The sequence below is a fragment of the Streptomyces sp. ICC4 genome, assembly GCF_003287915.1.
Lineage (GTDB): Bacteria > Actinomycetota > Actinomycetes > Streptomycetales > Streptomycetaceae > Streptomyces > Streptomyces tritrimontium.
In genome coordinates this window covers 6,204,729-6,320,071 of the sequence record NZ_CP030286.1, presented here as the reverse complement: position 1 = coordinate 6,320,071, position 115,343 = coordinate 6,204,729, and the positions used below count along the sequence as shown (strand labels likewise).

Genomic DNA, 115,343 nt, shown 5'->3' with positions numbered 1-115,343 from the left:
CCGAGGCCCCGGAGACCGCCCGCACGAACGTCTCGACATCGATGTCAGCCCCCGGGCCCATGCCCGAGCTCATGCCCATGCCCACACCCATGCCCGCACCCGTGCCCGTGCCCGTGCCGGAAACTCCTGAGCCCCCGCGGTGCACCGAGGACAGCGGCACCTGGATCCACCTGTCAGGGGACCGCGGTACCAAGTACTCCGCGGAGCGGATCGGCCGCCTCCAGGAGGCGTACCACTGACACCTCCGGAGCCGTCCGCCAAGAGAGCCGCTCGCGACGCGGGGGCCGGTCGCCGGGGTCAGCAGCCGCCGGAACGGGCCGGGGCGCCGATGGTGAGGGTCGCCGGGGTCGCGCAGCAGCCGCCGCCGGTCTCCTCGGCGGCCTCGGGCTGGTCGAAGAGGCCCGCGCCGCCGCAGACTCCGGTCTCGGGGAGGGTGAGTTCGACGCGCTCGGCGGCTTCCCTGTCGCCGGCGAGGTGTGCGGCGATGGAGCGGACCTGCTCGTAGCCGGTCATGGCCAGGAAGGTCGGGGCGCGGCCGTAGGACTTCATGCCGACGAGGTAGACGTCCTTCTCCGGGTGCGAGAGCTCGTTCACGCCGTGGGGGTAGACGGTGCCGCAGGAGTGCTGGTTGGGGTCGATCAGCGGGGCCAGTTCGGTGGGAGCCTGGAGGCGCTCGTCGAGGTTGAGGCGGAGCTCGTCGAGGAAGGTGAGGTCGGGGCGGAAGCCGGTGAGCACGATGACCTCGTCGACGGGTTCGAGGCGGCGGCCGTCCTCGCCGACGAGGACCAGGCGGCCGTCGGTGTCGCGCTCGACGGCCTCGGTACGGAAGCCGGTGACCGCGTCCGCATGGCCGGCGTCGACGGCGGCCTTCGCGGCGAGGCCGAGGGCGCCGCGGGCGGGGAGCTCGTCGGCTTCGCCACCTCCGAAAGTGGACCCGGAGATGCCCCGTCGGAGGATCCAGGCCGCGTGGGTGCCCTGTTCGCTCTTCGCGAGGTCGGCGAGGTGGGCGAGGGCGGTGAAGGCGGAGGCTCCGGAACCGATCACGGCGGTGCGCTTGCCGGCGTACCGGGCTCGGACGGCCGGGTCCTTGAGGTTCGGGACGCGGTAGGCGAAGCGGTCGGCCGCGCCCTTCTCTCCGAGTGCGGCAAGGCCGCTGCCGCCGGCCGGGCTGGGGGTGGACCAGGTGCCGGAGGCGTCGATGACGGCGCGGGCGAAGACGCGGGCCTCGCTGCCGTCGGCCGCGGCATGGTGGACCACGAAGGGCTGGGCCTCGCGGTCGGCGTCGACGATGCGGTCGCGGCCAGCCCGGGAGACGCCGGTGACGGTCGCGTCGTAGCGGACCCGCCCGCCCAGGACGTCGGCCAGCGGCTGGAGGTAGCGCTCGACCCAGTCGCCGCCGGAGGGGTAGGTGGCGGGATCCGGCGTGACCCAGCCGGTGGGTGCGAGGAGCTTCTCGGCCACCGGGTCGACGACCTCGCCCCAAGCGGAGAACAGGCGTACGTGCGCCCACTCGCGGACGGCGCCGCCCGCCGCCGGACCGGCTTCCAGGACGAGGGGTTCGATGCCGCGGTCGAGCAGGTGGGCTGCGGCCGCGAGGCCGGCCGGACCGGCCCCGATGACGACGACGGGCAGGTCGGTGATGGCAGGCGCGTTCACGGTGGGCTCCTCGTTGTTTCGACATCCGTCGATGGCTTGCACGACCAGCGTTGCACCTGATTCGACGAACGTCAACATAGACATTCATCGAATTCTCAGGGCTTCCGCAGGCCCTGCAGGCCCTTGCCCGGGGCGGACCCGCTGCCCGCCTCGCGCGTCGGGCAGCGGGTCATCGCGCCGCGGCCGGCGCCGGCACCCCTGCTGTCCTGCCGTCCTACTGTCCTGCTGTCCTGCCGTCCTGCCGTCCCGCTGTCCTGCTGTCCTGTCCTGCTTCGACATGTGTCAACATAGACGTATGTCGAATGCGAACCTTCTGCCGCTCCTGGAAGCCGATCAGGCCATCGCGCCGTGCTGCCCGCCACTGAACGAGCGCCCCATGTCCGCGGATGAGGCGGAGGTTGCGGCGAAGATGTTCAAGGCGCTGGGTGACCCGGTCCGCCTGCGCCTGTTCTCCTCCGTCGCCTCGCACGAGGGCGGCGAGGCCTGCGTGTGCGACATCTCCGACGTCGGCGTCTCCCAGCCCACCGTCTCCCACCACCTGAAGAAGCTGAAGGAAGCCGGGCTGCTGTCCTCCGAACGACGCGGAACCTGGGTGTACTACCGCGTCGAGCCCTCCGTGCTCGCCGCCATGAGCGCCCTCCTGGCCGGTGCGGCGAAGACGGCATGACGGGGATGCGCATCACCCCGCTGCTCCCCGAGCACGCTGACGCGGTACTGGCGATCTACCGGGCCGGGATCGACGAGGGCAACGCGACCTTCGAAACCGCCGCCCCGGCCTGGGAGGCGTTCGACGCCTCCAAGCTGCCCGGGCACCGCTTCGCAGCGGTGGACGAGGACGGCACGGTCCTCGGCTGGGTCGCCGCGACGGCCGTCTCGGACCGGTGCGCATACGCGGGCGTCGTCGAGCACTCCGTGTACGTCGACCCGGCCGCGCGGGGCCGCGGCGCGGCCCGCGCCCTGCTCCAGGCTCTGATCGCCTCGACGGAAGCGGCGGGCATCTGGACGATCCAGTCCGGGATCTTCCCCGAGAACTCCGCCAGCCTCGCCGTCCACGCACGCGCGGGCTTCCGGATCATCGGCACCCGTGAACGCATCGGCCGCCACCACGGCGTCTGGCGGGACGTGGTGCTGCTGGAGCGCCGCAGCACGGTCGTCGACTGAGCGGGCGGACGACGGACGGGCGGGCGGACGGGCGAGCGGGCGGACGGACGGACGGGCGAGCGGGGCAACGGTGCGCCGCGTCAGACCGCGGGCTGACCCTGCTCGGTCGCGCCGCGCGTGGAGATGACCGCCACCAGGGCCAGGCCCACCACGGCACCCACCACTGGCGCCGATGAAGGCGGGCACGGAGGCAGGGGCGATGCCCGGGAGTGCGTACCCGCACGCCACCGAGACCCCCGCGCGGCCTCCTCCCCCGCCCCGCAGGCCTGAAGATCACGGCCCGCACCAGCCCGACACGGCGACGCGCGGGATCGGCAGGATCTGCGGGATCGGCGGCGGGCCGGTTCGACGCGATCCCCCCTCGGGGCAGGACCGCCCTCGTGGTCGGCGACGCCACGGGGCCCGGAGTCCGCGCCGCCACCCACCACGGGACAACCGCGCAGGGCCACCCGCGCCCTGGGAGACCTCGACCTCGACCCGGCCCGGGTCCTGAGCCGCCTCGACCACGTCACCGCCCACCCGGACGGGACCGCGACGACCCTCCGGTTCCTTATACAACTCCCACGCTCACCCGCTCTTCCGCCGCTCCCCGGGCTGCGCCTGGACTCCGCTCCTCACGCGCCGGAGGGGCTGGAGAGGGCGATGGCCAGGGGGGTGCGTTCGTAGAGGATCTGGTGGCCGTGGCGGGAGGAGACGAGGAGGCCCCCTTCCTTGAGGGCCTTCAGGTGGGAGGAGACGGTGGAGGGGGCCAGGGACAGGCGGTGGGCCAGCGCGGTGGTCGAGGCCGGCTCGGCCAGCGCGCACAGGACGTCGGCGCGGGCCCGCCCCAGGAGGCGGGCCAGGGCCGCCGGGGCCGGTCCCGCCGGGGCCGTCCACAGTGCGCCGATGCCCCGGGCCGGGTACACCAGGGTCGGCTGCCACGGCGGGTCGTAGCCGCCCACCACCTCCGGCCAGACGAAGGCGCTCGGCATGAGGAGGAGTCCCTGGCCGTCCAGGGAGCGGTCGTGGTGGCCCCGGCGGGCGATGGTGAGGGTCTTCCCCGACCAGCTCAGATCCGGGTGGAGGCCGTCGAACAGGGCCTCCAGCCCGCCCGCGGCCAGCCGTCGCGAGTGGAACAGGACGTCCGCCTCCAGCAGCGACCGCAGCCGGGGCCAGTGCGGGGCGACCAGCGTCCGCCAGGCCAGCTCGTACAGATCGGCCAGCTCCCGGACCGCCCGCGCCGGATCCGCCAGCATCCGCTGCCCGGCCGCGCTCTCCAGCGCGCCCGGGGTGCAGACCAGGGAGCGCCGCAGATCTTCGTGCGCGGCCCCGGGGTCGGCGGCCCGGACCCGCGCCAGCTCCTCCTCGAAGGTGACCGACGGGCCCGTCGGCGGCGGGCTGAGGAAGTCCGGGTTGTGGCCGGTGCGGGGCATCAGCAGCCACAGCGGCCGCAGGTCCAGACCGTCGGCCGCCGAGCGGATCCGGCGGAGCCAGGGCAGGTGGTAGGCCTGCCGCAGGGGCTGCTTCAGGACCCGCACCGCCTCCTGGGTCTCCCAGCGGGGCGAGATCGAGAACCGGCAGCGCATCAGGTCCGCCGGGCCGAAGCGGAAGTGGAAGGGCACGGATCCCTCCGGGGGTAGGACTGCTCGGCATGACTCGGCATGACTCGGCCGGGCCGGGCCGGGCGCCAGCCCAGGCACCAGGCTCGGCGCCAGGCGCCAGGCTCGGCCGCGCCCGGCCCGGCCCGGGACCCGGCGCCGCGGGCAGCGGTGATTCGGGCTGGGGCGAATCTCTGTCCTCCCACCCTAGGCGCCGCCAGGGTGGCCCGTATGACCACCATCGACCCGGGCGGGACCGCCGCCGCAACCGGTACCGCCCCCGAGGGAGCCGCCGGCCCCGACCCGGAGCGGGTGCCCGGCCACGCCGCCGCGGCGGGGGCCGCCGGGGTCGGGGCGCACCCCGCGGATCCCGTTCGCGCCCCCGCGCAGGAACCCGCCGGCTACCGCTCCGTCTTCCGCGTCCGGGAGTTCCGGCCCGTCTTCGCCGCGCACCTGCTGTCCGTGCTCGGCGTGGTCGTCGCCGAGATCTCCCTCACCGTCCTCGTCTTCCGCGCCACCGGCTCGCCCCTGATGAGCGCGCTCACCTTCGCCCTCGGCTTCCTCCCCTTCGCCCTCGGCGGCACCCTCCTCGCCCCGGTCGCCGACCGCCTGCCCGCCCGCCGCGTGCTCGTCGGCTGCGACCTGCTCTGCGCGGCCTGCGCGGCGGCCATGGCCGCCCCCGGCACCCCGGTCGCGCTGCTCCTCGTACTGCGCTGCGCGATGGCCTTCGTCGCGCCGCTGTTCCAGGGCACCCGCAGCGCCTCCCTCGCCGACATCCTCGGCGAGGGCGAGGCCTACGTCCTGGGCCGCTCGCTGCTGCGCATGGTGGCCCAGAGCGCCCAGCTCATCGGCTTCGGCCTCGGCGGACTGCTGCTCACCGTGCTGGCCCCGCGCGGGGCCATCGTCCTGACGGCCGCCGGCTTCCTCGGCTCCGCCCTGCTGCTGCGCCTGGGCACCCGGGACCGGCCCGCCCGCGCCGCGGCCGCCGGGCGGCGCACCTCGCCGCTCGCCGGACTGCGCTCCGTCCTGGGCGGGCGCCGGCTGCGGGCGCTCACCCTGTTGTGCTGGCTGCCGCCGCTCTTCTTCGTCGTCCCCGAGGCGCTGCTCACCCCGTACGCCGCCGGGGCCGGCGCCTCCACCGCCGAGCTCGGGCTGCTGATGTGCGCGATGCCGGCCGGCGCCATCGCCGGCGAGCTGTGGGCGGGCTCCGCGCTCACCGCCCGAACGCGTTCGCGGATCACGGCGCCGCTCGCCGCCGCGGGGCTGCTGCCGCTGCTGGTGTACGCGGTCCGGCCCGGGACGGTGCTGCTGCTGGCCGCGCTCGTGGCGGCCGGGCTGTCCCACGCGTACACCCTCGGACTCGACCAGTGGTACCTCGACGCCGTCCCCGCGGACCTGCGCGGCCGGGCGATGACGCTGCTCAGCACCGGTCTGATGACCCTGCAGGGCGTCGGCATGGCGCTGGCCGGCCTCGCCGCCGAATTCCTGCCGGTCCACACGGTGGTCACGGGCTCCGCCGTCCTCGGCACCGGGGTCGTCCTGCTGCTGCTCGCGGAGGTGCGCCGGAGCGGGGGGTCGAGGAGTGAGACGGATCCCGCCGCCAAATGACCGCCCGGTAGGGTCTGGTGCGTGCCGAAACCGCTCAGCCTTCCCTTCGACCCGATCGCCCGCGCCGACGAACTGTGGCAGCGGCGCTGGGGTCCGGTGCCCTCGATGGCCGCGATCACCTCGATCATGCGGGCGCACCAGATCCTGCTCGGGGAGGTCGACGCGGTCGTCAAGCCGTACGGCCTGACCTTCGCGCGGTACGAGGCGCTGGTGCTGCTGACCTTCTCCAAGGCCGGGGAACTGCCGATGTCGAAGATCGGCGAGCGGCTGATGGTCCACCCGACGTCGGTGACGAACACCGTGGACCGGCTGGTGAAGTCCGGGCTCGTCGCCAGGCGCCCCAACCCGAACGACGGCCGCGGCACGCTCGCGTCGATCACGGACAAGGGCCGCGAGGTCGTCGAGGCGGCGACCGGGGCGCTGATGGAGATCGACTTCGGACTGGGGGCCTACGACGCCGAGGAGTGCGGGGAGATCTTCGCGCTCCTGCGCCCGCTGCGCGTGGCCGCCGCGGACTTCGAGGAGAAGTGACGCAGGTCGCCCGGCGGCCCCGGCCGCGGAGGCGGCCCCCGTCAAGATCGTGCGCATCGGACGGCTAGGCTCGACGGCATGAAACGAAGCGTGCTGACCCGCTACCGCGTCATGGCCTACGTGACCGCGGTCATGCTCCTGATCCTCTGCTCCTGCATGGTGGCGAAGTACGGCTTCGACACCGGTGCCGACCTGACCTTCGCGGTCTCGCAGGCGCACGGTGTGCTGTTCATGATCTACCTGGTGTTCGCCTTCGACCTGGGCTCCAAGGCCAAGTGGCCGTTCGGCAAGCTCCTGTGGGTGCTGGTCTCGGGCACCATCCCGCTCGCCGCCTTCTTCGTCGAGCGCACGATCCGTGCCGAGGTCGAGCCCCTCGTCGAGGGCGGCCCGGTCGGCGCCCGCGCCTGACCCGCGACACCCGCCACCCCCCCCCGGAGACGACTCTCCGGGGGTTGGCCATCGACATTTACTAGGACGTCCTAGTAAATTCACGGGTATGGACGCTGACGCCATCGAGGAAGGCCGCCGTCGCTGGCAGGCCCGTTACGACAAGGCCCGCAAGCGCGAGGCCGATTTCACCACGCTCTCCGGGGATGACGTCGATCCCGTCTACGGGCCGCGGCCCGGCGATGCGTACGAGGGCTTCGAGCGCATCGGCTGGCCGGGGGAGTACCCCTACACCCGGGGCCTGCACGCCACCGGCTACCGGGGGCGGACCTGGACCATCCGGCAGTTCGCCGGCTTCGGCAACGCCGAGCAGACCAACGAGCGCTACAAGATGATCCTGGCCGCCGGCGGCGGCGGGCTCTCCGTCGCCTTCGACATGCCGACCCTCATGGGCCGGGACTCCGACGACCCGCGCGCGCTGGGCGAGGTCGGCCACTGCGGGGTCGCCATCGACTCCGCCGCCGACATGGAGGTCCTCTTCAAGGACATCCCGCTCGGCGACGTCACCACCTCGATGACGATCTCCGGGCCCGCCGTGCCCGCCTTCTGCATGTACCTCGTCGCCGCCGAGCGCCAGGGCGTCGATCCGGCCGTCCTCAACGGGACGCTCCAGACCGACATCTTCAAGGAGTACATCGCCCAGAAGGAGTGGCTCTTCGAACCCGAGCCGCACCTGCGCCTCATCGGCGACCTCATGGAGTACTGCGCGAACGGCATCCCCGACTACAAGCCGCTCTCCGTCTCCGGCTACCACATCCGCGAGGCCGGGGCCACGGCCGCGCAGGAGCTCGCCTACACCCTCGCCGACGGCTTCGGGTACGTGGAGCTGGGCCTCTCGCGCGGGCTGGACGTGGACCACTTCGCGTCCGGGCTCTCCTTCTTCTTCGACGCGCACCTCGACTTCTTCGAGGAGATCGCCAAGTTCCGCGCCGCCCGCCGCATCTGGGCCCGCTGGATGAAGGAGGTGTACGGGGCGAAGTCCGAGAAGACGATGTGGCTGCGCTTCCACACCCAGACGGCCGGCGTCTCCCTCACCGCCCAGCAGCCCTACAACAACGTGGTGCGCACCGCGGTGGAGGCCCTCGCGGCCGTCCTCGGCGGCACCAACTCGCTGCACACCAACGCCCTCGACGAGACCCTCGCGCTGCCGAGCGAGCAGGCCGCCGAGATCGCCCTGCGCACCCAGCAGGTGCTGATGGAGGAGACCGGCGTGGCCAACGTGGCCGACCCGCTGGGCGGTTCCTGGTACGTCGAGCAGCTCACCGACCGCATCGAGGCCGACGCCGAGAAGATCTTCGAGCAGATCAAGGAGCGCGGGCTGCGCGCCCACCCGAACGGGCAGCACCCGATCGGCCCGATCACCTCGGGCATCCTGCGCGGCATCGAGGACGGCTGGTTCACCGGGGAGATCGCCGAATCGGCCTTCCAGTACCAGCGCTCGGTGGAGAAGGGCGACAAGCGGGTCGTCGGCGTCAACTGCCACCACGGCTCGGTCACGGGCGACCTGGAGATCCTGCGGGTCAGCCACGAGGTGGAGACCGTACAGGTCCGCGAGCTCGCGGAGCGCAAGGCCGGCCGTGACGAGGCGAAGGTGAAGTCGGCGCTGGACGCCATGCTGGCCGCCGCCCGCGACGGGTCGAACATGATCCCGGCCATGCTGGACGCGGCCCGCGCCGAGGCCACGATGGGCGAGATCTGCAACCTGCTGCGGGACGAGTGGGGCACCTACACGGAGCCGCCCGGCTTCTGACGGCCAGACACCCCCTGGCCCTAAGGTGGCGGCCATGACCGGCCGCCGCCTTCCCGTTCCCGTGTACGGGGTGAGCGCCCGCGTGCTCATGCAGACCAACTGCGGGCCGTACGCGTACATCGCCGCCGACTTCGAGCCGCCCGGCCGGGACGGGCTGACCGAGGTCCTGAACGCCGTGCCGGCCGCGCTGCTGCCCGAGTTCTACGTGCCCTGCGTGCGGGCGGGCATCGTGCGCGGGCTGGACGGGGTGGCGGCCTCGGTGCTGCTCACCGACGCCCGGTTCCACGACGTGGACTCCTCCGAGTACGGCTACCGGCTGGCCGGACTGGAGGCGGGCCGCGCGGCCCTGGTGGCCTCGGGGCTGCTGCCGCCGGAGGAGGCCGACAGCCTGCGGTGGGCCGACTGGCCGGGCCGTCCCAGGCCCTGGCCGGGCCACAACCCGCGCTCGGAGGCGCTGATCCGGTCGGCCCCGGCCTGGTCCCCGGAGTTCCTGCCGCTGTCGGACGGCGGCGGGCCCGCGGTGCTCACCCCGCCGGCGCGGGGCCGGAAGGGCCGCCGGCGGAACCCTGGAGGCCGTGCATGAGCAGCGCGGTGAACGTGGCCACCCACAGCTCGTCCACCGGCTCGGAGCTGACCAGCGCGCGGTGCACGACCGTGCCCGCGATCACGTCGAAGATCAGGTCGGTGGTGCGGCCGGCGAGGGACTCGTCCTCCTCGTAGGGAAGTTCGCCCCGGGCCTGCGCCCGTTCGCGACCCAGGACGACGAGACGTTTCTGCCGGTCCACGATCGCCGACCGGATCCGGTCGCGCAGGGCATCGTCCCGGGTGGACTCGGCGACGACCGCCATCAGGGCCGTCCGGGCCTCCGGGCGCCGCAGCAGCTCCGCGAACCGGAGCACCACGTACTCGATGTCGGCCTCGAGCGAGCCCCGGTCGGGCAGTTCGAGGGAGTCGAAGAGCTCGGCCACGGCGTCCACGACCAGCTCGCTCTTGCCGGACCAGCGCCGGTAGAGCGTGGTCTTCGCGACGCCGGCCCGGGCCGAGACGTCCCCCATCGTCAGCTTCGACCATCCCAGCTCCACCAGCGCGTCCCGCGTCGCGGCCAGGATCGCGGCGTCCGCCGCCGCGCTGCGCGGGCGGCCGGTGCGGCCGGGCGGGGGCGGGGTGTCTGAGCTGGGGTTGCGCATGGCCGAGACCATACCCGCCGGTAGGGGAACCGCCGCGGGCCCCGGAGGTGTGCTTCAGATCACGGGGCGCGGGCGGGTGAAGGGAGTTACGCTACGACTCGTAGCGTAAGAGCGACAACCACGCGAAGAGCTACCGGCGCCAGGTGGGGACCCGGCGCCACAGCACGTAGAGCACGCAGAGCACGAACGGCACCGGGAGTGCGGCGGAACCGCACGCCCGGTACCGCGATCGGTTCGTTTCGGCCGATCTTTTTCGTCGGCACGCGAGCACGGGGGAGGATGTACGCATGCAGCCCAGAAACATGTCCATGAGCGGCGTCGTCGACCTCGCCGCGGTGAAGGCGGCCGCCGAGGCCAAGGCGAAGGCCGAGCAGGCCCGGGCCGAGTCGGCCCGGAAGGCCGCTCAGGGCGGCGCGCCCGCGTCCGCCGGGGCCCTCCCGCCGTCCGCGCTCGTCTTCGACACCGATGAGACCCAGTTCGAGAGCCATGTCGTCCCGCTCTCGGGCGAGGTTCCGGTCATCCTCGACTTCCGCGCCGACGGCTTCGAGCAGGGCCGCGAGCTGAGCCTGCTGCTGGAGCGGCTCACGGTCGAGGCGAACGGGCGCCTGGCCCTGGCCGCCCTGGACGCGGCGGCCAGCCAGAACCTGATCCGAGAGTTCCGCATCCAGGCCCTCCCGGCCGTGTTCGCGCTCGTCGCGGGCCAGGCGATGCCCCTGTTCCAGGACTTCGCGCCCGAGGACGAGGTCCGGGCGGTCCTGGCCCAGCTGGTGCAGGTCGCCGAGGAGCGCTTCGGGGTCATCGGCGTCGCGGTGGACCCCGCCGCCGAGGGCGCCGGCACGGGCGCACGGCCGGAATCCGACGAGGAGCCGGTCGGCCCGTACGACGCGCTGCTGGACGCGGCGGTCGAGGCGCTGGACGCCGACGACCTGGACGGAGCGGTGCGCGCCTACCAGGACGTACTGGCCGCCGACCCCGGCAACAGCGACGCCAAGCTGGGCCTGGCCCAGGCCGAACTCTTCGCCCGGGTCAAGGGCATGGACCCGCAGGCGGTGCGTACCGCGGCGGCCGAGAACCCGCGCGATCCGGCGGCGCAGATCGCCGCCGCCGACCTGGACCTCGCCGGCGGGCACGTGGCGGACGCCTTCGCGCGCCTGGTGGACACCGTACGCGTGACGTTCGGTGACGACCGCGATGCCGTACGGGTGCGCCTGCTCCAGATGTTCGAGGCCGTCGGGCCGGACAGTCCGCTCGTGACGTCGGCGCGGACGGCGCTCGCGCGCGTGCTGTTCTAGCACCGGCGCGATGCCGGTCCGGCGCTTGTCCGGCGCTCGTCCGGCGCCGGAGATTTATTGACACACAGACAAACAGCGGCCGCGCTTTGCCAAAACTTGGCAATCGCGGCCGCTGTTACTCGCAGTAAATCGAACCCCGTGATCTGTCCGGTGTGTTCACTCTTCCCCCGATCTGTCGTGGCCCTTGGTGACACCCTGTGTTGCGGCCCGACGGCAGCAGGTCTTCCTTAGGTTATCTGGCCGTTACCCGCCAGTAACGAACCCCCTTGTGCCCCGGCCGCGAATGGACCACGATCGGCGACGCTCGGTCCTTCCCGCAGAGCCGCTCATCCGGAGCCGCGGTGGAGGGTCCCCACCGGGCCGGTCGGTGGCAGTGGCACCGGCCGTGGGACAGGGGGGTCTTCGTCACGCGGCGGAGCCTGTCCCGAGGTTGCGCGAACGCGTGGCCAAGTGGTTGTCGCTCGGGGGTGAACGCCGGTGTACCGGACGCGGCTCTGCCGCGGCCCGCTCGCTTGCGCTCCTTCCCGAGGACGTAGCACTTCTCCCATCCCAGGACGGGCACCGCCCGGACCGGAGATGTACGTCCGAGAAGGAGGAACGAAATGAGTTCTCAGATTCGTGGCGGGACCAGATGGAAGCGCTTCGCGCTCGTCATGGTTCCGAGCATCGCGGCCACGGCCGTGGTCGGTGTGGGTCTGGCGCAGGGTGCCCTCGCGGCTTCCTTCGCCGTCTCGGGCCAGGACTTCAAGGTTTCGGCCGACAAGCTCGACGGTCAGAACCTGATCCAGTACGGCGGCATTGCCGAGGGTCACGACCTCAAGGGCAATGTGCAGCACCACCCGGTCACCATCTCCGGGTTCAGCCACGCCGAGATCACCAACATGTGCCAGTCGCTGGTCACCCCGACGCCGCTCGGCAACATCACGCTGAAGCTGCAGACGGGCACCAAGCCGGGCAAGCCCGCGGTGGCCGACAACATCTACCTGGATGTTGCCGAGCTCGACACCGACGCCGAGTTCACCAACCTGGACATCGGCATCGCCGTCGGCGACGCGAGCCACAAGACCAAGCCGCAGGCCGGCACGGTCGCCAGCCCGTACGCGTTCTCGCAGCGTGCGGACCGCGCGGTGCTGTCGAACGTGCGCCAGAAGGCGTGGGCGACGACGGCGGGCACCTTCAAGCTGCCCGACCTCAAGCTGCGCCTCCTCGGTGGCGACCAGCCCTGCTACCAGGACGTGAAGTAGTCGCTCCCGGTGCATAACCGGACGGGTGGGCGGTGCCGGCCGCGGCCGCCGTCGCCCGCCCGTCCGGGCTCCACATAGTTCTCAGTACCACCCGTTTCCAGGGAGCTGTTGTCCATGAACCCCCAGGCCCCGGTTTACGTGCGCGCCGAAGACGACGCCTGGCTCACGATGGTGTACTACCGCTTCCATGCGTGGAGCGGTCACCGCCCCTTCTGGGCCGGACTGGTCACGCTCATCGCCGGTTTTCCCATCGCGTACTTCCCGTACGCGGACGTCCGGCTCGGCAACGTCACCATCGCGATGGCGACGACGGCCGGTGCCGGTTCGCTGATCATCGGTGTCCTCCTCATCACGCTGGGGCTGACGCTCTGGTTCCAGCAGGGCGTACGGATCTTCGCGGGCGTCGCCTCGATCCTGCTGGGGCTCGTGTCCCTGCCGGTGTCGAACCTCGGCGGCTTCGGTCTGGGCCTCATCCCCGCCCTGGTCGGCGGCGGTCTCGCGCTGGCCTGGGTTCCGGGCAAGCCGGCGGACGAGACGGACACCGGGAACACGGCTCAGGCCGTGGACTTCGGCAAGACCGAGGCGATGGCGGGCCCCCAGGGCATCCCGGGCCCCCGTGCGACGGAAACGGCATACGCGAGCGAGACGACTGCCCATGCCGATGGCGGGAGGAACAGTGCGGGGTGACGAAACGCAGCGGGGCGAGGCCCCGGGTGCGGAGTCCCGTGAGAGGAAGGGCCCGCGCCACGCGGCGCCCAGGAAGTCGCTGCTGACCAAGTTCCACATACCCGTCGGCAAGACGATGGCGCTGGCGGCGATGCCGACCGCGGTCTTCGTCGGCATGGGAATGGCGCCGAAGCTGGCCGTGGCCGACGAAAAGGAGATCCCCTTCGCGCCCGGACCGTGCGTGACGCGGTCCGACGAGCCCGCGGAGTCCGCCTCCCCGTCGCCGTCGAAGACGCCTTCCAAGACCCCGTCCAAGACCCCTTCGAAGACCCCGGAGACGACGCCCTCACCGGGCAAGTCGCCCACCGCGGTGCCTTCCCCGACTGCCAGCCCCTCGGCGTCCAAGCCGGCGGCGAAGCCCACGGACAAGCCCGCCGAGAAGCCGGCCGCCCAGCAGGCCGAGGCTCCGGCGGCACCCGCCGCGGCGGCCAAGGCCACCAACCCGCTGGACCCGCTGGGCGTCGGCGACGCGATCAAGGGCTTCTTCGACGAGCTCGGCAAGCCGCTGCGCAACGATCCCGACGCGCCCGCCCCGACCACGCCCGCCCCGACGGCCCCGAAGCCGGCGGACAAGCCCGCGGCCACCGCGCCGGACCCGGCCGCGGACGCGATCCGCGACGCCGCGAAGCGGGCGGGCGCCGAGGTCTCGGAGCTCTCCGACGAGGTCAAGGACACCGAGGCCACGCCGAAGGACGAGACCGGCGGCGCCGAGGACGAGGACAAGGCTGAGGACAAGGACAAGGACAAGGCGTCGGACGGGAAGGACGCGGACGGGAAGCAGCCCTTCCCCTGCCCGACCCACGACGCCAAGGCCCTGGCCGACGCCGAGCTGGAGCAGGGCATCCCGCTCCTCCCCGACGAGCCCTGGTACCTCGACAGCTCGCTGCTGACCCTCTACGGCCTGGACTACGAGGGCATCGTCGAGGTGAAGACGGCGGGCGGCAAGACCAAGAAGGTCCTGAAGTTCACGGCGGACTCGCTGGACATCAAGGACCTGTACCAGACGGTCGGCAAGGGCTCCCAGGTCGCGCACCTGAAGTCCCGTCCGGGTTCGACCTCGAAGATCCGCGGGGCCAAGGTGACGATGTACACCGAGAGCCTCACGGGCAACCTCTTCGGGCTGATCCCGATCGAGTTCACCCCGGACAGCCCGCCGCCGCTGAACGTCCCCTTCGCGTTCTTCACGAATGCCAAGGTCGTCCAGGCCGGCCAGTTCGGCGGCACCCTGACCGTGCCGGGCCTCAAGAACTACATCGGCCCGGCCGAGTAAGCGCGTACGGCCTCGCGCGGCCGCACGCACCGAGGGCGGCACCCCGGATCCTTCGTGGATCCGGGGTGCCGCCCTCGGTCTCTGTGCGGCAGAGTTTCAAGCGGTGCGGTCGCGGGCGACGTCAGTCGCGGGCGCCGCCGCCCAGGTGGTGGACGCGGACCATGTTGGTCGTGCCCGGGACGCCGGGGGGCGAACCGGCGGTGACGATCATGGTGTCGCCCGTGTTGTAGCGGCCCAGCTTGAGCAGCTCGGCGTCCACGAGGTCGACCATGGAGTCGGTGTTGTCCACGTGCGGGACGACGTAGGACTCGACGCCCCAGCTCAGGGTGAGCTGGTTGCGGGTGCCCTCGTCCGTGGTGAAGGCCAGGATGGGCTGGATCGCGCGGTAGCGCGAGAGCCGGCGGGCGGTGTCACCGGAGTGGGTGAAGGCGACCAGGGCCTTGCCGTCGAGGAAGTCCGCGATCTCGCAGGCCGCGCGGGCGACGGAGCCGCCCTGGGTACGGGGCTTCTTGCCCGGGACCAGCGGCTGGAGGCCCTTGGACAGGAGCTCCTCCTCGGCCGCCTCGACGATCTTCGACATCGTCTTGACGGTCTCGATCGGGTAGGCGCCGACCGAGGACTCGGCCGACAGCATGACCGCGTCCGCGCCGTCGAGGATCGCGTTGGCGACGTCGGACGCCTCCGCGCGCGTCGGACGCGAGTTGGTGATCATCGACTCCATCATCTGGGTCGCGACGATCACCGGCTTGGCGTTGCGGCGGCACATCTCCACGAGGCGCTTCTGCACCATCGGGACCTTCTCGAGCGGGTACTCGACGGCGAGGTCGCCACGGGCCACCATGACCGCGTCGAAGGCGGCGACGACGCCCTCCATGTTGGCGACGGCCTGGGGCTTCTCGACCTTGGCGATGACGGGGACCCGGCGGCCCACCTCGTCCATGACCTTGTGGACGTCCTTGACGTCGTCGGCGTCACGAACGAAGGAGAGGGCGACCATGTCGCAGCCCATCCGCAGGGCGAAGCGGAGGTCGTCGACGTCCTTCTCCGACAGGGCGGGGACGTTGACGGCGGCACCCGGCAGGTTGATGCCCTTGTGGTCCGAGATGACACCGCCCTCGATGACGATGGTCCGGACCCGGGGGCCCTCGACCTCGGTCACCCGGAGCTCGACGTTGCCGTCGTTGATCAGGATCTGGTCGCCCTTGGAGACGTCGCCCGGCAGACCCTTGTAGGTGGTTCCGCAGATGGACTTGTCGCCCGGGACGTCCTCGGTGGTGATGGTGAACTCGTCACCGCGGACGAGCTCGACGGGACCCTCGGCGAAGGTTTCCAGGCGGATCTTCGGGCCCTGGAGGTCGGCGAGGACGCCGACCGCACGGCCCGTGTCCGCGGAAACCTTCCGGACGCGGTCGTACCGCTCCTGGTGCTCTGCCTGGGAGCCGTGGCTGAAGTTGAATCGGGCCACGTTCATACCGGCCTCTACGAGCGCTTTCAGCTGCTCGTAAGAGTCGACGGCGGGGCCCAGCGTGCAGACGATTTTGGAACGGCGCATGGAGCGGATCCTATCGGTTTGTTTCGTAGCGGAATATTCCGTCTGGTGGAAAGTCCAAGTGACTAACCGGTAACCAGCGCGTACGCCTGGCTGGCGATCTCCAGTTCCTCGTCCGTCGGGACCACGGCGACGGCCACCCGCGCGTACTCCGCGGAGACCAGCCGCGGCTCCGGGGACCGCGCGGCGTTGGCTTCCAGATCGAGCGCGAGGCCCAGCTCCTCCAGGCCGGCCAGGGCCATCTCCCGGATCGAGGAGGAGTTCTCGCCGACGCCCGCCGTGAAGGCCACCGCGTCCACCCGGCCCAGCACGGCCGAGTAGGCGCCGATGTACTTCTTCAGCCGGTGGATGTACGAGGCCAGCGCCAGGCGCGCCGAGGCGTCGCCCTGCTCGGCGCGCCGCTGCACCTCGCGCATGTCGTTGTCTCCGCACAGACCCAGCAGACCGCTCTTCTTGTTGAGCAGCGAGTCGATCTCGTCGATCGACAGCCCGCCCGCGCGCGCCAGGTGGAAGACGACCGCCGGGTCCAGATCGCCCGAGCGCGTGCCCATGACCAGCCCCTCCAGCGGGGTCAGGCCCATCGAGGTCTCCACGCAGACCCCGCCGTGGACGGCCGACGCCGAGGCGCCGTTGCCCAGGTGCAGCACGATCACGTTCACGTCCTCCTCGGGCTTGCCGAGGAGGACGGCCGTGGCCCGGGCGACGTAGGCGTGCGAGGTGCCGTGGAACCCGTACCGCCGGATGGAGTACTTGTCCGCCGTCGCCGCGTCGATCGCGTACCGGGCCACGTGCTCCGGCATCGTCGAGTGGAAGGCCGTGTCGAAGACCGCCACCTGCGGCAGGTCCGGGCGCAGCGTGCGCGCCACCTCGATGCCGGTCACGTTCGCCGGGTTGTGCAGCGGCGCGAGCGGGATCAGGCCGCGGATCTCGGCCAGCACCGCGTCGTCGATCAGCGTCGGGTGGGTGAACTTGGTCCCGCCGTGCACCACCCGGTGGCCCACGGCCGCGAGTTCGGGGGAGTCCAGGCCCAGCCCGTCGGCGGCGAGCTCCGCCGCGACGGCCTTGAGGGCGGCCTCGTGGTCCGCGATCGGCCCGACCCGCTCGCGCTTGCCGCCGGCGGCGCCCGGTCCGGTCAGCGGCTCGTGGACGAGCCGCGAGGTCTCCTCGCCGATGCGCTCCACCAGGCCGACCGCCAGGCGGGAGGCGTCCGCCATGTCGAGCAGCTGGTACTTCACCGACGAGGAGCCGGAGTTGAGGACGAGTACGCGCGATGCGGTCACGATGGGGGTCTTTCCTTCTGTGTGGGGGGCCAGGCTCCGCTCGCTGTCCGAGAGGGCGGCCAGCGCCTCGGCGGGCTTCGGCGGCACCGGCTCGGCGCCGGCCCCCGGGGCCCCGGCGGCCGCCGGAGCGGATGCGGAGGCGGTTGCGGAGGCGGTTGCGGAGGACGGGGAAGGCGGGGCGGACCGGGAGGGGGCCGGGGACCGGGTCTCGGCCAGGGCCGCGGTGTGCGCCGCGACCGAGGCGCGCAGCGGAGCCAGCCGCTGGGCCAGGGCCGGATGCGTGGCGGCCGTCGCGTCGTAACGTTCCAGCAGTCGCTCACTTTCACGAACGGCGCTCTCGCGCATCCGCCGTTCGAGTGGAATCTCGGGCTCCGCGCCGGGCGCGTCCCCGTCGGAGCAACCGCTGAGCAGCGCGGCGCCGGCGAAGCCCGCGGCAGCGCCGAACAGGCTTCTTCGCGACGGCAGGATCGAGGGCACGGCGACGTCCTCCGGGTGCTGGCTGGGCTGATGGCGGGGCAGGGTGTGATCACGGTACCCGGGGCCCCGTCCACAGGGCGGACGGCAACACCCTCCGCGACCGGATACCCTTTGACCTGACGCACGACGGAAACCACAACAGCACACGCGGCCGAGGAGTCACCCGGATGAGCACCACCCAGAGCGACAGGCTGCGCGGATTGCTGGAGCCCCTCGTCGCCGCCAAGGGCCTGGACCTCGAGGAGATCGAGACGTCCAAGGCCGGCAAGCGCCGGATGCTGCGCATCATCGTGGACTCCGACGAAGGCGTGGAGCTGGACGCGTGTGCCGAGCTGAGCCGCGAGGTCTCGGACCTGCTGGACGAGACCGACGCGATGGGCGAGGACGAGTACGTCCTCGAGGTGAGCTCGCCGGGCGCTGACCGCCCGCTGACCGAGCCCCGTCACTACATCCGGGCGACCGGCCGTCTCGTGAAGTTCCAGACCTCGGACGGCGGGGAACTGATCGCCCGCATTCTCGAAGTGGACGACGAGGGCATGGACCTCGAAGTCCCGGGCGTGAAGGGCCGCAAGGCGACCGCCCGGCGCATCGCATTCACCGACATCGCCAAGGCGCGTGTCGAGATCGAGTTCAACCGCAAGGACAAGAAGGAAGAGGAGGCGTAGCCGTGGACATCGACATGAGTGCCCTGCGGGGTCTGGTCCGGGAGAAGGAGATTTCCTTCGACCTCCTCGTCGAGGCGATCGAGTCGGCCCTCCTCATCGCGTACCACCGCACCGAGGGAAGCTTCCGGCGCGCACGCGTGGTCCTCGACCGCACCAACGGTCACGTGATCGTGTGGGCGACCGAGGACCCGAGGGACCTGGAAGAGGGCCAGGAGGCCAAGGAGTTCGACGACACCCCGTCGGACTTCGGCCGCATCGCCGCGACGACCGCCAAGCAGGTGATCCTGCAGCGTCTGCGCGACGCCGAGGACGACCTGACCTTCGGCGAGTTCCTGGGCCGCGAGGGTGATGTCATCACCGGCGTGGTCCAGCAGGGCAAGGACCCGAAGAACGTCCTCATCGACATCGGCAAGCTGGAAGCCATCCTGCCGGTGCAGGAGCAGGTGCCCGGTGAGGAGTACACGCACGGACTGCGCCTCAAGGCGTACGTCGTGCGGGTGGCGAAGGGCGTCCGCGGTCCGTCCGTGACCCTGTCGCGCACCCACCCGAACCTGGTGAAGAAGCTGTTCGCCCTGGAGGTCCCGGAGATCGCCGACGGCAGCGTCGAGATCTGCGCGATCGCCCGTGAGGCCGGTCACCGCAGCAAGATCGCCGTACGGTCCACCCGCTCGGGCCTCAACCCGAAGGGCGCCTGCATCGGCCCGATGGGCAGCCGCGTGCGCAACGTGATGGCCGAGCTGCACGGCGAGAAGATCGACATCGTCGACTGGTCGGACGACCCGGCGGAGATGGTCGCGAACGCGCTGTCGCCCGCCCGGGTGAACGCGGTCGACGTCGTCGACTGGGACACCCGCTCCGCCCGGGTGATCGTGCCCGACTACCAGCTGTCGCTGGCCATCGGCAAGGAGGGCCAGAACGCCCGCCTCGCCGCCCGCCTCACCGGCTGGCGCATCGACATCCGCCCCGACACCGAGCAGCCCTCGGACGAGGGCGACCGGGGCGAGCGCCGGGACGACCGGCGCGACGAGCGCCGCGGGGAATAAATCCGGTACCGCCCGGGGCTGACCGGACGGTAGACAGGAACCTGGGGCGACCCGGGGCCCACCAGAAGACATGGTCCCGGCATGCGGCGGCCCGCCTCCGAGGGGCGGCGGGGCCCGGCCCGAAGGATCACGACAACATCCGTTCGATTTTTCGCCCGAAGGGGTGAGGTCGGTGCGGGGAGGTAGACTTAAGCGTGTCTGGCCGGACGCAAGCCCGCGCATGCCCCGAACGCACCTGTGTGGGGTGTCGGGAGCGAGCGGCCAAGAGCGATCTGCTGCGCATCGTGGCGATCGGTGACGAATGCGTCTCCGATCCTCGCGGTACGCTGCCCGGCCGGGGTGCCTACGTGCACCCCGCCGTGGTCTGCCTCGACCAGGCGGTCCGCCGCCGGGCGTTCCCCAGGGCCTTCAAGTCCACCGGACCGCTCGAAACGGCGGGCCTGCGCAATGCCCTGGCCGATGAGGCCGGGGCGACACCGTAAGCCAGTAGTACGGCACGGATCACCGTGCGGTCAGGTACCTCGCGAGTTGGAAGTAGGTCGAGATTGCGATGAGCACCCCTCGATGAGTACGCGATGAGTACGAGCATGAAGTAGACACGGTCCGGCGTAACCCGGACCTAAAAGGAGCGAAGTGGCTAAGGTCCGGGTATACGAACTCGCCAAGGAGTTCGGAGTTGAGAGCAAGGTCGTCATGGCCAAGCTCCAGGAACTCGGTGAGTTCGTCCGTTCGGCGTCCTCGACGATCGAGGCGCCGGTTGTACGCAAGTTGACCGACGCATTGCAGGGCCCCGGCGGCAACGCCGGCAAGGGCGCTGCGAAGCCGGGCGCGCCTCGTAGCGCGGCGCCCGCCAAGCCCGGGGCCCCGACCCCGGGTCCCGCACGTCCCGGAGCGCCGAAGCCCGGCGCACCGGCCCCCAAGCCGGTCGTCGCAGAGGCTCCGGCCGCCGCGGCGCCCGCCCCGGTGACTCCGGCCGCCTCCGGCCCGCGTCCCGGCCCGAAGGCCCCGGCCGCCCCGAAGCCCGCTCCGGCGGCTCCCGTGGCGACCGAGTTCTCCGCGCCTCCGGCGGCTCCGGCCGCCGCCCCGGCGCGCACCGAGCGTCCCGCCGCTGCGGCTCCCGGCCCCCGTCCGGCGCAGCAGCGTCCGGCGCAGGGTCAGGGCGGCCAGGCCGGCGCCCGTCCCGGCGCCCCGCGTCCGGCCGGTGCCGCTCCGGCGCGTGCCGAGCGTCCCGCCGGCGGTTCCGCCGGTGGTCCGCAGGCACCGCGTCCGCAGGGCGCCCGTCCGGCCGGTCCCCGTCCGGGCAACAACCCCTTCACCTCTGGTGGCTCCACCGGCATGGCGCGCCCGCAGGCGCCCCGTCCGGCCGGCGCTCCCCGTCCCGGTGCCCCCGGCGCCGGTGACCGCCAGGGTGGCGCTCCCCGTCCGCAGGGCGGCCCCGGCGGCGCTCCGCGTCCCCAGGGTGCCGGTGCCGGCCGTCCGACCCCGGGCGGCATGCCGCGTCCGCAGGGCGCCCGCCCCGGTGCCGGTGGCCCCGGTGGTGCTCCCGGCGGTAACCGTCCCAACCCGGGCATGATGCCGCAGCGTCCCGCTGCCGGTGGTCCCGGTCCCCGTCCCGGTGGCGGCCCCGGTGGCCGTGGTCCCGGTGCCGGTGGTCCCCGTCCCGGCGGTGCCGGTGGCGCGGGTCGTCCCGCGGGCGGCGGCTTCGCCGGTCGTCCGGCCGGTCCGGGCTCGCGTCCCGGCGGCGGTGGCGGCTTCGGCGGTCCCCGTCCCGGTGGTGGCGGCTTCGGCGGCGGTCCGGCCGGTGCCGGTGGCGGCGGTCGTCCCGGCTTCGCCGGGCGTCCCGGTGGTCCCAATGCCCGTGGTGGCACGCAGGGTGCCTTCGGCCGTCCCGGTGGTCCCGCGCGTCGTGGTCGCAAGTCCAAGCGCCAGCGTCGCCAGGAGTACGAGGCCATGCAGGCCCCGTCGGTCGGCGGCATCATGCTGCCGCGTGGTCACGGCGAGACCGTTCGCCTGTCCCGCGGTGCCTCCCTCACCGACTTCGCGGAGAAGATCAACGCCAACCCGGCGTCGCTCGTCGCCGTGATGATGAACCTCGGCGAGATGGTCACCGCCACGCAGTCCGTCTCCGACGAGACCCTCGAAATGCTGGCCGGCGAGATGAACTACGTCGTTCAGATCGTCAGCCCGGAGGAAGAGGACCGCGAGCTCCTCGAGGGCTTCGACATCGAGTTCGGCGAGGACGAGGGCGGCGAGGAATTCCTCATGCCGCGTCCGCCGGTCGTGACCGTCATGGGTCACGTCGACCACGGTAAGACCCGACTGCTCGACGCCATCCGCAAGACGAACGTCGTCGCGGGCGAGGCCGGTGGCATCACGCAGCACATCGGTGCGTACCAGGTCGGTACCGAGGTCAACGGTGAAGAGCGCAAGATCACCTTCATCGACACCCCCGGTCACGAGGCGTTCACCGCCATGCGTGCCCGTGGTGCCAAGTCGACCGACATCGCGATCCTCGTGGTCGCGGCCAACGACGGCGTCATGCCGCAGACGATCGAGGCGCTCAACCACGCCCAGGCCGCCGGCGTCCCGATCGTCGTCGCGGTCAACAAGATCGACGTCGAGGGTGCCGACCCGGTCAAGGTGCGCGGTCAGCTCACCGAGTTCGGTCTGGTCGCCGAGGAGTACGGCGGCGACACGATGTTCGTCGACATCTCCGCCAAGCAGGGTCTGAACATCGACTCCCTGCTCGAGGCCGTCGTCCTCACCGCCGACGCCTCGCTCGACCTGCGCGCCAACCCGGAGCAGGACGCTCAGGGTATTGCGATCGAGTCCCACCTCGACCGCGGCCGCGGTGCCGTCGCCACCGTCCTCGTCCAGCGCGGTACCCTCCGCGTCGGCGACACGATGGTCGTGGGCGACGCCTACGGCCGAGTGCGCGCCATGCTCGACGACAAGGGCAACAACGTCGAGGAAGCGGGTCCCGCGACCCCCGTCCTGGTCCTGGGTCTCACCAACGTCCCCGGCGCCGGCGACAACTTCCTCGTCGTCGACGAGGACCGCACGGCCCGTCAGATCGCCGAGAAGCGTGCTGCGCGTGAGCGCAACGCCAACTTCGCCAAGCGCGTCCGCCGGGTGTCCCTGGAAGACCTCGACTCGGTCCTCAAGGCCGGTCTGGTCCAGGAACTCAACCTCATCATCAAGGGCGACGCGTCCGGTGCGGTGGAGGCTCTCGAGTCCTCGCTGCTCCAGCTCGACGTCGGCGAAGAGGTCGACATCCGCGTCCTGCACCGCGGTGTGGGTGCGGTCACCGAGTCCGACATCAACCTGGCGATGGGCTCCGACGCCATCGTCATCGGCTACAACGTCCGTGCGGCCGGCCGTGCCGCGCAGATGGCGGACCGCGAGGGTGTCGACGTCCGCTACTACTCGGTGATCTACCAGGCCATCGAGGAGATCGAGGCGGCCCTCAAGGGTCTCCTCAAGCCGGAGTACGAAGAGGTCGAGCTCGGTACGGCGGAGGTCCGCGAGGTCTTCCGCTCGTCCAAGCTGGGCAACATCGCCGGTGTCCTCATCCGCTCCGGCGAGGTCAAGCGCAACACCAAGGCGCGGCTCCTGCGCGATGGCAAGGTCATCGCCGAGAGCCTCACCATCTCCGGTCTGCGCCGCTTCAAGGACGACGTCACCGAGATCCGCGAAGGCTTCGAGGGCGGTATCAACCTCGGTAACTTCAACGACATCAAGATCGACGACGTCATCGCGACGTACGAGATGCGCGAGAAGCCCCGCGCGTAAGCGCCAGGCGGTTCGCACCGTGTCGTAACGCGTAACACCGGGGCCGGTCGGCGGAATATCCGTCGATCGGCCCCGGCCGTTGCGTGTACGGTTCTGGTGACCCTGCCGCGCGACGGCCGGCAGGCCACCGAACCCGCACCGGCGGGATATCCGGAACTGCATGTACGTGGGGACTCTGTCCTTCGATCTGCTCCTCGGCGACGTTCACTCGCTGAAGGAGAAACGCTCCGTCGTCCGGCCCATCGTGGCCGAGCTCCAGCGCAAGTTCTCTGTGAGCGCGGCCGAAGTGGGCGACCAGGACCTGCACCGCAGGGCCCGTATAGGGGTCGCTCTGGTGAGTGGGGACACGGGGTTCCTCTCGGATGTACTGGACCGCTGCGAGCGGCTGGTCGCGGCACGTCCGGAAGTGGAGCTGCTGTCGGTACGACGGCGCCTCCACGGTGATGAAGACTGACCGCAAGACTTAAGAAGGAGACGGACCAGTGGCCGACAATGCGCGGGCGAAGAAGCTGGCGGACCTCATCCGGGAGGTGGTGGCCGAGAAGCTGCAGCGCGGTGTCAAGGACCCCCGCCTCGGTACGCACGTGACCATCACGGACACCAGGGTCACCGGCGACCTGCGGGAGGCCACGGTCTTCTACACGGTGTACGGCGACGACGAGGCACGGGTCAGTGCGGCAGCGGGCCTGGAGAGCGCCAAGGGCGTACTGCGCTCCGCGGTCGGCCGGGCGGCGCAGACCAAGTTCACGCCGACCCTGACGTTCGTGGCGGACGCCCTCCCGGAGACCGCCAAGAGCATCGAGGACCTCCTCGAGAAGGCGCGCACCTCCGACGCCCAGGTGCGCGAGGTGTCCTCCGGCGCCCAGTACGCCGGCGACGCCGACCCGTACAAGAAGCCGGACGACGAGGACGCCGACGACTCAGACGAGGGCGCAACCGCGGAATGAGCACCAACGCAGGGAAGACTCCGGACGGCCTGGTCATCGTCGACAAGCCGTCCGGCTTCACTTCGCACGACGTGGTCGCCAAGATGCGCGGGATCGCCAAGACCCGCCGCGTCGGCCACGCCGGCACGCTCGACCCGATGGCGACGGGCGTGCTGGTCCTGGGCGTCGAGAAGGCCACCAAGCTCCTCGGCCACCTCGCGCTCACGGAGAAGGAGTACCTCGGCACCATCCGGCTGGGCCAGAACACCCTGACGGACGACGCCGAGGGCGAGATCACCTCGTCGACCGACGCCGCCGGCGTCACCCGCGAGGCCGTGGACGAGGGCGTCGCCAAGCTGACCGGCGCGATCATGCAGGTCCCGTCCAAGGTCAGCGCCATCAAGATCAAGGGCGTGCGCTCCTACAAGCGCGCCCGCGACGGCGAGGAGTTCGAGATCCCGGCCCGACCGGTGACCGTCTCCTCGTTCCAGGTGTACGACATGCGCGAGGCGCAGGCCGAGGACGGCACCAAGGTCGTCGACCTCATCGTCTCCGTCGTCTGCTCCAGCGGTACGTACATCCGCGCGATCGCCCGCGACCTGGGCGCCGACCTCGGCGTCGGCGGCCACCTCACGGCACTGCGCCGCACCCGGGTGGGCCCCTACAAGATCGACCGGGCGCGCACCCTCGACCAGCTCCAGGAGGAGCTGACCGTCATGCCGATCGGTGACGCGGCCGCCGCCGCGTTCCCGCGCTGGGACCTGGACGCCCGGCGGGCGTCCCTGCTGGCGAACGGCGTGCGCATCGACATGCCGGAGGAGTACGAATCCGGCAGGGCGATCGCCGTCTACGGGCCGGACGGGCAGCTGCTCGGTCTCGTGGAGAGCAAGGGCGGCAAGGCGAAGTCGCTGGCGGTCTTCGTCTGAACCGGCTCCGGCCGGCCCGGCCGGACCGCATTTTGACGTGGAGCGGTGAGCGCACATGGACTGCCGCTCACCGCTCCACGACCCCCCTCGGGTAGGTCTCTATCCACCCGGACTTCGATATTCACCCGTCCGAGCAGGCGCTCGGAGTGAATGGAGGGAGCGTAAGGGGGCGCTTTCGCCTCGCGTGCTTTTCCCGCTGATCTTCATCTGCCTACCGTCGTGCATACGGGGCGCGCGCGGCGGGGAGTGGTGCGGTGACGGCGGAACTGGTCAGGATCTGCGATCTCACCGGGCGGCCGCGGGGCAGCGGCTTCGTCGCCGACGACCGCGGGACGGTGGTGACCGGCCACGAGACCGTGGACGGCATGGCCCGCATGGTCCTGCACGGCCCGGCCCCGGGGGAGCGGACCTGCCCGGCGGGCAGCTCGGACGTGACGGCCCTGCCGGAGCTCGGACTCGCGCTCGTCCGCAGTGACGGGCTCGGCGTGCGGCCCCTGCCGATCGCTCCGCGGGAGGACATCACTCCCGGGACGTACGTACGGCTGGCCGCGCGGGGCTGGCGGCAGGCGCGGGTGCTCGGCGGGGCCGAGGTCACCCACCAGGCGTCGGACCGCTCCCACGTACTGCCGGCCGCGCTGGAACTGGCGATCGGGACCGACGGACGCGACGCGCTGACCCTGGGCGGGGAGATCCGCGGGGGACCGGTGCTGGACGCCCGCACCGGAGCGGTGCTCGCGGTACTGGGCACCGACCTGCGCGCCTCCGGCCGGCGCCGCGGCGGCTTCGCCGTGCCGCTCGCGGCGGCCGCCGCCGCCGATCCCGGCGGGCCCCTCGCCGCACTGCTGCGCGCCAACGCTTCCACCGTGCCCGGCCACGGCACCGACCTGAACCTCGCCGGAGCCCTCCAGCTCACCGGGACCACCCTCGGCGCGGCCTTCGCCGCGCTGGGACCGGAACTGGTGGACCGCCCCGCGATCGCGGCCGAGCTGGACGCCTTCACCGCCGGGGACCGCCCCGTCCTCGCCCTCGTGGGCCTTCCCGGCACCGGCCGCACCACGGCCCTCGCGGCCCTGGCCGTACGCCGCGCCCACGGCCCGGACCCCGCCCCGACCCTCTGGCTCCGGGGCGCCGACCTGCGGGCCGGGGACACCTCGCTGGCCGACGCCGCGACGCGCGCGCTGGCCGGCGCCTCGCGGATCCTGGCCGTGCCGGGCCCCGCGACGACGGCCTCGGCCGCGGCCTCGCTGGTGGCCTCGGCCGGGCGGCCCCTGCTCGTGGTCCTGGACGCGCCCGAGGAGATGCCGCCCGGGCTCGCGCACGTGCTGGGCCCGTGGACCGCGGCCACCGCCGCCTGGCTGCGGGCCACCGGGACCCGGCTGGTGCTCGCCGCCCGGCCCGAGCACTGGGAGCCGGCCGGGGCGCTCTACCCGCCGGAGCTCCTGCACACCCCGGCCCGGCCGGCCCGGCGGCTGCCGCCCGCACTCCCGGTCGGCGACTTCACCCCGGAGGAGGCGGAGCCGGCCCGGACCCGCCTGGGGATCCCGGCCGGCGCGGTCGGGGAGGCCGACGCCCGCCACCCGCTCACGCTGCGGCTCCTCGCGCAGGTCCGCGCGGCCGGGGTCACCGCCGGGCGGCCGTCCCGTGACGAGGTCTTCGCCGCATACCTGGACCTGCTGTGCCTGCGGGTGGCCGTCCGCGTCTGCGCGGTACTGCCGCAGCCCCGCGGACCGGCCGGCCGCGTGGGCGCGGGCGTCGACGGGGACCCCGCCGGGGGTGTGGGCGCGGGCGTCGACGGGGACCCCGCCGGTGGTGTGGACACGGCCGCGGACACCGGCGGCGACGGGGCCGGGGCCGGGCCGGCGGACCAGGACGGGGTGCACGGACCTGGGGCGGCGAGGCTGGCCGCGCGCGTCGCCGGGCGGGCCCACGAGGCCGCGCGGCGGTGCCTCGGGCCGGGACAGGGCCGGCTCGACCGGGCCTCCTTCGAGGAACTGTTCCCCTGGCGCACCGGCTGGGCCTCCGCCGCGCTCGCCGAGGGGCTGCTGGTGCCCGCGGGCGACGGCTACCGCTTCGAACACGAGGAACTCTCCGACTGGCTCCAAGCCGTGCACCTGGACCTCCCCGCCGCCCTCGAAGGCCTGGGCCGCGGCGTCCCCCGCCACCGCGTCGGGCCGGTGCTCGAGGCCCTGCTGCGCCTCCCGCCCGGCGAGAGCTCCGCGGCGCAGACACGGCTCCTCGCGGTGCTCGGCGAAGCCGCCGAACCGGAGGCCCTCTGGTGGGCCGCCCGGCTCCTGCGCGAGACCCTGCTGCGCGCCCCCGACGCCACCCCCCACCTGCCCGTCCTGCACGCACTGGCCGCACACGTGGCGCGCACCGACCGCGAGCCTTCGGCGGGCGAGGCCTCGCATCCGGCCTCGCATCCGGCCGCGCATCCGGGCCCGGACGAGTTCGGCGGATGGTTCTGGAACCGGCTGCGGCTGGCCGAGGCGGACCGCTTCGACCTGCTGCGGCTGCTCGTGCCCCACGACCACCGCTACCTCGAGGCCGCCGCCCGGCGGCTCGCCCGGGCCCCCCGCCTCGTGCAGCCGCTGCTCTGCGCCTGGTTCCCGGACGAGCGGCGGCTGCTCGGACGGCCCGGGGCCACCGTCGCCACCGCCGCGCAGGCCCTGCTCCACACCCACCGGCGGCTCGCCGTCGACGACCTCGCCGAGGCGCTCGTCACCGCCGCGCACCCCCGCGCCGACGAACTGCTCGCCGTACTCGCCGAGGACGAGCCCTCCGCGCTCAGCCGGGCCGTGGACCGCTGGGCCCACGACCCGCGGCCCGGCCGGCGGGTCGCCGCGGCCGCCTACGGGCCGGCCACCGCCCCGCACGTGCGGACCCCCGCCGACCGCGAGCTGCTGCGCTACGCCGCGCAGGCCCTGCTCGCCCGCCCCGACGACGCCCCCCTGCACGGCAGCGCGCTGGGCATCCTGCTCCGAGACCCCCAGGTCCGCGCCCGCTACCTGCCCGACGCGCTCGCCTGCTTCCGCGACCCCGGGCGCACCACGCGGCTGCCCGCCTCCGCACTGGTCGCGGCGCTGCCCGTGCTGCCCGACCCCGACGCGGTGTTCGCCGCCCTGCGGGACCGGGCCGACGGGGAAGTGGTGCGCGCACTGGCCGCGCTGACCACGCCGGGGCTGGCGCGGCGCGCCGCGGAGCTCGTACGGGAGCACCTGGCGGGCCACCCGCAGGACGCCGCGCACGCCGCCGGGTTCGTGGACCGCAGGCTCGAACAGGGGCTGGCCGCCGCGCCCGTGCTCCGCCCGCTCGTGCTGGACCTGCTGCGCTCCGGCCCGCCGCGGGTACGGGCCGCGCTGGCCGCCGTACTGGCCGCGCCGGGCACGGAGGCCTCGCACACGCTCCGGGGCGAACTGGCCGACGTACTGCTGCGCGAGGAGCCCGATCCCGAGGTGCTCGACGCCTTCCTGCGCGCGCTCGCGGCGGGGGCCGCCGCGCGCCCGGAGGAACGTACGCGGCAGTTGCTGCGCCGCACCGGCCGGCAACTGCTGCGGGTGCCGGGCGGACCGGAGGTGTTCGAGCGGCGCACGGTCGAGCTGGCGCGGGCCGAACCGGCCTTCGGAGCGCTCGTCGCCCACTGGCTGGCGCGGGCACCGGAAGAGGCGGCGGCGCTGCTGGGGCCGAGCGCGCGCCGGACGGTGGAGACGCTCGGTCACGGCGTCTCCCGCCGGGCCGACGCCGATGATGGGCACCGGCCACCGGCATGGCAGTCTTAGACCTGCAATCGGCAACCAGTACAGGGCCTACACGGTTCGGGCGAGGAGAGCGGTCACAGTGCAGCGCTGGCGTGGCTTGGAGGACATCCCCCAGGACTGGGGACGCAGCGTCGTCACCATCGGCTCCTACGACGGCGTCCACCGGGGTCATCAGCTGATCATCGGGCGGGCCGTCGCCAAGGCGCGCGAGCTGGGCGTACCCTCCGTCGTCGTCACCTTCAGTCCGCACCCGAGCGAGGTCGTCCGCCCCGGCAGCCACCCGCCCATCCTGGCCCCGTACGACCGGCGCGCCGAACTGATGGCCGGACTGGGCGTGGACGCGATGCTGATCCTGCCCTTCACGGCGGAGTTCTCGCAGCTTTCCCCGGCCGAATTCATCGTCAAGGTGCTCGCCGACAAGCTGCACGCGTGCGCGGTCATCGAGGGGCCGAACTTCCGCTTCGGTCACAGGGCCGCCGGCAACGTGGACTTTCTGCGCGAGCTCGGTGCCACCTACGACTACGAGGTCGAGGTCGTCGACCTGGTGGAGCGCGGCGAGGCGGGCGGCGGCGTGCCGTTCTCCTCGACGCTCGCGCGGGCGCTGGTGGGGCAGGGCGACATGGAGGGCGCGGCCGAGATCCTGGGCCGGCCGCACCGGGTCGAGGGCGTCGTGGTGCGCGGTGCGCAGCGCGGGCGGGAGCTCGGCTACCCGACGGCGAACGTCGAGACGCAGCCGCACACCGCGATCCCGGCGGACGGGGTGTACGCGGGCTGGCTGACGGCGGACGGCGAGCGGATGCCGGCGGCGATCTCGGTGGGAACGAACCTGCAGTTCGACGCCACCGAGCGGACCGTGGAGGCGTACGCGATCGACCGCGTCGGACTGGACCTGTACGGCATGCACGTGACCGTCGACTTCCTCGCCTACGTGCGGGGGATGGCCAAGTTCGAGTCGCTGGACGGGCTGCTGGAGGCGATCGCGGACGATGTGAAGCGCTCGCGCGTGCTGATCGATGCGTACGACGCGGAGCCGCGCGGAGCACTCTGAGCGCGCGGTACGGGGTACGGGCGAGGGCCCGTACCGGTCTGGAATCCAGGCCGGTACGGGCCCTCGTGCGTTCGGGGCCGCGTCAGCCCAGGCGCGGGTCGCGCGGCGGCTGGCCCGGCTGCTGGGGGTGGGGCTGAGGCTGGGGCTGCTGCGGCTGCCAGGGCTGGCCGGGCGTCGGGTAGGGCTGCGGGGGCTGGCCGTACGGCTGCGGGGCCTGAGGCGCCTGGTGCGCCTGGGGGTACGGCTGGCCGGGCTGGGGGTGCTGCTGCTGCGGCTGCTGGCCCCAGTGGTTCGGTGCCGCCTGCTGCTGCGCGCGCAGGAAGTCCTCGGCGACCAGGGCGGAGAGGTTGAAGTAGGCCTCGCGCGTCTTGGGCTTCATCTGGTCGAGGTCGACCTCGGCGCCGGCCGCGAGGTGGTCGTCGAACGGCACCACGACGACCCCGCGGCAGCGGGTCTCGAAGTGCCGCACGATGTCCTCGACCTTGATCATCTTGGCGGTCTCGCGGACCCCGGAGATCACGGTGAGGGAGCGCGAGACGAGATCGGCGTACCCGTTGGCCGTCAGCCAGTCGAGCGTGGTGCTCGCGCTGCTCGCACCGTCCACGGACGGCGTGGAGATGATGATCAGCTGGTCGGCCAGGTCCAGGACCCCGCGCATCGCGGAGTAGAGGAGGCCCGTGCCCGAGTCGGTGAGGATGATCGGGTACTGGCGGCCGAGCGTCTCTATGACGCGGCGGTAGTCCTCGTCGTTGAAGGTCGTCGAGACCGCCGGGTCCACGTCGTTCGCGATGATCTCCAGGCCGGAGGGGGCCTGGGAGGTGAACCGCCGGATGTCCATGTACGAGTTGAGGTACGGGATCGCCTGGACCAGGTCCCGGATGGTGGCCCCGGTCTCGCGGCGCACGCGGCGGCCGAGGGTGCCGGCGTCGGGGTTCGCGTCGATGGCCAGGATCTTGTCCTGGCGCTCGGTCGCGAGGGTGGCGCCGAGGGCGGTGGTGGTCGTGGTCTTGCCGACGCCGCCCTTGAGGCTGATCACGGCGATGCGGTAGCAGGACATGACCGGGGTGCGGATCAGCTCCAGCTTGCGCTGGCGTTCCGCTTCGGCCGCCTTGCCGCCGAAGCGGAAGAGGCTGCCGCCGGAAGCGCTGTTGCCGCTCTTGGGCTTCTGCTTGCCGCGCAGCAGGCGGTCGGACGACAGCTCGACGGCGGCGGTGTAGCCGAGCGGGGCGCCGGCGCCCGGCTGGGGGCCCTGGGGCCACTGGCCGGCGGCGCGGGGATCGTTGTACGGGGCCTGCGGGGCCTGCGGGACCTGAGGAGGCTGGGGCTGGGCGTACTGCTGTGGGTATAAGAGACAGGGCCCTGGGGGCCCGGCGGGCGGGACCCCGTAGATTTCGATCTTGATTCGATACGACAGAAGGCAGGCCCTCAATGACCCGGGTGCTCGTGGTGGACGACGAACCCCAGATCGTCCGAGCCCTGGTGATCAACCTGAAGGCACGCAAGTACGAGGTCGACGCGGCCGCCGACGGGGCGAGCGCCCTGGAGCTGGCTGCCGCCCGCCACCCCGACGTGGTCGTCCTCGACCTGGGCCTGCCCGACATGGACGGCGTCGAGGTGATCAAGGGACTGCGCGGCTGGACCCGCGTCCCGATCCTGGTCCTCTCCGCGCGGCACAGCTCCGACGAGAAGGTCGAGGCACTGGACGCGGGCGCCGACGACTACGTCACCAAGCCCTTCGGCATGGACGAACTGCTGGCCAGGCTCCGCGCCGCCGTCCGGCGGGCGGAACCGGGCGCCGGGTCCGGCGAGGACGAGGTGATCGTCGAGACCGAGGGCTTCACGGTGGACCTCGCGGCGAAGAAGGCGGTGCGCGAGGGCCGCGACGTCCGCCTCACGCCCACCGAGTGGCACCTGCTGGAGGTGCTGGTCCGCAACGGCGGCAAACTGGTCAGCCAGAAGCAGCTGCTCCAGGAGGTCTGGGGGCCTTCGTACGGGACCGAGACCAACTACCTGCGGGTCTACATGGCGCAGCTGCGGCGCAAGCTGGAGGCCGACCCCTCGCACCCGAGGCACTTCATCACCGAACCGGGCATGGGATACCGCTTCGAGAGGTAGTGGGCGCGCCGGTACGCTTCCTGTATGAGTGCTGAACCGCGTCCCGAGAAGCCCGCGAAGCCGGCGAAGCCAGCCAGGCCGGCGGGCCGGTTCCGCCGGATGATAGAGCGGCTGTCCACCTCGCAGGAGGAGCTGCATTCCGCGGAACTGCAGGAGGACGCAGAAGCCGCGGGGTGCACGCGGATCTGCGACTGCCACGACCGCCAGATAGTCAAGGTCACCGGGACCCTGCGCACCGTCACCCTGCGGCCGCGCGCGGGCGTCCCCGCCCTGGAGGCCGAGCTGTTCGACGGCTCCGCGGCGCTGGACGTCGTATGGCTCGGACGTCGCTCGATCGTGGGAATCGAACCAGGCCGTCGCATGATCGCCTCCGGGCGGATCTCGATGAGCCACGGCCGTCGGGTGCTCTTCAACCCGAAGTACGAACTCCGACCGCTCGGACAGGAGCACTGACGGTGACGTCACTCGACAAACCGACGACCCCCGGCACGCAACCGGTGGACCCCGCCGCCGAGCCCTCCGCGGACCAGAAGGCCGTGACACAGGCGGCCCTCTTCGACGCCTTCGGCGGCATCCGGGGCACCGTGGAGACGATGCTCCCCGGCCTGCTCTTCGTCATGATCTACACGATCAACAAGGACGTGAAGCTCTCGGCCATCGCGGCGGGCGCGGTCGCCGTCCTGCTGGTGGTCGTACGGCTGCTGCGCAAGGACACGGTCAAGCACGCCTTCAGCGGGGTCTTCGGCGTGGGCGTGGGCGTGGCCTTCGCCCTGTTCACGGGCAGCGCGAAGGGCTTCTACCTGCCCGGCATGATCTACGGCGCCGGGCTGGGCGTGGCCTTCACGCTCTCCGCGCTGGTGGGCTTCCCGCTGCTGGGGGTGATGCTGGGGCCGGTGTTCAAGGAGAACCTGTCCTGGCGCACGCGCAACCCGGGGCGCAAGAAGGCCTACACCAAGGCCAGCCTGGCCTGGGGCCTGATCTTCCTCGCGAAGTACGCGATCCTCTTCCCGCTGTACTGGTGGGGCGACGCGACGCAGCTGGGCTGGGTGCTGATCGCGCTGAAGCTGCCGCCGATGGTGCTCGCGGTGTACTTCACGTGGGTCTTCCTTGCGAAGGCGCCGCCGCCGATCAACGTGATCGCGGAGTGGGAGGCGGAGGAGGCGGCGGAGAAGGCCGCGAAGGCCGCCAAGGGGGCCTGAAGGCCTGACCCCGTACGCGGCTGCGTGCGCGGGCGGGCTGCGACCGGTGGCAGCGGGCTGCGGCCCGGGCCCCTGGGGCTCCGCCCCAGACCCCGCGCCTCAAACGCCGGCGGGGCTGGGACGGAGCGGGCCGCAGGCTAGTCCGCGGCCTGGAGGAGGTCTTCCAGCTGCTCCTCGCGGGCCTGTGCGGACACGAAGAGGAGCTCGTCGCCCGGCTCCAGGGTCTCCTCGCCGTGCGGCGTGAGCACCCGGTTGCCGCGGATGATCGTGACCAGCGAGGTGTCCTCGGGCCAGTCGATCTCGCTGATCTGCTTGCCCGCGACCTGGGAGTCGGCGGGCAGGGTCAGCTCGACCAGGTTGGCGTCGCCGTGGCTGAAGCGCAGCAGCCGTACCAGGTCGCCGACGCTGACGGCCTCTTCCACGAGCGCCGACATCAGGCGCGGAGTGGAGACGGCGACGTCGACGCCCCAGGACTCGTTGAAGAGCCATTCGTTCTTCGGGTTGTTCACGCGGGCCACGACCCGGGGGACCCCGTACTCGGTCTTGGCGAGGAGGGAGACGACCAGGTTGACCTTGTCGTCACCGGTCGCGGCGATGACCACGTTGCAGCGCTGGAGCGCCGCCTCGTCGAGCGAGGTGATCTCGCAGGCGTCGGCCAGCAGCCACTCGGCCTGCGGCACCCGCTCCACGGAGATGGCGGTCGGAGCCTTGTCCACGAGGAGCACCTCGTGGCCGTTCTCCAGCAGCTCTGCGGCGATGGAGCGGCCGACCGCGCCGGCTCCGGCGATCGCGACCCTCATGCGTGTGCCTCCTCAGGACCCTCGGCGAAGGACGCCTCCACCTTGTCGATCTCGTCCGTGCGCATCATCACGTGGACGAGGTCGCCCTCCTGCAGGACCGTCGCGGACGTCGGCAGCATGGCCTCGCCCAGCCGGGTGAGGAAGGCGACGCGGACCCCGGTCTCTTCCTGCAACTGGCTGACCTTGTGGCCGATCCAGGCGGTGGAGGTGTGCACCTCGGCGAGCTGGACACCGCCGCTCGGGTCGCGCCACAGCGGCTCGGCGCCCGACGGCAGCAGCCGGCGGAGCATCTGGTCGGCCGTCCACCGGACGGTCGCGACGGTGGGGATGCCCAGACGCTGGTAGACCTCGGCGCGCTTGGGGTCGTAGATGCGGGCGGCGACGTTCTCGACGCCGAACATCTCACGGGCCACTCGGGCGGCGATGATGTTGGAATTGTCACCACTGCTCACCGCGGCGAAGGCGCCCGCCTCCTCGATGCCGGCCTCGCGCAAGGTGTCCTGGTCGAAGCCGACTCCGGTGACGCGGCGGCCGCCGAAGGACGCCCCCAGCCGGCGGAATGCGGTGGGGTCCTGGTCGATGACCGCGACCGTATGCCCCTGCTGTTCCAGGGTCTGTGCGAGAGCGGAGCCCACTCTTCCGCAGCCCATAATGACGATGTGCACGGCCGTCCTTCCGGCTGTCAGCGGCTCGCTGGGTTCCAGCCTCATTGCTGCTCTGGCTTAACAGGGTCTCAGACCATGGCCCAAGCTACACACGGGCGGTCACCAGTGTGACCATTTGTGCGGGAGGCGGCGCTCCTTTGCCCTGGATGCGGTGCGACTTCCCGCCGTATAGGGGCCGTATAGGGGTGGGGGGTTCGTCAGGCCGATTTCGAACGCTTACGATCCTCTGCGTGTCCAAACTGACCGACGTGCCCAAACGGATCCTGATCGGCCGGGCGCTACGCAGCGACCGCCTCGGAGAAACGCTCCTCCCGAAGAGGATCGCCCTTCCTGTCTTCGCATCCGACCCACTTTCCTCCGTGGCATATGCTCCCGGCGAGGTCCTGCTGGTCCTGTCGATCGCAGGCGTGTCGGCGTACCACTTCAGCCCCTGGATCGCCCTCGCGGTCGTCGTGCTGATGTTCACGGTGGTCGCTTCCTACCGACAGAACGTCCACGCCTACCCCAGCGGCGGCGGTGACTACGAGGTCGCCAACACCAACCTCGGGCCCAGGGCCGGTCTCACCGTCGCGAGCGCCCTGCTCGTGGACTACGTCCTCACGGTCGCCGTGTCGATCTCCTCCGGAGTCGAGAACCTCGGCTCCGCCGTCGATTTCGTCATCGAGCACAAGGTGCTCTCCGCGATCGTCATGATTCTGCTGCTCACGCTGATGAATCTGCGCGGTGTGAAGGAATCCGGGAACCTCTTCGCCATCCCGACCTACGTGTTCGTCGGCGCCGTCTTCGTGATGATCGGGTGGGGCGCCTGGCGCGGCCTGGTCATGGGCGACACCATGGAGGCCCCGACGGCCGGCCTGGAGATCAAACCCGAACACCAGGGGCTCGCCGGCTTCGCGCTGGTCTTCCTGCTGCTGCGCGCCTTCTCCTCCGGCTGCGCGGCGCTGACGGGCGTCGAGGCCATCAGCAACGGCGTACCCGCCTTCCGCAAGCCCAAGAGCAAGAACGCGGCCACCACCCTCGCCCTCATGGGCGGCCTGGCGGTCGTCATGTTCTGCGGGATCATCGGCCTGGCCATGGCCACGAACGTCCGGATGGCCGAGAAGCCCGCCACCGACCTGTTGCAGAACGGCGTCCCGGTCGGCGACGGCTACGTCCAGAACCCGGTCATCTCCCAGGTCGCCGAGGCCGTCTTCGGCAACGGCAGCTTCCTGTTCATCGTGCTCGCCGCGGCCACCGCGCTCGTCCTCTTCCTCGCCGCGAACACCGCGTACAACGGCTTCCCGCTGCTCGGCTCGATCCTCGCCCAGGACCGCTACCTGCCGCGCCAGCTCCACACCCGCGGCGACCGGCTCGCCTTCTCCAACGGCATCGTGCTCCTCTCGGGCGCCGCGATACTGCTGGTCTGGATCTACGACGCCGACTCGACGAAGCTGATCCAGCTCTACATCGTCGGCGTCTTCGTCTCCTTCACGCTGAGCCAGATCGGCATGGTCCGGCACTGGAACCGCCACCTGCGCAGTGAGCGAGACCAGGCGGCCCGCCGCCGGATGCACCGCTCGCGGGCGATCAACACCTTCGGCGCCTTCTTCACCGGCATGGTGCTGGTCGTCGTCCTGGCGACCAAGTTCACCCACGGCGCCTGGGTCGCCCTGCTCGGCATGGTCATCTTCTACGGAACGATGACCGCGATCCGCAAGCACTACGACCGGGTCTCCGAGGAGATCGCCGCCGCCGAGGGCCCGAGCGACGACAGCGTGCGCCCCTCGCGGGTCCACTCCATCGTCCTGGTCTCCAAGGTCCACAAGCCCACCCTGCGCGCCCTGGCCTTCGCCAAGCTCACGCGCTCGGACCGGCTCGAGGCGCTCAGCATCAGCGTCGACCCGGTGGAGACCAAGGCGCTGCGCGAGGAGTGGGAGCGGCGCGGCATCAACGTTCCGCTCAAGATCCTCGACTCCCCGTACCGCGAGATCACCCGCCCGGTGGTCGAGTACGTGAAGGGCCTGCGCAGCGAGAACCCGCGCGACGCCGTCAGCGTCTACATCCCGGAGTACGTCGTCGGGCGCTGGTACGAGCACCTGCTGCACAACCAGAGCGCGCTGCGGCTCAAGGGCCGGCTGCTCTTCACCCCCGGTGTGATGGTCACCTCGGTGCCCTACCAGCTGGAGTCCTCGGAGCTCGCGAAGAAGCGGGCGAAGAAGCGGGCCGAGTGGAACGCCCCCGGCGCGGTGCGCCGCGGTCCGGTGGACACTCCGCGGCCGCGCCCGAAGGACACGGCGGGGAAGTAGCTCCCGCCCGCTCCCGCGCGCTGGGGCCCGCTCCCGCTCCGGCGTGGTGAACGGCCGGACGAGATCCACGTAAACTGGTGGGTCGGTCGTCCGGCCGTTCGGCGTTCACGCATGTCGCCTTCCTTACTTAGCCTTGGAGCCTCCCCACCATGACGGAGCAGAACGAGAAGCAGTCACTGGTCGGGGAGGAGTACGAGGTCGAGGTCGGCCCCGTCGCACACGGGGGCCACTGCATCGCCCGTACCGCCGAGGGCCGCGTCCTGTTCGTCCGCCACACCCTGCCCGGCGAGAAGATCATCGCCCGTGTGACGGAGGGCGACGCGGACTCCCGCTTCCTGCGCGCCGACGCCGTCACCGTTCTGGACCCCTCCAAGGACCGCACCCCGGCCCCGTGCCCGTACGCCGGCCCCGGCAAGTGCGGCGGCTGCGACTGGCAGCACGCCAAGCCGGGCGCCCAGCGCCGGCTCAAGGGCGAGGTCGTCGCCGAGCAGCTGCTGCGGCTCGCCGGCCTCACCCCGGAGCAGGCGGGCTGGGACGGCACGGTCATGCCGGCCGAGGGCGACAAGGTGCCGGCCGGGCAGGTCCCGCAGTGGCGCACCCGCGTGCAGTTCGCCATCGACGAGGACGGCCGCGTCGGCCTGCGCAAGCACCGCTCGCACGAGATCGAGCCGGTCGACCACTGCATGATCGCGGCGCCGGGCGTCAGCGAGCTCGGCATCGAGCAGCAGGACTGGCCCCAGATGGCCACCGTCGAGGCCATCGCCGCCACCGGCTCGGGCGACCGCCAGGTCGTCCTCACCCCCCGCCCGGGCGGCCGCCTCCCCCTGGTCGAGCTCGACAAGCCGGTCTCGGTCCTGCGCGTCGAGGAGAAGGACGGCGGGGTCCACCGCGTCCACGGCCGCCCCTTCGTGCGCGAGCGCGCGGACGGCCGCACCTACCGCGTCGGCATGGGCGGCTTCTGGCAGGTCCACCCGCAGGCCGCGGACACCCTGATCAAGGCCGTCATGCAGGGCCTGATGCCGCGCAAGGGCGAGATGGCCCTCGACCTCTACTGCGGCGTCGGCATCTTCGCGGGCGCCCTCGCGGAGCGCCTCGGCGAAACCGGCGCGGTGCTGGGCATCGAGTCCACGAAGCGCGCGGTCGAGGACGCCCGGCACAACCTGACCGACTTCCCGCGGGTCCGCATCGAGCACGGCAAGGTCGAGGCGATCCTCCCGAAGACCGGCATCACCGAGTGCGACCTGGTCGTCCTCGACCCGCCCCGCGCGGGCGCCGGCAAGCAGACGGTCCGCCAGGTGGCCGGCCTCAACCCGCGCCGCATCGCCTACGTGGCGTGCGACCCGGCGGCCCTGGCCCGCGACCTCGGCTACTTCAAGGAGGCGGGCTACAAGGTCCGCACCCTGCGCGCCTTCGACCTCTTCCCGATGACCCACCACGTGGAGTGCGTGGCGATCCTGGAGCGGGTGGCGAAGGACGCCTGACCCCGCGCGGCCACGGCCGTACTGTCGGCGCCGCGGTCCGCTCTCGCGGGGGCCACGGTGCGGCTGCCGCGCGGCCACGGGCACCTGCGGCTGCTGTGCACTTCTCGCAGGCGCTGCCGCCGGCTCAACGCGCTCCCCAAGGGGCCGCCGTTTCCTTCGCCGGGCCGGCGGGGACGGTGACGGGCTGGGGCTGGAGCACGTCCTCGCCGTAGAGGTCTTGGACCCAGGCGGTCTGGTAGACGGTTTCGAGGTAGCGCTCGCCGAGGTCGGGGGCGATGGCGACCGCCGTCACCGGCTGTTCCTGTTGGGCCAGCCATTGCGTGGCGCCGTTGACGACGGTGCCGGTGGAACCGCCGAAGATGAAGCCGTGGCGGGCCAGTTGATGACACGTGCGGATCGTCTCGGCTTCGTTGACGTGCACCACGTCGTCGACGTAAGAGGTGTCGAGGAGCGGGGGGCGGATGCTGGTGCCGAGGCCGGGGATCATGCGGCGACCGGGCGTGTGTCCGAAGGTGGCGGAGCCTTCCACGTCGATCGCGACGATGCGTACCGGGCGGTGCCAGGTGCGGAAGTAGCGGGCGCACCCCATCAGGGTCCCGGTGGTGCCGGCCCCGACGAAGAGGACATCGAGGTCGGGGAAGGCGCGGGCGATGGCCGGTGCGGTGGTGCGGTAGTGGGCGGTCTGGTTGTTGGGGTTCGTGTACTGGTTGAGCCATACGTAGCGGTCGTCGGAGGCGCACAGGGCGCGGACGTGGTCGATGCGGGCGCCGAGCAGGCCGCCGGTGGGGGAGGGCTCGGTGATGATGTGGATCTGGGTGCCGAGGGCTTCCAGGAGCAGCCGGGTCGCCAGGTTGCAGCGGGAGTCGGTCACGCACACGAACCGGTAGCCCTTGCTGGCCGCGATCATGCTCATCGCCACGCCGAGGTTGCCGGAGGATGATTCGACCAGGATGGAGCCGGGGGTGAGCAGGCCGTCGCGTTCCGCGGCCTCGACCATTGCGGTCGCGGCTTTGAGTTTGATGGACCCCGCGAAGTTGAATCCTTCGCATTTGAGGAACAGCCGGTTCCCGGTGATCGCCTCGAGGTCGATGTAGAGGTCGTCCTGGATGAATGCCTGGGGCGTGGATATGACCGGCACGGTTACCTCCCTGTCAGCGCTCACGGCGCCGTCTGGTGCCGCCGGCCCGTGTGGGGGCTGGGGCTGGGGGCGGCTCGGGGAAGACGTCGCCTGCTCCCACGTCTTCGGGACTCCTCCAGTACGCGGGCTGGCCGTGGTTCTGTCATGCCACCGAAAGTCGGGGCTTGACGCCGGCCGCCATCAGGGGTAGAGGCCGGGCGGCACGGCTCTCGGGTGACCGCCTGCGCCCGGCATGCCCGCAAGGCAGGGGGCGGCGGAGGCCGGCGCCGGCGGTCGCGTACCGCTGCGAATACGTGGTGTCAAGTCACGACATTCAGCGGCGTGACGGATATGTCCCTGCCGGGCTTACTGGAGGGGTGGCATCGCGAATCCACCCCTTGAACGCTTGTGGTCTCGATGCCGAAATGCACCTCCGGCAGCGGAATGCGAGGAGACCACATGAAATCCGCCCATGCCTGGACGGCCGGCCCGCCCGGCACCTCGACGCCTTCCGGCAGTACGCCCGAAGACGGGCCGCGTGGCACGTCCGGCGGCCCGGCGGCCGAGACCGCGCGGCTCCTCGCGGAGGTGCTGGCCGATGTCGTGGGTGTGGAGCAGGTGCCGGTCGACAGCAACTTCTTCGATGATCTGGGCGCCGATTCGATGGTGATGGCCGGGTTCTGCGCCCGGGTCAGGAAGCGGGCGGACCTGCTGCCCGTATCGATGAAGGACGTCTACCGGCATCCCACGGTCAACAGCCTCGCCTCCGCGCTCACCCACGCCGCGCTCGAGGCCTCCGCGCCCACCCGCACCGCGCCCGCGGCCTCGGGGCCCGTGCCCGTCCAGCCGTCTGTCCGTCCGGCCGTCCCGGCATCCGCGCCGGCGTCCGCTTCGGCGCGCGGCGTGGGGGCGCGGGCGGGCACCGGGCAGTACCTGCTGTGCGGAATGCTGCAGTTCCTGGCGTTCCTCGGCTATTCCTACCTCGCCGCCCTGGCCACGGTCCGAGGCTTTGAGTGGGTCGGCGCCGGCGCCGGTGTGCTCGACGTCTACCTGCGCTCCGTACTGGTGGGCAGCGCGGGCTTCGCCGGCGTGTGCATGGTGCCGATCGTGGCGAAGTGGACCCTCATCGGTCGTTTCACGCCCCGCGAGTTCCCCGTCTGGAGCCTCGGCTACGTACGCTGGTGGCTGGTCAAGACCTTGATCCGCGCAAGTCCGGTCCGCCTGTTCATCGGGTCGCCGGTGTACGTGGCGTACCTCAGGGCGCTGGGCGTGAAGATCGGGCGCAACGTAGCGATCTTTTCCACGCACATCCCCGTCTGCACCGATCTGCTCACGATCGGTGACGGAACGGTGATCCGCAAGGATGTGTTCTTCTCCTGCTACCGGGCGCACGACGGTTTCATCCAGACCGGCCCCGTCACCCTCGGTAGCGACGTCCTCGTCAGCGAACAGACCGTCCTCGACATCAACACCTCGATGGGCGACCGGGCCCAGCTCGGGCACGCCTCCAGTCTGCACGCCGGTCAGACCGTCCCCGCCGGCGAGCGCTGGCACGGGTCACCGGCCGAGCCCACCGGCACGAACTTCCGCACGGTCGGCGCCGTCGACTGCTCCACCGCCAGGAAGGTCCGCTACACCGCCGGGCAGCTCCTCGCCCTGCTGCTGGTCTATCTGCCGCTGGCCACGGGCGGCGTCACCGTGCTGCTGGCCGCACTGCCGCAGCTGAACACGTCACCGCTTCGATCCGGGACTTCGGCGTTCACCAGCGGGACGTTCTATCTGGGTGCGCTGGCCGCGTCCTTCGTGCTGTTCTTCGGCGCCGCTCTCGCCGGGCTGGTCATCCAGGGCGTGGTGCCGCGCCTGCTCAACCTGGCGGTCAAGCCGGACACGGTCTATCCGCTCTACGGCTTCCACTACGGTCTGCAGCGGGCCATCGCCCTCCTGACCAACAGGAAGTTCTTCAGGGAGCTTTTCGGGGACAGCTCCGCGATCGTCCACTACCTGCGCTATCTCGGCTACGACTTGTCCCGTGTCACACAGACGGGTTCGAACTTCGGTATCGAAGTGAAGCACGACAGCCCGTTCTTGACCTCGGTGGGCAGCAAGACGATGGTCGCCGACGGCCTGTCGGTCATCAACGCCGAATTCTCCAGCACGTCATTCAGGCTGTCCCGGGTCTCGATCGGCGCCGGCAGTTTCCTCGGCAACCAGATCGCCTATCCCTCGCGGGCCATGACCGGTGACAACTGTCTGCTGGCGACGAAGGTGATGGTCCCGGTCGACGGAGAGGTACGGGAAAACGTGGGCCTGCTGGGCTCACCCCCCTTCGCCATTCCCCGCACGGTGATGCGGGACACCCGGTTCCAGGACCTGGAGAGCGGCAGCGAGCTGCGCCGGCGCCTGGCCGCCAAGAACCGGCACAACGCCGTCACGGCGGGGCTGTACCTGATGGCGCGGTGGATCCACGTCTTCGTCATGACCCTCCTCGGCCTGGCCGCCGCAACCCTCTACCCCTCGCTGGGCGCGTCGGCGTTCGCGCTGGCCGGTGTCCTCACACTGCTGTTCACCGTCGTCCACTTCGCGTTGATCGAACGGGCCACCACCGGGTTCAAGGCCCAGAAGCCGCTGTACTGCTCGATCTACGAGCAGTCGTTCTGGCGGCACGAGCGCTTCTGGAAGATGGCGTCGGTCCATTACGCGCAGGTCTTCGACGGGACCCCGTTCAAGAACGTCGTCTGGCGGCTGTTGGGCGCGCGGATCGGCAAGCGGGTCTTCGATGACGGCTGCGCCTTCCCGGAGCGGACCCTCGTCACCATCGGGGACGACTGCACGCTGAACGCCGGCACGGTGGTCCAGTGCCACTCGCAGGAGGACGGCGCCTTCAAGTCCGACCGCACCGCGATCGCAGACGGCTGCACCCTCGGTGTCGGCGCGTTCGTCCACTACGGCGTGACGCTGGCAGACCGCGTCCAGCTCGCCTGCGACTCCTTCCTCATGAAGGGCGAGCAGGTCCCGCAGCGGGCCCGGTGGGCAGGGAACCCGGCCCGGCAGCTTCCCGACGGCACCCCGCCCTCCGCAACGCCGCCGGCGTCCCCGTCCGGCGCCGTACCCCTCCACCCCGACCCGCTCGGCGGCATCTGACACCCCACCACATCGTCGGTACCAGCACAGGAGAGAGACCCCTCATGGCACTCAACGCATCCACCAGCAGAGAGTTCTGGCACGGCGTCCTGGCCGCCGGCAGCGGCTTCACGCCCCTTCCGCGCTGGACCCGGGTGCCGGTGGCGGGCGTGGCCGAGTACGAGACGCCGGTCCCAGCCATCCAGGCGACAGCACTGCGCCGACTGGCAGAGGACCTGGCGGTACCGCTGGACTGCGTGCTGCTGACCGCCCACGCGAAGGTGCTGGCCGCGCTGAGCGGCGAACAGGAGGTCACCACCGGCTACGTCGCCGCCGTCGGCGGCCGGCCGCTGCCGTGCAGGCTGACGACCGGCCCCGGCTCATGGCGGACCCTGCTGCAGCACACCCGCCATGCCCTCGCGCAGGTGCTGGCCCACCAGGACTTCCCCGTCGAGGACCTCAAGCGCGAACTCGGCCTGGCCGAAGCGCTCTTCGAGACCGTGCTCGATCCCACCGGCATCGGCCGTGACCTCCCCGGCGCCGACGGCGAGCCGGCCCCGGACGGCAGTGACCTGGCCGCGGACACGGCGCTGTGGACGGGCATCGCCCACCACGACGACGGCCGGCTGACGCTGCGGCTGCGCTACCGCACCGACATCCTCGACGCGGACTGCGCCGCCCGGATCGCCGGATACCACCTGACCGTGCTCGACCTGATCGCCGCTGACCCGGATGCCGATCACGCGGACCAGAGCCTGGTGTCGGCCGAGGAGCTCCGTTTCCAGCTCCACGGCCTCGCCGGGCCGCGCCGAGAGCTGCCCGAGCGCCGGGTGCACGAGCTGTTCGAGCAGCGCGTACGGCAGCACCCGGACGCCGTCGCCGCCCAGCAAGGCGACCGGAAGTGGACCTACCAGGAGCTCAACGCCCGCGCCAACCGGCTGGCCCGCGCGCTGCGGTCCCGAGGACTGCACCGTGAAGGGGTGGTCGCGGTGGCAATGGAGAGGAACTTGGACTGGCTGGCCGCGGTCCTGGCCGTCTTCAAAGCCGGCGGCGCGTACCTGCCCATCGAGCCGCACCTGCCGGCCGAACGCATCACAGCCATGCTGGCCCGTGCCGGATGCGGGCTCGTGATGACCGGGCCGACCGGCGCCACCACCCTCCAGCCGGCCCTCGCCTCCCAGCCCGCGGTCCAGACGCTGTTCGTCGACACCGCCTACGGTCAGGAGCATTCCGGAACTGATCTCGGTATCGATGTCGCACCCGACCAGCTGGCCTACATCTACTTCACCTCCGGCTCGACGGGTGAGCCCAAGGGTGCGATGTGCGAACACCAGGGCATGCTCAACCACCTCTACGCCAAAATCGACGACCTCGAGATCGGCGAGGGGCAGGTGGTCGCCCAGATCGCGCCCCAGTGTTTCGACATCTCGCTGTGGCAGTTGCTCGCCCCCCTGCTGGTCGGCGGGCGGACGCTGCTGATCGAGCAGGAAGCGATCCTCGACGCCGCACGGTTCGTCGACACCGTTGCCCACGGCAAGGTCACCGTGCTGCAGGTCGTCCCCTCCTACCTCGACGTCGTCGTGTCCCATCTCGAGCAGCACCCCCGGACGCTGCCGGACCTGCGGTTCGTGTCGGTCACGGGTGAGGCGCTGAAGAGGGAACTCGCCCAGCGCTGGTTCACCGCCCAGCCCCACATCAAGCTCGTCAACGCCTACGGGCTGACCGAGACCAGCGACGACACCAACCACGAGGTCATGGACCGCACACCGGACACCGACCGGGTCCCGCTGGGCAGGCCGGTCAACAACGTGCACCTCTACGTCGTCGACGAGCACCTCAACCCGGTGCCGCTCGGAGCGCCCGGCGTGATCGCCTTCTCCGGGGTCTGCGTCGGCCGCGGCTACGTCAACGACCCCGAGCGCACCCGGCCGACGTACCTTGCCGACCCGCACCGTGAGGGCAGGCGCCTGTACCGCAGCGGCGACATCGGCCGCTGGCGGGCCGACGGCAAGCTGGAGTTCCTCGGCCGCCGCGACAACCAGGTCAAGATCCGCGGTTTCCGCATCGAGACCGGCGAGATCGAAAACACCCTGCTGCGAGCGCCCGGGGTCCGCGACAGCGCCGTGGTGGTCACCGAACGGCCCGACCACAGCACCCACCTGGTGGCGTTCTACACCGCCCCGCACCCGCTCGAAACCAGCATCCTGCTGGACCGGCTGGGCGCGTCACTGCCCGGGTACATGGTCCCCTCGGTCATCCACTGGCGGGAAAGCCTCCCGCTGACCGCCAACAGCAAGATCGACCGGAAGGCCCTGACGGCCCTGGCCGCGCGACTTCACGCCGCCGAGGACGAGGTCCCGGCGCCGAACACGCCCGCCGAACAGCGGCTGGCGGCCGCGTGGGCGAGCGTGCTCGGCATTGCGCAAGGCCGGATCGGCCGGCGCGACAACTTCTTCGACCGGGGCGGCACCTCCCTGTCGGCCGTAAGGCTCGCCATCACCCTGGACCGCGCCGTGTCCCCGGCAGACGTCGTCCGCCACCCCGTCCTCACCGATCTGGCCCGGTTCCTGGACACCGCATCCCACCGGCTCCCCACCGCGCAGCCGCCCTCCCCCTGATCGCCGGCCGCCTCCTCCTTCTCCTCCTCGTCCGGGGACCGCGTAGGGCTGGGGTCCGGGCTTGGGGATGGTGCGGGTGGTGCCGAGCTGGGGAGACCGGCCCCTGGCGGCATGGGTGAGGGCGTCGACAGGCCGGCGCTTGATGCCCAGGCGGGCGGCGGCGGTCCGGTAGACGTCGCTCTGTTCCCGGGGACGGACTGCGACGACGTGGATCTCGCTGCGGAACGCGGATCCTTCGGGAGCCAGGCGCGTGGCGTAGACGATGCGCCAGGCCGCGCGTGAGTCGACATAGACCTTGCGGAGCCCGTCGAGTTCGTGGGTGAGCTTCCCGCCGAACAGGTTCGCGTTGACGACGTCTTGGATCTTGGCGAGCGCGAGGTCGCGGATGTCGCTGGGCGCTTGGAGAAGGTCGGTCAGAGCGCGCGGGTCGAAGGTCAGGCCGAAGGCGGGTTGTTCGTGGCCGCTCACGAGGCCGCCTCGACGCCGTGCTCCGTGTCGTCTGCCGCGGTGGCCACCGGGCGGGTGGATCGGCCGGGGCCTCGCAGCAGGCGGTGGGCGGGGCGGTCGGGGTCGGTCTGGCAGGCCGACAGCGGTCCGCCGGCTGCGCGGACGGCGGCCATCGCGTGGCTGAGGAAGTCCCGGTGCCACACGAACATGCCGCTGGGTCCGGCTTCGGGGTCTTTGTGCTGCTGGTAGGCCATCCACAGGGCGTGCAGCCACGCCACGACGTCGAGGTGTTCCTGCCACTGTTCGCACCACGGCGCGGATGTGGTGATCTCCGCGCCGTAAACCGGCATGAGGAAGTCCTCCACCCAGTCGGTCAGGGAGTCCAGTTCGTTTTCCCGATCTTCGCCGTCCAGCTCCAGGATCGGCTTCGGCTCGGGCGGCAGCACGGGGGCGGGCATGCCGGGCAGGCCCGGCATCGTGAACCCGGCGAAGGGCATCGGGTCGGGTGCGGAGGACAGGCTGTCAAGCTGCCGAGCCTGCTGGGCCGACTGGTCCAGGAGCTTGCGGACGCTGGCCTCGATGCTCTCCAGGTCGGCGTCGGGGACGCGGATCGGGTCCATCTCCTGGCCGTCGTGGCCGTCTATGGGTTCGAGCACGAAAGGTCTCTCCTCGCAGCCGCATGCGGCACGTCGGAATTCGTAAAAGGGGCTGGAGTTCAACGATCCGCACATTCCCCGGTTTGGCTGACCGGGGATGTCGTGCTACAAAGCCCGGCGCACGGCGGGGACAGGAATACGAGAGGCCGTCTCCCTGTCCCCGCCACATGGCGTTTGGGTCAGGCTGTGAGGACGAAGTCGTCCTGGGAGTACGTCTGCTGGAGGGCTTCGGTGAGACGGTCGGAGGCGATCTCGGCGTAGTGTCTGGTCTTCTCGACGCCGATGAAGTCCCGGCCCTCCAGTAGGGCTGCGACACCTGTGCTGCCGGATCCGGCGCAGAAGTCGAGGACGGTTCCGCCGGGCGGGCTGATCTTGACGAGCTCGCGCATCACCTCGACCGGCTTCTGCGTGATGTGCTGCCTCTTCTTGCCCGCCGGCTGCGAGCCGGAGTACAGGCCCGGGAGGTAGACCTCGTTCCGGGAGCCGTCCATGTCGCCGTTGGACCCCCAGACGATGAACTCGCAGTTCTGGGTGAAGCGCCCCTTCTGCGGGCGGGCGGCGGGCTTGTGCCAGGCCAGGACCCCGCGCCACGTCCAGCCGGCGGCCTGGATCGCATCCGTGGTGATGGGCAGCTGGCGCCAGTCGGTGAACAGCAGCGCCGTGCCTCCGGGGCGGGTGGCCCGCTGGGCTTCGGTCATGATCTGCGTCAGCCAGAAGCCGTACGACCTCTGATCCATGTTCTCGCCGGTGAAGTCGGCCAGGGTGTGGCCGGCGTCGCCCGAGGTGTACTTCTGTCGGGCCGTGCGGCTCGTGCGCTCCTTCGCCGTCCGCCCGCCCGAGTTGTACGGCGGGTCGGTGATGACGGAGTCGACGCAGTTGTCGGGGAGGCCGGACAGGACGCTGAGGGCGTCGCCCTGGTGCAGGGAGAAAGGCAAAGAGGTACCCCAATATCGGTTCGGGAAAGGGCGGGAGTGGGCTCCAGCTCGCGGCAATGCCGCCCCTGTCCGGATGCGGACATAGGGGTGCCATAGGGCCACAGGGCGGTTGTGCGAGGGGAGTTCCAAAACAGTAGGGCACGATCCCCGGTTGACCACGGTCGCCGCGAAAACCCTTGAAATAGAGCCTTGATCATCTTTTTCTTGGTCAACCGGGGATCGCCGCTTACTGTTTTGGAACTGCCCGGTGCACACAGCGTCGATGGCTGTAATCCCCCGTCATGCCCACACGGAGGCACCCCCTTGTCCCGGCACACCTGACCGCCCGGACGTCATCGCGAGCGGGAACTCGCGCCGACGCCCCGAGGCACAGCTCACCCATCACCCGGCCTACCGCGCTCCTTCTCACATCTCCACGGCACCGCGCGGCCGGGACTTCACACACTTCAAGGACACCGCCATGCCATCCCTGCGCCCTCCCCTGCCTGAAACCCCGCCGCCGACCGTGACCGGCGAGCGCGGAGGCACCCCGGGTTGAAGGCCGTAGCCGCCGCCATCGGCGTCCTCTGCCTCTCCCCCCTCGTCCTCGCCACCACCGCCACCATGGCCGCAGCCGGAAGCGGCGCAGCCTCCAAGGGCGCCGCCTGCGCGCCCGGCGGCAGCAGCGTCGATGCCGCCGCGGTCGCCAAGCAGGTCGCGGCGATCCTCGGCGGCCAGGGCGGCGACGGCTCGATCCGCGTCGAAGGCCTGGAACTGCCCGCCGAGCAGATCCCCCACGCCAAGACCATCGTCGCCACCGGCATCGCCCTGAAGGTCCCCGAGCGCGGACAGGTCGTCGCGCTCGCCACCGCCATCCAGGAATCCCGGCTCCGCAACCTCAACTCCGGCGACCGCGACAGCCTCGGGCTGTTCCAGCAACGGCCCAGCCAGGGCTGGGGCACCCCCGAGCAGATCCGCGACCCCGTTTACGCCGCCACCAAGTTCTACAAGGGGCTGCTGGCCGTCAAGGGCTGGCAGCAGATGACCATCACCCAGGCCGCCCAGGCCGTGCAGCTCTCCGGTTTCCCGAACGCGTACGCGCAGTGGGAGCCGCTGGCCCGGGCACTGCAGCAGGCCATCGTCCAAACCCTGCCGAACGGCGGCACAGGCCAGACCGGCCAGGAACCGGGTACCGCTCCGGGCGGCGCCGGAGGCTGCAAGCCGGGCGAGGACGGAGCCGGCTGGGGCTCCATCCCCGAAGGGACCGTCCCCGCCGGATACAAGATCCCCGCCGACGCCTCGCCGAAGGTCCGCATCGCCATCGACTGGGCGATGCACCAGCTCGGCACCCTCTACCAGTGGGGCGGCACCTGCACCGCGCCGCACGGCCCCGACCCCATGGGCCGCTGCGACTGCTCCAGCCTCATGCAGCAGGCCTACGCCAAGGCTGGCATCCAGCTCACCCGCACCACGTACACGCAGGTCAAGGAGGGTGACGCCGTACCGGCGAACACCCTGATCCCCGGTGACCTGCTCTTCACCCGCGGCACCGCCGCCGTCCCCGAGCACGTCGGCATGTACATCGGCGCCGGCCTGGTGATCAACGCACCGCGCACAACGAAGCCGGTGCGGATCGAGAAGGTCGGCGACTGGCAGATCCTCGCGGTCCGCCGAATCCCCGCGCTCAACAGCTAGACCACCGCCCGCCGATGCGGGCCTGCGCCGGGCCCCTCTTCGCCCAGAGCGCCCCTCCCCCTTCCCCGCACAGCCGCAGGGCCTCTTAGGCCTGCGCCCGCAAGGAGCTTCGCCATACCCATTTCACTCGCAGACCGCGTCCTCTACCTCGCCTACGACCCCGGAATCACTCCAAAGGAGGGCGGCCTTCCCGGGCTCGACGTCCTGAAGAAGGTCGTCAACTCGATCAACATGTTCGGCATCATCGCCGTCGTCGGCGCCCTCGCCATCTCCCTCGGCGTATGGGCCTGGGGCCACCACAGCGGCGGCCACCAGGCCGAGGCCAACGGCAAGAAGGGCGCCGTCGTCTCGGCCGGCGCGGCCCTGGGCCTGGGCGCCGCCAACGGCATCGTCGCCTTCTTCTCGGGACTCGGGACCCAGGTCCACTAGTGCCGAAACGTTCCCTCTCCCCCTTGCACCGGGCCACCACCCACTGGACGACCGGCCGACGGATCCTCGTCGCCGCCGTGGTCATCACAGCCCTCCTCGGGGCCGCCGGACTGACTGCCTGGTTCACCTCCCGCAGCGGCAAGTCCGAGACAGGTGCCTCGCCCGCAGCCCCAGCGCCGAGCTCGCCCGCCGGGACGGCCCCGAAGACGTCCGTCGGAACGGGCTCGGTCCCGGCTCCACCCAAGGTCACCGATCCGCTCGCCTACGCCAGGGCGGCGGCGGTGCTGCTCTGGTCGTACGACACCCGCACCACCAGCCGCGACCAGCATCTCGCCGGCATGAACGCGTGGATGACCCGCGAGACGAAGTACACCGACTGGACGGCGATCTCCGGACAGATCCCGGACCCGGTGCTGTGGTCGCGGATGGCCGACAACGCCCAGTACGCCACCGCCGCCGTGGGCGAGGCCCACTTCCCCTCGGCGTTCAAGCAAGCCCTCGCCGAGAACCCCTCCGCGATCACCGAGGCGTACATCTACGCGGTCACCGTCACCGGCAAGCAGACCATCGCCTGGAGGAACGGCGGAGGCGGCGCCGAGGACCGCGCCGTCACCCTCGCCGTCCAGTGCCGCCCCAGCACCGATTGCGCCCTGGTCTCCCTCGCCCCGAGCGTCGCCCCGTAACACGCCACTGAAGACAAGGAGGTATCCCTCCAGTGGACTTCTGTTCCATTCCCCTCGCCAGCAAACTGTGCAGCGCCGCCGACGCCATCGACTTCGTCAACGATCCGGGCAAGGCGATCACCGAGGGCATCGGCAACTGGATCGCCAAGTCGGCCGGCGAGTTCGCCGCCGCATCCGCCGACCTCGCCGCCGAAGCCGTCAACGCCACCACCAAAGTCGACCTGCGGGCCGGCTGGTTCGTCGCCAACTACGAACTGCTCCTGCCGATCGGCCTGACCCTCCTGGTCGCCACGTTCTGCGCCCAGCTCATCCGGGCCGCCGTCAAGCGCGACGGCCAGGCCCTGGCCCAGGCCTTCACGGGCACCGCCAGCGGCGTCATCTTCTGCTTCGTCGCCATCGCCGGCACCACCATCGCCATCGAAGTCGTCGACGCCCTGTCCGACGGCCTGTTCGCGGCAGCGGGCACCTCCATCGAAGAGGCGGTGCGGCGCATGGTCAAGGCCAGCTCCGTCGCCTCCATGGTCCCGCTGGGCTGGATGATCCCCGGCATCGTCGGCATCGGAGCCGGCACCGGGGCCATCCTCTACTGGTGCGTGATGATGGTCCGCAAGGTCGGCATCCTCGTGCTGGTCACGCTCGCCGTGTTCGCCGGGGCCGGCGGCGGCTGGGAAGCCGCACGGCGCTGGCGCCGGGGCTGGATCGAAGCCACCGCCACGCTCGTGGTCAGCAAGCTGCTGATGACGATCGTGTTCCTCCTGGGCATCTCCGCCCTCGGCCAGACCCAGGCCAAGGACGGACTCGGCGCCCTCGCCGACTGCCTCGCCGGAGTCGTGATCATGATGATGGTCCTGCTCTGCCCGTACGCCACGTTCAAGTTCGTCCACTGGGCGGCTGAGGGCACCGACGGCGAGTCGATCCACCGGGCCGGCGGTACCGGCGCTCAGATGGCCAAACAGCACACCGAGCAGGCAGCCCGCAAGGCCGCCGCGATGGCCGCCACGGGCGGAGCCGGCGCAGCGGCCGGAGCCGGAGCCGGGGCATCCCCCCAGGGCCCGGCCAGCTTCCCCGGCGACATCGCCGCCAACCCCACCGGCGGCTCCGGAGGCGAGCAGAACAGCTCCCCGATGCCGTCCTCCGGCGGAGGTGCGGCCACCGACGCGCTGTCCAAGGCCGTCCAGCCTCCGCCAACCAGCGTGAGCCAGGACACCAGCGGGCACCTCGGCGGAAGCATTGGTACTAGCTCAGGCGCCCCGTCCGAGCCCCCCGGTCCGTCCGGTTCCGGCGGCACGGGTCCCGTTCCGCGCAGCACCCAGGGCCCGCCGCAGGGCGCGCCCGCACAGGGCCCGGCCGTCGCGAGCAGTCCCTTCGCGAGCGGCCCCCCGCCCACCGGTTCCTGACCCGTCCACGCCACCCGGGCGGGACACGCCGCACCCTCTGCCGTGTCCCGCCCGGGTTCCAACCCCCGTGCTCCGAAGGCGGCTTCTGCCTTGTCTGACCTTGTCCTCCCCCTCACGATCAAATTCCCCCACCGGTCGCGGCGCGGCGTCCTGCTCGGCCTGTCCCTGCCCCAGCTCGTCCTCACCTCCACGGCCCTGGCCCTGCTTCTGGCCACGGTGGTGTCCACCGGCCTGGTCGGCGCCCTCGCCCTGACCCCGCTCTGGGCCGGCGTCGGCGCCCTCGTCGTCATCCGCCGCCACGGCCGCTCCCTCATCGACTGGGCGCCGATCGTCCTGCGCTACGCCCAGCGCCGCCAAACAGGCCAGACCCTGTGGCTGGCCCGCGCGGTCTCCCGACCCCGCACCGACGGCATGCTCCACCTGCCCGGCACCGCCGCCTCGCTCCGCGTCGTCACCCCGTCCGGATCGCAGGCCGCCGCCGTCCACGACCCCCACACCCAGACCCTGACCGCCATCGCCCGCGTCTCCAGCAGGGCCTTCGCCCTCTTGGACCCCGCAACCCAGAACTCCAACGTCACCTCGTGGGGCCGGGCACTGGCCGGCATCGCCCGATCCGGGCACATCGCCACCGTGCAGGTCCTGGAGCGCACCGTCCCCGACTCCGGGGACACCCTCACCCGCCACTGGACCACCCACGGCCAGCCCCAGACGCCGGTCGCCGGTCAGGTGTACTCCGAACTCGTCGCCTCCGCAGGGCCCGCCGCCGCCCCGCACGAGAGCTATCTGGCGATCTCCCTGGACATGAAGGCCGCCAAACGCCTGATCTCCCAGGCCGGCGGCGGACTGCCCGGCGCCTTCACCGTGCTGGGGCAGACCACCGCCTCCGTCGCCCAGGCCGCGCGCGGCGCCGGATTGATGGTCACCGGGTGGCTCACCGCCCGCGAGATCGCCGCGGTGGTCCGCACCGCGTACGACCCCAAGGCCCTGGCCGGCCTGCAGCAGTGGTCCGAGCACGGCCGGGCCGAAGCCGACCCCGCTGCCGCCGGTCCCGTGGTCCAGGTCGAGGAGTACGACCGGGTCATCACCGACTCGGCCCGCCACGCCACCTACTGGGTCGAGAACTGGCCGCGGACCGAGACCGGCGCCGGATTCCTGCACGGGCTGATGTTCACCGCCGGCGTGCGCCGCTCCTTCTCCCTTATCTACGTACCCCAGGGGCTCGAATCCGCGCTGCGCGACGTCCAGCGCACCAAGGCCACGATCATCGCGGACGCATCCGAGCGCCAGCGCCGCGGCCAGGTCGACTCCGAGGCCGACTCCGTCGAGTACGGCGACGTCAAGGAACGCGAACGCCAGCTCATCGCCGGGCACGCCGACGTCGCGCTGACCGGCCTGCTGACCGTCTCCGCCGAGAGCGACGCACAGCTCGACGCCGCGTGCGCACAGATCGAGACCGCCGCCGTCAGCGCCCAGGTCGACCTCCGGCGCCTGATCTACCAGCAGCCCGAAGCCCTCACCCTCGGCGCACTCCCCCTGGCCCGCACCGCCCTGTAGCCGAACCCCCGCCGCACCCCGCTGCGGCAGCAAGGACCCACCACTTGACCAACCCCACGATCCCGCCCGGCGACGCCCACCCCTACCTGCGGGCCGCGACCGCCGGAATCCGCCACCACACCCGCCAGGCGGCATGGAGCACCACCACCGCCGACCGCGTACACCTGGACGTCCTGCACAGCCACCTCACCGGTCTCCACCTCCTTATGGACCGGCTCGCGGACACCACCCGGCCCCAGCATCCGGCCGCCGGACGGCACCTGGACTCCGCCCACCTGCGCCTGTGGCAGGCCGCGACCAGCCTCCACGACGCCTTCCACACCCTGCCCGCAGCCGAACGCACCGGCGCCGACCCGGTCTGCCGCCCCGACGCGCTGCCCGAGGGGCCACCGGTCCTCACCATCTGCCAGCGCCAGCTCGCCTCCGGCCACGCCATCCGCCGCAAGACCACCCCCGCCGACCACGGCCCCCGCCCGGCACGCACCGCCTGAAGGCAGCCCCCGCAGAAACGATCCGCCCTCATGTCCCAGCACCGTCCCGGCCGCCGCGCCCGCCGCGCCTCCGCCAGCCCCCTGTTCACGCCCCACGGCACCGACCGCTCCACCCGCAGGGCAGCCCGCCGCCAGCTCGCCGAAGCCCAGGCCAAGGCCCGCGCCGAAGCCACCTCCACCTCCGGCGAACACCCACCGGCCGAGCAGGAGATGCCTCGCTCCGCCTACCCGTCCGCCGGGCGGCCCGGCAGCGCCTCGGCCCGCGGCAACCGGCTGCGCCTGCCCGCCCACCGCATGACCACCGCCGTCGCCGCCGGCGCGTACCCGTTCCTGGCCGAAGGTGGCCTGGGCGCCGACGGCATCTACATCGGCCGCGACGTCCACGCCGAAGCCGCCTTCGTCTTCGACCCCTTCACCCTGTACGGCAAGATCGACGGCTTCACCAACCCGAACGTCCTGCTCGCCGGAGTGATCGGCCAGGGCAAGAGCGCCCTCGCGAAGTCCTTCGCGCTGCGGTCGGTGGCCTTCGGGTACCGCGTGTACGTCCCCTGCGACCCCAAGGGCGAATGGACTCCCGTCGCCCAGGCCCTCGGCGGCACCTCGATCGCACTCGGCCCCGGCCTGCCCGGCCGTCTCAACCCCCTGGACGCGGCCCCTCGGCCTCCGTCCGTCGTGGAGGCGGACTGGGCCGGCGAGGTGCGCAAGCGCCGCCTGCTCCTGCTCGGCTCCCTCGCCCGCACCGTCCTGGGCCGCGACCTGATGCCGATGGAGCACACCGCCCTCGACATCGCCCTCGACGGCGTCGTGAAGGCCGCAGCTGCAGCCGGCCGGACCCCGCTCCTCGGCGACATCGCCCACACCCTGGCCCAGCCCGCCCTCCTCGACCAGGCCGCCGGCACCGTCTCAGGCCACCTCGGAGAGGCAGCCCGCGACCTCGCCCACGCCATGCGCCGCCTGGTCCACGGCGACCTGGCCGGCATGTTCGACGCCCCCTCCACCGTCGCATTCGACCCGGCCACCCCGATGCTGTCGATCGACCTGTCCCGCCTCGGTGGATCCGGCGACGACACCGCTCTCGTCCTCGCCATGACCTGCGCCTCCGCCTGGATGGAGTCCGCCCTCACCGACCCGCGCGGCGGCCGGCGGTGGATCGTCTACGACGAGGCATGGCGACTGATGCGCCACGGCCCCCTGCTGCAGCGCATGCAGGCCCAGTGGAAGCTCTCCCGCGGACTCGGCATCGCCAACTTGATGGTCATCCACCGGCTCTCCGACTTGCTCACCGCCGGCGACGCCGGATCCCAGGGCCGAGCCCTGGCCGAAGGACTCCTCGCGGACTGCTCCACCCGCATCATCTACCGCCAGGAAACCGACCAGCTCCACGCCGCGGCCTCCCTGCTCGGGCTGACCTCCGTGGAGACCGAAGCCATCTCCCACCTCAGCCGTGGACGCGGCCTCTGGAAGGTCGCCGGCCGGTCCTTCATCGTCCAACACCTGCTCCACCCAGCCGAACAGACCCTGTTCGATACCGACTCCCGTATGCATTGAAAACGATAGGAATAGCTCGATTCCCGACATCACCAGCCCGGACTACTTCCTCCAGCTCGCGCGAACTGTGGACCGAGTCTTCGACGACGTTCCGAAGGCCGAAGAACTACGTCGAGGCGACGACATCACCCCGGACCTCCACACCGTGGTCGGCGACATCGGCGTCATCCTGGCCGAAATCTGCGAGGAACTGGCCACCAGCAACCGCCACGAGTCCGAGAACCTCACCGGCTACAGCCGCGCCGAACGCTTCGGCACCGCGGCCCTCGCCCAGTGCGCTCCCCCGCTCGGCACCGCCCTCGCCCACCTCAGCCATGTAGTAGACCTTCTCGGCTTCCTCCACGAGACCATCAGGCACTCCTCCACCGAGCGCACGCCCCCGCCGGGGGACGTACGGGTCGTCATCCAGGACCAACTCGACAAGGCCAATACCGCCCTGCGCTCCACCGCCCAGCAACTGCGCGGCAAGGCGACAGAGATCACTCGCGTGTTCCCTACCCGGACAGCCGCCATGCTCGCCCGCTACGCACCCGTCACGGGGCCACCGGCCGTCATACCCATGCCCGGCCGGATCCGATGACCTTGCATCAAGCGCCGGAGGCGGAGGGTCCGTCGACCCGCCTCCTGGCGCCGTTGCCGGATCACCGCAACGTCCTCGACCCCAGCTGGCAGCGAGCCTGGGCGGACTTCGCCCACGTGATCACCCCACTGCGCGAGCGCGGGCTGGTCTGCGACGTCCAGTACGGGATGGACGACTGGCTCGTCTACGCCTGGCCGCCCGGACACGACTCCGTCGTCCTCATCGGGACGCGAGGCGGCTGGCTGGCCACACACGAGGCTCCCGCCGAAGACCGGACCTCGATGACGGTCCTCTACGACTCCACCCATTCTGTCGGCCCTCACGATGTCGGTCCTCTGCTCTCCGCGATCGACGCCCTTCTCGCACGGCTTCCCCGTGCCCCGTCGACACCGGCGCCTGCCAGCGTGCACGTCACTGGGGTCCAGACCCCTGCACCGGTCGCGCGCGGCACCCGCAGCCGTTGATCCCCACCCGCAACTTCGTTCTTCAGGAGGGCTTCCCGTGTACCACCCCGTCAGCATCCACATAGGACTGCATGTCGCCGGTCCGATTTCCCTGCCTCTCTCCGACCCGGTCCAACGGCTTTTGTGGTCAAGGGGGTTCGCCTACTGCTCGCGGCTGGACGCATACACCGCGCCGGCGTCGCTGCCGGTTGAGCAGCAGGAGCATCTCGTGCACCAGGCCGTGCACGCGCTGCAGCCGCTCGGCCTCCCCGTCGCACACCTCCACCACCCGGCGCCCTCGGCATGACCCAATATGATCCCCTGCTCCCCTTCGAGCGGGAGACGCTCAGACGTTCCAGAGCCGTCACCGCCGGCCTGGAGCAATTCACGGCCGGGCTGGCACCGCGCCTGGGCGGGGCATGGAGCCCCCGTGTCCTGCCGACTCCGTATCGGTGGAGCCATGCGGACGACCGGATCTGGGAGCGGGAGGAGGGAGTGCTGTGGCGTGCGCTGCGCCGGGACGGCGACCATCAGCATGCGCGGGCCTTCCTCACCCACGCCCACGGCCTCCAGCTTTGCGTCATCCAGCGGCCGCATCGGCCGGGCGAGTTCCTGGTTGGCACGGTGCTGCCGGCGGGCGTCTACGAGTACGACACGGCACCGCGCCCGCAGGCCGTCTCGGTTCCCGGTGACCCCGCCCGTGCCGCCGCCGCGGTACGGCGCCGCCTCCTTCCGTACTACCGGCTCGCGTCGATGCGCGTGGCCAGCAGTACCAGGTTCAGGCAGGCCCAGCGGGTCACCATCGGCCGGTCTACGGACGGGCGACCGATCGCCGACGTGCTCATGCCCCGCGCCGTGCGGGCCCTGCTCCACGAGGACGGCCGCTGGCACCTGGACCCCGGCACCGGTCTGTGCGTGCCGGCTGCCCACTCCGCCTGCGCCCCCGAGGTCCTCGTCCAGGACGCCGCCGACCGGCTCGGCGGACTCGGCTTCGAGGTCATCCGCAGCGACCAGCATCCGCTGGAGTTGTACTTCCGCTCGCAGCACCCCGCGATCCCCGCTCCGGTGGCCGGCCTGCCGTCCACACGGCCCGGAAGCCCGAGCCGGAGCCGGAACCGCTGACCTGGAACAGCTGGTGGCAACGAACTCCACCTTTCGCCTGCCATGGCCCACCGCCACACCCAGCGATGTCGCGGTCGTCCCAGCCTGCCCCGGGCCAGCCTCCGCGGACCGCACCGAAATTGTCCCCCGCCCCAGTCTCCGCCCGCGAGCCCATCTCGGCCACCGTGCCGTCTGCCGCCCGCCGCTGATTCGAAAGGAGCCCTCCTGCCTGGCCAGTTCGTCGTCGGCACGCACCCGCAGTACGGGTACGTCGCCTCCGCCCAAGGAATCCCCCACCACATAAGCCAGTGGTACCTGAACCGTCTCGGCTTCCAGCCACTGCTCGGCCTGCACGGCGTCTACCTCCTGCCGGCCCCCACCCACGAAGGACCCCGGCGCATCCGCCAGGCCATCGAGAGCCTGCGCAGCAGCGGATACAAGGTCCACGCCGACTACTCCCTGGACCCCGCCAACACCAAGCCGGTGCAGGCCAAGCCCGTTCGGGACCCGCGCGAGTGGTACCGGACCGGAGTCTCGCAGGCCGCCGCCACCCCCTCGCCCCAATACGCCACCACACGGGCCTGGGGCTCCAGGCCCCCGAAGACCACGCCGGCGAGTCCCGCACCGAGCGCAACCACCCACACGAGCCGCACCCACTGATGAGAGAAGGACCCGTTCCCCCCATGACCCACACCGTCCACCACCGTCCCAGCAGCAGCGAGCTGCGGCTGCGGGCCCGACGGGAGGCCGCGGAATTCCTTCGAGGCCTCCCGGTCCCGGCAGATCCGGCCGCCTCGTTGCGCACCTGCGCGGAGGCGATGTCCCAGGCGTCCACGCCCGCCGAAGTCCACGCGCTGACCGAGCTGGCGGCCGGTGGCGAGGAAGCCGGGCTGATCGCGCTGCGGAACCTCCTGCGCGCCGCCGGCGCCCGCTGCCGGGAGCACGGCGAGATCCAGCTCGCCACCCGCTACGAGCGCACGAGCGACCTCCTCGACATCGCCGACCGGGCTCTCTTCCAGCTCGGCGTCGACCTGCTGACCACCCAGTACGACACCGCGCCGGACACCGCCGCCCCCTGCCTGACGCCCGTCGGCCACGACGAGGGAGCGTCCACCTGACGTCCTCCGAGATCACCCTCTACACCAGCCAATACCACGGAATCGTCGCCCTCGTCTCCGGCGAATCGTCCCGGTGGGCTCGCACCGCCCTTCAACTCGCGGGATTCGAGAAGGACGGTGGCGGCAACTACGTCATGCCCCTGACGGACGCCGGCCGCGTCCGCGAGGCCCTGACCAACCTCAGAGAGACGGCGGCGGCCTTGCAGAGCAAGGTCACCGCGACCAACCAGAGCTACATCGGCGACTTCGCCCTCGAAGTCAGCAAGGACCTGCCCGGCCAGTGGAAGGTGCAGGTCGAGAACTATGGGCACCCGGCTACGCAGGGCGACCTCTTCTCGTGCCTGTGGGCGACTGGCCCCAACCTCCGCCTCCTTGAAAACCGGCGCGTGTCCTCTGCTGCGATCTTGCAGTCCGAGAACGGAGCCGAACTCGCCATCATCTACAACCCCCGCCACGACGTGTACGACGTCGGGATGCTCGCCCCGCAGGACATGTACCTGGACGAGGCCGTCGTACCGCCGTCCATGATCACCGTGCATTCGGCGCCCGTCCCCGCCGCCCGCAAGATCGTCTCCAGCCTGCTCGCCGACTATTACCGGGCCGTCTTCGAAATGCAGTTGAACCATCTCGGCGATGACCTGGCATGGGCGCAGGAGGAGTTCGAACCGGGCACCGTCCAGGATCCTCCCCAGCGTGACCTGGCCGAGGCCTTCGACCGCTTCGCCACCATCGCACCACGCATCATCGCTTCCCTGCGCACCAGCGGCCTTCACTCCCTCGACCCGCACCAGGCAGCGTTCCTGGAGGACATGGAGGCCGCGTTCGGCCAGCCCAGCCCGGGCGCCGAGAACGCGGGGAAGGCAGCGGAGAACCCGAGTCTCGATCTGCTGTCGATGTGGATGAGCGAGGGCGAGGGTCTGGTCGACCTGGCCCGGGCCGCCGTCCGCACAGCACCCGCGCCGACCGCCCTCGGCCTCGTCTGTGCCGTGGACACACCCGGGGTGCTCCCCTCTCCTCCCCCGCGGGTCGGCGCCGCCCTCAACCGCAGATAGCCCCCTGGAGCCTGTCTCTTACACACACCTGACTCTCCCGAACACCAGCCGCAGCAGCCTCCGCAGCAGCAGCCCTACCGGCAGGCCCCGCCGCCGCAGCAGCAGCAGTACCAGCAGCCGCAGCAGCAGTACGCGCCCCCGCCGCCGCAGCACTACCAGCCGCAGCAGCACCCGCCGCACCAGCCCCCGCCGCCGCAGTACCAGCAGCCGCCGGGCCAGCCGCAGCACCGCCACACCCCCTCGAAATCCCACCGAAAGAGGTTCCGCCGTGACTGCCGACCAGCCGTACCTGAACGGCCACTACACCCCCGTCACCGACGAGGTCACCGCCACCGGCCTCACCGTCGAGGGCACCCTGCCGCCCGAGTTGACCGGCCGCCTGCTCCGCAACGGCCACAACCCCAAGCCCGGGGTCAGCCCGACGCACTGGTTCAAGGGCAGCGGCATGGTCCACGGGATCCGGCTGCGCGAGGGCCGCGCCGAGTGGTACCGCAACCGCTGGGTGCGCACCCCCGCGCTGGACGGGGCCCCGTACATGACGGAGAACGGCCCCGATCTGACGGCCAGCACCGCCGGCACCCACATCATGGAACACGCCGGACGCCTGCTCGCCCTCTGCGAGGCGAACCTCCCCTTCGAGCTCACCCGCGAGCTGGAGACCGTCGGCGCGTACGACTTCGACGGCAAACTGCGCACGGCGATGACCGCGCACCCCAAGGAGGACCCGGTCACCGGCGAGCTCCACTTCTTCGGGTCCTCGCCGTTCCCGCCCTTCCTGGTGCACCACGTCGCCGACGCCAAGGGCGAGATCGTCCACAGCGCCGAGGTCCCGGGAGCGACCGCCTCCCTCAAGCACGACTTCGCCCTCACCCGCCGGCACGTGGTCTTCGTCGAGGGCAACGTCACCTTCGACCCGGCCGACCACTCCGGCATCCCCTACGGCTGGAGCGACCGGCAGCTCTCGCGCATCGGCGTCATGCCGCGCGGCGAGGACGGCGCGGGCCGCATCCGCTGGTTCTCCATCGAACCGGGCAACATGCTCCACGTGTCCAACGCCTACGAGGACGGCCAGGGCCGCATCGTCCTGGAGGGCCCCACCGTGGACCGCGAGGGATTCCGGCTGTCCTGGAACTGGTGGATCGGCGCGCCCGGTCGGGGCACCGAGCCCGTCTCCCGCTCCTACACCCGCCGTTGGGTGCTCGACATGGCCTCCGGCACCGTCGACGAGCGCATCATCGACGACCTCGCGGTGGAGTTCCCGACCCTCAACGAGGAGTACCTGGGCGCCGAGAACCGCTACCAGTACGCCATCGCCTTCCCCGACGAGAAGGGCTTCGGGGGCTACGGCATCGTCAAGTACGACCGCACGACCGGCGCCCGCCGCATCCACCAGGTCGGCGACGCCCGCATGCCGAGCGAGGCGGTCTTCGTCCCGGCGGCCGGCGCCTCGGGCGAGGACGAGGGCTACCTCCTGACCGTCGTCTCCGACCTGAAGCAGGACGCCTCGCAGCTCCTGGTCCTCGACGCCTCCGGCCTCGACCGCATCGCCACCGTCCACCTGCCCCACCGGGTCGGGGCCGGACTCCACGGCTCCTGGATCCCCGACACCGCCCTGGACGGCGCCGAGGGCTGACATCCGCGGCCCGGCCCGACGACCGTGCCCGTGGTCGTCGGGCCGGGCCGCGGGTCGGGCAGGATACGCACGTGCGGAACACGACGGAGGCGGATATGACGGCGGAGCTGGTGGCAAGGGCGGGCAGGCTGGCCGTCGCGGGCCGCAGGCGGATCCTCGGCATCGCCGGGCCGCCGGGGGCCGGGAAGTCGACGCTCGCCGCCCGGCTCGCCGTAGCGCTCGGGCCGGGGACGGCCGTGGTCGTCCCGATGGACGGGTTCCACCTCGCCGGGGCCGAGCTGGCCCGGCTGGGGCTGGCCGACCGCAAGGGCGCTCCCGACACCTTCGACGCCGCCGGGTACGTCGCCCTGCTGCGCCGGCTCCGCAGCCCCGACGGGGCCACGGTGTACGCGCCCGCCTTCGACCGCTCCCTGGAGGAGCCGGTCGCGGGCAGCGTTCCCGTCGCCCCGGCCGTACCGCTGGTGATCACCGAGGGGAACTACCTGCTGCACGACGCGGGAGCGTGGGCGGCGGTACGGCCACTGCTGGACGAAGCCTGGTACCTCGCCCCGGACGAGGCCCTGCGCGTCGGGCGCCTGGTCGACCGGCACGTGCGCCACGGCAAGGACCCGTCGTCCGCCCGGGCGTGGGTGGCCCGCTCGGACGAGGCGAACGCCCGGCTGATCGCCCCGGGCGCCGGGCGCGCGGACCTGGTGGTCGACGCCGGCTGAGGGCCGCGTCACCACACGAGCTTGTAGGTCACGTGCTTGGGGACCGGGTCCGGTGCCGTGTCGGTGTAGAGCAGCCGGATCGTGGTGAAGCGCTGGACATCGGGGTGCTCCGGCCAGGCCTGCGGGCTGCCCAAGGTCACCGTCACCGGGTAGCCGTGGAAACGGCCGGCCGCGCAGTAGGGGCGGCAGTCGTTGACCATGTCGGTACCGGTGGCCGTGGCGGTCCTCGACCCCCAGGAGTCCCATCGGAGCCCGACGAGGCGGTTGTTCCCGTCGCCGCAGGCAAGGAGGTATTCCGCGGGGCGCATCTGCGCCTGGTCGAAGCAGTCCACGACCACGACCGGGTCGCCCGGCTCCAGGATCCGGGCCGACGTCCCGCCCGCGTGCGCGGACGCCGGAACGGCCACCGCCAGAGCCACGGCGCACAGCAGGGCGGCGCCCGTCCGCACCCCGCGCCGGGATGCGCGTGCACGCCGCCCACCTGCTGAAACGTTCACGACAGACCTTCCTCGCCACTCCGCCCGCGCCGCCGGCCGCCGGCGCTGCGACCATCCCAGCTTCCCCCATCGGGGTGGACCCCGCACCCGCTGGCGGCAGCGCGCGCCCCACGCGCAGATCGACGAGGCCGTGCGCTACCTGGATTCGCGCCGGTGCACCGGACCGTCCCCGGGCCTGCCGACGGCCTGGGGCCGCAAAGCGGTCGCCCGGTAGCGGTCGGCCGCGCGGAGGAAGGCGTCGTTCTCCTCCGGCAGGCCGACGGTGGCGCGGACCCCGTCGCCGGGGAAGGCCCGGACGAGCACGCCGTGGCGGGCACAGAAGTCGGCGAAGCCGGCGGCCTCCTCCCCCAGGGGCAGCCACACGAAGTTGGCCTGCGAAGGGGTCACTTCATGGCCGTGCCGGGTCAACAGGGACTCCAGGCGCCGCCGTTCGCGCACGATCGCGGCGGAGCGCGCGCGCACCTCGTCGGGGCGGTCGAGCGCGGCGAGGGCGGCCGCCTGGGCGAGCCTGCTGACCGCGAAGGGGACGGACACCTTGTGGACGGCCGACACCACGGCCGGCGCGGCCACGCAGTACCCGATGCGCACGCCGGCGAGCCCGTACGCCTTCGAGAAGGTGCGCAGCACCGCCACGTTCGGGCGGTGGCGGGCCAGCGCGATCCCGTCCGGCACGTCGGGATCGTCGACGAACTCCCGGTACGCCTCGTCCAGTACGACCAGGACGCGGGCCGGTAGGCGGTCGAGGAACGCGCGCAGTTCGCGGCCCCGGACCGCCGTCCCGGTGGGGTTGTTGGGGTTGCAGACGAAGACGACGCGGGTCGCGGGGGTGACGGCGGCGAGCATCGCCTCCAGGTCGTGCCGGTGTCCGGCGTCCAGGGGGACGGTGCGGGCGCGCACTCCGGACACCTTCGCGAAGACCGGATAGGCGTCGAAGGAGCGCCAGGCGAACAGGACTTCGTCCCCCGGGCCGCAGAACGCCTGGATGAGATCGCGGCACAGGCTCACCGACCCGCAGCCGACGGCGATGCCCTCCGCGGGGACGTCCAGTTCGTCGGCCAGTCGCCCGACCAGGGTGTCGGAGAACCACTGCGGGTAGCGGTGGCCTTCGACGGCGGCCCGGGTGATGGCTTCGACCACGGCGGGCGGGGGCGGCAGCGGCCCCTCGTTGGAGTTGAGCAGGATGGCGCCGGGCGCCGTGCCGGGAATGTTGTAGTCGGGGACGGAGGCCAGGTCGGCTCGGATGGCAACACCCATGGGAATCCTCGGGAGTGGGACGGCGCACGCCGGCATGCGCGTGCGGGCGCGGGCGCGGGCGCGGTCAGTTCGGGGCGAGGTGGAACACGTCGTCGGCCAGCAGCCGGATGCGGCGCTGGTCGGCGAGGAGCTCCTCCGGGCTGTCGCCGGTCAGGAAGACGCGCAGCGGGCTGGACAGCAGGTCGGTGGTGGGCCGCATCCGGTCGCCCGGGGCCAGCCGGACCACCGCCAGGTGCACCGTTTCCAGTGCGCGGATCCGTGCCAGGGCGTTCTCGTCCACGGCCTCGACGAGGCCGCCGCGGCTGGTCCGCACGTGGACGACCATGCCTTCGCGGTGCTTGCGGTACAGGGTGTCGCCGGGGTGCGCGCGCCGGTACTCCCCCGGGCGCACGCAGGCGAGTGCGAGCAGGTCGGCCTGGTTCCCGTCGAGGCAGGAGTCGTGGTGGCCCGGGTCCATGATGCCGTCGAGCCTCGCGCCCACCTCGACGAGCACCGGCCCGGCGGCGGTCATCATGATCTCCGCGTGGGCGGCGCCGAACCGGATGTCCAGGGCGTCGAGCACGGTGTCCAGATAGGTGACGAGGGGTTCGACCTGCGGCGCGCCGGGGTCGATCAGGACGTCCCGGTCGTAGACCGGCCGGGTTCCGACGAGGGTCTTGTCGTAGCGCCAGACGCCGCACACGTGCCGTGTGCCGCCGGGACCCCTGACGACGTCCACGATGTACTCGGTGCCGTCCAGGAAGGACTGCGCGAGCACCTCGTCGTTGTGCCGGCCGAAGATGTCCCGGCTGCCGAGGATCTCGGCGGCCGCGGCGCGGACGTCGTCCGGGCCGCGGCAGACGGAGACCTTGTCCGTGGAGGCCGAGCTGAGCGGTTTGACGACGACCGGGTATCCGGTGGTCGACGCCCAGGCGAGCACCGCTTCCACGTCGTCGGACTTCAGCTGGTCGGCGCAGCGGATGCCGGCGGCGCGCAGCGCCTCGATCATGCGGTACTTGTCGCGGCGCAGCGCGGAGGTGGCCGACGGGTTGCCGGGCAGGCCCAGCAGTTCCGCCGTCCGGTCGGCCGGCGGGACCCCGGTCTCCTGGCCGGGCAGGACCCCGCACGGGTGGTAGGAGGCCAGCTCCTTCGCCGTGCGGGCGGGATCGGCCGCGTCCTGGACCACGTTGGCCAGGTACGGGCGCAGGTCCGGCGGGGGTACGCAGTCCAGGAACTCGGGGGTGCTCTGGAGGTGGACGACGTCCGCGCCGAGCTTGCGGAAGGACGCGGGCAGGTACTTGCCGACCGAGTAGCCGTCGACGATCACGCCGACGGGCGCGGCGGGGTGCCGGGGCCCGCTCATGCGGCGGCGACGCTGACGCGGTGGACGGTCCGGGAGACGCCGGGCGGCAGGTCGGTGGCGACGTGGTAGGTGGTGGCGGTCTTCCACAGGAGCAGGTCGTGCGGGGTCCAGCGGTGGGTGTAGGTGCGGTCGGGGTCGGCCAGGAGGGTGTCGACGAGGTCGAAGAACGCCTCGTTCTCGTTGGCGTCGAGGCCGACGACCCGGTCCATGTAGGCGCGGGCGGCGTACAGGAAGCGGCGGCCGGTGTGCGGGTCGCGGCGGACGACGGAGTGTTCGACGGCCGGGTACTGGCGGGCGATGAGGGCCCGCACCTCGGCGATGGACAGGCCCACGTGCTCGGGGGCGATGCGCTGCTGCTTGGTGAGGGTGTGCAGCCCGACGCGGTCCTCCAGGAGGGTGCGCCACTGCTCGGGCAGCCGGTCGTAGACGTCGGCGGCGCTGGCGAAGACGGTGTGGCCGTGGTCCTCGGGCACGTGGACGCCGTGCAGCACGGTGTAGGCGGAGGGGTCGGCGTCGAAGGAGGAGTCCTGGTGCCAGAAGTGGCCGACCCGCTCGATCCCGACCGGCAGGCCGTCCTTGCGCTCGTTGGAGGAGACGAGGATCTCGGCGAACTCGGGGTGGCGCCAGTCGGCGAGGAGGAAGGGGACGGGGCGGCCGATGCGGGCGGCGAGGCCGATCTGCTGCCGGGGGGTGAGGTCGATGCCGCGGACGACGACGAGGTCGCGCCGGTTCAGGGAGTCGACGACGTCGGCGAAGACCTCCGGGCGGGTGAGTTCGGCGTGGGTGAGTCCGCTGTACTCGACGCCGATGAAGGGGGTCAGGTCACGCTTGAGCACGGTTCCTCCTTGTGCCAGGTGTACGGGTTGGTGCGGGCCGCGAGCAGCAGCAGGCAGGCGGTGCAGACCGCCGCGCCGGCGGCCGCCCACGGGGCGCCCGGGTGGCCGGGGGCCGAGAGGTGCAGGGCGAGTTGCGGGGCCGCGATGAAGGCCAGGTTGACGCCGCCGGAGTACAGGCCCATGTTGCGGTCGGCGGCCGGGCCGGAGAGCCGGCTGACGTAGTCGAGCAGTCCGGGGAAGACGACGATCTCCCCGGCCGTCCACACGAGGGTGGCGAGCACCAGTTCCGGCCCGGTGTCGGCCAGGGCCATGAGCAGGAACCCGGTGCCCGCGAGCGCGTAGCCGCTCAGCAGGGTCGCCAGGTGTCCGACGCGTGCCATGCGGATGTTGAGCGGGACCTCGAACAGGACGATCCCGACGGCGTTGACGGTGAAGACGACGCCGGCCCAGTAGCCGGGCAGGCCGAGGCCGACGATGACGTAGGCACCGACGAAGACCGAGGGCAGCGCGTAGGCCAGCTGGATGGGCAGGGAGAGGCCGAACACGCTCCAGAACCGGGTGCGTTCGGCCGTCGTCTGCCGGACCGGGCCGTGGGGCCGGGTCGCGCGGCCCGGCCCGCCGCCGGCGGCGGCAGCGACGGCAACGGCGACGCCGGCCGCGGTGTCCGGTCCGGCGGCGGGCCGGCGTCCGCCGCGGCGGTGCAGGAACGCCGCGGCCGCCAGGACGCACAGGGCGTTGGCCCAGAACACGGCGTACGGGTCGAGGGCGTAGAGCAGGGCCCCGAGGAGCGGGCCGGCCGACAGTCCGAGGTTGATGGCGAGCCGGTGGCACGAGAACGCGACCTTGCGCTGCTCGGGCGGTGACCCGGCGATCGTGGCCGCGTAGGACGCCGGGGTGACGATCTCGTACGCGAACCCCCAGACCAGCACCACCGTGACGAGCGCGGGCAGGCCGTGCAGCAGCGGCACCACCGCGACCGCGGCGGCGCCCAGCAGGAAGCCGCCCCGCATCAGGGCGTACGGGTGCAGCCTCGCGAGGAGCCGTCCGGCGGCCAGGTCCGCGGCGAGGGCGCCGACCCCGAACGTGGTGACGGCCAGGCCCGCCTCGGCCGCGTCCAGACCTCCGCGGCCCAGCAGGTACGGGGTGAGGAAGGGGTAGGCCATGGTGCCGGAGCGGAAGAGCAGGGTCGTGAGGAACAGGGTCCGCAGGGGCGGGGCGAGCCCGGCCAGCGTCCGCAGGGTCTCAACCGGCACGGCGGGTCCCGGCCGGCCGCCGGGCGAACACGGCGCCGGGGTTGAACAGGCCCGCCGGGTCGAGGGCGTCCTTGAGGTCGCGGTGCACGCGCAGGGCGACCGGGCCCAGTTCGCGTTCCAGCCAGTCCTGCTTGAGCTTGCCGACTCCGTGCTCGCCGGTGATCGTGCCGCCGAGGGACAGGGCGAGGGCGAGGATCGCGTCGAACGCCGTCCGGGCGCGGGCGTACTGCCCGGCGTCGTCGCCGTCGTAGAGGACCGTGGGGTGCATGTTGCCGTCGCCCGCGTGGCCGACGACCGCGACGGTCAGCCCCGCGTCGGCGCCGATCCGCGTGCAGCCCTCGATCAGATCGGCGATGAGGGTGCGGGGCACGGCCACGTCCTCGGTCATGCAGGCGCCCCGGGCTTCGAGGGCGGCGAGGCTCACCCGGCGGGCGCGCAGCAGCAGGGCGCCCTCCGCCGCGTCCTGCGTGGCGTGCGTGTACACCGCGCCGGCTTGCCGGAACACGCGTTCCATCTGGTCGAGTTCGGCTTCGCGGGTGCCCTCCGGCGCGTCGGACTGGCACAGCAGCAGGGCTTGGTCGCCTTCGCCGGCGAGCTCGGTGCCGAGGTAGGCGGACGAGGCGCGCAGGGAGGTCGCGTCCATGATCTCCATGAGGGAGGGGACGAGGCCGGCCCGGACGATCCGGTTGACGCTGGCTCCCGCCCGGGCCACCGAGTCGAAGGCCGCGATGACCGTGCCGGGCGCGGAGGGCAGCGGGCGCAGGGAGAGGGTGGCCCGCGTGATGATCCCGAGGGTGCCCTCGCTGCCGACGAGGAGGCGGGTGAGGTCGTAGCCCGCGACGCCCTTGACGGTGCGGCGGCCGGTGCGCAGGAGGGAGCCGTCGGCGAGGACCGCGTCCAGGCCGAGGACGTAGTCGCCGGTGACCCCGTACTTGCCGCAGCACAGGCCGCCCGCGTTGGTGGCCAGGTTCCCGCCGAGGGTGCACGTGTCGAGGCTGGAGGGGTCGGGCGGGTAGTACAGGCCGTGGGCGGCGGCGGCCGTCTTCAGGTCCTGGTTGACCACGCCGGGCTCCACGACGGCGATCCGGTTGTCCGGGTCGAGTTCGAGGATCCGGTTCATCCGCGTGGTGACCAGGACGACGCAGCCGTCGACGGCGTTGGCGGCGCCGGTCAGGCCCGTTCCGGCGCCCCTGGGGACGATCGGGACGCCGGCCGCCGCGCAGGCCCGCACGCATGCCCGCACCTGCTCGGCCGAGGCGGGCAGGGCCACCGCGAGCGGCCGGCCGTGCGGGGCGAGCGGCATCATGTCGTGGGAGTAGCCGACGGTGGCGTCCGGGTCGGTGACCAGGGCGCCGCCGCCGCCGAGGGCGGCGCGCAGGGCGGCCAGCAGGGCGGCGCTCATGCCGGTCGCCCGTCGGCCCCGGTGACCAGGATCGCCCGGGCGGGGCACAGGTCGGCGGCCTCGTGGACGGCGTCGGCGAGGTGCTCGGCCGGTTCCGGGTCCAGCAGCATGACGATGCCGTCGGTCTCGTCCTGGTCGAAGACCGTGGCGGCGGACAGGACGCAGTGGCCGGCGCCGACACAGCGCTCGGGATCGAGGGTGACCTTCACGGGGTCGGCTCCTTCGGTGCGGGGGGACGGGCGGCGGGCGGCAGCGGGGTCACCAGGTCACGGGAAGGGCGTGCACCCCGTACACGGCCATGTCGGACTTGAAGCGGATCTCCTCGACGGGCACGGCCGTGCGCAGCGTCGGGATCCGGCGGGCCACGGCGGCGTAGACCTCCTGGAGCTCCACCCGGGCCAGCGACTGGCCCATGCACTGGTGGGGCCCGTAGCCGAAGGCGAGGTGGCCGTGCGCGCGGGAGGCGGGGTCGAACTCCTCGCCGGCGGGGAAGCGTTCGGGGTCCCGGTTGGCGACGTTGATGGCGGCGACGACGCCCTCCCCGGCCCGGACGAGCCGGTCGCCGACCTCGACGTCCTCGACGGCGATCCGGCGGATGCCGCGCTGGACCACGGTGAGGTGGCGCAGCATCTCCTCGACGGTGTCGGAGAGCAGCTCGGGGTCGTCGTCCGTGCCGAGGGCGGCGAAGTGGCCGGGGTGGCGCAGCAGCGTCAGCACCCCGAGGGAGATCATGTTGGCGGTGGTGTCGTGGCCGGCGGTGAGCAGCAGGAGGGCCATCGCGGCGAGTTGGGGTCGCGTCATGGTCCCGTCGGGCAGGTGCCGGGCCGCCATGCGGCCGATGAACCCGTCCCCCGGTTCGCGTGCGGCGGCGGCGACGAGCTCCTCCAGGTAGTCCTGGAGGGCCTGCCGGGCGGCGGCGGCGCTCTCGGTGGTGCCGTCGACGACGTTCATGGTGTGGGTCAGGCCGCGGAACAGCTCGCGGTCCTCGAAGGGCACTCCGAGGAACTCGCAGATGACGGTGAGCGCGACGGGCAGGGCCAGGTCGGCCACGAGGTCGGCCTCGGTGCCGCGGAGCATGCGGTCCAGGCAGCCGTCGACGACGGCGCGCACGGCGGGGCGCCGGCGCTCGGCCCGTTTCACCGTGAACTCGCCGAGCACCAGGCGCCGTACGGCGTCGTGGCGCGGGTTGTCCATGACGAGCAGGGTCGGTTCGACGGCGGTCTCGGCCAGGGCGACGGCGCTGGACAGCGGGTAGCCGCGGCGGCTCTTGTCCGCGCTGAACCGGGGGTCGGACAGTACGGTACGGGCGTCGTCGAAGCCGGTGAACAGCCAGGGGCGGACCCCGTTCCACAGCGTCACGCGGGGCACGGTGCCCGCGTCGCGGATGTCGGTGGCCTCCCGGGGCGGGGCGAACGGGCACTGCCGGTCCATGGGGTAGTGCGGGTCGGAAGCCGGGCCGGTCGTCGCGTCGGTCGTCGGGTCAGTCATCGCGGGTGCTCCGGTCGAGTTTCTGCCACCAGCGGCCGACGAGGGCGTCGTCCAGGGCGGGCGGGGTGACGCCGTGGGCCCGCAGGGCGGCGACGGTGGCGTCGTTGCGGTGGTCGGGGAGGCCGGCGTCCGGGTGGTCGCACAGCTCCCGGAAGTACTCGCGGTAGGCGAGGGCGGGCAGCGCGGTGCCGCGGGCCTCCGCGTCGGCCAGCCGGCCGAGCCAGACCTCCAGCGGGACCGCGGGGGTGGTGCGGCCCGTGCGGCGCTCGTGTACGGCGAGCAGTTCGGCCAGCGGGGTCCGCCGGGGGTGGTGCAGGTGGTGGACGGTGCCCGGGGCGGCGTCGGCGAGGGCCAGGGCGACCAGGGCCCGGGCCATGGTGTCCACGGGCAGTGCGTCGGTGGCGAGCCGCGGGTCGTCGGGGTGGCAGCCGAGGGCGGTGGACGTGACGAGGAGCCGGCTGAGGAAGTCGTCCTCGCTGACGGCGCCCGTCGTGCTGCCGCCGGCCCGGCCGAGCCGGTAGATCCGGGCGTCGGCCCCGCGTTCGAGGGCCTGGCCGACGAGGTGCTCCGCGGCCCACTTGGCGGCGGCGTAGCCGCGACCGCGCGGATGCCGTTCGCCGGCGGCCGGGGTGGCCTCGGTGATGGTGCGCGGGCGGGTGCCGCCGGGTCCGTCCCGGAACACGCCCAGGGTGGAGACGTGGTGCAGGCGGGCCGGGCGGCCCTGCGCGCAGATCCGCAGGAGTTCGGCGGTGCCGCCGACGTTGGCGGCCGCCAGGTGGTGGAAGCCGGACACGTGGTGGACCTCGGCGCCCAGGTGGAGCACGGTCGTCGCCCGCAGGACGTGTTCCCGGTGCGTGCCGTCGAGGCCCAGGCCGGGCCGGGACAGGTCCCCGGGGACGGGCACGATCCGCGGGTCCGAGGCGTCGCGGCGCAGACCGTGGCGGCGCAGGGCCGCGGCCAGGCGCCGACGGGCGGCGTCCGGGTCCACGGCCCGGACCAGGCACAGGACCGGGCCCGTGGTGCGGTCCAGCAGTTCGGCCAGCACGTGGGAGCCCACGTATCCGGTGGCCCCGGTGAGCAGCACGGCGTCGTTCGGGTCGAAGGGGCCGGGACGGTCGGGGAAGACGATGCCGGGGTCGAGCCGCGCGTCGTCCGGCCCCACCGGCAGGGTCGTCGGATCGGGCCCCCGCAACAGCCGGGCCACCGCGCGTACGGTCGGCTCGGCGAGGAAGTCGGCGACGGCGATCCGGACCCCGAACTCCCGCTCGATGCGGCCCAGGAGCCGGATGACCCGCAGGGAGTGGCCGCCGTGTGCGAAGAAGTCCTCGTCCAGGGAGCCCGCCGGCCCGCCCAGCACGTCCTCCCACAGGGCGAGCAGCCGCCGCTCGCTCCCGTTCGCGGGGCCGTCCCCGGAGCCGTCCGCCGGGCCGTCGGCGGGGAGCCGCTGCTGCCGGAGGGCGGCCAGCCGGGCGGCGAGCGACGTCCGGTCGGCCTTGCCGTGGCTGCCGGTCGGGATGGCGGGGACGGGTACGGCCAGGCGGGGCACCATGTGGCCCGGGAGCAGCCGGGCCAGGTGGGCGCGGGCGTCCTGCGGCGCGGCGGTGCCGACGTAGCCGACGGCGAGTTCGGCGTCGGTGCCGGTGCCGAGGAGGACGGCGACGGCCTCCCGGACACCGGGGTGCTCCGCGAGCGCGGCCTCGATCTCGCCGAGCTCGATGCGGAAGCCGCGCAGCTTGATCTGGTGGTCGAGCCGGCCGAGGTAGTCGACGGCTCCGTCGGGCAGCCGGCGCACGCGGTCCCCGGTGCGGTAGCAGCGTCCGGCGCCGGCGAGCGCGGGATGGGTGGTGAACAGCTCGCCCGTGCGCTCGGGGTCGTTGCGGTAGCCGTCGCCGAGTCCGGCGCCGGAGAGCCACAGTTCGCCGGGCACCCCGGTGGCCGCGAGCCGTCCGTGGCGGTCCACCACGTGGGCCGCGGTGCCGGGCAGGGCGGTGCCCACGGGCACACGGGCCCGGTCGTCCGCGGGGCCTGCCCGGTGGGTGGTCGCCAGGATCGCCGCCTCGGTCGGGCCGTAGCCGTTGACGACGACCCGGTCCCGGGCGAAGTGGCGCGTGTCGTGGACGTCCGCGGGCTCACCGGCGACGAGCAGTACGCGCACGTCACCCAGGTCGGGACGGTCCAGGGCGCGCAGCAGCGAGGGTACGGTCACCATCACGGTGACCCCGGCGGTGCGCAGGGTGCGGGTGAGGGCCGGGCCGTCGGAGCGGGTGGCGTCGTCCGCGTACACCAGGGTGGCGCCGGAGACGAGCGGCATGAACTGCTCGAAGGCGGCCACGTCGAAGCCGGGCGAGGTCAGTTGGAGCCAGACGTCGTCCGCGGTGAACGGGTGCCGGTCCAGGCAGGCGAGGAGCGTGTTGGCGACCGCGCGGTGGGAGACGGCGACGCCGCGGGGGCGCCCGGTGCTGCCGGAGGTGTAGATCACGTACGCCGGGGCGGCGGGATCGCCGGGGTCGCCGCGATCTACGGCGGGCGCGGTCTCCTCGCCGGGGGCGGCGAGGGCCTCGATGTCGAGGACGGGCGGGCCGGAGGCCTCCGTACCGGGGCCGAACAGCGTGTCGGCGGTGTCCTTGGCGCAGACCAGCGCGCCGGCATCGGCGTCGGCGATGCAGTGGCGCAGCCGCCGCGCCGGGTACGCCGGGTCGAGCGGCACGTACGCGGCCCCGGCCTTGAGCACGCCGAGGAGGGTCGCGGCGAGCAGCGGGGAGCGCTCCAGGCACACGGCGACGCGGTCGCCGGGCCGGATCCCGCGGGTGGCGAGGCGGGCGGCCACGGTGCCGGCGAGCCGGTCGAGTTCGGCGTAGGTGAGGCTGGTGCCGGCGCCGGTCACGGCGGTCTTGTGCGGGCGGGCCGCGACCTGCCGGGCGACGAGGGCGGGCAGGGTGGTGTCCGCCGCCCGTGGGCCCGGCTCCGGTGCGCGGCTCAGCCGTTCGTACTCCCCCGGTTCGTACAGGGTGACGTCGCGCAGCGGCGGGTCGCCGTCCGCGAGGCGGTCGAGCACGGCGGCCAGTTGACCCGCCAGCCTCTGTGCGGTGGCCCGGTCGTAGAGGTCGGTGCTGAACTCGACCTCGACGTCGAGGCCGTCGCCCTCCTCCTCGAAGGTGAAGGCCAGCTCGAAGGTGGCGGTGGCGCGGCCGCCGGCGTCCCAGGGCTCGGTGCGCGCACCGGACAGCTCGAGGGGACGCGGCCCGCGTTGCCGGTGGTTGACGACGGCCTGGAAGGGGACGGCCGCCCGTGCGGTGGTGGACGGCGCGAGTTCCCGGCCCACGGCCTGGAAGGGGACGTCCTGGTGGTGCAGGGCCTCGGTACAGGCGGTGCGGACGCGGGCGAGCAGGGACCCGGCGGTGGTGTCCGCGTCCGCCTCGACGCGGACGGGCAGCAGGTTGACGAAGCAGCCGACGAGGTCCTGCGTCCCGGCCCGGTCCCGGCCGGCGGCGAGGGCGCCCAGGGTGAGGGTGTCGCGTTCGGTGTGGGCGGACAGGACCGTGTACACGCCGGCCAGGCAGAACATGTACGGGCTGACGCCGTGCCGGCGGGCGGCCTCGGCGTGGCGCGCGTGCTGCGCGGAGCCGATCCGCAGCCGCACCCGGTCGCCGGATCCGCTGAGCACCGCGGGTCGGGGGCGGTCGGTGACCAGGTCGAGCGCGGCGGCGCCCCCGTCGAGCGCGCCCTGCCAGAACCGGGTCGCGGCGGTGAGGCGTTCGGGGCGGGGCACCTGGGCGGCGCGCAGGTGCTCGGGGTAGGCGCCCCCGGGCCCGCCGGATCCCCCGGGGGGCACGCTGCGCCCCTCGCCGTCCACGCTCACGGGGGCCTGCGGCCGCCCGCCGGTGACCGCCCGCAGCGTGAGCACCATGGTGAGCCCGCCGCCGGGGGTGTCCTCGGCGGCCAGCGTGCCGTCCATGGCCTCGGCGAAGCCGCGCGCGACCGCGAGGCCGAGGCCCACGCCGGCACCCCGGGGGGCGTCCCCGTGCCGCTGGAAGGGGGCGAAGATGCGCTCCTTGGCCTCGTCGGGCACGCCCGGCCCGCGGTCGACGACCCGCACCTCGACCCGGTCGCCGAGGAAGCTGGCCGCCACCAGGACCTGCTCCCCCGGCGGGCTGTACTTGACGGCGTTCTCGACCACGTTGGCCACGGTCCGCTCCAGCAGCCCCGGGTCCACCGCCACCATGGGCAGGCTCTCCGGGACGTCCAGCAGGACGCTGTCCTCGGGTACGCCGCCCAGCGCCATCGGGACCACCTCGTCGAGGTCGATCTCGCGGATCAGCGGGGTGACGGTGCCGGTCTGGAGCCTGGACATGTCCAGCAGGTTGCCCACCAGGTGGTCGAGGCGGTCGGCGCCGTCCTCGATGCCCTCCAGGAGCTCCGCCCGGTCCTCCTCGGACCATTCGACGTCGTCGGAGCGCAGGGAGCTGACAGAGGCCTTGATCGAGGCCAGCGGCGTACGGAGGTCATGGCTGACGGCGGCCAGCAGCGCGGTCCGGATCCGGTTGCCCTCGGCCATCCGCCGGGCCTCCTCGGCCTCCCCGACCAGGCGCTGCCGGTCGAGCACCACGGCGGCCTGGGCGGCGAAGGCGCCGAGCACGCGGCGGTCCGCCGCGGGCAGCACCCGCCCGGACAGGGCCAGCGCCATGTGGTCGCCGATCGGCATGTCCACGTCGGCGTCCTCGGGGCGGCCGACCGGGTTCGGGCCGACGCTGCCGGCCGGCTGCCAGGGCTCGACGTCGCTCTCGCGCTCCAGCAGCGCCACCGACTCCATGGCGAAGGTCTCGCGCACCCGCTCCAGCAGCGCGTCCAAGGTGGTCTCGCCGCGCAGCACGCTGCCGGCGAGGAAGGAGAGGATCTCGGACTCGGCGCGCAGCCGGGCGGCCTGGTGGGTGCGGCGGGCGGCGGCGTCGACGACGGAGGCCACGGAGCCCGCGACCCCGAAGAAGACCGCGATGGCGACGATGTTCTTGGGGTCGGAGACGGTGAAGCGGTGGATGGGCGGGGCGAAGTAGTAGTTCAGCAGCAGGGAGCCGACGGCGGCCGAGGCCAGCGCCGGCCAGAGCCCGCCGAGCAGCGCCGCGGCCACCGTCAGGGCCAGGAAGAGCAGCATCTCGTTGGCGAGGCCGGGGTCCTCGTCGATGTGCGTCAGCAGCGCCGCGAGCAGCAGCGGCAGGATGACCCCGGCCACCCAGCCGGCCACCATCCTGGTCCGCCCGAGCCGGGCCGCCGAGCGGACCACGGGCAGGCCCCGGCCCTTGGCGGCCTCCTCGTGCGTGACGATGTGCACGTCGAGGTCGGGCCCGGAGTCACGGGCCACGGTGGCTCCGACCCCGGGCCCGAAGACGTAGCGCCAGGAGCGGTGGCGGCTGGAGCCGAGCACGATCTGGGTGGCGTTGACCCCGCGGGCGAACTCGAGCAGCGCCTCGGGGACGTTGTCCCCGATGACGTGGTGAAACGTTCCGCCAAGATCCTCGACCAGCGTGCGCTGGACGGCGAGCTCCTTCGGCGAGGCGGCGGTCAGCCCGTCGCTGCGGGCGATGTAGACGGCCAGGATCTCGCTGCCGGAGCCCTTGGCCGCCACCCGGGACGCGCGCCGGATCAGGGTGCGGCCCTCGGGTCCGCCGGTGAGTCCCACCACGATCCGCTCGCGCGCCTGCCAGGTGGAGCGGATGTTGTGCTCGCCCCGGTACTGCTGGAGGTACTCGTCCGCCCGGTCCGCCACCCAGAGCAGCGCGAGCTCGCGCAGCGCGGTCAGGTTGCCGGGGCGGAAGTAGTTGGACAGGGCCGCGTCGACCTTGTCCGACTTGTAGATGTTGCCGTGCGCCATCCGGCGCCGCAGCGCCTGCGGGGACATGTCGACCAGCTCGATCTGGTCGGCCCGGCGCACCACCTCGTCCGGCACGGTCTCCCGCTGCCGCACGCCCGTGATCGACTCCACCACGTCGCCGAGCGACTCCAGGTGCTGGATGTTCACGGTGGAGATCACGTCGATCCCGGCCCGCAGCAGTTCCTCCACGTCCTGCCAGCGCTTGGCGTTGCGCGAGCCCGGCACGTTGGTGTGCGCCAGCTCGTCCACCAGCGCGATGGCCGGTTTCCGGGCGAGGAGCGCGTCCACGTCCATCTCCGTGAAGGCCGCGCCCCGGTAGGAGAGCCCCTTGCGCTCGATCTGCTCCAGGCCGTGCAGCATGACCTCGGTGCGCGGCCGTCCGTGGTGCTCGACGAAGCCGACGACGCAGTCGGAGCCGCGCTCCACCCGGCGGTGGCCCTCCGAGAGCATGGCGTACGTCTTGCCCACGCCCGGGGCCGAGCCGAGATAGATCCGTAGCTTGCCGCGTCCCATGCGCCCATTCTCAGGGACATGTGCGCCGATCACGCGCCGATCGCCACATAGGGGCCGATCCCTGACGGATCCCTGACACCCCCGGGTACGGCCGTGGGCCGCACCCCCGGAGGAGTGCGGCCCACGGCCGGAAACGATCGCCTCGCGCGGCGGTCAGGGGATCAGCGGACCTCGGTGATCTCCGGGCCGCGCTCCAGCTGACCCATGCCGCCGCCGAAGCGGGAGCCTTCCTGCTCCTCGGTCGTCTGCACGCCGTCCGGCACCATCTGCGCGTCGTTCGGCAGCTTCAGGACGATCGGGTCCCGCGGGGCCATCGGGCCCTCGCCGCGGACCACGACGGTGTCCAGGAAGATCCGCTCCAGCACGCCGGCCGACTCGGGGCGCACCGCGCCCTGGCCGGAGATGACGCCGCGCAGGAACCAGCGCGGGCCGTCCACACCCACGAAGCGGACCAGCTGGGCGCCGGTCTGCCCGTCGGGGAGCGGTACGGGCACCTGCGCGCGCAGCTCCCAGCCCAGCGGACCCTCGACCTCGTCGATGATGCCGCCCTGCTTGGTGATGCCGTCGGCGATCTCCTCGCGGACCTCGCCCCAGATGCCTTCCTTGCGGGGCGCGGCGAAAGCCTGCAGCTGTACGGCACTGTCGCCGAGCACCACGGTCGCGGCGACGATGGCGTCACCGGCGACCTCGACGCGCAGCTCCATGCCCTCGACACCCGGTACGAGGATGCCGCCGAGGTCGACCCGGCCCTCCTCGGGATTGCCGGGCACCTCGGAGACGTCCCAGGGGCCGTCGGGCCGCGGGGCCGGCGGCAGGTTCACCCTGCGCGGACGGTCCCCGTCGGTCTCCTCCACGCCGTCCTGCTCATCGGCGCCGACGCCGTCGACGACCTGCTCGGCCGCGCCGCCGTCCTTGACGGAGTCGTTCTTCTTGCGACGTCCGAACACGTCACTGTCCTTCCCGGTCGGATACGACCGAAGCGTAGCCATTCCCACCCTGCTGACCAGCGCCGGATCCGGCCACGGCCGCATGACCTCCGGTGGAGCCGAAACCCCCCTCGGCCCGCGCCGAGTCGGGAAGCTGTGCCACCTCGTGGAAGCGCACCTTCTCGACCCGCTGGACAACCAGCTGGGCAATGCGGTCGAAACGCTCGAACCTGACGCTCTCGCGCGGGTCGAGATTGACCACGATCACCTTGATCTCCCCACGGTACCCGGCATCCACCGTCCCCGGGGCATTCACGAGCGCGAGCCCGCAGCGGGCGGCCAGGCCCGAGCGAGGGTGCACGAACGCCGCGTACCCGTCGGGCAGCGCGATGGAGACGCCGGTGGGCAGCACGGCCCGCTCGCCCGGCTCCAGTTCGGCGGCCACGGTGGTGACCAGGTCGCAGCCGGCGTCGCCGGGGTGGCCGTAGGCCGGAATCGGCACCTCCGGGTCGACGCGCCTGATGGCCACGTCCACGCCGGTGTTGTTCTCAGACATCAGGGGTTCACCTCGAAGGCGCGTGCGCGCCTGACCTGGTCCGGGTCGGCCATCGCCGCCCGGATCTCCTCGGGCCGTCCGTTGTCGATGAAGTGGTCGACCTTCACCTCGATGAAGAGGGCGTCCGCGCGCAGTGCCACGGGGCCCTCGGGACCGCCTATTCGGCCGACCGCGCTGCAGTAGATCTTCCGGCCGGCGACGGCGGTGACCTCGGCCTCCAGGTACAGGACGGTGTCCACGGGCACGGGCCGGACGAAGTCCGTCTCCAGCCGGCCGGTGACGGCGATGACGCGCAGCAGCCAGTTCAGGGAGCCGAGGGTCTCGTCGAGCGCGGTGGCGAGCACGCCGCCGTGGGCGAGGCCGGGGGCGCCCTGGTGAGCGGCCTTGACGGTGAACTCCGCGGTGACGCGCACGCCCAGGCCCGCGCGGGCCTCGAGGTGCAGCCCGTGCGGCTGGCCGTGGCCGCAGCCGAAACAGTGCTCGTAGTGCGCGCCGAGGAGCTCGCCGGGTGCCGGGGCGTCGGGGTGCCGGACCGGCGGGGCGGCATCGGCCGGGGGCGTCAACGCTGTGTTTCGTCCACTCACAGCCGCAGACCTTACCCGCGCGGCTACCCGCCGGTCGCCTCGTGGCAGGCTAGGCCGTATGCAGCCCTCCCCCGCGCACCACGACGAACGCCTGACCGCCCCCCGCTCCTGGTGGGGCATCGCCGCGCTGACGGGTCTCGCGTGCGCGCTGATGCTGCTGCCGCTGGGCACGCTGCCGCTGCTGGCCGGGCTGGTCGGGGGCACCGCGCTGACGGGGCTGCTGGTGAGTTCGTACGGATCCCAGCGGGTCCGCGTGGTGGGCGGCGCGCTGGCCGCCGGGGACGCCCGGATCCCCGTGGCGGCGCTGGGCGACCCGGAGGTGCTCGACCCCGAGGAAGCACGCGCCTGGCGCACGTACAAGGCCGACACCCGCGCCTTCATGCTGATGCGCAGCTACGTGCCGACCGCGGTCCGCGTCGAGGTCACCGACCCGGCGGACCCGACCCCCTACGTGTACGTCTCCACGCGCGAGCCGCAGGCCCTGGTGGCGGCGATCCGCGCGGCGCAGGCGGCGGTCTGACCCCTGGGGCGAGCCGCACGGAACCCCTGCGGGACCCGCCCCCCGATCCGGGAGGCCGGCTTCAGATGCGCGGGTCCGGTCTGAGGCCCTCGATGGCGGCCGCGGCGGCCCCGTCAAGGGCCTGGGTGGGCCGCTCAAGGGGCGGGAGCTCGCGCAGGGCGCTCCAGGGCACGGCTCTGGTCCGCAGGTCCGCACGTACCTTCTCGGCGAGTTTGCGGGTGTCCCGGCGGTTCATGACCGCGCCGACGGCGGCGCCCACCATGAACGGCATCAGGTTGGGCAGGTTGCGGAACATCCGCTTCATGATCTGCTGGCGCAGTTCGCGCTTCATCTGACCGCCCAGCGCCGCGTTCAGCGTCGTCGGCTTGGTCAGGTCGACCCCGCGCTCCTCGGTCCAGGAGGTGAGGTAGGCGAGGCTGCGCTCCTTGAGGTTGCCGGGCGGCCGCAGGCCGTAGACCTCGTGGAGTTCGGCGATGAGCTTCAGCTCGATGGCCGCGACCGAGGTGACCTCGGCGGCGAGCTCGGCCGGCATCGCGGGCGGCACCGGCAGCATGGCCGCCGCGCCGATCCCCGCTCCGACGGTGGACGTCGCGTTGGCGGCGCCGGAGATCAGCTTGTCGGCGAGCTGATCGGGACCGAGGCCCGGGAACTGCGCGCGCAGGGTCGCGAGGTCCCGAACCGGAACGCGCGGGGCGTTCTCGATGACTCGGTCGGTGAGGTAGAGGGCGGCGGCCCTGGCACTTTCGCCGCCCTTGCGCACACCGTTCTTGACGGCTTGCAGCCGACGGACCCCGGCGCTGCGCCGGGACCCCTCGCCGGCCTCGGAGGCCGACGGCACCGCCTCGGCGGTGTCGGGGAGCACGGCGGGTACGCCGGGGGCTCCAGGGCCCGTTTCCAGGTCCTTGGTTCCCTCGCGCGTCTCCGCCGGATCACCAGATTTACGGAAGCGGCGCTTCCGAAATGGTGTCGAGCCAGTCACGGCCGACGCCTCTCAGTCGCATTCGCGGCAGATCGGCTGACCGTTCTTCTCGCGTGCCAGCTGGCTGCGGTGGTGCACCAGGAAGCAGCTCGTGCAGGTGAACTCGTCGGCCTGCTTGGGCAGGACCCGGACGGCCAGCTCCTCGTTGGAGAGGTCCGCGCCGGGCAGGTCGAGGCCTTCCGCATTGTCGATTTCGTCCAGGTCGACGTTCGAGGACGACTTCTCGTTGCGACGAGCCTTCAGCTCTTCGATGCTGTCGTTGTCGACGTCATCGTCGGTCTTGCGCGGGGTGTCGTAGTCCGTTGCCATAGTTCGCTCTCCCCCTCTGGGATTTAGCGGGTGTCTCAGCGCACGTAACGCGCGAGAGGCCGGACTTGTGCCCGACCTGAGGCGGAGATTTTGCCTCACATCAAGGTCTGTTACTCAATCGACACCCAGCCGCACATCAGAAGGAGCGATTGGCTGGGATGACGACCGGGACCGTACACGGTCCGGGGGCCGTCTTGCACAAACGCCACCCCATGTATTTCCCGCCGCTAGGGGGGCCGGAAACCCGGACTTCCCGGGCTTTCCGGCCCCACCAAGGTCACTGAACGCATCTGTGCGGACACTCGGAACTGTGATCGATCGCACAGAAGTCACTGCCTTCATGACCCAAGCATTCAGCCAACGGCGAACAAGGGGTGACCGGCGTCACAAGGGTAGAGTGACGCGCATCACGAGGCCACCGCCCTCGCGCGGGATCGCCTGGATCCTGCCGCCGTGTGCGCGCGCCACGGAGCGCGCGATCGACAGGCCCAGCCCGACCCCCTTGTCACTGCCCGTACGCTCCGTACGCAGCCGCCTGAAGGGCTCGAAGAGGTTCTCCACCTCGTACGCGGGAACCACGGGACCCGTGTTCGATACCAGCAGGACCGCCTGGCCGTGCACGGCCTCGGTGGTGACCTCCACCCAGCCGCCTTCGAAGACGTTGTAGCGGACGGCGTTCTGCACCAGGTTGAGCGCGATCCGCTCCAGCAGCACGCCGTTGCCCTGGACCACGGCCAGCGCCCGCTCCCCCCGGATCTCGATGCCCTTGGCGTGGGCCTCTCCGCGCGCCTGGTCGATGGCGCGCGAGGCCACCTCGGCCAGGTCCACGGGTTTGCGCTCGATGATCTGGTTGTCGCTGCGGGCCAGCAGCAGCAGGCCCTCGACCAGCTGCTCGCTGCGCTCGTTGGTGGCGAGCAGGGTCTTGCCGAGCTGCTGCAGCTCCACCGGCGCCCCGGGGTCGGAGAGGTGCACCTCCAGCAGCGTCCGGTTGATGGCCAGCGGGGTTCTCAGCTCGTGCGAGGCGTTGGCCACGAACCTCTGCTGGGCCGTGAAGGCCCGCTCCAGGCGGTCGAGCATCTCGTCGAAGGTGTCGGCGAGCTCCTTCAGCTCGTCGTCCGGCCCGTCCAGCTCGATCCGCCGGGTCAGGTCGGAGCCGACCACCCGGCGGGCGGTCCGGGTGATCTTGCCGAGCGGCGAGAGCACCCGGCCGGCCATCGCGTAGCCGAAGGCGAAGGCGATGATGCTGAGTCCCATCAGGGCCATCAGCGAGCGGCTCAGCAGGTCGTCCAGCGCGTGCCGGCGCTGTTCGAGGATGCACGCTTCGATCGCGACGTTGAACTGGGTGGCCGTCTGGCCGGACCCGATGACACCGGGGCAGGTGCTGGTGACCTGGATGTCCGTGCCGTTGATGATCTTGAACGGCAGCCCGTTGCCCTCGCGCAGCGCCTGCGCCGCCAGCAGGTAGATGATCGACAGCAGCAGGATGCCGGCGATCAGGAACATCCCGCCGTACAGCAGCGTGAGGCGTATGCGGATGGTCGGCCGCAGCCAAGGGAAGGGACCCTCGGGCTGGCCGGGGTCCCAGGTCGGTTTCGGTGGCGCCGGTGGTGGCGCCGGGGTCGCTGCCACCCGCGTCAGATCCGGTAGCCGGAACCGGGGACGGTCACGATGACCGGCGGCTCCCCGAGCTTGCGCCGCAGCGTCATCACCGTCACCCGCACCACGTTCGTGAACGGGTCGGTGTTCTCGTCCCACGCCTTCTCCAGGAGCTGCTCGGCGGACACGACCGTGCCCTCGCTGCGCATGAGGACCTCCAGCACCGCGAACTCCTTCGGCGCCAGCTGCACCTCCTTGCCCTCGCGGAACACCTCGCGCCGGTTCGGGTCCAGCTTGATTCCGGCGCGCTCCAGTACGGGAGGCAGTGCCACGGTGGTGCGGCGGCCGAGCGCCCGTACACGGGCGGTCAGCTCGGTGAAGGCGAAGGGCTTGGGCAGGTAGTCGTCCGCCCCGATCTCCAGGCCCTCGACCCGGTCGCTCACGTCACCGGACGCGGTCAGCATGAGCACGCGCGTGGGCATGCCGAGCTCGACGATCTTCCGGCAGACGTCGTCGCCGTGCACGAGCGGGAGGTCCCGGTCGAGCACGACCACGTCGTAGTCGTTGACTCCGACGCGCTCCAGGGCCGCGGCGCCGTCGTACACGACGTCCACGGCCATGGCCTCCCGGCGCAGTCCGGTGGCCACCGCATCGGCGAGCAGCTGCTCGTCCTCGACGACGAGTACGCGCACGTCGTTTCCTTCCTCAGTGCCCGTCAGGGCAGGCGTGTGATGCGTCGTCCATCCTGCCCCTTTCGGCCGTAAACCGGCTGTAAGACGCCACACGGGGGGTGCCCGAGGGACGGAAGTGAGGATTCCCTTGCCTCATGAGGTTTCTGGGTCCGGGGCGGCGGGGAGGACGACTTCACACCCCGAACACTCCCTGACGGCGGACCGCCACGTCCCGCCGCCGACCCACGAAGAGGGGGCGAACCCACCATGGACGCATTCACCGCGGGTCTCCTGCAGCGCATCAGGAGCACGCAGTCCGACCTCAGGCAGGCTCGTGAGACGGGCGACGACTTCCTCGTGGAAGTGGAACAGGCGGAGCTGGAAGACCTCCAGCGCATCGCCGCCGATCACGGCGTTCCCGTCACCGTCTCCGCCTGCTGACACCGGTCACCGCCGATCCCACACACCCCCGGACCCCGAAGGCCGCCATCCGGCCTCCGGGGTTCCTTCCTGTGCGCGCGGGGGCGGCCCTCCACGCGGCGCGCCGGCCGCTCAGTCGTGCCAGGCCCCCGCCTCGTCCAGCAGCGGCTGCAGCGAGGCGAACACCGCCGGCGTGGCGGCCAGCGCGAGCTCGCCCGAGGCCGGCTCACCGGGCCGGCCGCCGGTCAGCGCACCGGCCTCCCGGGCGATCAGCTCGCCCGCCGCCAGGTCCCAGGGATTGAGCCCGCGCTCCCAGTAGCCGTCGAGCCGGCCCGCCGCGACGTCGCACAGGTCGATCGCCGCCGACCCGCCGCGCCGGATGTCCCGGACCACCGGGATGATCCGCCGCGCCACCTCGGCCTGGTGGGCCTTGCGGGTCTGGACGTACGCGAACCCCGTGCTGACCAGCGCCTGGTCCAGCGGAGCGGCCGCCCGGCAGGCGAGGCGGAGCTCGCCCAGCCAGGCCCCGCGCCCCGCCACCGCGTGGAAGGTCTCCCCGCGCATCGGCGCCGCCACGACCCCGGCCACGGTCCTCCCCCGGTACTCGGCCGCGATGGACACGCCCCAGGAGGGCAGCCCGTAGAGGTAGTTCACGGTGCCGTCGAGCGGGTCGATCACCCACCGGATGCCGCTGGTGCCCGCCGTGTCGGAGCCCTCCTCGCCCAGCAGCCCGTCCTCGGGCCGGCGCTCGCCGAGGATGTCGGTGATCAGCTTCTCGGCCGCGATGTCCATCTCGGTCACCACGTCGATCGGGCTCGACTTGGTCGCCGCGACCGCCAGGTCGGCCGGGCGGCCGTCCCGCAGCAGGGCGCCCGCCCGCCGGGCGGCCTCCAGGGCCACCTCCAGCAGTTCGGTCTTCAGTTCTTCGGAAACTTCGGGGACTTCGGAGATCACGGCCGGTTCCACTCCCTGGGTCCTGTGCGGCGAACGAGGCGAAACGGGGCGGACGGGCTGTCCGCCTACGCGTACGGGCTGTCCACGCCCGCGGCCGCCGGCCGGGGCCCGCGTGCCGGGCAGCAGCCCACCGCACACAGATCATGGCTCGCTCCGAGCAGCCCGAGGGCGCAGCGCTCCACGGCCTCCCCGCGTTCCGCCGCCGCCCGCTCCAGCACGAGGTCCCGTACGGCCGCCGCGAACCTGGGGTCGGCTCCGACCGTCGCCGAGCGGGCCACGGGCAGCCCGAGCTCGGCGGCCTTCGCCGTCGCCTCCGTGTCGAGGTCGTAGAGCACCTCCATGTGGTCCGAGACGAAGCCGATCGGCACCATGACGACCGCCGGGGCGCCCGCCTCGTGCAGGGCCTCCAGGTGGTCGCAGATGTCCGGCTCCAGCCACGGGGTGTGCGGGGCGCCGCTGCGCGACTGGTAGACGAGCTCCCAGGGCAGCTCGGTGCCGGTCTCGGCGCGGACCGCGTCGGCGATCACCTTGGCGACGTCCAGGTGCTGCTTGACGTAGGCACCGCCCTCGCCGTGCCCGGTGTGGTCCCCGACGGGGCCGGAGGCGTCCGCGGCCGCGGTCGGGATCGAGTGGGTGGTGAAGGCCAGCCGCGCCCCGGCCCGCACCTCCGCGGGCAGCGACTCCAGCGAGGCCAGCACCCCGTCGATCACGGGCTGCACGAAGCCGGGGTGGTTGAAGTAGTGCCGCAACTTGTCGACCTGCGGCAGCTCCGCCTCGGGCACGCCCTCCCGGACGAGCAGCGCGAGCGCGTCGGCGAGGTTCTCGCGGTACTGCCGGCAGCCCGAGTACGAGGCGTAGGCGCTGGTCGCGAGGACCGCGATGCGCCGGCGGCCGTCGGCGGCCATCTCGCGCAGCACGTCGTCCAGGTACGGGGCCCAGTTCCGGTTGCCCCAGTAGACCGGCAGGTCCAGCCCGTGCTCCGCGAAGTCCTTGCGCAGCGCTTCCAGCAGCTCGCGGTTCTGCCCGTTGATCGGGCTGACGCCGCCGAAGCCGAAGTAGTGCTGCCCGACCTCCTTGAGGCGCTCGCGCGGGATCCCGCGCCCTCGCGTGACGTTCTCCAGGAACGGCACGACGTCGTCGGGTCCCTCGGGGCCGCCGAAGGACAGCAGCAGGAGGGCGTCGTAGGGGGCGGCGGGGCCTTCGGCCGGGCCGGAGGCGAAGGCGCGGAGCTGGTCAGACATGTCTCGAATCCTGCCACCCGCGCCCGCCGGGCGGGAAACGGGCCCGGCGTCCGGATCCGCCCCACCACAGGTAAGGCCGCCCTTACTTCCGCTTCCCCCTCGGCCGTTCCCCATGCGGGCGCCCTGTGTCCGGCCGTAACCTGTACGGGCCAACGACGTCCCTTACGGAGGGCACCTTGCCCAGTCCCTACCGCGCGATCTTCGCCGCATCCGGGAGCCGGGGATTCAGCGCGGCCGGCCTCATAGGCCGGCTGCCGCTGTCCATGGTCGGCGTCGGCATCCTCACGATGATCTCCGAGCTCACCGGCCGCTACTCGCTGGCCGGCGCGCTCACCGCCACCCTCGCGCTCTCCGCCGCCGCCATCGGCCCCCAGGTCTCCCGCCTGGTCGACCAGTACGGCCAGCGGCACGTCCTGCGCCCCGCGACCCTGATGGCGGTCACCGCCGTCGCCGGCCTGCTGCTCTGCGCGGCCAACAACGCGCCCGACTGGACCCTGTTCGTCTTCGCGGCGCTCGCCGGCTGCGTGCCGAGCGTGGGCTCGATGATCCGCGCCCGGTGGACGGCCATCTACCGGGACTCCCCGCGCGAGCTGCACACGGCGTACTCGCTGGAGTCCGTCCTCGACGAGGTCTGCTTCATCTTCGGCCCGATCATCGCCATCGGGCTCTCCACCATCTGGTTCCCCGAGGCCGGACCGCTGGTCGCCGCGGCCTGCCTGCTGGTGGGCGTGTGGTGGCTGACCGCCCAGCGCGCCACCGAGCCGGCCCCGCACCCGCGCGGCGAGGACGCCGACCGGACCTCCGCCCTGCGCGCCCCCGGACTCCAGGTGCTGGTGGCCACCTTCGTGGCCACGGGCGCCATCTTCGGCTCGATCGACGTGGTCACCCTGGCCTTCGCCGAGGAGCAGGGCCACAAGGCCGCGGCCAGCTTCGTCCTGGCCGTCTGGGCGGTCGGCTCCTGCCTCGCGGGCATCGTCTTCGGCCTGCTGCACCTCAAGGGGAAGGCCGAACGCAGGTGGGTGCTGGGCATATGTGCGATGGCCGTGAGTATGATCCCCCTCCTACTGGCCGGGAACCTTCCGTTTCTGGCCGTGGCGCTCTTCGTCTCGGGCCTCGCCATCGCTCCCACGATGATCACCACGATGGCCCTGATCGAGGCGCACGTACCACGCGCGAAGCTGACCGAGGGCATGACCTGGATCAGCACCGGCCTCGCGGTCGGGGTCGCGCTCGGCTCCTCCGTGGCCGGCTGGGTCATCGACGCGGCCGGCGCGAAGAGCGGGTACGTCGTCTCCATCTCGGCGGGGGCCGCCGCGGCGGCGGTGGCGTTCGCGGGTTACCGCCGGCTGACGAGGCCGGCGCAAGGGGAGGAGCCTTCTAGCCATGGCGACGACGGGGACAGCAGGGAAGAACGGGACACGGACCGCCGCGTGGCATAACTGGGCGGGCAACGTCAGCGCCACGCCCGTGCGCGTGGTGGCCCCGGCCTCGGTCGGCGAGCTCCAGGAGGCGGTCCGCCGGGCCGCCGGTGACGGCCTGAAGGTGAAGGCGGTCGGCACGGGCCACTCCTTCACCTCGGCCGCCGCGACCGACGGCGTACTGATCCGCCCGCAGGCGCTGGCCGGGATCCAGGCGATCGACAGGTCCGCCGACACAGCCACCGTGACCGTGGCGGCGGGCACGGTCCTCAAGGACCTCAACCTGACCCTCGCCAAGGTGGGCCTGTCGCTCACGAACATGGGCGACATCATGGAGCAGACGGTCTCCGGCGCCACCAGCACCGGAACCCACGGCACCGGCCGCGATTCCGCCTCCCTCGCCACGCAGATCCGCGGCCTGGAGCTGGTCACCGCCGACGGGCGGCTGCTCACGTGCTCCGAGAAGGAGAACCCGGACGTCTTCGCGGCCGCCCGGCTCGGCATCGGCGCGCTCGGCGTGGTCACCTCGATCACCTTCGCCGTGGAGCCGCTCTTCTTCCTGACCGCCCGTGAGGAGCCGATGGCCTTCGACCGGGTGACCGCCGAGTTCGACCAGCACCACGCGGAGAACGAGCACTTCGAGTTCTACTGGTTCCCGCACACCGGCAACTGCAACACCAAGCGGAACAACCGCAGCCAGGGACCGGCCGCCCCGCCCGGAGCCGTCTCCCGCCTGGGTCGAGGACGAGCTGCTGTCCAACGGGGTCTTCCAGGCCGTCAACTCGCTGGGCCGCGCGGTCCCGGCGGCCATCCCCTCCATCGCCCGGATCGCGAGCCGCGCCCTGTCGGCGCGGACCTACACGGACATCCCGTACAAGGTGTTCACCAGTCCGCGCCGGGTCCGGTTCGTGGAGATGGAGTACGCCCTTCCGCGCGAGCGCGTCGTCGAGGCGCTGCGCGAGCTGAAGGCGATGGTCGACCGCTCCGACCTGCGGATCAGCTTCCCGGTGGAGGTGCGGACCGCTCCGGCGGACGACATCACCCTGTCGACGGCCTCGGGCCGCGAAACCGCCTACATCGCGGTGCACATGTACAAGGGAACCCCGTACCAGGCCTACTTCACCGCCGCCGAGCGGATCTTCACCGCGCACGGCGGCCGGCCGCACTGGGGCAAGGTCCACACGCGGGACGCGGAGTACTTCGCCCAGGTCTACCCGCGCTTCGGCGAGTTCACGGAGCTGCGCGACCGGCTCGACCCCGACCGGGTGTTCGGCAACGACTACCTGCGGCGGGTCCTGGGCGACTGAGCCCGGGTCCGGCTCAAGGTCCCGGGGCGCGACTCAAGGTCCCGGGGCGCGGCCTCAAGGGGCGGGCGACTCCTGGCCGGAGCCCGCGCCGGGGCCGCCCGGGGTGGCCTTGCCGGTGCTCGGGGACGGTGACTGCGGCGGCGTGGGCGTCGGGTCCGGCTTCGGCGGGGTCGGGCTCGGCGTCGGGTCCGGGGACGTCCGTGGACTTCGTCCTGGGCTCCGTGCTCTCCGGCCGCTACTCCCGCCCGGTCACCGATGCGCTCGCGGCCCCGCCGCCGCTGGGCCTGCGGATGCCCCTGGCCTCCGGCTACGGGCGCTTGCTGCGCAGGTAGGCCGTTCCTCTCGGAGCCCGCCGGCCGGCCCACGACAGGCCCGCGGCGGGCTCGCGGAGGGCTGGGGTCTGGGGGTCGCCGGGCGCGTCGGCACCGGGCGGGGCGTGCCCGCGGCGAAATCCGGGTGCTCCGGTGGTCAGGTCCGCGTTAGGGTCACCCGCATGAACGTCGACGGCTCCAGCACCACCACCGCGACCGCGCGAGCGACCAGCTCGCCGGTTGCCGCCGTCTGACCTCCCCTCCCCCGGCGACCGGAAACGGTCCGTCGGGTCCGTCGTCAGTGCCGTGGCGCCCTTGCCCCCGGCCGGACGACTGAGCGGTCCGTTTCCCGGTGCCTCCCCCCGCTGTGACGCGAAGGAGCCCCCCGTGAACACAGAACTTCTGCTCAGGACGTTCGTCGAGTACTTCGAAGAGCGCGGTCACCGCCGGATCACCGGCTCGACGCTGCTCCCCCCACCCGGCGACCCCGTGCTCTTCACCACCTCCGGCATGCACCCGCTCACTCCGTACCTGGAGGGCCGCCCCCACCCCCTCGGCAACCGGCTGGTCAACGTGCAGCGCTGTCTGCGCACCACCGACCTGGAGGCGGTCGGCGACGCCACCCACCTCACGGTCTTCGAAATGCTCGGTACCTGGTCCCTGTGGGACTACGAGGGCCCGCGCAGCCTCGAGTGGGGATACGGGCGCCCGCGACGACCGCTGGGTGGAGGTCTGGAACCACGTGACGATGAGCCACCGCCGGCTCGACGACGGCTCGCTCGTGCCGCTCCCCGGCGCAACGTCGACACCGGACTCGGGCTGGAACGCCTGGCCTCCTTGCTCCAGGGCAAGCCGTCCGTCTTCGAGTGCGACCTCTTCGACCCCTGGCGCCGCCTCGTGCCGGACCTGTGGCCCCTGGAGGAAACGTCGCTGCGCCTGGTCTGCGACCACCTGCGCTCGGCCGTCGTGGTGCTCGGCGACGGCGTGCGACCTGCCAACACCGGACGGGGCTACGTCGTGGCGGGACGATCCCTCACGCGGGCGGCCTGCGGCCGGGGTGAGGACCGCCGGCGCAGGCTTACGGAGTCCGGAGCCGAGCTGCTACTTGGCCGCCGCCTTGCAGGCCGCCTCCGCGGTCGCCTTGGTCACGTTATCCACGGTCAGGCCGGACACGCACTCGTCCTGGGCGCCGGCCGACCCGATGTAACACGACGCCCGGACGGAGGCCGGGGCCTCGCCGCCCTGGAGCTCCCGCTCGACCTGGTTGATGCAGGCCGAGACGTCCGCGTGGGCGGCGGGGGCGGTGAGGGCCGCGCCGCCGAGCGCGAGGGCCAGACCGGTGAGGACACCTGCCATACGGGTCGACGTGCGGGTCATACGATTCCTGCGGGTCCTGCGGGTCCTGCGGGTCCTGCGGGTCGTACGGGTCGGTGTGCGCATGGGAACGCACCTTCTCTCCGGATCGCCGCGCGGCCCGAGACCTGGATGTGCCGGACCCGCGCGGGAACGCCGCCGAGCGCGCGGCCGGCGTACGGCCGCCGGGCCCGGGCTCCCGCACCGGACCGGCTCGGCAGGGCCTTCCCTCCCCCCTTCGACGCTAGAGCAGCCCCCTGCCCCGCGCACGTGCTGGGGGGCTGCCCCGCGCCCGGGCGCGGGTGGGATCCTGGACGGATGTACGAGACATCCGCCGCTCTGGCGGCCGCCCGGTGGCCGCTCGCCGCATCAGTGGAGGCATCGGCGGAGACGGGCTGGCTGCGGGAGCTGGCCGACGATGACGGGCTCACCGGTTTCATGCCGCCGGCGCTGCCCGACTCGGCCTGGGTGCTCCACTCCATGTTCGAACACGAACTCGGGCCGACCGGCATGTCCTTCGTCGCGTACCAACGGGCCGTGCTGAACGGCGGCGGGCCCGAGATCATCCCGGGCCTCGACCCCGAGGAAGTGTTCGGGGGCACGGTGGGCGAGCCCCACGGCCCCCGTTGGCGCCGGCTGCTCTGGGCGGAGCTCTCGCGGCGGACCGGCGATCCCGTGGCACCGGAAGGCCACCTGCCCTGCTACCGCTCCTTCCCCTCGCTCCGGGAGCCGAGCGGCTGGCCGGTCGGCATCACGGGGCCGTCCGAGGGCCACCTGGACCGGACCGACTGGAACCGCCTGGTCGACATCCTCACCGCGCACAGCCCGCGGGGTGCGGAAACCGGCTGCCTGGCCTACTACAACCCGCTGTTGCAGGGGGCCGAGGACTTCGACAACCTGCACGTCCGGGCCGGCACGCTCGCGGACGCCAAGGCGTTGTACGACCACCCCGAGGAGGACGGCTGGACCCCGTCCAACCTCTGGCCCCAGGACCGCTCCTGGGTCCTGTGCACGGACTACGACCTCTGGGCCACCAAGGTCGCGGGCCCCACCCCGCTCGTCGAGGCCCTCCTGGCCGACACGGAGGTCGAGGCGGTACGCCTGCCCTGGGCCCCCTGACCGGCACGGGGCAGGTTCCGGCGCGGGCGGGGCCCACGGAGCCGGCGGGATCGGCGGGGCCCGTCGGGCCGGTGGGGCCGCCCGGGCCGGCCGCGCCGGTTGGTCACCGTTGGCGGGGGCCTTCGGTTCGGTGGAGGAAGAGCACCGTGGTCAGGGTCCCGGCCAGGACGATCGCCGTGTTGACCAGGATCGCGGTGGTGATGCCGGAATGGATACCGGTCCGGGTCGCGACGATCGCGCTCATGACCGGGGTGCCCATCGTGATGCCGATCTGCTGGGTCATCGTGGCGAGGCCGGTGGCCATGCCCTGTTCGTGATCGGGCAGACCGGTGGTGGCGGTGACCATGAAGCCGACGATCACCAGCATGTTGCCGATGCCTCCGGCGAAGGTCGCGGCCAGCAGGAGCCACATCCCGGTGCGTGACTCGCCCAGGGCGACCAGGCTCAGGGTGGCGGCGGCCTGGAGCAGTCCTCCGATGACCAGGGTGGTACGGGTGGTCGTGGCCGCGATGACCCGCGGCGCGAGGGAGCCTCCGATGACCGTGCCGATGCCCAGCACCCCGAAGGAGAGACCGGCCGTCAGCGGGGAGAACCCGAGGACCTCCTGGAGGTGGAGCGTCATCAGGAAGACCAGGCTCGTCTCCGTCAGGAAGGCGATCAGCCCGGCCGTGTTGCCCCAGGCGACCGTGCGCTTCTTCAGCACGGAGACCGGGACGAGGGGGTACGCAGCCTTGGACTCCACGGCGTAGAAGGCGATCAGCAGGCCCACCCCCGCGGCGAGCCACACCAGCGCCGGCCCGGAGCCCCAGCCGTGCTCGCCCGCCCGCGTCAGACCGTAGATCAGGGCCAGCAGCCCCAGGGTGACCGTGGCGGCACCGGGCAGATCGAGCTTCGGGCGGACGGCGGGGCGGGACTCCTTGATCACCACCGGGGCGACGGCGAGGACCGCGAGGGCGACGGGGACGTTGACGAAGAACGCCCAGCGCCAGGAGAGCAGGTCCGTCAGGACCCCGCCGAGGACCGCGCCCGCGGTGAAACCGGCCGACATCAGGGCCCCGTTGAGGCCCAGGGCCTTCTGCCGCAGCGGTCCCTCGGGGAACGAGGTCGTCAGCAGGGACAGGCCCGCCGGGGTGACCGCGGCGGTGGCCAGGCCCTGCAGCACCCGGGCGGCCAGCAGCATTTCGGGGCTGGTGGCCAGGCCTCCGGCCAGGGAGGACAGGGCCAGCACCGCGAGACCGGCCAGGAAGAGCCGGCGGCGGCCGAACAGGTCCGCGATCCGGCCGAACAGGAGGGTGAACCCGGCGGCGCTGAGCGCGAACGACGTCGCGATCCACTGGAGGTTCGGGAGCGAGAAGCCGAGACCGTCACCGATCACCGGCAGTGCGACGTTCAGGATCGAGAAGTCGACGGCCAGCATGAACTGGGCCACCAGCAGGACCGTCAGGACCAGGACCTGCCGCCCCGCGAGACGGGCCGGCCCCTTCTCTTGATTCCGCTCTTCTTGCTCTTGCTCTTGCCCGACAACCGACATCGTCTCGCGTCCTTTCCCTCACCCACGGCACAAGGTGTTCCGGAAAGCGACTCTGGCCCGGTCCCGGGGTGTTACCCAGCCCCCTGTCCGTGCTGGCACCCGGGAAGCTGTCACTGCCAGGGCCACCCTCACCTGCCCCGTTCGCGACGGGTCCTCGGCACACTGGAGGGCATGGACACTCCCACCGCCCTGGGCGACTTCCTCCGCAACCGCCGCGCCCGTCTCCAGCCGGAGGACGTCGGACTGCCCACGCACGGCACCCGCAGGCGCGTACCCGGCCTGCGCCGCGAGGAACTCGCGCTGCTCGCCGGGGTGAGCATCACGTACTACACGCACCTGGAGCAGGGGCAGAGCACGAACGCCTCGGACAGCGTCCTCGACTCGCTCGCCCGCGCCCTGCGCCTGACCCCGGACGAGCACGCGCACCTGCGCGACCTCGCCCGCCCGCCGAAGGCCAAGCGGGTGCGCCCGCCGCGGCCCGAGTACGCGCGGGCCACCACGCGCCGGCTGATCGGCGCGATGCCGCAGGTGCCCGCCGTCGTACTGGACGCGCGCAACGACGTGCTCGCCTGGAATCCGCTGGGCCACGCCCTGCTCGCAGGTCACCTCGCCTTCGCGAGCCCGGACGAGCCGGCCGGCCGCCCCAATCTGACCCGGATGCTGTTCCTCGACCCGCACACGCGGGAGCTGTACACCGACTGGAAGAACGAGGCGCGCGTGGCCCTGGCCGCGCTGCGGCTGGTAGCCGGCCGCGATCCCGAGGACCGCGCGCTCGCCGGGCTCATCGGGTCCCTGATGCTGCGGAGCCCGGAGTTCGCGGACCTGTGGTCCAAGCAGCCGGTACGGGAGTGCACCGTCGGGACCAAGGAGCTGCACCATCCCGCCGTGGGTCCGATGACCCTGGACTTCGAGAGCCTGCGCCTGAGCGACGGAACCGGTCACCGGATGCTGCTCTACAGCGCCGCCGAGTCCTCCTCCTCGGACGCGGCGCTGCGCCTGCTGTCCGGGTTGACCGCTGATTCCGGCCGCGCGCTGCGCGATGATGCTCATTCGGACGCAGTTCCAAGCATCTCTTGACATAGACCGGGCGCTGCGCTGCACTTTGGCCACTCCCTCCGGCCGTCACGGCCGGAGGGAGTCACAGCCGTGCACTCCCCCTCACCTCACCGCCCTTGGGGACTCGCCATGCGTCTGCTCAGACTCCTCATCGCGTCCGCCTTAGCGGTGGCCGCGCTCTCCCTCCCCGGAACGGCCGGCGCGAGCACCACCGCCTCCGCTTCCGCCACTTCCGCCGCTGCCGCTTCGACCCCTTCCGCCGCCGCCGGGGCGCCGCAGACCCTGCCGGCCCTGCGGCAGTGGACGGCCGGCACCGGTGCGTACGGCTTCACGAGCGCCAGCCGGATCGTCGTGGATCCCGCCCATACCGCCCAACTCTCCGACGAGGCAGCCACGTTCGCGGAGGATCTGGCCGCACTGACCGGGCGTACGGTGGCGGTCGCCACCGGGACCCCCGCCGCCGGCGACATCGGCCTGAGCCTCGGTGACGCCTCGCTGCCCGCCGAGGGCTACCGGATGACCGTCGGCCAGTCCCTCTCCCTCAAGGCGGGAACGGACACCGGCGCGTTCAACGGCACCCGCAGCGTGCTCCAGTTGCTGCACCAGTCGGCCTCGGTGCCGGCCGGGACGGCGGTGGACTGGCCCACCAAGTCCGAGCGCGGGCTGATGATCGACCAGGGGCGGAAGTTCTTCACCGTCGACTGGGTCAAACAGCACATCAAGGAGCTGGCCTACCTCAAGCTGAACTACTTCCACTTCCACCTGTCGGACACCTTCGGCTTCCGGCTGGAGAGTTCGACCCATCCGGAGATCGTCTCCGCCGACCACTACTCCAAGCAGGACATCGCCGATCTGGTCGCGCTGGGGCAGAAGTACCACGTCACGATCGTGCCGGAGATCGACACCCCGGGGCACATGAACCAGATCCTGGCGGCCCATCCCGAGCTCAAGCTCAAGAGCAGTTCGGGCGCGGTCAGCCAGGACTTCATCGACCTGTCCCTGCCCGGCGCATACACCCTGATCAAGGACCTGGTCAACGAGTACCTGCCGCTGTTCCCGGCGCCGTACTGGCACATCGGCGCGGACGAGTACGTCACCGACTACGGCAAGTACCCACAGCTGCTCAGCTACGCCCGCGCCCACTACGGCGCGAACGCCACGGCCAAGGACACCTACTACGGGTTCGTGAACTGGGCCGACGCGCTGGTGCGGGCCGGCGGCAAGACCACCCGGATGTGGAACGACGGCATCAAGGCCGGGGACGGCACCGTCACTCCCAACGCGGGCATCCTCGTCGAGTACTGGTACAGCTACGGGCTCACCCCGCAGCAGCTGGTCGCGGCCGGCCACACGGTGGCCAACGAGTCCTGGACGCCCACGTATTACGTGCTCGGCGGCGCCAAGCCGGACACCAAGTGGATGTACGAGACCTGGACCCCGGACCGCTTCGAGGGCGGCGCCACCCTCACCGACCCCTCGAAGAACCCCGGCTCCCTCATCCACGTGTGGTGCGACAACCCCAACGCCGAGACGGAGGCGCAGATCGCGGCCGGCATCCAGTACCCGCTGCGCGGGCTGGCGCAGCAGACGTGGGGCTCGCCGAAACCGGTCGCCGCCTACGCCGACTTCACGCCCATCATGGCCGCGATCGGCCACAACCCCGCCTGGCCGGGCCTCGCCCAGCCGGGCAACCTGGCCCGCAACCGGCCCACCACGGCCTCCAGCACCGAGACCGTCAACTTCCCCGCCCCGCAGGCGACCGACGGCGATGCCGGAACCCGCTGGTCGAGCGCGTACAGCGACCCGCAGTGGCTCCAGGTCGACCTCGGGTCCACCCAGGCCGTGAACCGCGTGGTCCTGCGGTGGGAGACCGCCTACGGGAAGGCCTTCCAGATCCAGCTGTCCGACGACCGGACCACCTGGCGCACCGCGTACTCGACGACGACCGGCGCCGGCGGGGTCCAGGACCTGACCGGGCCGGCTGTCCGGGTCGGGGCGCTACATCCGCGTGTACGCCACCCAGCGCGGCACGACGTACGGCAACTCCCTGTACGAATTCGAGGTGTACGGCGGGCAGTTGAGCGGGACCCGGACCCTCCTCAGCGCCGGGAAGGCGCTCGACGACCCGGCGGGCTCGACCGCCCCCGGTACCCAGCTGATCACCTGGACACCGCACGGCGGCCCCAACCAGCAGTGGCGGCTCACCCTCAACACCGACGGCAGCTACACCCTGGCCAATGGCTCGTCCAGCCTCTGCGCGGACGTGGCGGGCGGCTCCACCGCCCCGGGCGCTGCCGTGGTCCAGGCCGCGTGCGGCGGCGGTGACAGCCAGCGCTGGCTGATCGCGGCGCTGGGCTCGGGCGACCACTCGGTGACCAACAAGAAGAGCGGCCTGCTCCTGACCACGGCATCGGCCGCAGAGGGCGCCCCGGCCACCCAACAACCCGACACGGCCTCGCCCTACCAACGCTGGCAGATCGCCTGACCCCCGCCACCCCCTCCCGGGACCGGCCGGCTGAACCGGTTCGGATTGGGGGCGGCCGAGCCGGCCGGCCGAGCCGGCTTCTTCTCCTGGGCCATGCGCATCGCGGACCTGGGCGCCGGTCACAGCACTAGTGCGGCGTCCGGCTCAGGTGGCGCCGGACGCCGTCGCCGAGTGCAGGCGGGCGCCCGGGCCGGTCAGGCGGATGCGCAGCTCCCGTACGGTCACGGGGTCGATCCGGTGGACGCGGCGGACTCCGACCGTGTGGCCGGATGCGATCAGCCGTCCGTCCGCCCACACCTCGTGGCCTTCGACGTGCTGCCCCCGGGTGAGGTCCTCTCGCAGTTCGAGGTGGTCGGCGCGGACGGGCGGGTCGAAGACCGCCGAGACCTCCGTCCCGTCGGGCGTGGGCACGGCCGTGAGCGCGGCCTCGCGCGGATCGCCCAGGCGTCGTGCCAGTTCGGTGGTGAACTCGAGGAGCCGGGACCGGTCCGCGTCGTCGATGAGCCCGCGCCGGTCGGGCGGGACGCCCAGCAGCAGGCCCGCGCCCAGGCCCACCGAGGAGTACCAGATCTCCAGCAGGTCCTCGCGGCTCTTGAGGGTGTCGCGGTCGTCCGGCTGCCAGAACCAGTTCGCGCGGACGGGTACGTCGCATTCGGGCGGCAGGTAGCGGGCCGCTCCGAGCTCGGCCGGCCGGTCGTCGTAGAGGCTGATGCCCGTGGAGTCGGTGACGTAGTGGCAGGGGTCGGTGGCGAGGCCGTCCTCGTTGCCGATCCAGCGGATCGTCGGGAGGCCCATGTTGAAGACCATGGCGTCGGGCTGGTGCCGCTCGACCACGGCCATGACGGCCTCCCAGTCGTACGTGCGGCCCTCGGAGCCCGCGCCGTCGAACCACAGCTCGTACAACGGTCCGTAGCGGGTGCAGAGTTCGGTGAGCTGGCGGAGGTAGAAGGCGTCGTAGGCGCCGGCGTCCCCGTAGCAGTCCGCGTTGCGGTCCCAGGGCGAGAGGTAGAGCCCGAGGCCGAGGCCCGCCTCCCCGCAGGCCTCGGCCAGTTCGGCGACCACGTCGCCCGCTCCGTCCTTCCAGGGTGCGCAGGCCACGGAGTAGGCGGTGGTGTCGGTCGGCCAGAGGCAGAAGCCGTCGTGGTGCTTGGCGGTCAGCACGACGTACTTCGCTCCGGCCTCGACGGCGGTACGCGCCCACTGGCGCGCGTCGAGCTCCGCGGGGTCGAAGGTGGCCGGGTCCAGGGCGCCGTCGCTCCATTCGGCGCCGTTGAAGGTGTTGATGCCGAAGTGCAGGAAGAGGCCGAACCCGGCCTGCTGCCAGGCGAGTTGCCCGGGCGTGGGGATGAGTAGGTCGATGGGGTCGGGCGTCATGGGGGCGCTTTCCTGGGGCGGCGGCGGGCGTTCAGGCCGAGTGGGCGAGGCTCGCCGGGTGGACGGCGTGGGCGAAGGGGAGTCCCCGGGCGTACCGCTCCAGTTCCTCGGCCGCGCACGTCGCGAGCCGGCCCAGTTCGTTGCCGAGGGAGCCGGCTATGTGCGGGGTGAGCAGCACGTTGGGCAGGTCGTACAGCGGGGAACCCGCGGGCAGTACGTCGGGGTGGGTGACGTCGAGCACGGCGTGCAGGCGGCCGGAGAGCAGTTCCGCCGTGAGCGCGTCCGTGTCGACGAGCGATCCGCGCGCGGTGTTGACGAGGGTCGCGCCGTCGCGCATCAGCGCGAGGCGTCCGGCGTCGAGCAGGTGGCGGGTCTCGGGGGTCTGCGGGGCGTGGACGCTGACCACGTCGGCGCGGGCCATCAGCTCGTCCAGGCCCACCGGTTCGACCCCCAGGGCCTTGGCTTCGCCCGGTTCCAGGTACGGGTCGTGGACCAGCACGTGGGCGTCGTAGGAGCGCAGGAGTTCGATGACGCGGCGGCCGATGCGCGAGGCACCGACGATGCCGATGGTCCTGCGGTAGTTGCCGATCCCGGGGTACAGGGCGAGGGGGTTCAGCTGGCTGCGCGCCTCGCGGTAGGCCCGCGCGGTGGTGAGGACCCGCTTGTTGGCGAAGACGATCGCGGCGACGGTGAACTCGGCCACGGGCCGGGCGTTGGCCTCGGCCGCGCTGGTGACGGACAGTCCGCGCCGCCAGGCGGCCTCCGTCATCATCCCCTTCACGGTGCCGGCGGTGTGCACCACCGCCCGCAGGGCCGGCAGGAGTTCGAGCGCCCGCTCGCTGAGGGGCGGGCAGCCCCAGCCGGTGAGGAGGACCTCCGTGTCGCGCAGCCGCGCGGGGTCGGCCGCGGAGAAGTCGGTCACGAGGAGTGCGGGGTCGAGGCGGGCGGTGGCGCCGAGGCGGGCCAGGATCGGCCCGTCCAGCAGGGCCGTCTTGGTCTCGTGGTCCATGGCGAGGACGGTGCGGGGCTTGCGGAGGTGCGTACGGCCTGCCGTTTCACGGCCGCCGGCCGGTTCGGGACTGGTCATTTCACTGCTCCCGCCGAGAGGCCCGAGCGCCAGAACCGCTGCAGGCCGATGAAGGCGATGGCGAGCGGGATGACGGTCACCAGGGATCCGGTGATCGCGAGCGAGTACAGCTCCGGGTTCTGGACGACGAGTTGGTTCCAGTTGTAGATGCCGAGCACCGCCGGGTACAGGTGGTGGTCGTTGAGCATGACCAGCGGGCCGAAGAAGTTGTTCCAGCTGGCGGTGAAGGAGAAGAGGAAGAGGGTCATGAAGCCGGGCAGGAGCATCGGCAGCGAGATCGAGCGGAAGACGCGGATCTCGCTCGCCCCGTCGATGCGGGCGGCCTCCAGGACCTCGCCGGGTACGTAGCCTTCGGAGAAGACCCGGGCCAGGTAGACGCCGAAGGGGTTCACGAGCGACGGGACGAGGATCGCCCAGTAGGTGTTGACGATGCCGACCTCGGAGGCGAGCAGGTACTGCGGGAGCGTGATGACGACGCCGGGTACGAGCGTGCCGATCAGGATCAGGCCGAAGAGGGCGCCCTTGCCGCGGAACTCGTACTTGTCGAAGCAGTAGCCGGCGGCGACGCTGATCAGCGAGGACGCGAGCGATCCGACGACCGAGTAGAGGACGCTGTTGAGCAGCCAGCGCCCGAAGATGCCGTCGTCGTAGGTGAACACGGCTTCGAGGTTGTCGAAGAGGTGGAACGCGCCGAAGCTGAAGCCGGCCGTCCCGAAGAGGTCCGCGTGGTTCTTGGTGGCCGCGATCAGCAGCCAGGTCAGCGGCATGAGGGTGTAGAGGACCGCCACCAGGAGCACGCCGTTGACCGCGACCTTGGAGGCCGTTCCCCCGCGCTGGCGCCTCTTGTCGCGCGGCCGGCTCCGCCGGTCTTCGGGGCCGGGTCCGGCCTTGCGCTCCGCCGGGGTGCCCGCGCCGGCGGCGCCGAGCGCGGTGGCGGCTCCGGGGCCGGGAGGGGCGTCCGCGGACGACGCCGAAGGGACCGTCCGTGTGCTCATGCCGAACCGCCTCGCTTTCCGATCCGGGTGACGACGTAGGAGAGGGTGCCCGCGACGAGGGCCATCAGGAGGGAGGCGGAGGAGGCGAGACCGTAGTCGTGCCGCTCGAACGCCGCCTTGTAGATGAACATCATCGGAGACCAGTCCGAGCCCATCGAGCCGGCCCGCTGGGAGAGGAGCATCGGCTCGCTGAAGATCTGGACGACGCCGACGCAGGTGAACAGGAGGGTGAGGAAGACCGCGGAGCGGATCATCGGCAGCTTGATCCGGAGGGCGACGCGCACTCCTCCCGCGCCGTCCATGACGGCGGCCTCGATGACCTCGCGGGGCACGGCCTGCAGGGCGGCGAAGAAGATGATCATGTTGTAGCCGATCCACTGCCAGGCCGCGACGTTCACCAGGGAAGGCAGGACGCTCCCCTCGGCGAAGAAGTCCCAGTGCCCGCCGGCCGCATCGATCCACTCCAGGACCGGACTCAGGCCGGGGGTGTAGAGGTAGATCCAGATGACCGCCGCGATCAGCCCGGGCACCGCGTGCGGCATGAAGACGGCGAACTGCACGAGGCGCTTGGCCTTGGCCGCCGCCGAGTCGACCAGCAGGGCCAGGGCGAGCGCGGTGCCGATCATCACGGGGATGTAGAGGGCGCAGTACGCGGCCACGTGCAGGAACGAGGACGTGAAACCGTGATCGCTCAGCGCCTTCGTGTAGTTCCCGAGCCCGCTGAAGACCCGTTCGGTGCCGCCGAAGCCGAGACCGGAGGAGCGCTCCGAGAAGAAGCTCATCCACGCCGCGTAACCGACGGGCAGGATCAGGACGGCGGCGAAGAGCAGGAAGAACGGGGCGAGGAAGACCACCACGGCCTTGCCCTGGCCGGGCCTGTGCGCGGCTCGACGCTCGGCGCCGCGCGCGGAACGAGTGAGTGGTGCTGCCACCTTGGGCTCCTTGGTGGTGCGCTGCGGAAGGACGGATGGGCGGAGGAACGCAGGGGAAGCGGAAGGGGCGGGCGGGGCCGGCCCGACCGGGCCGGCCCCGACGGCTCCCTACTTCGCGAGGTTGAGACCCCGGCCCTTGATGGCCTCCTCGGCGGCCTTCTGGCCTGCCGCGAGTCCCTCGGTCAGGCTGCCCTTCTGCCCGGCGTCCTGGATGGCGGTGTTGGTCGCGGTCTGCACGGGGCCCCAGACCCAGCCCGGGACGATGGTGTCGACCTGGGCACCGGCGATCTTGTAGACGTCGTCACCGCCGAAGAAGCCCTTGTCGTCGAAGGCCGCGGCGGCGATCGTGCGCAGTTCGGGGCTGGCGGGCAGGCTGCTGCTCGGCGATTTCAGGCTGCTGAGGCGGGCCTTGACGCCTTCGGGGCTGATGGCCGCCCACGCGGCGAACTCGGCGGCCTCCTTGACGTGCTTGCTGCCCTTGGTGACGGCGTAGCTGGTGCCGCCGAACATGCCGGTCGCCGGGGTGCCCCAGTTCGGCAGCGGGGCGACGCCCCACTTGCCCGAGTCCTTGGCGAGGGCGGTCATCGTGCCGCCGGCGCTCCAGGAGGCGCCGATGAAGCTGGCCATGACCCCGTCGGCCTTGGCCTTGGCGAACTCCGGGCCGTTGATCTTCAGGTTCATCACCAGGTCGTCCTTGACCAGGCCCTGCCAGTACGACGCCACCTTCTGCGAGGGCGCGTCGTTGATGGCGACCTTCCACCCGTCGCCCTCGGTGCCGTACCACTTGGCGCCGGCCTGCCAGGAGAGCGCGGCCAGCAGCGGCGCGTCGTCGTTGCCCCACCCGCCGATGCGCACGTTCTTGTCGGCGGCCTTGATCTTCTCGGCGGCCGCCTTGTACTCGTCCCAGGTCTTGGGGACTTCGACGCCCGCGTTCTGGAAGAGGTCCTTGCGGTAGTAGAGGAGGTTCGGCGTCGCGTCGTACGGCACGGCCCAGGTCTTGCCGCCGAGCGTCACCCGCTCCTGGACGCCTTGGGGGAACTTCGCCTTCACGGTGGCGCCGGCCTGGGAGCTGATGTCCTCCAGGAAGCCCTGGCTGACGAACTCCGGGAGGGTCGGGTACTCGATGCCCGCGACGTCGGGGGCGTTCCCGGCCTTGATCGCGTTGCTGATCTTGGCGTATCCGTCCGGTCCGCCGGTGATGGCCGAGAAGGTGACCTTGATGTCCGGGTGGGACGCGTTGAACGCGTCCACCACCTGCTGGGCACCGCCGGTCCAGCCCCAATAGGTCAGGTTGACCGGCTCCTTGGGGGATCCGGCCTTGGGGCCTTCGCCCTTGGACGCGGCGCCCCCGCTCCCACCGCAGGCGGTGGCGAACAGGGCCAGTGAGAGGGTGGCGAGGGCGACGCGGGAGGTACGGGAAGTGAGCTTCACTGCTCTGCTCCTCAGATGCGAGCCGTCGATGCGGCGAGGTGATGCACATCATTCGGCCAGACAAGAAGCGAGTCAATAGAAAAGCAAAGCTTGAGAAAGAAAAGCGAAGTAACGGTTAAGTTTCGCTGGACGCGCGGACCCGCAGCTCGGGGAGGATGGCGATCCGACGCCGGGGCCGGCCGGGCTCCCGCAGCCTGCGGACGAGCAACTCCACTCCCGTGACCCCCACTTCGTGCTTCGACGGCGCCACCGCGCTCAGCGGCAGATCCGCGAGCGAAGCCACCTCGTCGTCGTAGGAGACCAGGGCCACGTCGCCCGGCACGGACAGCGAGGCGCTCCGCAGCCGCTGGGACAGCACCACGGCCTCGTGGTCGGGATGGACCAGCGCGGCGTCGATCCGGCCGGCCCGCACCCCCTCGATGAACGCGTCCACCGCCCGCTCGTAGGCGGCCTCGCCGGCGTCGTGCTCGGCGAGGTCGAGGAAGAGCGCGTGTCCGGACACCTCGGGGCCCGCCTCGGCCACCGCCGCGTCGTACCCCTCCTTGATCCAGGGCGCGGTGGGGGTTCCGCCGCGCATCACCAGGGCGATCCGGCGCCGCCCGGCGTCCAGGAGGTGGCGTACCGCCAGCCTGGCGCCGTAGCCGTGGTCCGTACCCACGTGCTCGCAGGCGGAGGCGTGCCGCTCGGGGCGCCGCTCCACGAGCACGACGGGCACCCCCAGCTCCTCGTACCACGGGGCGCCGGGGCCGCCCTCGGCTCCGACAGCAGAGGGGGCGGGGCCGTCGCTTAATCACATCAACACCCGCCGGCGCCATAGCGCCCTCGGCTACCTCTCACCCGCCGAATTCGAACGGCAACACCAGCGAGGACGTAAACTCACACTCGCAGCATGACCCCCGTGTCCACACTCCGGGGGACACCTCACTCCTGCCGAACCGGCTTGAAGCCTCTGCCATGTGCTGCGCAATCGGCCGTATCTCCACCCGAGTGCTGTGAGTGGCGCCGACAAGAATTCTCCGTGCCCTTGAGGCCGAAGCGCCTGCCCGCTAATTCGGGTGCTCGAACGACGTTCACCTGTGCGAGTGCTCATCGTCTCGCCTTCCGTATGCCGGGGTAGTACTGACTGCGTACCGCATCAGCCAACGCGAACCTCACAGGTACCGGCTCACCGTTTCCCGCACTGCGCGAAGTGGAGGGCCAAGGGCCGGCAGTGTGAATACCACACTGTCTGGGGTGTGTTGGGCCGCGGGAGCAGGAACGGCCCCGCCACCTGGTCGAGGCCACACCCATGCCGCCAGCCGCAGTATCGCGGCGCGCGGCAGACAATGGATAGGTTCTCTCATGCTCCGTCGTACCCGGACTGCCACCGTAGGCGCCCTCACCCTGGCCGCCGTACTCGCCGGCGGCACGATCACGGGAAGTACCGCCTCCGCCGTGCCCAATACATGCGGTGGTGCCCTGAGCGACTACGTCGGCCTTCTCGCTCTCGACACCCCGTTCGTGGGCACGGCCAAGGTGCCGGGTGAATCCCGCGCGATGACCATGACGCCCGTCTTCCTGAGCAATGTCCTCCGGGTCGAGCTCGGGACCGGTGACGACGCCCGAGCCAAGAGCAGCAGCTTCTCCCTCGCCGTCAACGCCAGCGGACAGGGCGTCATCAGCTTCCGTACCTACGCAGGGCAGGGCGACAGCACCGAGGTCGTCTGTAACCCGGCTTCACTCTTCCCGACCCGTGTCGTCAAGATCTTCGGCACGGTGAAGGTCGCCGGAGTCGACAACCGAGTCGACTTCGCAGTCAGCCGCGCCTGAACGATCGGCCCCTCGCATCGCCTGAGTCGCCACGGCACACAGGGCTGACTCAAGGTCAGGGTGATCACCGGCGTCATCGGCCACGACGGCTGGTGATCCCCTGGAGGCTGTCGTGTACGCAACGAAGCATCTCCGGTTGACGGGGTGACCTCACAAGTGAAGTTTCCCCAAGGCCGGGTAGTTACTGAGCCTTTCCAACCTGACTGTGGGGTTGTGGGGTTGGTCGGTGCGGGCTGTACGGAACGACGAAGCTCCGTGGCGACCCCTGCGGTTAGGGCCAGCGCGTCCGTGTAGGCGCCGAACCTTGCTGCGCAGCTCGCCGCGCTCGCCGAGCTGGGGATCGGCTGGGCGCGGTAGCTGGTGCAGGCGGGTAAGGCCCCGAGATCGTTACTTTCCGAGACAATCATTTTCGGGGCCGGACTGGAACAGATTCCCGACGCCACCGGCCCGAAACCCGGCCACTGGCGCACGGGAAGATGGCGGATTCCTGGACGCAAGTCGCCCGGCGGAGGCTGCGTCGTCAGGCCACCTGGTACCAGCCTGTCGAGGAGATGGTGGTCAGGGCGATGCCCCGGTAAGCCTGCCTTTCCCAGACCGAAGACCCCGGGCCGTACTCGCCGGCCATCTCCCTTGCTTCTGCTTCACTGTCTGCCACGTACTCCTTTCCTTTCGCTGTGCGCACCTTCCATTCGGGCATGGGCATTGCCGCGAGTCCAGGTCCCAGCATCATGATGATTTCTCCTGTGAGTGGTGGACGGTTTGGTGGTCTGAAGGGGTGGCACTGAGAAGTTTCTGCAACCGTGCGAGTTCGGATATGAGCACCGAACCGGCTCCGTGAGCCACTGCCTGTTCCAGGGCTCGCGGGACCATATCGGTGCGGCCGCACGCCAGCGCGAGTAGCCCTTGCAGTTCGTGAAGACGGCCGATGTCACGTGCCGTGCCACGTGTGCCCCGGGCAAGGGGGCCGAGGACTTGCTCGGTCAGGTGGGACAGGCGGGTCAGGGTTGCACTCATCGCCACTACCGTCCGGTAGTACACGGCTTCAGCGTGACGCCCGGTGTCCTCGAGGCGCGCTGAGTATGAGGCGATCTGCTCCGCGCCACCAAAGTGAAGAGCGAGCTCACACATCAAGCTCCAGCTGTCCTCAACCCGTTCCGTGAGGTAGTCAGGAGCATCGTCGGGGCAGTGCGCCATGGCCGTGGCCAGGCAGGAGAAGAGTTCCTGGGCCTGGGTTGAGTCGGAGAGCGCCGCCAGTTCGGCTCTTACCTGATAGAAGACCCATTTCGGATTGTCCGGCTCCTCGACGCGACAGAGTCTGAGCAGGCTGGTGTGACGTTCCTCTTTGCTCTGTTCCGCGATCACCTCGGGAAGGTATCCGTAGTGCGTAAGGCGGATAGGCAAGGCGACCGTGGCAGGCTGGTTTCCCGCCGCGTCGTAGGGTCGTTCGTGGATGCGGCCGCGATAGCGCAGCGTCGTCTGCGCCCGCAGTATCCGTGGCAGGTCGGTGGAGTGTCCGGCCCTGTCGTGCACGTCCTGAATCTCTGGACAGCCGACGAGGTCGGGGTGGGATTGGCGGTGGTCGAGCTGTGCCAGAACCTGCCGAACGGTCGTCGTCCCCGAGGTAGGGGCGAGGACCTCATCGGCGTCGACCATGAGGATCCATCCTCGGTGGATGTGGGAGAACGCCAGGTTCCTCTGGTGCGCGAAATCCGAGCGCCAGGGTGCGTGGACCACGCGGACGGGCAGAGGCTGGCTGGCGGCGATGGCAAGCGTTCCGTCCGTGGACCCCGAGTCGATCAACAACACTTCATCAACGTCTGCGCTCAGAGCACGTAGGCATGCACCGAGCCTCTTCTCTTCGTTGTAGGTCAGAACCACTGCGGTGACCTGCGGGTTCGGGAGCTCGGAGGACATGTCAGAGCTCGCGTGTGGGGGCAGTTGGCGCCGGCTGGAGGGAGGGCCGGGCGTCCAGAGCGACGATTTGATCGAAGGCGAGGTCCACTGCGCTGGTGTGCGAGACGACGATCTTTGTTGCGGGTAGGGCCGCGAAGTTGGCCCAGATCCGGTGAACGGTAGTGTGATCGATCCCGCTGAAGGCCTCGTCGAGAAGGTAGACGTCGGGGTTGCGGAGAATGGCACGGGCCAGGGCAAGTCGCTGCGCCTGCCCGCGGGACATGCCAGTGCCGTCTTCGCTCACGAGCCAGCTCAGTCGGCCGGGGAGAGTCTCCAGAACCTCGTCGAAGCAGGCGAGTCGGCAAGCGCGGGCGATGTCAGTATCTGTGCCGGCCACACCAAGCGTGAGGTTCTCCCGTACGTCAGCGGCCACGAGGAACGGGACCTCGCTCAGGTACAGAATCTGTCGATCCGGCGTGCGCCCTCCCATCTGGACGGCCATGGTTGAGCCGACCTGAATGGACCCTCCGGTGGGGGCGAGGAGGCCGGCCATGGTCCTCAGCGCTGTGCTTTTGCCTGATCCGTTGGGGCCGGTGAGGAGCACGGAGCTGCCTTGCTCGGCGGTGAGTGTGAAACCGTCGAGCGCCGGGCGGGCCGCACCGGGGTATGTGACGCAGAGCTCCTTGACCACGATGTCGGTACGCGCCGGTGCCGAATTCGGGGCCGACACGGAACATGGGATCCGGTCTGGATTCGGGTTCATGGCACCTTTCTGATTCATGACGTCCCGATAGCGCCCCAGGGCAGCCTGAAGCCGCTGGAGGGTGATCTGAAGGGTGGTGAGGGCATCCACCGCGGCCAGGAAGTATCCGGCCAGGGCGACTGAGGAGAAGACCTCTCCGAGGCTGACGACTCCCGCCATGGCCTGGCGGAGGGAGAGCCACATGACGAAGACGGTGGTGAGGCCGAGGTTGGCGGTCTTGATGGCGGAGTGGCGGGTGCCGAGGAATCCCAGGCGCTGTTCCGCTGCGATCCTTCGCGCGAGCCGTTCGTTGACGCGTTGCTCGGTGAACCCCCGGGCCTCCAAGGCGGCTATCTGCTCGTGGTGCTGGAGGGTGTTGGTGAATTCGGCCTTGAGCGTGGCATCACGTTGCAACGCCTCTTCGGCCAGTGCCCGGATCTGTGGGTAGTGCCACAGAGAGATCAGGACACTGCCCACGAGCGACGCGGTGAGTGCCAAGGCGACGTACGTGTTGCCCTGGAGTAGGTACGCCCCGACACCAATGATGACGCCTGTGTCGACGGCGGCGTAGACGGTGGTCGAGGCGGCCACCGTCTGGATCTGCTGGATGTCGTCCAGCCGGCTCACCAGGTCGCCGGTGCGCCGGCCTTGATGAAAGGAACTGGGGAGGCCCAGCAACTTGCGGGTGAAGTGCAGGGAGAGGCGGCGCTGCATCGATTGCGCCAGCGTCACACTCATGCGGCCTCGCAGGTAGTTGGCGCCAGCGGCGGCGAGGATCGCTCCGCCGGTCAGGGCGGCCAACGTGTCCACCGGACCCGGCGATCCGCCGGGAACGACGCGGTCGATGGCCACCTGCATGAAGATGCCGACGACCACGGTGACCGCCGCAGCCACAGCGGTGAGCCCGAGTATGGCCAGGAGCACCGGCCAGGAGGCGCGGACGAGGGGCCAGACGACCTGCTGCGTGCCGGAGCCGGCAACTCTGACACGGACGCCGGGCCGCCTGGCCGGGCGTGGTGTGATCAAGGTGTCCCCGGTGAACACCTCCGCGAGGTCATCCGCGCTCATGCGCGACGGCCTTGAAAAGAGAGGATCGCTGACGGTGAAGCGGCCTTCGTCCGCAGCGTGCACGACGATGAAGTGCGGACGGCTGTCGATATGCACTCTGATGATGGCCGGGCCGGCTACATCGAGCGCGGTCCGCAACTGGCTCACATCGAGGCGCAGGAGCTCGCTGTCCAATCCGTACCCGGACAGCACCTGGCTCAGGCGCAGCATGCTCGCGCCACGGTTGCCGAGGCCGACGGACTCTCTCAGGAGGGCCGTGTCCACCGCAACCCCGTGCCGGCGGAGAATTGTGCGTACGCATGCCGGCCCGCAGTCCGTCTCTCCTGTTTGATGGGTATGAAACTTCCGGAAGCGCATCGTATATCTCTCCTGCGGCCGTTGCGCCCAGCCTGCGGTGCAGGCTGGGCGCAACAGTGTGGATCTATCGGCACTCGCGGTTGTAGATGTCCGAGTAGTTTTTCGGCGTGCCACCGCAGGAATAAACGGCACTCGTGAAGCTGAGCGTCTTGATGTAGGCGCACTGCGCAGCGCTCATCCCCTCGGCGAATGTCGCATCCGCCACCTCGGCCTCGAGGGCAGGGAAATTCATGGACCGAAGCTGGGTAAGGCTCATTCTAAATTCTCCAAAATTGACTGGAAGTTTCATGGGTGGACAGGGATCCGACGTCCGATGAAACAAGTGAACCATCGCTTGACATCCAGGGTTTCTACCGCTGAAATCATGTACAGATCCGACCGGATTTGGATACGTCGGATTCCCCACCATTCATGCCAGCCGAACCAGTGAGTGAGGATCTTCAGCGGTAGCTCTCCAGGGTGAGGATGGCTTTGGCGGCTTGGGTGAGCCAGTTGGGGCTGCAGCGGGCGCGGAGGAAGATTTTCCAGGTCTTGAGTCGTGCGATGCCGCGTTCGACGGGGTAGCGGAGTCGGGCGTGGGCCCGGTTGAGTGAGCGTTGCCCGGTGGTGAGGTCCGGGCGGGGCGGTCGTCGGCGGGGAACCGCGAACGTTCCACCGGCCCCGACGTAGCCGAGGTCGGCCAGAACCGGTGTCCCGAGGCGGATGTTGGCGTGGTCCCACTGTGACCGACACCGGAATCCATTCACTACCTCCTTTGGTTGACAACTTTCGATACCGCCGGGCGGGTCGGGCGCCCGACCGGAACCGAAGGGTCTGTCCATCGAACGGCTCTGTCTCACATTCGGTAGTAACGCTGAGCTGAGGTGATCCACGTGGTGTGGACACACCTTCCAGGATCTTGTTGATCCTGGAAGGTGTAGATCCACGTGGCAAGGTCCTCGAAGTACAGTGCGGAGTTCCGGTCTGACGCGATCGCGTTGTGGCGGACTTCGGTCGGCAGGCGGACGTTTTGGGACGTCGCGGCCGATCTGAACGTCAACCCCGAGACGCTGCGGACCTGGGTGCGTGATGCCGACGTCCGTCCGGCCGCCTCCGGCGCGTCGCAGGACACCGAGGCCGAGCTGCCCCGGCTGCGGGCGGAGAATGCCCGGCTGGCCAAGGCGGAGAAGGAATGGCAGCTCGAACGGGAGATCCTGCCTCGACAGGTTGTCCAACACGCTGCGATGTTCGTTGGTGGTGAACGTTTCTGCATGATGGTGTTCTCGGGTGAACAAGCACTCGAAGTTGTACATCGCTGGAGCCGTGATTTCCGCACTTGCAGCAGCGGCTTCGAATCCCCAACCCGCTGTCGCCAACTCTGCGGTCTCACATGTACGCGCTCCGGCCATCTCGTCGGACAGGAGGGTGCCTGGAGTCCCCGGCCCGTATCGCGCGGCTCCCGGTATTACTTCGAGCTCGGCGCCCCACAGTGAGTCACTCTCCCGCAGGGTCGGCGGAAGCCGACAGGTACGCTATTCCGCGGCTTCGGGCGCTCTTGCCGCAGTGGAGAAGGTTGTACCCGGCGTCGACTACCGGACGTTCACGGTGTCGACCTCTCACGGGGATACACGAGTGCACCTGCTGACGATCGATTTGGGCTGGCCCGGCGTGCGAGCCGGCCTGCTCCACCCGGGCGCGGTCTCCAAGAGGGACACCGTGTCCCGGATGGCCAGGGAGCGGGGTGCGGTTGCCGCCATCAACGGGGACTTCTTCAACATCAGCGAAGCGCAGCATCATGGCGTCGAGGTGACCTATGCCGCCTCAGGTCCGGCTGTTGCCTCAGGGCAGCCCATCAAAGCCGCTGTGCCTGAGGGGCAGAGATTCGGCTTGTCACCTCCCCGCGGGAGCACGACGGAGGACGTCATCGGTGTCGGACAGGACGGGGTGGCCCGAACCGGAAGGCTCACGCTGGAGGGGCACGTGCAGAGTCCGCACGGTCGGATGCCGCTGCGCGGCCTCAACCAGTATGCACTTCCGGTGGGTTCGGTTGGCATGTTCACCTCACAGTGGGGCCGGGTTTCCCGAGCCCGCGCTGTCTGCGGTACGGACGAAAGGCGTGGGGCGCCCTGTTCGCAGGACACCTACGAAGTGACCGTCCGAGACGGCTTCGTCCGGTCGGGGTCGCCCACACCCGGTACCGGAAGCATTGCTCCAGGCGAGCGTGTTCTCGTCGGCCGAGAAGCGGGCGCCCGTCTGCTGCGCAACCTTGTCCCCGGAACCCCGGTGACGATCGATTACCGTCTCGCCCCGCTCGGCAGCGGCGGCGCTTTCGATTTTGCGCTGGGCGGCCAAGTGCTGCTGCGGGACCACCGGGCTGCGGTCGGCCTGGACAGTGTCACCGCACAGCCCCGCAGCGCTGCCGGCATCGCCGATGGGGGCCGCACTCTGCGGCTGTTGTCCACGGATGGGCGGGAAGGCCGATCCAGCGGACTGACGGTGGACGAACTCGCACGGCTCCTCGCTCAGCTGAACTGCTCCGACGGTGTAAACCTTGACGGCGGCGCATCGGCGACCTTGGTGACCCGGGACTCCGCCTCAGGACACCTCCGCGTGCGCAACCATCTCGCTGGCGGCCTCGAGCGGCTCGTACCCAATGGCATCGCGATCACGTCAAACTGCACCGTTTCAGCTCCTCAGCGGCGCTGCGCTATTCGTGCTGGCCGGAGGTAATCTTCCGATCTTCGTGGCCAATATCTCGCCCAGTGGGGGGCCTGTGGCTCCAATTACCGAGCGGGATTTCGACGTCGCCATCGAAACCGCTTCGGTCGGGTCTGTCAAACGAGTGGCCGCGCGCAGGTAGTTCTGTTCGACCCAGAACAGCCGGTCGTGACTGAGCGCGTCGACGCCGTCGTGGACGATCGGTCGACGCCGACGTTGGTGGCCTCCGTGGTGAGCACGGCGTCCACGGACAGTTCGAGGTCGTCCATGCGGGAGTTGCCTTCCGAGACGTGGGTGAAGTCGCCGAGGTAGGGCACCCACGAGTTCACCTCCAACACCATTTCGGGTAGGCCGACGGCGGGCAGGCGGGCCTCGACCTCTTTGGGGAGCTCACGCAGGGAGGCGGGTTCGTCCAGGCGGTCCAGGCCGGTGAGGATGATGCGGTCGCGACCGTTTTGCTGTTCGATCCGTACGGCGGGGTTGGCGGCCAGGCGGTCGGCGAACTCACGGTGGGCAGCGTCCAGGCGGCGGGTCCAGCCCGCCAGGATCTTGTCGGGGTTCAGGTCGAGGTCGAGTTCCCAGCAGACGCGGGAGCGGGTTGCCCCCCACGCGGTGTCGCCCCGCAGCCGGGCGTTGGGGTCGCCCCATTTGCGCAGGCCCGGCACGTACACCTCGTGCCGGTGCAGGGCGGTGCGCGAGGCCTCGGTGGAGGCGACGATCAGGGCGCGCTTCTCGACGCTGGCCACGGGCATCGGCGGGGGGCGGGAAGACCAGGCGCCGCCAGGCGGAGGTCAGGAACCTGGCCGGGACCTCCACCCCTGGATGGGGCGGCGCCGTCCCTTGAGGGATTTCACGAACGCCAGCGCGTCCAGCACCGGGTCGCCCGCCGGGCTCGACTCGAACTCGAAGGTCTTGAGCAGGTCGGGCAGGAAGCAGGCGGTGGTGTTGTAGCGGGCGGCGAGCATCTGCTCGACGCCGTCGTCGGGCTCCTGGGCGAGGAGCTTGGCCGTCTCGGCCGCCGCGTGGAACGGGCCGACGTCCATGGCGTCGAGCGTCGCGCGGATGTCGCTTGAAGGGTCGGCGGCGGCCGAGGACACCGCGATCCACATCTCGCGCAGCAGGATCGCGGCGGCGTCCAGGTCTTTGAGGGTCCGCAGCCGCTGCTTGGTCATCTTGGTGCTGGAGGAGCGGATCAGGTCGCCCATCACCAGGTCGAAGCACCTCGATCGCCTCGTCCGCGGCAACCTGCGGCATCACCGCGGCGAACGCCACCAGGGTGGCCAGGCGCCGGTCCCCGGCGAGGTCGGAGACGGCCTGGGCGCGGGCGGCCCGCGCGAAGTGGACCAACCAGTGTCTGGAGCCGTCCGGGGGTATTGCAGGCAGGTCCCACGCCGTCCCGCCGAAGGTGTTCAGCGCCTCGTACCGCTCCATGACCTTGCCCACCCCGCGCGCGGTGATGTCCCGGGGTGAGCGCCGCAGCCGGCCCAGCTCGGACAGACGCTTGCCTGCAGGGACGACGACCAGGCGCTGCAACGCGGCGGCCTGCTCCTGGGTCGGGGCGGCGGCCAGCGTGGCCCACAGGCGTTTCTCGGCGCGCTCGCGCGAGCCGGAGAGCAGCCGTTCCAGGACGGCCACCCCGGGCAGCACCACCTTCTTCTCCACCAGGCGTTTGGTGGCGAGGTCGAACAGCAGGGTCGGGCGCTCGGAGCCGATCCGCGCCCGCTGGTACATCCAGCGGGCCAGTGCGAACCACTGGTCGAACTCGAACTTCGTGTACCCGTACCCCTCGCGCATCTGCTCCTGGTGGTCACAGCGAGTCTCTTTCATGTCGTAGCCGGCGAACTCCGCTGGCGACAAGTCCAGTTGCTCGGCGACGTAGTCGACCACAACTCCGGGTACCTGTTCGGGGTTGTCCAGGAACGTCCCCAGCTATCGGGCGGTCCCGAGCTGGACCGCCCAGCCGATCCGGTTCCGCGCGCCCTTGGCCGCCATCGCCCGGCGCCGGGTGGTCTGGTCGAGCAGGAAGGATCCGGCGAGCTGTCCCTCGTCCGGGTCCTCCCGCGAACCGGCCGAAGCGACTGCGTTGGTCCTCGCTCAGAAGGTGGTGGGCACCGCGCGCCCCTTGATCGTCAACTTGCCTCGGGCAGGTCGACTTCGGCCCAGCAGGTTTTTCCGTGTGCTTCGGGGATGGCTCCGCTGCGGACGGAGAGGGCCTCCACCAGGGCGAGGCCTCTGCCGGACTCCACGTCGTCCGTCGCGGGGCGCGCCCGGCCGGGAAGGTGGTGGCCGCCGTCGGAGACCTCGACGCGCAGGCGGCGCCGTCCGGGCCGGCTTGCGATCTGGAGAGCGAGGCCGATCCGGCTGCCTTGCGCGTGGACGATGGCGTTGGTGACGAGTTCGGAGACGATCAGTTCCACGGTGGTGGTCGTCGCCTCGTCCAGTGGCTGCCCCCAGGTGTCCAGCTGCTGTCTCACCCGGTGGCGGGCCGGGGCGACCTGGGAGGCGGTGGCCGGGAGGTCGAAGCGGGCGGTGACCAATGAGGCTCCTTGTCCGGTGGGGGGTGTGGGGTCGTCTGCGACGCTACAGACCGCCCACTCCCAAAACCTGACCCTTATGTCCATATATGCTCTAGGTCTTCCGATGGGGCTGTATCGAAAGTTCACAACCTTCGCCACATGCGCACCGCAGCCGGAGGCGGTCTACTCGCAGGCAGAGGAAGGCAAGGGGATCCATGAGCGAGCACACCTCCGGCTGGCGGTTGTGCCGCTGGGACGTCGCCCTGGCCGTCGGCGCCGCCGTTTACGAGGTACGCGATGTCCTCCTGCGCGGCTCCGGAGACCGGCGCTATGGCGAGGCCTGGTGGCCGGGCATCATCGTCTGGGCCGCGATGAGCGCCCTGCTGCTGCTGCGGCGGCGCTGGCCCGGCCCGATCGCCGCCGTCGCGATCGCGGCCGACCTGGCGAGTTTCTACCCCGCAGCCGAAGCCGTCGCCCTGTTTACCGTCGGCGCGCACACCCTCTCGCGCCGCCTGCAGGCCGGCCTGCTCGCCGCTTCGGCCCTCGGCCACACCCTGGCCTTCTGGTACGACCCCGACGTGACCATGCCCCAGCTGGCCCCGCACTACATCATCTTCTCCGTCACCCCCATGCTCCTGGGCCTCTACGTCGCCGCCCGCCAGCGCCTGCGCGTCAGCCAGGAGGAGCAGATCCGGTCCATGGAACTCGAGCGCGTACTCCTGGAGGAGCGGGCGCGCGCGCAGGAGCGGCGCGAGATCGGGCGGGAGATGCACGACGTGGTCGCGCACGGAGTGACCCACATGGTGTTCCGGGCGGGTGCGCTGCAGATGGCGGCGGAGAGCCGGCAGGCCGACTGGGTGGCCGAAGAGGCCGTAACGCTGCAGTCGCTCGGGCGGGGCGTTCTCGGCGAGCTGCGTACCGCGCTCGGACTGGTCGGCGGAGGAAACCACGGTGACCGGGCTCCGCTGCCCACGGCCGCCGGGCTGCCCGCCCTGCTGGAGCGGACGCGGGAGGGCGGCGTCGCGGTCACCCTGCGGCAGAACCACGACCTGGATTCGCTGGAACCGGTGTACGGGCGGACGCTGTACCGGATCGTCCAGGAGGCACTGACCAACGTCTCCAAGCACGCCTGCGGCGCCCGCGCGCAGGTGGACGTCGCCTACGGGCCGCAGTCGCTCACGGTCCGCATTCTCAACGGCCCGCCCTCGCAGCCGCAGGGCACGGCCCGCCCGGCCGACGGGTCCCTGCCCGAAGGCGGCCAGGGACTCCTTGGCATGCGCGAGCGCGTCACCCTCCTCGGCGGAACCCTGACAACGGGCCCGACCGGCGACGGCGGGTTCCGCGTGGAGGCCATCATCCCCCTGACCCCACGACATCAGCCCGCCCGCGCCAGGCCACCGCGGCCCGGCACCGGCACGGAGGTCGAATGATCCGCGTACTGATCGCCGACGACGAAGCCCTCATCCGGAGCGGCCTGGAACTCATCCTCGGCCTCCAGGACGACATGGACGTCGTCGGCGCCGTCGAGGACGGAGCCGCGGCCCTGGCCTCGGCACGCGAGCACGCACCCGACGTGGTGCTCCTCGACATCCGGATGCCCGGCACCGACGGCCTCGCCGCCACCGCCGCGATCACCGCGCTGCCCTCGCCCCCCGCCGTCATCATCCTGACCACGTTCACCGCCGACGACTACATCGACGAGGCACTGCGCGCCGGCGCGGCCGGTTTCCTCCTCAAGGACACCCCGCCCAAAGACCTCGTCGAAGGCATCCGCGCCGTCGCCCGCGGCCACGCGATCCTCTCTCCCGCCGTCACCCGCTTCGTCATCGACTCCCGGCACGGGACCGAGCCCGCCGCCGAGCATCCCCCGCAGCACGCGAAGGAACTTGCACGGCTGACCGGCCGCGAACAGCAGATCCTGGACCTGCTCGCCTACGGCATGCCCAACGCGGAGATCGCCGCGACCCTCCACATGAGCGAAGGCACCGTCAAAGGCCACGTCAGCCGCATGATGGCCAAACTCGGAGCCACCAACCGCGTTCAGGCCGCGCGCATCGCCTACGAAGCCGGACACCCTCACCACCGACCCGACAGGCCTACGCCCCGATAACCCCGCCTCCCGGTGCGCGGGCTCTCACAGGGAACCGCGACGGCTCTCGACGTAGCGGACCGCCTTCGCCGCCACGAGAAGGAGAGGAACCGCCGCGATTCCTCCGACGAGACCCCACACCACGGCGGCAAGGAGAGAGCGGTCCTGCAGGGATATTCCCAGCACCACCCCCAGCCCACACAGCACGGCCAGCGACACCGTGCGCTGCAGGGGAGTTCCCGAACCACAAGTCGATCTTGAGCATGGTTGATCACCTCACTACCGGTTGAAGAGGACCCATCAGCTGAAGAGGCCCGTGATCGCTCCGGCGACACCGCCGGCCACACCGCCGGCCACGGCCGCCGGGACGCACCCAGCTCCTCCGGCGAGAGCTCCTCCGACACATCCACCGATCATTCCGCCGGTGGCTCCCTTGGCAGCCTCGTCCAGCCACTTGGGGTCCGCGACCACAGGAAAGGCGGTCGAGGAATCCTGCAGGTGAGGCTTGAGATCGAACCGCTTCCAGATCCGGCCGACCGTCGATCTCGACAGCCCCGTGCGAGCGGCCATCGAGGCCCGTGGCCAGTGGGTATCCCGGCCCGGAGTGGACTCCAGCGTCGCCACGATCACGTCCTCGACCTGGTCGAGGAGAATCGAGGACGGCCGGCCCGGCCTGGGCTCATCGGCCAGACCGTCCAAACGGCCAGCGATGAAACGACCGCGCCAGCGATCCACGGTCGAGGTGTCGACACCAAGCTCGGCCGCGGCCTGCTTGTTCGTCCCGCCTTCCGCGCAACGCAGCACT

General features: G+C 71.6%; 98 protein-coding genes and 8 pseudogenes (2 of these 106 cut by a window edge). 58 read left to right on the top strand and 48 right to left on the bottom strand.

The window, feature by feature from the left end:
- On the top strand, positions 1 to 239 hold the 3' end of the coding sequence (locus DRB89_RS29525; protein WP_162688781.1) for a helix-turn-helix transcriptional regulator. Its footprint begins 1,018 nt before the window's first position; only the last 239 of its 1,257 coding nucleotides appear in the window; the start codon falls outside the window, past its left edge; its stop codon occupies positions 237 to 239.
- A gap of 58 nt (positions 240 to 297) precedes the next feature.
- Here DRB89_RS29525 and DRB89_RS29520 read toward each other — a convergent pair whose 3' ends face one another.
- On the bottom strand, positions 298 to 1,656 hold the full coding sequence (locus DRB89_RS29520) for an NAD(P)-binding domain-containing protein (protein WP_112451291.1): 1,359 nt from the start codon (positions 1,654 to 1,656) through the stop codon (positions 298 to 300).
- A gap of 295 nt (positions 1,657 to 1,951) precedes the next feature.
- Between DRB89_RS29520 and DRB89_RS29515 the strand changes: the two genes are divergently transcribed.
- A complete protein-coding gene (locus tag DRB89_RS29515; protein WP_112451290.1) occupies positions 1,952 to 2,323 on the top strand; it encodes a metalloregulator ArsR/SmtB family transcription factor in 372 nt (123 codons plus the stop codon).
- Positions 2,320 to 2,817 carry a GNAT family N-acetyltransferase gene (locus DRB89_RS29510; RefSeq protein WP_112451289.1) on the top strand — a complete coding sequence of 166 codons (498 nt, stop codon included), beginning with the start codon at positions 2,320 to 2,322 and terminating at the stop codon, positions 2,815 to 2,817. The genes DRB89_RS29515 and DRB89_RS29510 overlap by 4 nt, the downstream gene beginning before the upstream one ends.
- Positions 2,818 to 3,431: 614 nt before the next feature.
- Here the strand turns inward: DRB89_RS29510 and DRB89_RS29505 are convergent.
- Positions 3,432 to 4,418: a DUF5937 family protein gene (locus DRB89_RS29505; protein ID WP_112451288.1), complete on the bottom strand. Its 987-nt coding sequence runs from the start codon at positions 4,416 to 4,418 to the stop codon at positions 3,432 to 3,434.
- A 207-nt stretch (positions 4,419 to 4,625) separates the two neighbouring features.
- On the opposite strand from DRB89_RS29505, the gene DRB89_RS29500 reads away from it, so the two are divergent.
- The 5 genes from DRB89_RS29500 (at position 4,626) to DRB89_RS29480 (ending at position 9,313) form a co-directional block, all read left to right on the top strand.
- A complete protein-coding gene (locus DRB89_RS29500) occupies positions 4,626 to 6,002 on the top strand; it encodes an MFS transporter (protein ID WP_112463482.1) in 1,377 nt (458 codons plus the stop codon).
- A gap of 21 nt (positions 6,003 to 6,023) precedes the next feature.
- Positions 6,024 to 6,533, top strand: a complete 510-nt coding sequence (locus DRB89_RS29495; RefSeq protein WP_112451286.1) for a MarR family transcriptional regulator — start codon at positions 6,024 to 6,026, stop codon at positions 6,531 to 6,533.
- Between the two features lie 78 nt (positions 6,534 to 6,611).
- Positions 6,612 to 6,941 carry a DUF3817 domain-containing protein gene (locus DRB89_RS29490; protein ID WP_112451285.1) on the top strand — a complete coding sequence of 110 codons (330 nt, stop codon included), beginning with the start codon at positions 6,612 to 6,614 and terminating at the stop codon, positions 6,939 to 6,941.
- A gap of 88 nt (positions 6,942 to 7,029) precedes the next feature.
- Positions 7,030 to 8,730 carry a methylmalonyl-CoA mutase family protein gene (locus DRB89_RS29485; protein WP_112451284.1) on the top strand — a complete coding sequence of 567 codons (1,701 nt, stop codon included), beginning with the start codon at positions 7,030 to 7,032 and terminating at the stop codon, positions 8,728 to 8,730.
- 34 nt (positions 8,731 to 8,764) lie between these two features.
- Entirely contained in the window at positions 8,765 to 9,313 is a 549-nt protein-coding gene (locus DRB89_RS29480) for a hypothetical protein (RefSeq protein ID WP_112451283.1), read from the top strand.
- On the opposite strand, the gene DRB89_RS29475 is transcribed toward DRB89_RS29480, so the two are convergent.
- The gene (locus tag DRB89_RS29475; protein WP_112453846.1) at positions 9,255 to 9,917 is read right to left on the bottom strand and encodes a TetR/AcrR family transcriptional regulator; all 663 of its coding nucleotides are present in this window, start codon (positions 9,915 to 9,917) and stop codon (positions 9,255 to 9,257) included. The two genes, DRB89_RS29480 and DRB89_RS29475, sit on opposite strands and share 59 nt — an antisense overlap.
- Before the next feature lie 287 nt (positions 9,918 to 10,204).
- On the opposite strand from DRB89_RS29475, the gene DRB89_RS29470 reads away from it, so the two are divergent.
- The 4 genes from DRB89_RS29470 (at position 10,205) to DRB89_RS29455 (ending at position 14,449) form a co-directional block, all read left to right on the top strand.
- Positions 10,205 to 11,209 carry a tetratricopeptide repeat protein gene (locus DRB89_RS29470; RefSeq protein ID WP_112451282.1) on the top strand — a complete coding sequence of 335 codons (1,005 nt, stop codon included), beginning with the start codon at positions 10,205 to 10,207 and terminating at the stop codon, positions 11,207 to 11,209.
- 602 nt (positions 11,210 to 11,811) lie between these two features.
- Positions 11,812 to 12,453 (top strand): DUF6230 family protein, encoded by a 642-nt coding sequence (locus tag DRB89_RS29465; RefSeq protein WP_112451281.1) that lies wholly within the window; start codon positions 11,812 to 11,814, stop codon positions 12,451 to 12,453.
- Between the two features lie 114 nt (positions 12,454 to 12,567).
- Complete coding sequence (locus DRB89_RS29460; protein WP_112451280.1) at positions 12,568 to 13,140, top strand: DUF6114 domain-containing protein; 573 nt, start codon at positions 12,568 to 12,570, stop codon at positions 13,138 to 13,140.
- Positions 13,130 to 14,449, top strand: coding sequence for a hypothetical protein (locus DRB89_RS29455; protein ID WP_112451279.1), 1,320 nt, complete (start codon positions 13,130 to 13,132; stop codon positions 14,447 to 14,449). The genes DRB89_RS29460 and DRB89_RS29455 overlap by 11 nt, the downstream gene beginning before the upstream one ends.
- Before the next feature lie 121 nt (positions 14,450 to 14,570).
- Here DRB89_RS29455 and pyk read toward each other — a convergent pair whose 3' ends face one another.
- Both pyk and DRB89_RS29445 read right to left on the bottom strand, forming a co-directional pair.
- On the bottom strand, positions 14,571 to 16,001 hold the full coding sequence (gene pyk / locus DRB89_RS29450; RefSeq protein WP_112451278.1) for a pyruvate kinase: 1,431 nt from the start codon (positions 15,999 to 16,001) through the stop codon (positions 14,571 to 14,573).
- A 62-nt stretch (positions 16,002 to 16,063) separates the two neighbouring features.
- Complete coding sequence (locus tag DRB89_RS29445; RefSeq protein WP_112451277.1) at positions 16,064 to 17,278, bottom strand: acetate kinase; 1,215 nt, start codon at positions 17,276 to 17,278, stop codon at positions 16,064 to 16,066.
- 644 nt (positions 17,279 to 17,922) lie between these two features.
- Here DRB89_RS29445 and rimP point away from each other — a divergent pair.
- The 9 genes from rimP to DRB89_RS29395 all read left to right on the top strand — a co-directional run bounded on the left by rimP (position 17,923) and on the right by DRB89_RS29395 (position 29,910).
- Positions 17,923 to 18,420: a ribosome maturation factor RimP gene (rimP, locus tag DRB89_RS29435; protein ID WP_112451254.1), complete on the top strand. Its 498-nt coding sequence runs from the start codon at positions 17,923 to 17,925 to the stop codon at positions 18,418 to 18,420.
- Between the two features lie 2 nt (positions 18,421 to 18,422).
- A complete protein-coding gene (gene nusA, locus DRB89_RS29430) occupies positions 18,423 to 19,463 on the top strand; it encodes a transcription termination factor NusA (RefSeq protein ID WP_112451253.1) in 1,041 nt (346 codons plus the stop codon).
- A 194-nt stretch (positions 19,464 to 19,657) separates the two neighbouring features.
- Positions 19,658 to 19,945, top strand: coding sequence for a YlxR family protein (locus DRB89_RS29425; RefSeq protein ID WP_112451252.1), 288 nt, complete (start codon positions 19,658 to 19,660; stop codon positions 19,943 to 19,945).
- Positions 19,946 to 20,096: 151 nt separating this feature from the next.
- Entirely contained in the window at positions 20,097 to 23,255 is a 3,159-nt protein-coding gene (gene infB, locus DRB89_RS29420; RefSeq protein WP_112451251.1) for a translation initiation factor IF-2, read from the top strand.
- Between the two features lie 160 nt (positions 23,256 to 23,415).
- Positions 23,416 to 23,709, top strand: a complete 294-nt coding sequence (locus tag DRB89_RS29415) for a DUF503 domain-containing protein (RefSeq protein ID WP_030161467.1) — start codon at positions 23,416 to 23,418, stop codon at positions 23,707 to 23,709.
- Positions 23,710 to 23,737: 28 nt separating this feature from the next.
- Positions 23,738 to 24,202, top strand: a complete 465-nt coding sequence (rbfA, locus tag DRB89_RS29410; RefSeq protein ID WP_112451250.1) for a 30S ribosome-binding factor RbfA — start codon at positions 23,738 to 23,740, stop codon at positions 24,200 to 24,202.
- Positions 24,199 to 25,107, top strand: coding sequence for a tRNA pseudouridine(55) synthase TruB (gene truB, locus DRB89_RS29405; protein WP_112451249.1), 909 nt, complete (start codon positions 24,199 to 24,201; stop codon positions 25,105 to 25,107). Before rbfA ends, truB begins: the two co-directional genes overlap by 4 nt.
- Before the next feature lie 254 nt (positions 25,108 to 25,361).
- Complete coding sequence (locus DRB89_RS29400; protein ID WP_239516385.1) at positions 25,362 to 28,883, top strand: serine protease; 3,522 nt, start codon at positions 25,362 to 25,364, stop codon at positions 28,881 to 28,883.
- A gap of 58 nt (positions 28,884 to 28,941) precedes the next feature.
- Positions 28,942 to 29,910: a bifunctional riboflavin kinase/FAD synthetase gene (locus DRB89_RS29395; protein WP_112453838.1), complete on the top strand. Its 969-nt coding sequence runs from the start codon at positions 28,942 to 28,944 to the stop codon at positions 29,908 to 29,910.
- 82 nt (positions 29,911 to 29,992) lie between these two features.
- Here DRB89_RS29395 and DRB89_RS29390 read toward each other — a convergent pair.
- A pseudogene (locus tag DRB89_RS29390) lies at positions 29,993 to 31,231 on the bottom strand (MinD/ParA family protein); the annotation flags it as partial.
- 107 nt (positions 31,232 to 31,338) lie between these two features.
- Here DRB89_RS29390 and DRB89_RS29385 point away from each other — a divergent pair.
- The 3 genes from DRB89_RS29385 to DRB89_RS29375 are packed head-to-tail and all read left to right on the top strand — an operon-like array spanning position 31,339 to position 33,224.
- Positions 31,339 to 32,025, top strand: a complete 687-nt coding sequence (locus DRB89_RS29385; RefSeq protein WP_112451268.1) for a response regulator — start codon at positions 31,339 to 31,341, stop codon at positions 32,023 to 32,025.
- Positions 32,026 to 32,049: 24 nt separating this feature from the next.
- Entirely contained in the window at positions 32,050 to 32,478 is a 429-nt protein-coding gene (locus DRB89_RS29380) for an OB-fold nucleic acid binding domain-containing protein (RefSeq protein WP_112451269.1), read from the top strand.
- A gap of 2 nt (positions 32,479 to 32,480) precedes the next feature.
- A complete protein-coding gene (locus DRB89_RS29375) occupies positions 32,481 to 33,224 on the top strand; it encodes a DUF3159 domain-containing protein (protein ID WP_112451270.1) in 744 nt (247 codons plus the stop codon).
- Positions 33,225 to 33,361: 137 nt separating this feature from the next.
- On the opposite strand, the gene DRB89_RS29370 is transcribed toward DRB89_RS29375, so the two are convergent.
- Complete coding sequence (locus DRB89_RS29370; RefSeq protein ID WP_112451271.1) at positions 33,362 to 34,024, bottom strand: TrkA family potassium uptake protein; 663 nt, start codon at positions 34,022 to 34,024, stop codon at positions 33,362 to 33,364.
- On the bottom strand, positions 34,021 to 34,689 hold the full coding sequence (locus tag DRB89_RS29365) for a TrkA family potassium uptake protein (protein ID WP_112451272.1): 669 nt from the start codon (positions 34,687 to 34,689) through the stop codon (positions 34,021 to 34,023). The genes DRB89_RS29370 and DRB89_RS29365 overlap by 4 nt, the downstream gene beginning before the upstream one ends.
- A 230-nt stretch (positions 34,690 to 34,919) precedes the next feature.
- Here DRB89_RS29365 and DRB89_RS29360 point away from each other — a divergent pair, with 230 nt between their 5' ends.
- Positions 34,920 to 36,974 carry an APC family permease gene (locus tag DRB89_RS29360; RefSeq protein WP_112451273.1) on the top strand — a complete coding sequence of 685 codons (2,055 nt, stop codon included), beginning with the start codon at positions 34,920 to 34,922 and terminating at the stop codon, positions 36,972 to 36,974.
- A 149-nt stretch (positions 36,975 to 37,123) separates the two neighbouring features.
- Positions 37,124 to 38,455, top strand: a complete 1,332-nt coding sequence (locus DRB89_RS29355; protein ID WP_112451274.1) for a TRAM domain-containing protein — start codon at positions 37,124 to 37,126, stop codon at positions 38,453 to 38,455.
- Between the two features lie 124 nt (positions 38,456 to 38,579).
- On the opposite strand, the gene sbnA is transcribed toward DRB89_RS29355, so the two are convergent.
- The gene (sbnA, locus tag DRB89_RS29350) at positions 38,580 to 39,593 is read right to left on the bottom strand and encodes a 2,3-diaminopropionate biosynthesis protein SbnA (RefSeq protein ID WP_112451275.1); all 1,014 of its coding nucleotides are present in this window, start codon (positions 39,591 to 39,593) and stop codon (positions 38,580 to 38,582) included.
- Positions 39,594 to 40,031: 438 nt separating this feature from the next.
- Here sbnA and DRB89_RS29345 point away from each other — a divergent pair, with 438 nt between their 5' ends.
- Positions 40,032 to 42,713, top strand: a complete 2,682-nt coding sequence (locus tag DRB89_RS29345; RefSeq protein WP_204357847.1) for a Pls/PosA family non-ribosomal peptide synthetase — start codon at positions 40,032 to 40,034, stop codon at positions 42,711 to 42,713.
- Between the two features lie 44 nt (positions 42,714 to 42,757).
- Complete coding sequence (locus DRB89_RS29340) at positions 42,758 to 45,310, top strand: non-ribosomal peptide synthetase (protein WP_112451276.1); 2,553 nt, start codon at positions 42,758 to 42,760, stop codon at positions 45,308 to 45,310.
- 30 nt (positions 45,311 to 45,340) lie between these two features.
- On the opposite strand, the pseudogene DRB89_RS45030 reads toward DRB89_RS29340, so the two are convergent.
- The 3 genes and pseudogenes from DRB89_RS45030 to DRB89_RS29325 all read right to left on the bottom strand — a co-directional run.
- Positions 45,341 to 45,778 (bottom strand): annotated as a pseudogene (locus tag DRB89_RS45030) (hypothetical protein); the annotation flags it as partial.
- Positions 45,775 to 46,377 (bottom strand): DUF4913 domain-containing protein, encoded by a 603-nt coding sequence (locus tag DRB89_RS29330; RefSeq protein WP_112453623.1) that lies wholly within the window; start codon positions 46,375 to 46,377, stop codon positions 45,775 to 45,777. The pseudogene DRB89_RS45030 and the gene DRB89_RS29330, both read right to left, overlap by 4 nt.
- A gap of 215 nt (positions 46,378 to 46,592) precedes the next feature.
- Entirely contained in the window at positions 46,593 to 47,348 is a 756-nt protein-coding gene (locus tag DRB89_RS29325; protein WP_112449978.1) for a site-specific DNA-methyltransferase, read from the bottom strand.
- Between the two features lie 534 nt (positions 47,349 to 47,882).
- On the opposite strand from DRB89_RS29325, the gene DRB89_RS29320 reads away from it, so the two are divergent.
- The 13 genes from DRB89_RS29320 to DRB89_RS29255 all read left to right on the top strand — a co-directional run bounded on the left by DRB89_RS29320 (position 47,883) and on the right by DRB89_RS29255 (position 59,418).
- Positions 47,883 to 49,022, top strand: a complete 1,140-nt coding sequence (locus DRB89_RS29320) for a C40 family peptidase (RefSeq protein WP_112449977.1) — start codon at positions 47,883 to 47,885, stop codon at positions 49,020 to 49,022.
- A 114-nt stretch (positions 49,023 to 49,136) separates the two neighbouring features.
- The gene (locus DRB89_RS29315) at positions 49,137 to 49,451 is read left to right on the top strand and encodes a DUF6112 family protein (protein ID WP_112449976.1); all 315 of its coding nucleotides are present in this window, start codon (positions 49,137 to 49,139) and stop codon (positions 49,449 to 49,451) included.
- Positions 49,452 to 49,474: 23 nt separating this feature from the next.
- Positions 49,475 to 50,134 carry a hypothetical protein gene (locus DRB89_RS29310; RefSeq protein WP_239516384.1) on the top strand — a complete coding sequence of 220 codons (660 nt, stop codon included), beginning with the start codon at positions 49,475 to 49,477 and terminating at the stop codon, positions 50,132 to 50,134.
- Between the two features lie 32 nt (positions 50,135 to 50,166).
- On the top strand, positions 50,167 to 51,531 hold the full coding sequence (locus DRB89_RS29305; RefSeq protein ID WP_112449974.1) for an ATP-binding protein: 1,365 nt from the start codon (positions 50,167 to 50,169) through the stop codon (positions 51,529 to 51,531).
- Positions 51,532 to 51,621: 90 nt separating this feature from the next.
- Positions 51,622 to 53,085 carry an SCO6880 family protein gene (locus DRB89_RS29300; RefSeq protein ID WP_162688780.1) on the top strand — a complete coding sequence of 488 codons (1,464 nt, stop codon included), beginning with the start codon at positions 51,622 to 51,624 and terminating at the stop codon, positions 53,083 to 53,085.
- 44 nt (positions 53,086 to 53,129) lie between these two features.
- Positions 53,130 to 53,576 carry a DUF6238 family protein gene (locus DRB89_RS29295; protein WP_112449973.1) on the top strand — a complete coding sequence of 149 codons (447 nt, stop codon included), beginning with the start codon at positions 53,130 to 53,132 and terminating at the stop codon, positions 53,574 to 53,576.
- A gap of 30 nt (positions 53,577 to 53,606) precedes the next feature.
- Positions 53,607 to 55,124, top strand: a complete 1,518-nt coding sequence (locus DRB89_RS29290; protein ID WP_112449972.1) for an ATP-binding protein — start codon at positions 53,607 to 53,609, stop codon at positions 55,122 to 55,124.
- A 67-nt stretch (positions 55,125 to 55,191) separates the two neighbouring features.
- Positions 55,192 to 55,704, top strand: a complete 513-nt coding sequence (locus tag DRB89_RS29285; RefSeq protein WP_112449971.1) for a hypothetical protein — start codon at positions 55,192 to 55,194, stop codon at positions 55,702 to 55,704.
- Positions 55,705 to 55,757: 53 nt separating this feature from the next.
- Positions 55,758 to 56,168, top strand: coding sequence for a hypothetical protein (locus tag DRB89_RS29280; protein WP_162688779.1), 411 nt, complete (start codon positions 55,758 to 55,760; stop codon positions 56,166 to 56,168).
- Positions 56,169 to 56,450: 282 nt separating this feature from the next.
- Positions 56,451 to 57,269 carry a hypothetical protein gene (locus DRB89_RS29270; RefSeq protein WP_162688778.1) on the top strand — a complete coding sequence of 273 codons (819 nt, stop codon included), beginning with the start codon at positions 56,451 to 56,453 and terminating at the stop codon, positions 57,267 to 57,269.
- 42 nt (positions 57,270 to 57,311) lie between these two features.
- Positions 57,312 to 57,908 carry a hypothetical protein gene (locus DRB89_RS43250; protein ID WP_162688777.1) on the top strand — a complete coding sequence of 199 codons (597 nt, stop codon included), beginning with the start codon at positions 57,312 to 57,314 and terminating at the stop codon, positions 57,906 to 57,908.
- Positions 57,909 to 57,931: 23 nt separating this feature from the next.
- Entirely contained in the window at positions 57,932 to 58,366 is a 435-nt protein-coding gene (locus DRB89_RS29260; protein WP_112449966.1) for a hypothetical protein, read from the top strand.
- A 134-nt stretch (positions 58,367 to 58,500) separates the two neighbouring features.
- Positions 58,501 to 59,418, top strand: coding sequence for a hypothetical protein (locus tag DRB89_RS29255; protein ID WP_112449965.1), 918 nt, complete (start codon positions 58,501 to 58,503; stop codon positions 59,416 to 59,418).
- A gap of 18 nt (positions 59,419 to 59,436) precedes the next feature.
- On the opposite strand, the gene DRB89_RS43245 is transcribed toward DRB89_RS29255, so the two are convergent.
- Positions 59,437 to 59,670, bottom strand: a complete 234-nt coding sequence (locus DRB89_RS43245) for a hypothetical protein (protein WP_162688776.1) — start codon at positions 59,668 to 59,670, stop codon at positions 59,437 to 59,439.
- Positions 59,671 to 59,686: 16 nt separating this feature from the next.
- On the opposite strand from DRB89_RS43245, the gene DRB89_RS29250 reads away from it, so the two are divergent.
- Complete coding sequence (locus DRB89_RS29250; RefSeq protein ID WP_112450418.1) at positions 59,687 to 61,051, top strand: carotenoid oxygenase family protein; 1,365 nt, start codon at positions 59,687 to 59,689, stop codon at positions 61,049 to 61,051.
- A gap of 71 nt (positions 61,052 to 61,122) precedes the next feature.
- Entirely contained in the window at positions 61,123 to 61,761 is a 639-nt protein-coding gene (locus DRB89_RS29245; protein WP_275432024.1) for a nucleoside/nucleotide kinase family protein, read from the top strand.
- Positions 61,762 to 61,769: 8 nt separating this feature from the next.
- Here the strand turns inward: DRB89_RS29245 and DRB89_RS29240 are convergent, their stop codons facing one another.
- The 13 genes and pseudogenes from DRB89_RS29240 to DRB89_RS29185 all read right to left on the bottom strand — a co-directional run bounded on the left by DRB89_RS29240 (position 61,770) and on the right by DRB89_RS29185 (position 78,278).
- A complete protein-coding gene (locus DRB89_RS29240; RefSeq protein WP_239516383.1) occupies positions 61,770 to 62,258 on the bottom strand; it encodes a hypothetical protein in 489 nt (162 codons plus the stop codon).
- A gap of 135 nt (positions 62,259 to 62,393) precedes the next feature.
- Positions 62,394 to 63,512 carry a histidinol-phosphate transaminase gene (hisC, locus tag DRB89_RS29235; RefSeq protein ID WP_112450421.1) on the bottom strand — a complete coding sequence of 373 codons (1,119 nt, stop codon included), beginning with the start codon at positions 63,510 to 63,512 and terminating at the stop codon, positions 62,394 to 62,396.
- A gap of 64 nt (positions 63,513 to 63,576) precedes the next feature.
- Positions 63,577 to 64,854, bottom strand: coding sequence for an ATP-grasp domain-containing protein (locus DRB89_RS29230; protein WP_112450422.1), 1,278 nt, complete (start codon positions 64,852 to 64,854; stop codon positions 63,577 to 63,579).
- The gene (locus tag DRB89_RS29225) at positions 64,851 to 65,690 is read right to left on the bottom strand and encodes a TauD/TfdA family dioxygenase (protein WP_112450423.1); all 840 of its coding nucleotides are present in this window, start codon (positions 65,688 to 65,690) and stop codon (positions 64,851 to 64,853) included. The genes DRB89_RS29230 and DRB89_RS29225 overlap by 4 nt, the downstream gene beginning before the upstream one ends.
- On the bottom strand, positions 65,672 to 66,943 hold the full coding sequence (locus DRB89_RS29220) for an MFS transporter (RefSeq protein WP_112450424.1): 1,272 nt from the start codon (positions 66,941 to 66,943) through the stop codon (positions 65,672 to 65,674). Before DRB89_RS29220 ends, DRB89_RS29225 begins: the two co-directional genes overlap by 19 nt.
- Positions 66,933 to 68,345 carry an FAD-linked oxidase C-terminal domain-containing protein gene (locus tag DRB89_RS29215; RefSeq protein WP_112450425.1) on the bottom strand — a complete coding sequence of 471 codons (1,413 nt, stop codon included), beginning with the start codon at positions 68,343 to 68,345 and terminating at the stop codon, positions 66,933 to 66,935. The genes DRB89_RS29220 and DRB89_RS29215 overlap by 11 nt, the downstream gene beginning before the upstream one ends.
- Positions 68,342 to 68,554, bottom strand: coding sequence for a ferredoxin (locus DRB89_RS29210; RefSeq protein ID WP_112450426.1), 213 nt, complete (start codon positions 68,552 to 68,554; stop codon positions 68,342 to 68,344). Before DRB89_RS29210 ends, DRB89_RS29215 begins: the two co-directional genes overlap by 4 nt.
- A gap of 49 nt (positions 68,555 to 68,603) precedes the next feature.
- Entirely contained in the window at positions 68,604 to 69,833 is a 1,230-nt protein-coding gene (locus DRB89_RS29205; protein WP_112463480.1) for a cytochrome P450, read from the bottom strand.
- Positions 69,826 to 73,578 (bottom strand): annotated as a pseudogene (locus DRB89_RS45025) (amino acid adenylation domain-containing protein); the annotation flags it as partial. The gene DRB89_RS29205 and the pseudogene DRB89_RS45025, both read right to left, overlap by 8 nt.
- Positions 73,579 to 73,719: 141 nt before the next feature.
- Positions 73,720 to 76,212 (bottom strand): annotated as a pseudogene (locus DRB89_RS45020) (sensor histidine kinase KdpD); the annotation flags it as partial.
- A gap of 161 nt (positions 76,213 to 76,373) precedes the next feature.
- Positions 76,374 to 77,159, bottom strand: coding sequence for a DUF3710 domain-containing protein (locus DRB89_RS29195; RefSeq protein ID WP_112451141.1), 786 nt, complete (start codon positions 77,157 to 77,159; stop codon positions 76,374 to 76,376).
- Position 77,160: 1 nt separating this feature from the next.
- On the bottom strand, positions 77,161 to 77,694 hold the full coding sequence (gene dut, locus DRB89_RS29190; RefSeq protein WP_112451142.1) for a dUTP diphosphatase: 534 nt from the start codon (positions 77,692 to 77,694) through the stop codon (positions 77,161 to 77,163).
- Positions 77,694 to 78,278, bottom strand: coding sequence for a hotdog domain-containing protein (locus tag DRB89_RS29185; RefSeq protein ID WP_112451143.1), 585 nt, complete (start codon positions 78,276 to 78,278; stop codon positions 77,694 to 77,696). Before DRB89_RS29185 ends, dut begins: the two co-directional genes overlap by 1 nt.
- A 58-nt stretch (positions 78,279 to 78,336) precedes the next feature.
- Between DRB89_RS29185 and DRB89_RS29180 the strand changes: the two genes are divergently transcribed.
- The gene (locus DRB89_RS29180) at positions 78,337 to 78,798 is read left to right on the top strand and encodes a DUF3093 domain-containing protein (RefSeq protein WP_112451144.1); all 462 of its coding nucleotides are present in this window, start codon (positions 78,337 to 78,339) and stop codon (positions 78,796 to 78,798) included.
- Positions 78,799 to 78,859: 61 nt separating this feature from the next.
- On the opposite strand, the gene DRB89_RS29175 is transcribed toward DRB89_RS29180, so the two are convergent.
- From DRB89_RS29175 to DRB89_RS29160, 4 genes are all read right to left on the bottom strand, one after another.
- Positions 78,860 to 79,777 (bottom strand): hypothetical protein, encoded by a 918-nt coding sequence (locus DRB89_RS29175; RefSeq protein ID WP_112451145.1) that lies wholly within the window; start codon positions 79,775 to 79,777, stop codon positions 78,860 to 78,862.
- A gap of 12 nt (positions 79,778 to 79,789) precedes the next feature.
- Positions 79,790 to 80,086 carry a DUF4193 domain-containing protein gene (locus tag DRB89_RS29170; protein ID WP_112451146.1) on the bottom strand — a complete coding sequence of 99 codons (297 nt, stop codon included), beginning with the start codon at positions 80,084 to 80,086 and terminating at the stop codon, positions 79,790 to 79,792.
- Between the two features lie 384 nt (positions 80,087 to 80,470).
- Positions 80,471 to 81,715, bottom strand: a complete 1,245-nt coding sequence (locus DRB89_RS29165) for a HAMP domain-containing sensor histidine kinase (RefSeq protein ID WP_112451147.1) — start codon at positions 81,713 to 81,715, stop codon at positions 80,471 to 80,473.
- A gap of 5 nt (positions 81,716 to 81,720) precedes the next feature.
- Complete coding sequence (locus DRB89_RS29160; protein WP_112451148.1) at positions 81,721 to 82,374, bottom strand: response regulator transcription factor; 654 nt, start codon at positions 82,372 to 82,374, stop codon at positions 81,721 to 81,723.
- A gap of 246 nt (positions 82,375 to 82,620) precedes the next feature.
- Here DRB89_RS29160 and DRB89_RS43835 point away from each other — a divergent pair, with 246 nt between their 5' ends.
- Entirely contained in the window at positions 82,621 to 82,794 is a 174-nt protein-coding gene (locus tag DRB89_RS43835) for a hypothetical protein (protein WP_204357838.1), read from the top strand.
- Positions 82,795 to 82,905: 111 nt separating this feature from the next.
- Here the strand turns inward: DRB89_RS43835 and DRB89_RS29155 are convergent, their stop codons facing one another.
- Both DRB89_RS29155 and DRB89_RS29150 read right to left on the bottom strand, forming a co-directional pair.
- Entirely contained in the window at positions 82,906 to 83,724 is an 819-nt protein-coding gene (locus tag DRB89_RS29155) for an inositol monophosphatase family protein (RefSeq protein ID WP_112453816.1), read from the bottom strand.
- Between the two features lie 68 nt (positions 83,725 to 83,792).
- The gene (locus DRB89_RS29150) at positions 83,793 to 84,968 is read right to left on the bottom strand and encodes a ferrochelatase (RefSeq protein WP_112451149.1); all 1,176 of its coding nucleotides are present in this window, start codon (positions 84,966 to 84,968) and stop codon (positions 83,793 to 83,795) included.
- Positions 84,969 to 85,144: 176 nt separating this feature from the next.
- Between DRB89_RS29150 and DRB89_RS29145 the strand changes: the two genes are divergently transcribed.
- From DRB89_RS29145 to DRB89_RS29135, 4 genes and pseudogenes are all read left to right on the top strand, one after another.
- Complete coding sequence (locus DRB89_RS29145) at positions 85,145 to 86,407, top strand: MFS transporter (RefSeq protein WP_112451150.1); 1,263 nt, start codon at positions 85,145 to 85,147, stop codon at positions 86,405 to 86,407.
- Positions 86,352 to 87,693 (top strand): annotated as a pseudogene (locus DRB89_RS29140) (D-arabinono-1,4-lactone oxidase). Before DRB89_RS29145 ends, DRB89_RS29140 begins: the two are co-directional and overlap by 56 nt.
- A gap of 200 nt (positions 87,694 to 87,893) precedes the next feature.
- Complete coding sequence (locus DRB89_RS46075) at positions 87,894 to 88,025, top strand: hypothetical protein (protein WP_275435587.1); 132 nt, start codon at positions 87,894 to 87,896, stop codon at positions 88,023 to 88,025.
- A gap of 366 nt (positions 88,026 to 88,391) precedes the next feature.
- A pseudogene (locus DRB89_RS29135) lies at positions 88,392 to 89,024 on the top strand (alanine--tRNA ligase-related protein); the annotation flags it as partial.
- An 81-nt stretch (positions 89,025 to 89,105) separates the two neighbouring features.
- Here the strand turns inward: DRB89_RS29135 and DRB89_RS29130 are convergent.
- Entirely contained in the window at positions 89,106 to 89,381 is a 276-nt protein-coding gene (locus DRB89_RS29130; RefSeq protein ID WP_112453443.1) for a hypothetical protein, read from the bottom strand.
- A gap of 294 nt (positions 89,382 to 89,675) precedes the next feature.
- Here DRB89_RS29130 and DRB89_RS29125 point away from each other — a divergent pair, with 294 nt between their 5' ends.
- The gene (locus DRB89_RS29125) at positions 89,676 to 90,476 is read left to right on the top strand and encodes a hypothetical protein (RefSeq protein WP_204358031.1); all 801 of its coding nucleotides are present in this window, start codon (positions 89,676 to 89,678) and stop codon (positions 90,474 to 90,476) included.
- A gap of 103 nt (positions 90,477 to 90,579) precedes the next feature.
- On the opposite strand, the gene DRB89_RS29120 is transcribed toward DRB89_RS29125, so the two are convergent.
- Entirely contained in the window at positions 90,580 to 92,007 is a 1,428-nt protein-coding gene (locus tag DRB89_RS29120) for an MFS transporter (RefSeq protein ID WP_112448995.1), read from the bottom strand.
- 171 nt (positions 92,008 to 92,178) lie between these two features.
- Between DRB89_RS29120 and DRB89_RS29115 the strand changes: the two genes are divergently transcribed.
- From DRB89_RS29115 to DRB89_RS43830, 3 genes and pseudogenes are all read left to right on the top strand, one after another.
- Positions 92,179 to 93,084, top strand: a complete 906-nt coding sequence (locus DRB89_RS29115) for a helix-turn-helix transcriptional regulator (protein WP_112448996.1) — start codon at positions 92,179 to 92,181, stop codon at positions 93,082 to 93,084.
- 108 nt (positions 93,085 to 93,192) lie between these two features.
- Positions 93,193 to 94,962, top strand: a pseudogene (locus tag DRB89_RS45015) (family 20 glycosylhydrolase); the annotation flags it as partial.
- Positions 94,963 to 95,071: 109 nt separating this feature from the next.
- Positions 95,072 to 95,548 carry an RICIN domain-containing protein gene (locus DRB89_RS43830; RefSeq protein WP_343234829.1) on the top strand — a complete coding sequence of 159 codons (477 nt, stop codon included), beginning with the start codon at positions 95,072 to 95,074 and terminating at the stop codon, positions 95,546 to 95,548.
- A gap of 144 nt (positions 95,549 to 95,692) precedes the next feature.
- On the opposite strand, the gene DRB89_RS29105 is transcribed toward DRB89_RS43830, so the two are convergent.
- The 6 genes from DRB89_RS29105 to DRB89_RS29080 form a co-directional block, all read right to left on the bottom strand.
- Entirely contained in the window at positions 95,693 to 96,922 is a 1,230-nt protein-coding gene (locus DRB89_RS29105) for an alpha-L-fucosidase (RefSeq protein ID WP_112448997.1), read from the bottom strand.
- 31 nt (positions 96,923 to 96,953) lie between these two features.
- Positions 96,954 to 97,931 (bottom strand): hydroxyacid dehydrogenase, encoded by a 978-nt coding sequence (locus tag DRB89_RS29100; protein WP_112453445.1) that lies wholly within the window; start codon positions 97,929 to 97,931, stop codon positions 96,954 to 96,956.
- 74 nt (positions 97,932 to 98,005) lie between these two features.
- Entirely contained in the window at positions 98,006 to 98,776 is a 771-nt protein-coding gene (locus tag DRB89_RS29095; protein ID WP_239516882.1) for a carbohydrate ABC transporter permease, read from the bottom strand.
- A 224-nt stretch (positions 98,777 to 99,000) separates the two neighbouring features.
- Positions 99,001 to 99,936, bottom strand: coding sequence for a sugar ABC transporter permease (locus DRB89_RS29090; protein WP_239516381.1), 936 nt, complete (start codon positions 99,934 to 99,936; stop codon positions 99,001 to 99,003).
- A 108-nt stretch (positions 99,937 to 100,044) separates the two neighbouring features.
- Positions 100,045 to 101,367, bottom strand: coding sequence for an extracellular solute-binding protein (locus DRB89_RS29085; RefSeq protein ID WP_112448999.1), 1,323 nt, complete (start codon positions 101,365 to 101,367; stop codon positions 100,045 to 100,047).
- A gap of 115 nt (positions 101,368 to 101,482) precedes the next feature.
- Complete coding sequence (locus DRB89_RS29080) at positions 101,483 to 102,082, bottom strand: substrate-binding domain-containing protein (RefSeq protein ID WP_112463478.1); 600 nt, start codon at positions 102,080 to 102,082, stop codon at positions 101,483 to 101,485.
- Positions 102,083 to 102,708: 626 nt separating this feature from the next.
- On the opposite strand from DRB89_RS29080, the gene DRB89_RS29075 reads away from it, so the two are divergent.
- Entirely contained in the window at positions 102,709 to 103,176 is a 468-nt protein-coding gene (locus tag DRB89_RS29075; protein WP_112451224.1) for a hypothetical protein, read from the top strand.
- Between the two features lie 520 nt (positions 103,177 to 103,696).
- On the opposite strand, the gene DRB89_RS43240 is transcribed toward DRB89_RS29075, so the two are convergent.
- The 4 genes from DRB89_RS43240 to DRB89_RS29060 form a co-directional block, all read right to left on the bottom strand.
- Positions 103,697 to 103,906, bottom strand: coding sequence for a hypothetical protein (locus tag DRB89_RS43240; RefSeq protein ID WP_162688775.1), 210 nt, complete (start codon positions 103,904 to 103,906; stop codon positions 103,697 to 103,699).
- The gene (locus DRB89_RS29070) at positions 103,903 to 105,090 is read right to left on the bottom strand and encodes a glycosyltransferase (RefSeq protein ID WP_112451223.1); all 1,188 of its coding nucleotides are present in this window, start codon (positions 105,088 to 105,090) and stop codon (positions 103,903 to 103,905) included. Before DRB89_RS29070 ends, DRB89_RS43240 begins: the two co-directional genes overlap by 4 nt.
- A 1-nt stretch (position 105,091) precedes the next feature.
- Positions 105,092 to 107,236, bottom strand: a complete 2,145-nt coding sequence (locus tag DRB89_RS29065; protein WP_112451222.1) for an ABC transporter transmembrane domain-containing protein — start codon at positions 107,234 to 107,236, stop codon at positions 105,092 to 105,094.
- A gap of 64 nt (positions 107,237 to 107,300) precedes the next feature.
- The gene (locus DRB89_RS29060) at positions 107,301 to 107,492 is read right to left on the bottom strand and encodes a hypothetical protein (RefSeq protein WP_112451221.1); all 192 of its coding nucleotides are present in this window, start codon (positions 107,490 to 107,492) and stop codon (positions 107,301 to 107,303) included.
- Between the two features lie 670 nt (positions 107,493 to 108,162).
- Between DRB89_RS29060 and DRB89_RS45010 the strand changes: the two are divergent.
- Positions 108,163 to 108,405: pseudogene (locus DRB89_RS45010) on the top strand (transposase); the annotation flags it as partial.
- Between the two features lie 442 nt (positions 108,406 to 108,847).
- The gene (locus tag DRB89_RS29045) at positions 108,848 to 109,945 is read left to right on the top strand and encodes a phosphodiester glycosidase family protein (RefSeq protein ID WP_239516380.1); all 1,098 of its coding nucleotides are present in this window, start codon (positions 108,848 to 108,850) and stop codon (positions 109,943 to 109,945) included.
- Between the two features lie 104 nt (positions 109,946 to 110,049).
- Here the strand turns inward: DRB89_RS29045 and DRB89_RS29040 are convergent, their stop codons facing one another.
- The 3 genes from DRB89_RS29040 to DRB89_RS29030 form a co-directional block, all read right to left on the bottom strand.
- Positions 110,050 to 110,685 carry a Tn3 family transposase gene (locus DRB89_RS29040; protein WP_112451218.1) on the bottom strand — a complete coding sequence of 212 codons (636 nt, stop codon included), beginning with the start codon at positions 110,683 to 110,685 and terminating at the stop codon, positions 110,050 to 110,052.
- Between the two features lie 39 nt (positions 110,686 to 110,724).
- Positions 110,725 to 111,138 (bottom strand): hypothetical protein, encoded by a 414-nt coding sequence (locus tag DRB89_RS43825; protein ID WP_204357845.1) that lies wholly within the window; start codon positions 111,136 to 111,138, stop codon positions 110,725 to 110,727.
- Between the two features lie 924 nt (positions 111,139 to 112,062).
- The gene (locus DRB89_RS29030; RefSeq protein WP_162688773.1) at positions 112,063 to 112,470 is read right to left on the bottom strand and encodes an ATP-binding protein; all 408 of its coding nucleotides are present in this window, start codon (positions 112,468 to 112,470) and stop codon (positions 112,063 to 112,065) included.
- A gap of 194 nt (positions 112,471 to 112,664) precedes the next feature.
- On the opposite strand from DRB89_RS29030, the gene DRB89_RS29025 reads away from it, so the two are divergent.
- Both DRB89_RS29025 and DRB89_RS29020 read left to right on the top strand, forming a co-directional pair.
- Positions 112,665 to 113,879: a histidine kinase gene (locus DRB89_RS29025; RefSeq protein WP_112451216.1), complete on the top strand. Its 1,215-nt coding sequence runs from the start codon at positions 112,665 to 112,667 to the stop codon at positions 113,877 to 113,879.
- Positions 113,876 to 114,559 carry a response regulator transcription factor gene (locus tag DRB89_RS29020; protein ID WP_112451215.1) on the top strand — a complete coding sequence of 228 codons (684 nt, stop codon included), beginning with the start codon at positions 113,876 to 113,878 and terminating at the stop codon, positions 114,557 to 114,559. Before DRB89_RS29025 ends, DRB89_RS29020 begins: the two co-directional genes overlap by 4 nt.
- 279 nt (positions 114,560 to 114,838) lie before the next feature.
- Here DRB89_RS29020 and DRB89_RS29015 read toward each other — a convergent pair whose 3' ends face one another.
- On the bottom strand, positions 114,839 to 115,343 hold the 3' portion of the coding sequence (locus tag DRB89_RS29015; protein ID WP_239516379.1) for a helix-turn-helix domain-containing protein. Its footprint extends 8 nt past the window's final position; 505 of the gene's 513 nt are visible here — the last part of the coding sequence; the start codon falls outside the window, past its right edge; the stop codon is at positions 114,839 to 114,841.

Excerpts from the sequence above, each read along its gene's own strand:
- DRB89_RS29515 (WP_112451290.1), top strand. The coding sequence starts at position 1,952 with ATGTCGAATGCGAACCTTCTGCCGCTCCTGGAAGCCGATCAGGCCATC.
- DRB89_RS29510 (WP_112451289.1), top strand. The coding sequence starts at position 2,320 with ATGACGGGGATGCGCATCACCCCGCTGCTCCCCGAGCACGCTGACGCG.
- DRB89_RS29500 (WP_112463482.1), top strand. The coding sequence starts at position 4,626 with ATGACCACCATCGACCCGGGCGGGACCGCCGCCGCAACCGGTACCGCC.
- DRB89_RS29490 (WP_112451285.1), top strand. The coding sequence starts at position 6,612 with ATGAAACGAAGCGTGCTGACCCGCTACCGCGTCATGGCCTACGTGACC.
- DRB89_RS29485 (WP_112451284.1), top strand. The coding sequence starts at position 7,030 with ATGGACGCTGACGCCATCGAGGAAGGCCGCCGTCGCTGGCAGGCCCGT.
- DRB89_RS29480 (WP_112451283.1), top strand. The coding sequence starts at position 8,765 with ATGACCGGCCGCCGCCTTCCCGTTCCCGTGTACGGGGTGAGCGCCCGC.
- DRB89_RS29475 (WP_112453846.1), bottom strand. The coding sequence starts at position 9,917 with ATGCGCAACCCCAGCTCAGACACCCCGCCCCCGCCCGGCCGCACCGGC.
- DRB89_RS29470 (WP_112451282.1), top strand. The coding sequence starts at position 10,205 with ATGCAGCCCAGAAACATGTCCATGAGCGGCGTCGTCGACCTCGCCGCG.
- DRB89_RS29465 (WP_112451281.1), top strand. The coding sequence starts at position 11,812 with ATGAGTTCTCAGATTCGTGGCGGGACCAGATGGAAGCGCTTCGCGCTC.
- DRB89_RS29460 (WP_112451280.1), top strand. The coding sequence starts at position 12,568 with ATGAACCCCCAGGCCCCGGTTTACGTGCGCGCCGAAGACGACGCCTGG.
- pyk (WP_112451278.1), bottom strand. The coding sequence starts at position 16,001 with ATGCGCCGTTCCAAAATCGTCTGCACGCTGGGCCCCGCCGTCGACTCT.
- rimP (WP_112451254.1), top strand. The coding sequence starts at position 17,923 with ATGAGCACCACCCAGAGCGACAGGCTGCGCGGATTGCTGGAGCCCCTC.
- DRB89_RS29415 (WP_030161467.1), top strand. The coding sequence starts at position 23,416 with ATGTACGTGGGGACTCTGTCCTTCGATCTGCTCCTCGGCGACGTTCAC.
- truB (WP_112451249.1), top strand. The coding sequence starts at position 24,199 with ATGAGCACCAACGCAGGGAAGACTCCGGACGGCCTGGTCATCGTCGAC.
- DRB89_RS29385 (WP_112451268.1), top strand. The coding sequence starts at position 31,339 with ATGACCCGGGTGCTCGTGGTGGACGACGAACCCCAGATCGTCCGAGCC.
- DRB89_RS29380 (WP_112451269.1), top strand. The coding sequence starts at position 32,050 with ATGAGTGCTGAACCGCGTCCCGAGAAGCCCGCGAAGCCGGCGAAGCCA.
- DRB89_RS29370 (WP_112451271.1), bottom strand. The coding sequence starts at position 34,024 with ATGAGGGTCGCGATCGCCGGAGCCGGCGCGGTCGGCCGCTCCATCGCC.
- DRB89_RS29355 (WP_112451274.1), top strand. The coding sequence starts at position 37,124 with ATGACGGAGCAGAACGAGAAGCAGTCACTGGTCGGGGAGGAGTACGAG.
- DRB89_RS29345 (WP_204357847.1), top strand. The coding sequence starts at position 40,032 with ATGAAATCCGCCCATGCCTGGACGGCCGGCCCGCCCGGCACCTCGACG.
- DRB89_RS29340 (WP_112451276.1), top strand. The coding sequence starts at position 42,758 with ATGGCACTCAACGCATCCACCAGCAGAGAGTTCTGGCACGGCGTCCTG.
- DRB89_RS29330 (WP_112453623.1), bottom strand. The coding sequence starts at position 46,377 with ATGGACCCGATCCGCGTCCCCGACGCCGACCTGGAGAGCATCGAGGCC.
- DRB89_RS29290 (WP_112449972.1), top strand. The coding sequence starts at position 53,607 with ATGTCCCAGCACCGTCCCGGCCGCCGCGCCCGCCGCGCCTCCGCCAGC.
- DRB89_RS29270 (WP_162688778.1), top strand. The coding sequence starts at position 56,451 with ATGACCCAATATGATCCCCTGCTCCCCTTCGAGCGGGAGACGCTCAGA.
- DRB89_RS43250 (WP_162688777.1), top strand. The coding sequence starts at position 57,312 with ATGGCCCACCGCCACACCCAGCGATGTCGCGGTCGTCCCAGCCTGCCC.
- DRB89_RS29260 (WP_112449966.1), top strand. The coding sequence starts at position 57,932 with ATGACCCACACCGTCCACCACCGTCCCAGCAGCAGCGAGCTGCGGCTG.
- DRB89_RS29255 (WP_112449965.1), top strand. The coding sequence starts at position 58,501 with ATGCCCCTGACGGACGCCGGCCGCGTCCGCGAGGCCCTGACCAACCTC.
- hisC (WP_112450421.1), bottom strand. The coding sequence starts at position 63,512 with ATGGGTGTTGCCATCCGAGCCGACCTGGCCTCCGTCCCCGACTACAAC.
- DRB89_RS29230 (WP_112450422.1), bottom strand. The coding sequence starts at position 64,854 with ATGAGCGGGCCCCGGCACCCCGCCGCGCCCGTCGGCGTGATCGTCGAC.
- DRB89_RS29215 (WP_112450425.1), bottom strand. The coding sequence starts at position 68,345 with ATGAGCGCCGCCCTGCTGGCCGCCCTGCGCGCCGCCCTCGGCGGCGGC.
- DRB89_RS29205 (WP_112463480.1), bottom strand. The coding sequence starts at position 69,833 with ATGACTGACCCGACGACCGACGCGACGACCGGCCCGGCTTCCGACCCG.
- dut (WP_112451142.1), bottom strand. The coding sequence starts at position 77,694 with ATGTCTGAGAACAACACCGGCGTGGACGTGGCCATCAGGCGCGTCGAC.
- DRB89_RS29180 (WP_112451144.1), top strand. The coding sequence starts at position 78,337 with ATGCAGCCCTCCCCCGCGCACCACGACGAACGCCTGACCGCCCCCCGC.
- DRB89_RS29170 (WP_112451146.1), bottom strand. The coding sequence starts at position 80,086 with ATGGCAACGGACTACGACACCCCGCGCAAGACCGACGATGACGTCGAC.
- DRB89_RS43835 (WP_204357838.1), top strand. The coding sequence starts at position 82,621 with ATGGACGCATTCACCGCGGGTCTCCTGCAGCGCATCAGGAGCACGCAG.
- DRB89_RS29150 (WP_112451149.1), bottom strand. The coding sequence starts at position 84,968 with ATGTCTGACCAGCTCCGCGCCTTCGCCTCCGGCCCGGCCGAAGGCCCC.
- DRB89_RS29130 (WP_112453443.1), bottom strand. The coding sequence starts at position 89,381 with ATGACCCGCACGTCGACCCGTATGGCAGGTGTCCTCACCGGTCTGGCC.
- DRB89_RS29125 (WP_204358031.1), top strand. The coding sequence starts at position 89,676 with ATGTACGAGACATCCGCCGCTCTGGCGGCCGCCCGGTGGCCGCTCGCC.
- DRB89_RS29120 (WP_112448995.1), bottom strand. The coding sequence starts at position 92,007 with ATGTCGGTTGTCGGGCAAGAGCAAGAGCAAGAAGAGCGGAATCAAGAG.
- DRB89_RS29115 (WP_112448996.1), top strand. The coding sequence starts at position 92,179 with ATGGACACTCCCACCGCCCTGGGCGACTTCCTCCGCAACCGCCGCGCC.
- DRB89_RS29105 (WP_112448997.1), bottom strand. The coding sequence starts at position 96,922 with ATGACGCCCGACCCCATCGACCTACTCATCCCCACGCCCGGGCAACTC.
- DRB89_RS29100 (WP_112453445.1), bottom strand. The coding sequence starts at position 97,931 with ATGGACCACGAGACCAAGACGGCCCTGCTGGACGGGCCGATCCTGGCC.
- DRB89_RS29095 (WP_239516882.1), bottom strand. The coding sequence starts at position 98,776 with ATGCCGCTGACCTGGCTGCTGATCGCGGCCACCAAGAACCACGCGGAC.
- DRB89_RS29075 (WP_112451224.1), top strand. The coding sequence starts at position 102,709 with ATGCTCCGTCGTACCCGGACTGCCACCGTAGGCGCCCTCACCCTGGCC.
- DRB89_RS43240 (WP_162688775.1), bottom strand. The coding sequence starts at position 103,906 with ATGATGCTGGGACCTGGACTCGCGGCAATGCCCATGCCCGAATGGAAG.
- DRB89_RS29070 (WP_112451223.1), bottom strand. The coding sequence starts at position 105,090 with ATGTCCTCCGAGCTCCCGAACCCGCAGGTCACCGCAGTGGTTCTGACC.
- DRB89_RS29065 (WP_112451222.1), bottom strand. The coding sequence starts at position 107,236 with ATGCGCTTCCGGAAGTTTCATACCCATCAAACAGGAGAGACGGACTGC.
- DRB89_RS29060 (WP_112451221.1), bottom strand. The coding sequence starts at position 107,492 with ATGAGCCTTACCCAGCTTCGGTCCATGAATTTCCCTGCCCTCGAGGCC.
- DRB89_RS29040 (WP_112451218.1), bottom strand. The coding sequence starts at position 110,685 with ATGCCCGTGGCCAGCGTCGAGAAGCGCGCCCTGATCGTCGCCTCCACC.
- DRB89_RS43825 (WP_204357845.1), bottom strand. The coding sequence starts at position 111,138 with ATGGGCGACCTGATCCGCTCCTCCAGCACCAAGATGACCAAGCAGCGG.
- DRB89_RS29025 (WP_112451216.1), top strand. The coding sequence starts at position 112,665 with ATGAGCGAGCACACCTCCGGCTGGCGGTTGTGCCGCTGGGACGTCGCC.
- DRB89_RS29020 (WP_112451215.1), top strand. The coding sequence starts at position 113,876 with ATGATCCGCGTACTGATCGCCGACGACGAAGCCCTCATCCGGAGCGGC.